Annotated in this window: 104 protein-coding genes, 2 tRNA genes and 1 pseudogene (1 of these 107 running past the window's edge); 37 read left to right on the forward strand and 70 right to left on the reverse strand. The window is 73.4% G+C overall.

The window, feature by feature from the left end; translation table 11 throughout:
* Positions 1-109 precede the first annotated feature (109 nt).
* On the forward strand, positions 110-634 hold the full coding sequence (locus ACI79U_RS04615) for a MarR family winged helix-turn-helix transcriptional regulator (RefSeq protein WP_457067908.1): 525 nt from the start codon (positions 110-112) through the stop codon (positions 632-634).
* Between the two features lie 114 nt (positions 635-748).
* Positions 749-1,141, forward strand: a complete 393-nt coding sequence (locus ACI79U_RS04620; RefSeq protein ID WP_457067695.1) for a hypothetical protein — start codon at positions 749-751, stop codon at positions 1,139-1,141.
* 29 nt (positions 1,142-1,170) lie between these two features.
* On the opposite strand, the gene ACI79U_RS04625 is transcribed toward ACI79U_RS04620, so the two are convergent.
* Positions 1,171-1,950, reverse strand: a complete 780-nt coding sequence (locus tag ACI79U_RS04625) for a hypothetical protein (RefSeq protein ID WP_457067698.1) — start codon at positions 1,948-1,950, stop codon at positions 1,171-1,173.
* A 59-nt stretch (positions 1,951-2,009) separates the two neighbouring features.
* Here ACI79U_RS04625 and ACI79U_RS04630 point away from each other — a divergent pair, with 59 nt between their 5' ends.
* The 5 genes from ACI79U_RS04630 to ACI79U_RS04650 all read left to right on the forward strand — a co-directional run bounded on the left by ACI79U_RS04630 (position 2,010) and on the right by ACI79U_RS04650 (position 5,647).
* Entirely contained in the window at positions 2,010-3,770 is a 1,761-nt protein-coding gene (locus tag ACI79U_RS04630) for a carbon starvation CstA family protein (RefSeq protein ID WP_457067701.1), read from the forward strand.
* On the forward strand, positions 3,767-4,171 hold the full coding sequence (locus ACI79U_RS04635; protein ID WP_457067703.1) for a hypothetical protein: 405 nt from the start codon (positions 3,767-3,769) through the stop codon (positions 4,169-4,171). Before ACI79U_RS04630 ends, ACI79U_RS04635 begins: the two co-directional genes overlap by 4 nt.
* 55 nt (positions 4,172-4,226) lie before the next feature.
* Positions 4,227-4,520: a hypothetical protein gene (locus ACI79U_RS04640; RefSeq protein ID WP_457067705.1), complete on the forward strand. Its 294-nt coding sequence runs from the start codon at positions 4,227-4,229 to the stop codon at positions 4,518-4,520.
* 47 nt (positions 4,521-4,567) lie between these two features.
* The gene (locus ACI79U_RS04645; protein WP_457067707.1) at positions 4,568-5,068 is read left to right on the forward strand and encodes a DUF2505 domain-containing protein; all 501 of its coding nucleotides are present in this window, start codon (positions 4,568-4,570) and stop codon (positions 5,066-5,068) included.
* 93 nt (positions 5,069-5,161) lie between these two features.
* Entirely contained in the window at positions 5,162-5,647 is a 486-nt protein-coding gene (locus ACI79U_RS04650) for a GAF domain-containing protein (RefSeq protein ID WP_457067709.1), read from the forward strand.
* On the opposite strand, the gene ACI79U_RS04655 is transcribed toward ACI79U_RS04650, so the two are convergent.
* From ACI79U_RS04655 to ACI79U_RS04670, 4 genes are all read right to left on the reverse strand, one after another.
* The gene (locus tag ACI79U_RS04655; protein WP_457067711.1) at positions 5,637-6,665 is read right to left on the reverse strand and encodes an ion channel; all 1,029 of its coding nucleotides are present in this window, start codon (positions 6,663-6,665) and stop codon (positions 5,637-5,639) included. The two genes, ACI79U_RS04650 and ACI79U_RS04655, sit on opposite strands and share 11 nt — an antisense overlap.
* 52 nt (positions 6,666-6,717) lie before the next feature.
* Positions 6,718-8,373 carry a lytic murein transglycosylase gene (locus tag ACI79U_RS04660; protein ID WP_457067713.1) on the reverse strand — a complete coding sequence of 552 codons (1,656 nt, stop codon included), beginning with the start codon at positions 8,371-8,373 and terminating at the stop codon, positions 6,718-6,720.
* Between the two features lie 211 nt (positions 8,374-8,584).
* Complete coding sequence (locus tag ACI79U_RS04665; protein WP_457067715.1) at positions 8,585-11,173, reverse strand: alpha/beta fold hydrolase; 2,589 nt, start codon at positions 11,171-11,173, stop codon at positions 8,585-8,587.
* 91 nt (positions 11,174-11,264) lie between these two features.
* Complete coding sequence (locus ACI79U_RS04670; RefSeq protein ID WP_457067718.1) at positions 11,265-13,892, reverse strand: AMP-binding protein; 2,628 nt, start codon at positions 13,890-13,892, stop codon at positions 11,265-11,267.
* A gap of 114 nt (positions 13,893-14,006) precedes the next feature.
* On the opposite strand from ACI79U_RS04670, the gene ACI79U_RS04675 reads away from it, so the two are divergent.
* Both ACI79U_RS04675 and ACI79U_RS04680 read left to right on the forward strand, forming a co-directional pair.
* Entirely contained in the window at positions 14,007-14,549 is a 543-nt protein-coding gene (locus tag ACI79U_RS04675) for a mycothiol transferase (RefSeq protein WP_457072606.1), read from the forward strand.
* Between the two features lie 63 nt (positions 14,550-14,612).
* Positions 14,613-15,842, forward strand: a complete 1,230-nt coding sequence (locus ACI79U_RS04680) for an acyl-CoA dehydrogenase family protein (RefSeq protein ID WP_457067725.1) — start codon at positions 14,613-14,615, stop codon at positions 15,840-15,842.
* Between the two features lies 1 nt (position 15,843).
* Here the strand turns inward: ACI79U_RS04680 and ACI79U_RS04685 are convergent, their stop codons facing one another.
* Complete coding sequence (locus ACI79U_RS04685) at positions 15,844-16,098, reverse strand: hypothetical protein (protein WP_457067727.1); 255 nt, start codon at positions 16,096-16,098, stop codon at positions 15,844-15,846.
* Between the two features lie 95 nt (positions 16,099-16,193).
* Here ACI79U_RS04685 and ACI79U_RS04690 point away from each other — a divergent pair, with 95 nt between their 5' ends.
* Positions 16,194-16,496 carry a hypothetical protein gene (locus ACI79U_RS04690; RefSeq protein ID WP_457067730.1) on the forward strand — a complete coding sequence of 101 codons (303 nt, stop codon included), beginning with the start codon at positions 16,194-16,196 and terminating at the stop codon, positions 16,494-16,496.
* A gap of 22 nt (positions 16,497-16,518) precedes the next feature.
* Here the strand turns inward: ACI79U_RS04690 and ACI79U_RS04695 are convergent, their stop codons facing one another.
* Positions 16,519-16,983, reverse strand: coding sequence for a DUF3237 domain-containing protein (locus ACI79U_RS04695; RefSeq protein WP_457067732.1), 465 nt, complete (start codon positions 16,981-16,983; stop codon positions 16,519-16,521).
* A 198-nt stretch (positions 16,984-17,181) separates the two neighbouring features.
* Here ACI79U_RS04695 and ACI79U_RS04700 point away from each other — a divergent pair, with 198 nt between their 5' ends.
* The 3 genes from ACI79U_RS04700 to ACI79U_RS04710 all read left to right on the forward strand — a co-directional run bounded on the left by ACI79U_RS04700 (position 17,182) and on the right by ACI79U_RS04710 (position 19,278).
* Entirely contained in the window at positions 17,182-18,207 is a 1,026-nt protein-coding gene (locus tag ACI79U_RS04700; protein WP_457067734.1) for an SDR family oxidoreductase, read from the forward strand.
* A 196-nt stretch (positions 18,208-18,403) separates the two neighbouring features.
* Positions 18,404-18,850, forward strand: a complete 447-nt coding sequence (locus tag ACI79U_RS04705; protein WP_457067737.1) for a PPC domain-containing DNA-binding protein — start codon at positions 18,404-18,406, stop codon at positions 18,848-18,850.
* Between the two features lie 8 nt (positions 18,851-18,858).
* Positions 18,859-19,278 (forward strand): PRC-barrel domain-containing protein, encoded by a 420-nt coding sequence (locus tag ACI79U_RS04710; protein WP_457067740.1) that lies wholly within the window; start codon positions 18,859-18,861, stop codon positions 19,276-19,278.
* Positions 19,279-19,389: 111 nt separating this feature from the next.
* Here the strand turns inward: ACI79U_RS04710 and ACI79U_RS04715 are convergent, their stop codons facing one another.
* The 3 genes from ACI79U_RS04715 to ACI79U_RS04725 all read right to left on the reverse strand — a co-directional run bounded on the left by ACI79U_RS04715 (position 19,390) and on the right by ACI79U_RS04725 (position 23,136).
* Positions 19,390-20,100: a permease gene (locus tag ACI79U_RS04715; protein ID WP_457067743.1), complete on the reverse strand. Its 711-nt coding sequence runs from the start codon at positions 20,098-20,100 to the stop codon at positions 19,390-19,392.
* Between the two features lie 590 nt (positions 20,101-20,690).
* Positions 20,691-22,010, reverse strand: a complete 1,320-nt coding sequence (locus ACI79U_RS04720; protein ID WP_457067745.1) for a hypothetical protein — start codon at positions 22,008-22,010, stop codon at positions 20,691-20,693.
* Between the two features lie 403 nt (positions 22,011-22,413).
* Positions 22,414-23,136 carry a hypothetical protein gene (locus tag ACI79U_RS04725; protein WP_457067748.1) on the reverse strand — a complete coding sequence of 241 codons (723 nt, stop codon included), beginning with the start codon at positions 23,134-23,136 and terminating at the stop codon, positions 22,414-22,416.
* A 164-nt stretch (positions 23,137-23,300) separates the two neighbouring features.
* Here ACI79U_RS04725 and ACI79U_RS04730 point away from each other — a divergent pair, with 164 nt between their 5' ends.
* Positions 23,301-25,091, forward strand: a complete 1,791-nt coding sequence (locus tag ACI79U_RS04730; RefSeq protein ID WP_457067751.1) for a GmrSD restriction endonuclease domain-containing protein — start codon at positions 23,301-23,303, stop codon at positions 25,089-25,091.
* Between the two features lie 507 nt (positions 25,092-25,598).
* Here ACI79U_RS04730 and ACI79U_RS04735 read toward each other — a convergent pair.
* The 6 genes from ACI79U_RS04735 to ACI79U_RS04760 all read right to left on the reverse strand — a co-directional run bounded on the left by ACI79U_RS04735 (position 25,599) and on the right by ACI79U_RS04760 (position 37,985).
* The gene (locus ACI79U_RS04735; protein ID WP_457067753.1) at positions 25,599-26,249 is read right to left on the reverse strand and encodes an 8-oxoguanine DNA glycosylase OGG fold protein; all 651 of its coding nucleotides are present in this window, start codon (positions 26,247-26,249) and stop codon (positions 25,599-25,601) included.
* Positions 26,250-26,302: 53 nt separating this feature from the next.
* Entirely contained in the window at positions 26,303-28,060 is a 1,758-nt protein-coding gene (gene recD, locus ACI79U_RS04740; RefSeq protein ID WP_457067755.1) for an exodeoxyribonuclease V subunit alpha, read from the reverse strand.
* The gene (locus ACI79U_RS04745; RefSeq protein WP_457067758.1) at positions 28,057-31,302 is read right to left on the reverse strand and encodes a UvrD-helicase domain-containing protein; all 3,246 of its coding nucleotides are present in this window, start codon (positions 31,300-31,302) and stop codon (positions 28,057-28,059) included. Before ACI79U_RS04745 ends, recD begins: the two co-directional genes overlap by 4 nt.
* Positions 31,299-34,520: an exodeoxyribonuclease V subunit gamma gene (gene recC, locus ACI79U_RS04750; RefSeq protein ID WP_457067760.1), complete on the reverse strand. Its 3,222-nt coding sequence runs from the start codon at positions 34,518-34,520 to the stop codon at positions 31,299-31,301. Before recC ends, ACI79U_RS04745 begins: the two co-directional genes overlap by 4 nt.
* 172 nt (positions 34,521-34,692) lie before the next feature.
* A complete protein-coding gene (locus ACI79U_RS04755) occupies positions 34,693-36,381 on the reverse strand; it encodes a UvrD-helicase domain-containing protein (protein ID WP_457067762.1) in 1,689 nt (562 codons plus the stop codon).
* Positions 36,378-37,985, reverse strand: a complete 1,608-nt coding sequence (locus tag ACI79U_RS04760; RefSeq protein WP_457067764.1) for an ATP-dependent nuclease — start codon at positions 37,983-37,985, stop codon at positions 36,378-36,380. Before ACI79U_RS04760 ends, ACI79U_RS04755 begins: the two co-directional genes overlap by 4 nt.
* 861 nt (positions 37,986-38,846) lie before the next feature.
* On the opposite strand from ACI79U_RS04760, the gene ACI79U_RS04765 reads away from it, so the two are divergent.
* From ACI79U_RS04765 to ACI79U_RS04775, 3 genes are all read left to right on the forward strand, one after another.
* Positions 38,847-38,993 carry a hypothetical protein gene (locus ACI79U_RS04765; protein WP_457067766.1) on the forward strand — a complete coding sequence of 49 codons (147 nt, stop codon included), beginning with the start codon at positions 38,847-38,849 and terminating at the stop codon, positions 38,991-38,993.
* A 160-nt stretch (positions 38,994-39,153) separates the two neighbouring features.
* Complete coding sequence (locus ACI79U_RS04770) at positions 39,154-39,348, forward strand: helix-turn-helix transcriptional regulator (protein ID WP_457067768.1); 195 nt, start codon at positions 39,154-39,156, stop codon at positions 39,346-39,348.
* Positions 39,349-39,633: 285 nt separating this feature from the next.
* Positions 39,634-40,197: a hypothetical protein gene (locus ACI79U_RS04775; RefSeq protein ID WP_457067770.1), complete on the forward strand. Its 564-nt coding sequence runs from the start codon at positions 39,634-39,636 to the stop codon at positions 40,195-40,197.
* A 561-nt stretch (positions 40,198-40,758) separates the two neighbouring features.
* Here ACI79U_RS04775 and ACI79U_RS04780 read toward each other — a convergent pair.
* From ACI79U_RS04780 to ACI79U_RS04790, 3 genes are all read right to left on the reverse strand, one after another.
* Positions 40,759-41,343 (reverse strand): hypothetical protein, encoded by a 585-nt coding sequence (locus ACI79U_RS04780; protein ID WP_457067772.1) that lies wholly within the window; start codon positions 41,341-41,343, stop codon positions 40,759-40,761.
* A gap of 266 nt (positions 41,344-41,609) precedes the next feature.
* Positions 41,610-42,845 (reverse strand): site-specific integrase, encoded by a 1,236-nt coding sequence (locus ACI79U_RS04785; RefSeq protein ID WP_457067774.1) that lies wholly within the window; start codon positions 42,843-42,845, stop codon positions 41,610-41,612.
* A 79-nt stretch (positions 42,846-42,924) separates the two neighbouring features.
* Positions 42,925-42,997: transfer RNA gene (locus ACI79U_RS04790), tRNA-Asn, on the reverse strand.
* Positions 42,998-43,137: 140 nt separating this feature from the next.
* Here ACI79U_RS04790 and ACI79U_RS04795 point away from each other — a divergent pair.
* On the forward strand, positions 43,138-43,365 hold the full coding sequence (locus ACI79U_RS04795) for a hypothetical protein (RefSeq protein ID WP_457067776.1): 228 nt from the start codon (positions 43,138-43,140) through the stop codon (positions 43,363-43,365).
* Between the two features lie 18 nt (positions 43,366-43,383).
* Here ACI79U_RS04795 and ACI79U_RS04800 read toward each other — a convergent pair whose 3' ends face one another.
* From ACI79U_RS04800 to ACI79U_RS04830, 7 genes are all read right to left on the reverse strand, one after another.
* A complete protein-coding gene (locus tag ACI79U_RS04800; protein ID WP_457067779.1) occupies positions 43,384-43,962 on the reverse strand; it encodes a hypothetical protein in 579 nt (192 codons plus the stop codon).
* A complete protein-coding gene (dnaG, locus tag ACI79U_RS04805) occupies positions 43,959-46,787 on the reverse strand; it encodes a DNA primase (RefSeq protein WP_457067782.1) in 2,829 nt (942 codons plus the stop codon). Before dnaG ends, ACI79U_RS04800 begins: the two co-directional genes overlap by 4 nt.
* The gene (locus tag ACI79U_RS04810; RefSeq protein ID WP_457067785.1) at positions 46,787-47,266 is read right to left on the reverse strand and encodes a hypothetical protein; all 480 of its coding nucleotides are present in this window, start codon (positions 47,264-47,266) and stop codon (positions 46,787-46,789) included. Before ACI79U_RS04810 ends, dnaG begins: the two co-directional genes overlap by 1 nt.
* 11 nt (positions 47,267-47,277) lie before the next feature.
* Complete coding sequence (locus ACI79U_RS04815) at positions 47,278-47,907, reverse strand: YdcF family protein (protein WP_457067788.1); 630 nt, start codon at positions 47,905-47,907, stop codon at positions 47,278-47,280.
* Between the two features lie 81 nt (positions 47,908-47,988).
* On the reverse strand, positions 47,989-48,447 hold the full coding sequence (locus ACI79U_RS04820) for an Rv0361 family membrane protein (RefSeq protein ID WP_457067791.1): 459 nt from the start codon (positions 48,445-48,447) through the stop codon (positions 47,989-47,991).
* A complete protein-coding gene (gene dusB / locus ACI79U_RS04825; protein WP_457067793.1) occupies positions 48,444-49,604 on the reverse strand; it encodes a tRNA dihydrouridine synthase DusB in 1,161 nt (386 codons plus the stop codon). The genes ACI79U_RS04820 and dusB overlap by 4 nt, the downstream gene beginning before the upstream one ends.
* Before the next feature lie 141 nt (positions 49,605-49,745).
* Positions 49,746-51,158: a glycine--tRNA ligase gene (locus ACI79U_RS04830; protein WP_457067795.1), complete on the reverse strand. Its 1,413-nt coding sequence runs from the start codon at positions 51,156-51,158 to the stop codon at positions 49,746-49,748.
* A 128-nt stretch (positions 51,159-51,286) separates the two neighbouring features.
* On the opposite strand from ACI79U_RS04830, the gene argG reads away from it, so the two are divergent.
* Entirely contained in the window at positions 51,287-52,735 is a 1,449-nt protein-coding gene (gene argG / locus ACI79U_RS04835; protein WP_457067797.1) for an argininosuccinate synthase, read from the forward strand.
* 408 nt (positions 52,736-53,143) lie between these two features.
* Here argG and ACI79U_RS04840 read toward each other — a convergent pair whose 3' ends face one another.
* Positions 53,144-53,419: an antibiotic biosynthesis monooxygenase gene (locus ACI79U_RS04840; protein WP_457067799.1), complete on the reverse strand. Its 276-nt coding sequence runs from the start codon at positions 53,417-53,419 to the stop codon at positions 53,144-53,146.
* Positions 53,420-53,470: 51 nt separating this feature from the next.
* On the opposite strand from ACI79U_RS04840, the gene ACI79U_RS04845 reads away from it, so the two are divergent.
* The gene (locus ACI79U_RS04845) at positions 53,471-53,827 is read left to right on the forward strand and encodes an ArsR/SmtB family transcription factor (RefSeq protein ID WP_457067801.1); all 357 of its coding nucleotides are present in this window, start codon (positions 53,471-53,473) and stop codon (positions 53,825-53,827) included.
* Positions 53,827-54,216 carry a Fur family transcriptional regulator gene (locus tag ACI79U_RS04850; protein ID WP_457067803.1) on the forward strand — a complete coding sequence of 130 codons (390 nt, stop codon included), beginning with the start codon at positions 53,827-53,829 and terminating at the stop codon, positions 54,214-54,216. Before ACI79U_RS04845 ends, ACI79U_RS04850 begins: the two co-directional genes overlap by 1 nt.
* Positions 54,217-54,220: 4 nt before the next feature.
* On the opposite strand, the gene ACI79U_RS04855 is transcribed toward ACI79U_RS04850, so the two are convergent.
* The 3 genes from ACI79U_RS04855 to era are packed head-to-tail and all read right to left on the reverse strand — an operon-like array spanning position 54,221 to position 56,746.
* A complete protein-coding gene (locus ACI79U_RS04855; protein WP_457067805.1) occupies positions 54,221-54,985 on the reverse strand; it encodes an isoprenyl transferase in 765 nt (254 codons plus the stop codon).
* Positions 54,982-55,770: a DNA repair protein RecO gene (gene recO / locus ACI79U_RS04860; protein WP_457067807.1), complete on the reverse strand. Its 789-nt coding sequence runs from the start codon at positions 55,768-55,770 to the stop codon at positions 54,982-54,984. Before recO ends, ACI79U_RS04855 begins: the two co-directional genes overlap by 4 nt.
* A 4-nt stretch (positions 55,771-55,774) precedes the next feature.
* Positions 55,775-56,746, reverse strand: coding sequence for a GTPase Era (era, locus tag ACI79U_RS04865; protein WP_457067809.1), 972 nt, complete (start codon positions 56,744-56,746; stop codon positions 55,775-55,777).
* 6 nt (positions 56,747-56,752) lie between these two features.
* Between era and ACI79U_RS04870 the strand changes: the two genes are divergently transcribed.
* Positions 56,753-57,349 (forward strand): hypothetical protein, encoded by a 597-nt coding sequence (locus ACI79U_RS04870; RefSeq protein ID WP_457067811.1) that lies wholly within the window; start codon positions 56,753-56,755, stop codon positions 57,347-57,349.
* Between the two features lie 17 nt (positions 57,350-57,366).
* Here the strand turns inward: ACI79U_RS04870 and ACI79U_RS04875 are convergent, their stop codons facing one another.
* The 5 genes from ACI79U_RS04875 to ACI79U_RS04895 form a co-directional block, all read right to left on the reverse strand.
* Positions 57,367-57,705, reverse strand: a complete 339-nt coding sequence (locus ACI79U_RS04875) for a cytidine deaminase (RefSeq protein ID WP_457067813.1) — start codon at positions 57,703-57,705, stop codon at positions 57,367-57,369.
* Positions 57,706-57,711: 6 nt separating this feature from the next.
* Positions 57,712-59,067 carry a hemolysin family protein gene (locus ACI79U_RS04880; RefSeq protein ID WP_457067815.1) on the reverse strand — a complete coding sequence of 452 codons (1,356 nt, stop codon included), beginning with the start codon at positions 59,065-59,067 and terminating at the stop codon, positions 57,712-57,714.
* Positions 59,064-59,591 (reverse strand): rRNA maturation RNase YbeY, encoded by a 528-nt coding sequence (ybeY, locus tag ACI79U_RS04885; protein WP_457067817.1) that lies wholly within the window; start codon positions 59,589-59,591, stop codon positions 59,064-59,066. The genes ACI79U_RS04880 and ybeY overlap by 4 nt, the downstream gene beginning before the upstream one ends.
* Positions 59,592-59,596: 5 nt before the next feature.
* Positions 59,597-60,727 carry a PhoH family protein gene (locus tag ACI79U_RS04890; RefSeq protein ID WP_457067819.1) on the reverse strand — a complete coding sequence of 377 codons (1,131 nt, stop codon included), beginning with the start codon at positions 60,725-60,727 and terminating at the stop codon, positions 59,597-59,599.
* A gap of 92 nt (positions 60,728-60,819) precedes the next feature.
* Positions 60,820-61,191 (reverse strand): HIT domain-containing protein, encoded by a 372-nt coding sequence (locus tag ACI79U_RS04895; RefSeq protein WP_457067822.1) that lies wholly within the window; start codon positions 61,189-61,191, stop codon positions 60,820-60,822.
* Between the two features lie 149 nt (positions 61,192-61,340).
* Here ACI79U_RS04895 and ACI79U_RS04900 point away from each other — a divergent pair, with 149 nt between their 5' ends.
* Positions 61,341-62,900, forward strand: coding sequence for a GAF domain-containing protein (locus ACI79U_RS04900; RefSeq protein ID WP_457072781.1), 1,560 nt, complete (start codon positions 61,341-61,343; stop codon positions 62,898-62,900).
* 18 nt (positions 62,901-62,918) lie between these two features.
* On the opposite strand, the gene ACI79U_RS04905 is transcribed toward ACI79U_RS04900, so the two are convergent.
* Entirely contained in the window at positions 62,919-63,755 is an 837-nt protein-coding gene (locus ACI79U_RS04905; RefSeq protein ID WP_457067825.1) for a helix-turn-helix domain-containing protein, read from the reverse strand.
* A gap of 101 nt (positions 63,756-63,856) precedes the next feature.
* On the opposite strand from ACI79U_RS04905, the gene ACI79U_RS04910 reads away from it, so the two are divergent.
* The 4 genes from ACI79U_RS04910 to ACI79U_RS04925 all read left to right on the forward strand — a co-directional run bounded on the left by ACI79U_RS04910 (position 63,857) and on the right by ACI79U_RS04925 (position 68,119).
* On the forward strand, positions 63,857-64,621 hold the full coding sequence (locus tag ACI79U_RS04910; RefSeq protein WP_457067828.1) for an SDR family oxidoreductase: 765 nt from the start codon (positions 63,857-63,859) through the stop codon (positions 64,619-64,621).
* Between the two features lie 167 nt (positions 64,622-64,788).
* The gene (locus ACI79U_RS04915; RefSeq protein ID WP_457067831.1) at positions 64,789-65,772 is read left to right on the forward strand and encodes a putative selenate ABC transporter substrate-binding protein; all 984 of its coding nucleotides are present in this window, start codon (positions 64,789-64,791) and stop codon (positions 65,770-65,772) included.
* A gap of 14 nt (positions 65,773-65,786) precedes the next feature.
* Positions 65,787-66,515 (forward strand): phosphonate ABC transporter ATP-binding protein, encoded by a 729-nt coding sequence (locus ACI79U_RS04920; protein ID WP_457067910.1) that lies wholly within the window; start codon positions 65,787-65,789, stop codon positions 66,513-66,515.
* A complete protein-coding gene (locus ACI79U_RS04925; RefSeq protein WP_457067834.1) occupies positions 66,512-68,119 on the forward strand; it encodes a PhnE/PtxC family ABC transporter permease in 1,608 nt (535 codons plus the stop codon). The genes ACI79U_RS04920 and ACI79U_RS04925 overlap by 4 nt, the downstream gene beginning before the upstream one ends.
* A gap of 88 nt (positions 68,120-68,207) precedes the next feature.
* On the opposite strand, the gene ACI79U_RS04930 is transcribed toward ACI79U_RS04925, so the two are convergent.
* The 3 genes from ACI79U_RS04930 to hrcA are packed head-to-tail and all read right to left on the reverse strand — an operon-like array spanning position 68,208 to position 71,154.
* On the reverse strand, positions 68,208-68,975 hold the full coding sequence (locus ACI79U_RS04930; RefSeq protein WP_457067837.1) for a 16S rRNA (uracil(1498)-N(3))-methyltransferase: 768 nt from the start codon (positions 68,973-68,975) through the stop codon (positions 68,208-68,210).
* Complete coding sequence (gene dnaJ / locus ACI79U_RS04935) at positions 68,972-70,114, reverse strand: molecular chaperone DnaJ (RefSeq protein WP_457067839.1); 1,143 nt, start codon at positions 70,112-70,114, stop codon at positions 68,972-68,974. Before dnaJ ends, ACI79U_RS04930 begins: the two co-directional genes overlap by 4 nt.
* 17 nt (positions 70,115-70,131) lie before the next feature.
* Positions 70,132-71,154, reverse strand: a complete 1,023-nt coding sequence (hrcA, locus tag ACI79U_RS04940; RefSeq protein WP_457067842.1) for a heat-inducible transcriptional repressor HrcA — start codon at positions 71,152-71,154, stop codon at positions 70,132-70,134.
* Between the two features lie 322 nt (positions 71,155-71,476).
* Between hrcA and ACI79U_RS04945 the strand changes: the two genes are divergently transcribed.
* A complete protein-coding gene (locus ACI79U_RS04945; protein WP_457067845.1) occupies positions 71,477-72,037 on the forward strand; it encodes a type II toxin-antitoxin system VapB family antitoxin in 561 nt (186 codons plus the stop codon).
* Here the strand turns inward: ACI79U_RS04945 and ACI79U_RS04950 are convergent.
* The 4 genes from ACI79U_RS04950 to ACI79U_RS04965 are packed head-to-tail and all read right to left on the reverse strand — an operon-like array spanning position 72,034 to position 75,421.
* Entirely contained in the window at positions 72,034-72,639 is a 606-nt protein-coding gene (locus ACI79U_RS04950; RefSeq protein WP_457067848.1) for a response regulator, read from the reverse strand. The genes ACI79U_RS04945 and ACI79U_RS04950 overlap by 4 nt on opposite strands.
* Positions 72,636-73,748, reverse strand: coding sequence for a sensor histidine kinase (locus tag ACI79U_RS04955; protein WP_457067851.1), 1,113 nt, complete (start codon positions 73,746-73,748; stop codon positions 72,636-72,638). Before ACI79U_RS04955 ends, ACI79U_RS04950 begins: the two co-directional genes overlap by 4 nt.
* Positions 73,749-73,781: 33 nt before the next feature.
* Entirely contained in the window at positions 73,782-74,522 is a 741-nt protein-coding gene (locus tag ACI79U_RS04960) for an ABC transporter permease (RefSeq protein ID WP_457067853.1), read from the reverse strand.
* Complete coding sequence (locus ACI79U_RS04965; protein WP_457067855.1) at positions 74,519-75,421, reverse strand: ATP-binding cassette domain-containing protein; 903 nt, start codon at positions 75,419-75,421, stop codon at positions 74,519-74,521. Before ACI79U_RS04965 ends, ACI79U_RS04960 begins: the two co-directional genes overlap by 4 nt.
* A 105-nt stretch (positions 75,422-75,526) precedes the next feature.
* Between ACI79U_RS04965 and recQ the strand changes: the two genes are divergently transcribed.
* Together recQ and ACI79U_RS04975 are read left to right on the forward strand one after the other, a co-directional pair.
* A complete protein-coding gene (gene recQ / locus ACI79U_RS04970; RefSeq protein WP_457067858.1) occupies positions 75,527-77,365 on the forward strand; it encodes a DNA helicase RecQ in 1,839 nt (612 codons plus the stop codon).
* Positions 77,366-77,699: 334 nt separating this feature from the next.
* Positions 77,700-78,941, forward strand: coding sequence for a Cache 3/Cache 2 fusion domain-containing protein (locus tag ACI79U_RS04975; protein ID WP_457067860.1), 1,242 nt, complete (start codon positions 77,700-77,702; stop codon positions 78,939-78,941).
* Here ACI79U_RS04975 and hemW read toward each other — a convergent pair.
* A complete protein-coding gene (hemW, locus tag ACI79U_RS04980) occupies positions 78,938-80,203 on the reverse strand; it encodes a radical SAM family heme chaperone HemW (RefSeq protein WP_457067863.1) in 1,266 nt (421 codons plus the stop codon). The genes ACI79U_RS04975 and hemW overlap by 4 nt on opposite strands.
* A gap of 41 nt (positions 80,204-80,244) precedes the next feature.
* Between hemW and ACI79U_RS04985 the strand changes: the two genes are divergently transcribed.
* Positions 80,245-81,039 carry an enoyl-CoA hydratase-related protein gene (locus ACI79U_RS04985; RefSeq protein WP_457067865.1) on the forward strand — a complete coding sequence of 265 codons (795 nt, stop codon included), beginning with the start codon at positions 80,245-80,247 and terminating at the stop codon, positions 81,037-81,039.
* A gap of 91 nt (positions 81,040-81,130) precedes the next feature.
* Here ACI79U_RS04985 and selB read toward each other — a convergent pair whose 3' ends face one another.
* The 3 genes from selB to ACI79U_RS05000 form a co-directional block, all read right to left on the reverse strand.
* Positions 81,131-82,876: a selenocysteine-specific translation elongation factor gene (gene selB, locus ACI79U_RS04990; protein ID WP_457067867.1), complete on the reverse strand. Its 1,746-nt coding sequence runs from the start codon at positions 82,874-82,876 to the stop codon at positions 81,131-81,133.
* Complete coding sequence (gene selA, locus ACI79U_RS04995) at positions 82,867-84,177, reverse strand: L-seryl-tRNA(Sec) selenium transferase (RefSeq protein ID WP_457067870.1); 1,311 nt, start codon at positions 84,175-84,177, stop codon at positions 82,867-82,869. The genes selB and selA overlap by 10 nt, the downstream gene beginning before the upstream one ends.
* Before the next feature lie 100 nt (positions 84,178-84,277).
* A tRNA-OTHER gene (locus ACI79U_RS05000) sits at positions 84,278-84,373 on the reverse strand.
* A gap of 35 nt (positions 84,374-84,408) precedes the next feature.
* Here ACI79U_RS05000 and selD point away from each other — a divergent pair.
* Entirely contained in the window at positions 84,409-85,410 is a 1,002-nt protein-coding gene (gene selD, locus ACI79U_RS05005; RefSeq protein ID WP_457067872.1) for a selenide, water dikinase SelD, read from the forward strand.
* A 51-nt stretch (positions 85,411-85,461) separates the two neighbouring features.
* Entirely contained in the window at positions 85,462-86,427 is a 966-nt protein-coding gene (locus tag ACI79U_RS05010) for a zinc-binding dehydrogenase (RefSeq protein ID WP_457067875.1), read from the forward strand.
* Positions 86,428-86,431: 4 nt separating this feature from the next.
* On the opposite strand, the gene ACI79U_RS05015 is transcribed toward ACI79U_RS05010, so the two are convergent.
* Positions 86,432-87,088: an MOSC domain-containing protein gene (locus tag ACI79U_RS05015; protein WP_457067878.1), complete on the reverse strand. Its 657-nt coding sequence runs from the start codon at positions 87,086-87,088 to the stop codon at positions 86,432-86,434.
* The gene (lepA, locus tag ACI79U_RS05020; protein ID WP_457067880.1) at positions 87,085-88,932 is read right to left on the reverse strand and encodes a translation elongation factor 4; all 1,848 of its coding nucleotides are present in this window, start codon (positions 88,930-88,932) and stop codon (positions 87,085-87,087) included. Before lepA ends, ACI79U_RS05015 begins: the two co-directional genes overlap by 4 nt.
* A gap of 210 nt (positions 88,933-89,142) precedes the next feature.
* Here lepA and rpsT point away from each other — a divergent pair, with 210 nt between their 5' ends.
* Positions 89,143-89,403 (forward strand): 30S ribosomal protein S20, encoded by a 261-nt coding sequence (gene rpsT, locus ACI79U_RS05025; RefSeq protein ID WP_457067882.1) that lies wholly within the window; start codon positions 89,143-89,145, stop codon positions 89,401-89,403.
* Between the two features lie 117 nt (positions 89,404-89,520).
* On the opposite strand, the gene holA is transcribed toward rpsT, so the two are convergent.
* From holA to ndk, 18 genes and pseudogenes are all read right to left on the reverse strand, one after another.
* A complete protein-coding gene (gene holA / locus ACI79U_RS05030; protein WP_457067912.1) occupies positions 89,521-90,615 on the reverse strand; it encodes a DNA polymerase III subunit delta in 1,095 nt (364 codons plus the stop codon).
* A gap of 232 nt (positions 90,616-90,847) precedes the next feature.
* Positions 90,848-92,986, reverse strand: a pseudogene (locus ACI79U_RS05035) (ComEC/Rec2 family competence protein); the annotation flags it as partial.
* A gap of 1 nt (position 92,987) precedes the next feature.
* Positions 92,988-93,884: a ComEA family DNA-binding protein gene (locus ACI79U_RS05040; protein ID WP_457067884.1), complete on the reverse strand. Its 897-nt coding sequence runs from the start codon at positions 93,882-93,884 to the stop codon at positions 92,988-92,990.
* 150 nt (positions 93,885-94,034) lie between these two features.
* Positions 94,035-94,895 (reverse strand): DegV family protein, encoded by an 861-nt coding sequence (locus tag ACI79U_RS05045; protein ID WP_457067886.1) that lies wholly within the window; start codon positions 94,893-94,895, stop codon positions 94,035-94,037.
* Positions 94,896-94,965: 70 nt separating this feature from the next.
* Positions 94,966-95,730 carry a histidine phosphatase family protein gene (locus tag ACI79U_RS05050; RefSeq protein ID WP_457067889.1) on the reverse strand — a complete coding sequence of 255 codons (765 nt, stop codon included), beginning with the start codon at positions 95,728-95,730 and terminating at the stop codon, positions 94,966-94,968.
* Positions 95,727-96,224: a ribosome silencing factor gene (gene rsfS, locus ACI79U_RS05055; RefSeq protein ID WP_457067891.1), complete on the reverse strand. Its 498-nt coding sequence runs from the start codon at positions 96,222-96,224 to the stop codon at positions 95,727-95,729. Before rsfS ends, ACI79U_RS05050 begins: the two co-directional genes overlap by 4 nt.
* Positions 96,221-96,940: a nicotinate-nucleotide adenylyltransferase gene (nadD, locus tag ACI79U_RS05060; RefSeq protein WP_457067894.1), complete on the reverse strand. Its 720-nt coding sequence runs from the start codon at positions 96,938-96,940 to the stop codon at positions 96,221-96,223. The genes rsfS and nadD overlap by 4 nt, the downstream gene beginning before the upstream one ends.
* Positions 96,941-97,177: 237 nt before the next feature.
* The gene (locus ACI79U_RS05065) at positions 97,178-98,428 is read right to left on the reverse strand and encodes a glutamate-5-semialdehyde dehydrogenase (protein WP_457067896.1); all 1,251 of its coding nucleotides are present in this window, start codon (positions 98,426-98,428) and stop codon (positions 97,178-97,180) included.
* Positions 98,429-98,519: 91 nt separating this feature from the next.
* Positions 98,520-99,176, reverse strand: a complete 657-nt coding sequence (locus ACI79U_RS05070) for a GNAT family N-acetyltransferase (RefSeq protein WP_457067898.1) — start codon at positions 99,174-99,176, stop codon at positions 98,520-98,522.
* Complete coding sequence (gene def, locus ACI79U_RS05075; RefSeq protein WP_457067901.1) at positions 99,169-99,648, reverse strand: peptide deformylase; 480 nt, start codon at positions 99,646-99,648, stop codon at positions 99,169-99,171. The genes ACI79U_RS05070 and def overlap by 8 nt, the downstream gene beginning before the upstream one ends.
* A gap of 90 nt (positions 99,649-99,738) precedes the next feature.
* Entirely contained in the window at positions 99,739-100,860 is a 1,122-nt protein-coding gene (proB, locus tag ACI79U_RS05080) for a glutamate 5-kinase (protein ID WP_457067903.1), read from the reverse strand.
* Positions 100,857-102,347 (reverse strand): GTPase ObgE, encoded by a 1,491-nt coding sequence (gene obgE / locus ACI79U_RS05085; RefSeq protein ID WP_457067905.1) that lies wholly within the window; start codon positions 102,345-102,347, stop codon positions 100,857-100,859. The genes proB and obgE overlap by 4 nt, the downstream gene beginning before the upstream one ends.
* Before the next feature lie 151 nt (positions 102,348-102,498).
* Complete coding sequence (gene rpmA, locus ACI79U_RS05090) at positions 102,499-102,765, reverse strand: 50S ribosomal protein L27 (protein WP_457069071.1); 267 nt, start codon at positions 102,763-102,765, stop codon at positions 102,499-102,501.
* A 7-nt stretch (positions 102,766-102,772) separates the two neighbouring features.
* Positions 102,773-103,084, reverse strand: coding sequence for a 50S ribosomal protein L21 (rplU, locus tag ACI79U_RS05095; RefSeq protein WP_457069068.1), 312 nt, complete (start codon positions 103,082-103,084; stop codon positions 102,773-102,775).
* Positions 103,085-103,284: 200 nt separating this feature from the next.
* Complete coding sequence (locus tag ACI79U_RS05100; RefSeq protein ID WP_457069066.1) at positions 103,285-106,542, reverse strand: Rne/Rng family ribonuclease; 3,258 nt, start codon at positions 106,540-106,542, stop codon at positions 103,285-103,287.
* Between the two features lie 264 nt (positions 106,543-106,806).
* Positions 106,807-107,574 (reverse strand): TIGR03936 family radical SAM-associated protein, encoded by a 768-nt coding sequence (locus ACI79U_RS05105; RefSeq protein WP_457069064.1) that lies wholly within the window; start codon positions 107,572-107,574, stop codon positions 106,807-106,809.
* A complete protein-coding gene (locus ACI79U_RS05110; RefSeq protein ID WP_457069062.1) occupies positions 107,574-109,499 on the reverse strand; it encodes a TIGR03960 family B12-binding radical SAM protein in 1,926 nt (641 codons plus the stop codon). The genes ACI79U_RS05105 and ACI79U_RS05110 overlap by 1 nt, the downstream gene beginning before the upstream one ends.
* A 66-nt stretch (positions 109,500-109,565) precedes the next feature.
* Positions 109,566-109,988, reverse strand: a complete 423-nt coding sequence (gene ndk / locus ACI79U_RS05115; protein WP_153360659.1) for a nucleoside-diphosphate kinase — start codon at positions 109,986-109,988, stop codon at positions 109,566-109,568.
* Between the two features lie 72 nt (positions 109,989-110,060).
* On the opposite strand from ndk, the gene ACI79U_RS05120 reads away from it, so the two are divergent.
* Positions 110,061-110,282, forward strand: a complete 222-nt coding sequence (locus ACI79U_RS05120; protein WP_457069060.1) for a helix-turn-helix domain-containing protein — start codon at positions 110,061-110,063, stop codon at positions 110,280-110,282.
* A gap of 1 nt (position 110,283) precedes the next feature.
* Positions 110,284-110,802, forward strand: coding sequence for a Clp protease N-terminal domain-containing protein (locus ACI79U_RS05125; RefSeq protein WP_457069058.1), 519 nt, complete (start codon positions 110,284-110,286; stop codon positions 110,800-110,802).
* Positions 110,803-110,809: 7 nt separating this feature from the next.
* Here the strand turns inward: ACI79U_RS05125 and ACI79U_RS05130 are convergent, their stop codons facing one another.
* From ACI79U_RS05130 to folC, 3 genes are all read right to left on the reverse strand, one after another.
* Complete coding sequence (locus ACI79U_RS05130; RefSeq protein WP_457069056.1) at positions 110,810-111,007, reverse strand: hypothetical protein; 198 nt, start codon at positions 111,005-111,007, stop codon at positions 110,810-110,812.
* A 210-nt stretch (positions 111,008-111,217) separates the two neighbouring features.
* Positions 111,218-111,598, reverse strand: coding sequence for a DUF4233 domain-containing protein (locus ACI79U_RS05135; RefSeq protein WP_457069054.1), 381 nt, complete (start codon positions 111,596-111,598; stop codon positions 111,218-111,220).
* Positions 111,595-112,971 (reverse strand): bifunctional tetrahydrofolate synthase/dihydrofolate synthase, encoded by a 1,377-nt coding sequence (gene folC, locus ACI79U_RS05140; protein ID WP_457069052.1) that lies wholly within the window; start codon positions 112,969-112,971, stop codon positions 111,595-111,597. The genes ACI79U_RS05135 and folC overlap by 4 nt, the downstream gene beginning before the upstream one ends.
* Before the next feature lie 19 nt (positions 112,972-112,990).
* Between folC and valS the strand changes: the two genes are divergently transcribed.
* A protein-coding gene (gene valS / locus ACI79U_RS05145; RefSeq protein WP_457069050.1) for a valine--tRNA ligase crosses the window boundary here: on the forward strand, positions 112,991-115,343 show its 5' portion. The gene runs 224 nt beyond the window's last position; only the first 2,353 of its 2,577 coding nucleotides appear in the window; the start codon lies at positions 112,991-112,993; its stop codon lies beyond the right edge, outside the window.

A 115,343-nucleotide genomic window follows, 5' to 3' on the forward strand; every position in this document is an offset into this window, starting at 1 on the left:
GTCGGCGGGGGCACGCCCCCGCCGACCCGGCACCACGCCTGGCTAGGCTTTTCCGGACAGGCAGGAGTCGCATCTGGTGTGGATGGGGCCGCGCACCGTGCCCCCCGTGATGAGGAACGCAACGATGGAGCTGCCGCCGGATGCCATCTCCGAACCCATGTCGACCGTGATCGACAGCAACGACTTCACGCCGCGTCTGCTCTCGCTGCTCTCGAACAGCCTGGTCTGGCGGGAGTCACGCCTGCTCCGCGCCCACTTCGGTCTGGGGACCAACGACTGGCGCGTCATCTCCGCCCTCGCCATCCGGCCGGGTGCGACCGCGAGCGAGATCTCCGAGTTCGTGGCGATGAACAAGGCGATCATCTCCAAGAGCGTCGGCGTGCTGACCGATCGCCGGCTCATCGTGCAGGTGGAGGACACCGGCCGGTCCCGGCAGCTCTTCCTGACCTCCGCCGGCGCGGAGATGCACGACGCGATGCTGCCCATCTCGCTGCGCGGCCAGGAGATCATCCTGGCCGACCTGTCCGCGGAGGACGTGGCCCAGCTCAACCAGCTCCTGCGCAGCCTGCTCGCGCACGTCCGCGACCTGCAGGCCGAGGAGGCCCTGCAGGAGCGCACCACCCGGCGGGACTGATCCACCGCTCGGCCCGGCGTTCCGGCTGCGGACCCCGTGGTGCATCCGTATCGTCGCCGACCAGGTGCCGGTCGGGGAGCAGCCGCGGCCATCCCCGACCGGAGAGGCGAGCACGTGGAGCCCAGCGACGACCTCGGCCCGGCCGACCCGCCCCCTCCGCCGAGGTTCGGCCTGATCCCCGCCGTGGTCGCCCTGGTGCGGCTCCCGTTCGACCTCGTCGTCCTGATCGGCTACCTGGTACGCCAGCTGCCACTCCTCCTCCAGGACGTGCGCAGCACGGTCAACGGGGTGGCGCGCCTGGTGAGCCACGGCGAGCGCGAGGGCGCACTGCGGGAGCTCCTGGACGAGCTCGCCCGCGCCGCCCGGGCGGACAACGCGGGCGCTCTGGCGCACCTGCTGCGCTCCTCCGGTGACCTGTCCGCGGTGCGCGCCGAGCTCGAGCGGATCCGCCTCGAGGCCGCCCGCGGTGGCGACGTCGACGTGCTCCGGGGCAACAGCGACGACTGAGCCCGCGGGGCCGCGGTCGCCGGTGCGGCTCACCCGTGCCCGGCGTCGCGGAGGGCGGCGACGCAGGCCCGGTGCAGCGCGCGCTGCCGGCGCACCCGGGCGAGGAGCCCGGGCGTCGGCTCCAGTTCGCGGCCGGCCGCCGGCGTGACGTCGGACAGCCGCCCGCCGGCCAGCCGCCCCGTCGTCACGTGCACGGTCCACCGCTCGGCGTCGGGCACCGAGACCTCCTGACCGACGAGCGCGGCCGGCCCGCTGCGGTCGGGGGCGCCGCGGAGCGGGAGCGGGTCGGCGTCCCACTCCCCCACCCGCACCGTGCCCACGTGCAGGCCGCCGTCGTCGACGGCCAGCACGGCGTCCGCGGGCCCGTCCCGGCGGCCGGTCGGCGCGACCCGGGGTCCCTCGAGCACCAGGACCAGCCGCGGCAGGTACCACCAGTGCTCCCGGCGGAGCATCACCGAGTCGGCCAGCGCCCGGGACGGCGGGTGCTTGCGCAGCTCCTGCGGCAGCAGCTCGTCGGTGAACAGCCGGCCGTCGCCGTCCTCGACCAGGGTGAACCGGCCGCTGAGCACGAGCGGCTCCCAACCGGCACCGGTGAGCCGCGGATCGGAGAGGACGAGCGCCGCGGCGTCCGCGGCGGCGACGCTGCGGGCGGCCGCCACCTGCGCCCACGGGAGGGCCACGGCCGGTCGCCCGCCGAGCAGCAGCGGCACCACCCCCAGCGCGCCCGGCGGTCCACCGGGCACCCGCCAGAGCAGCTCGCCGAGCCCCGCGGCGTGCACCGCCCGTGTCGGAGTTGTGTTGCCTGTCACATCCGCTGTCTACTCTCCGTTGCTGCGGCCGCTCGGGCCGCCCTGCGCTGGAGGTCGTCGTGCCCGCAGTCGTCGTGGCCGCCGTGGTCGGGGTGCTGTTCTTCCTCGGATACCGGTACTACAGCAGCTACCTGGCCCGGAAGGTCTACGTGCTCGACCCGGCGTTCGTCACGCCGGCGCACGAGTTCAACGACGGCAACGACTTCGTGCCGACGAACAAGCACGTCCTCTTCGGCCACCACTTCACCTCCGTCGCCGGTGCCGCGCCGATCGTCGGCCCGGCGATCGCGGTCTTCTGGGGCTGGGGCCCGGCGCTGACCTGGATCGTGCTGGGCACCATCTTCGCCGCCGGCGTGCACGACTTCGGCTCGCTGGTCGTCTCCGTGCGGCACAAGGCCCGCAGCATCGGCACCCTCGCCGGGGAGGTGGTCAACGGCCGGGCCCGGGGCCTGTTCCTGGCGATCATCTTCTTCCTGCTGACGCTGGTGAACGCCGTGTTCGCCGTGGTCATCGGGAACCTGTTCGTGAACAACCCCGGCGCGGTCATCCCGATCGTGGTGGAGATCCCGGTGGCCATGGTCATCGGCCAGTACATCTACCGCACCCGCTCCTCGGCGCTGATCCCCTCGATCGCCGGGGTGCTGATCCTGTACGCGCTGATCCTGGTCGGCAACGCGTTCCCGGTCTCCCTCGACGGCCTGGCCGAGACCCTCGGCTTCGAGCAGACCCGCAACCTCTGGGTGATCCTGCTGTTCGTCTACACCTGGGTCGCCTCCCGGATCCCGGTGTGGGTGCTGCTCCAGCCGCGCGACTACATCAACAGCCACCAGCTGTTCATCGCCCTGGGCGTCATCTCCCTCGGCGTGATCGTCGGCCTCAACACCATCCAGGCGCCGGTGGTCAACGACGTCCCCGAGGGGTCGCCGAGCTTCTTCCCGTTCCTGTTCATCACCATCGCCTGCGGCGCCATCTCCGGCTTCCACTCCCTGGTCGCCTCCGGGACGACGTCCAAGCAGCTGGACCGGGAGACCGACGCCCGGTACGTGGGCTACATGGGCGCCGTCGGTGAGGGGTCGCTGGCCACCGGCGCGGTGCTCGCCGCCACCGCCGGCGTCGCCGCCTCCCAGGCCGAGTGGGAGGCGCTCTACCCCGACTTCGCCACCGCCTCCGGCGGCGCCACCAGCAACTTCGTGAACGGGGTCGCGGTCTTCGCCAACAACCTGGCCATCCCGCTGGACCTCGCCACGATCTTCGCCGCGGTCGTGGTGATCAGCTTCGCCGCCACCACGATGGACACCGGCGTGCGGCTGCAGCGCTACGTGGTCCAGGAGATCGGGGAGCTCACCGGCATCCGCGTGCTGGCCCGCAACCTGAGCCTGGCCACCACCATCGCCGTCGTCATCCCGCTGGCCATGGCGCTGCTGCCCGGTGGCGGCGAGGCCGGCTACACCTTCGGCGTGCTGTGGCAGCTGTTCGGCACCACCAACCAGCTCACCGCCGGACTGGCGCTGGCCGTCATCGCCGTGTGGGTCACCCGCCGCGGCCGCAGCCCCGTCCCGATCCTGATCCCGCTGGTGTTCCTGCTGGCCATGACGTCCTGGGCGCTGCTGGTCAACCTGCGCAACTTCGTCCGCGACGACCAGTGGGTGCTCGCCCCGCTGGACGCCGTGATCTTCCTGCTCGCGCTGTGGTTGATCGTCGAGGCCGCGCTCGCGCTGCGCGCCGCGTTCCGGGACCGGGAGACGACGCCCGGCACCGGCACCGGCACCGGCACCGGCACCGAGGACGCGGCGGTGGCCTCCCGGGAGGAGCCGCGGTGAGTCCCCGGGTCGTCGTCGTCCGCGGTGCCCGCGGCCCGGCCGGCGGCGGGTGCTGCAGCGGGGACGTGCGCCCGTTCGACGCCGGCGGGCAGTCCCACCGGCACCCCGACGACCGGGTCACCGACGATCCGGTCGGCGCGGTCTACCGCGCGCTGCGGGGCGGGCTGCCCGACGACGTGGCGGTGGAGGTCGTCTCGCCGTCGAACTGGCTGTGGCTGGTGCCCGCGCTGGTCGGTGACGGACGGCGCCGGGGTCTGCGCGGGGCGGCGCTGCGGCGCTCGGTGCGCGCCGGGCTGGCCGTGGAGTCGCTGATCGCCGACGGCACGGTGCTGGCGTCGGGTCGGCTGCCCCCTCCGGCCACCGCCCTCGCCGCTGCCCGGGCGGAGCTGGGGCTGACCTGACCACCCCGCGGAGGGCGAGGTTTCCCCTCCCCGGGCGGTGGCTACCGACGCGCTGGTGACCACCGACCAGCTCCCGCTGCAGCGACTCATCTGGCGCCGGATGTTCGAGATGGGCCTCTCGGCGGAGGAGGCGGCGCAGCGGACCGAGGGGGCGCTCTCCAAGGAGGCGATCCGCGGGCTGGTCGCCGGGCGGATGTCCGTCTACGTCAGCGACCGGGTCGCCCGGGCCCTGGCCCGGTCCCTCGGTGTCCCCGAGCACCGGGTCCGCCGGGCGGCCGGGCTGCCGGTCACCGAGCCCGTGGGCGTGCACACCCAGCCGCACCTCCGGATCGTCGGCCGGGAGGACTGAGCCCCGGCAGGAGCGCGCGAGGACGGCCGGCCGCGCAGGATGGTGGGGTGCCCATCGCCCAGGACGCCACCTACCCCGTTCCGCCCGACGCGCTGCTGGCGGCGCTCACCGACGAGTCCTTCCTCCGCGAGCGTGCGGCCGCGCTCGGCGCCCAGGTGCAGGAGCTGACCGTCACCGCCGACGGCGACGGGCCCCGCACCCAGGTGCGGCTGGCGGCGCCGACCACCGGCATCCCGCCGGTGTTCGCCCGCTTCGTCGGCGACCGGGTGTCCGTCCTCGAGCGCACCGCCTGGACACCGGATGGCGCCGGTGGGCACCGCAGCGACCTGGACGTGCAGGCCGAGGTGTTCGGGCGCACCGTCCAGGTCACCGGCGAACGGCGGCTGCTCCCCGACCCCGCCGGCACCCGCTCGACGGTGACCGGCGAGGCATCGGTCGACGCCCCGCTGATCGGGCGGCAGGCGGAGGCCGCCGTCCGGGAGCTGATCGGCGTCGTGCTGCGGCGCGAGGACGAGGTGCTGCGCCGGCGGCTCGCCCCCGGTTCGTGACGCGGGCGCAGATGGTCGGCGCCGTGCAACGATTCCGGATCGGATCCGGTCGGAGGGATTGACGGGAGCCGCTCGACCGGCACAAGGTGCGGCATGCGCTCCCTGGTGGTCGACGACCTCGCGCCGTTCGACGACTGGCCAGCCGCTGTCCGGGCCTCGCTCACCCACCTGCACCGCATCGTCGGCCTGGACGTCTGGATGCTGACCGAGGTGACCGGCGCGGAGCAGGTCGTGCTGCACGCCCACCCCCGCGAGGCGGTGCCCGCCGGCACCGCGTTCCCCTGGGAGCAGACCTTCTGCCGGGCCATGGTCAGCGGCACCGGCCCACGGGTGGCGACCGTCACCGCCGTCGTCCCGGTGTACTCCCAGCTGCTGGCCGGCCACCCCGACCGGATCGCCGCCTACATCGGGGTGCCGCTGGTGACCCGCTCCGGCGAGCTCTTCGGCACCCTGTGCGGGTTCTCCGCCCGCGCCCAGCCGCGCAGCATGACCCGCTTCCTGCCGACGATCGAGCACACCGCCCGGCTGCTGAGCACGCTGCTGCCCGCCGACTCCACCGGCGACCCGGTCAACGGCTGAGCAGTTCCCGCGGCTCGATCCGCCGGCGCCCGATGTAGTAGAGCGTCGTCCCCTCCGGGACCGGGGTGTCCCACGGCGGGCTGACCGCCAGTTCCCCACCGTCGCGCACCGCCAGCACGGTCGCGCCGAACTCGCGGCCCAGGTGCACCTGGCAGTCGCCGAAGGCGGCGAACCGGTGCCCGGCCGGCAGCCGCACCGAGTAGGTGTTGCCGTGCCCGCCGTGGCTCATGACGTCGGTGTAGACGTCGGTGATGCCGGGGTCCAGCGCCTCCTCGGTGAGCAGGTAGGGCATGTGCCACTGCACGCAGGCGATCCGCGGGTCGACGTAGCGCAGGTTGTCCCGGCGGCCCAGGTCACGCAGCGCGGCCACCATGTGCGCACCGTGGTTGGCGTGGTCGGCGGCCAGCGCGATGGCCAGCGTCTCGTTGTCGTCCCGCCCGTCCACGATGACCGTCCGCGCGCGGGGGACGCAGGCGCGGGTCATCACGTCGGTGTTCGTCAGGTCGCCGCGGACGAAGGAGACGGTGGGCTGCTCGGGCACCGGGTGCTCGGGGACGTCCTCCCACGCGCACAGCACGATCTCCCCGCAGCCCTCGGTCACCAGTTCGGTGAGGATCCGCTCGGTGCGTCCCGGGGTGTACCCCAGCACGACGACGTGATCGGTCAGCTCCAGTGCCACGACACCCCTCAGGCGCTTGCCGCGGACCGTCGACAGGTAGTCGGACAGCCGCGTGAACAGCAGTGTCAGCGTGACGATCCCGCCGACGATGACGTACGTGCCGACGACGTGGCCCCACGTGGACACCGGGAACAGGTCGCCGTAGCCCACCGTCGCCGCGGTGACCACGAAGTACCACCAGTAGTTGCCCGGCGCGGCGATCTCACTGCCCGCCGGTTCGACCAGCGCCATCGCCAGCCAGCTGGTGAGGAAGACGACGACGATGACCAGCAGCGGCAGCCGCCAGCCGCGCAACCGGCTGCCCACCACACGGGTCAGCCGGGAGAGGAAGAAGAACACGGGGCTCCTGCCGGGTCGGACGCTCGAGGCAACCTAGCGCCTGGTGACCCGGTCAGTTCCCGGCCGGGGCCTCGCAGGGGGCCGGCGGCGGCCCGGTGGACTCGGTGAGGGCAGCCAGGAGGAGGGCGGCGTCGGCCGCGCCGAGGACCACGGTGAGCTGCGCGACGCCTGCCTCAGCGACCGCCTCCTCGGGCAGGCCCAGCGCCTCGGCGAGCAGCCGGGCCTCCTCGGCCCGGCCGGCCGGGTGCTCGACGGCGGTCCCGTCCCGGCCGTCCACCGCAGCGACCGGGCCGACGACGGCGTCGGCCCGTCGCAGCTCCTCGGCGACGCCCTCCGCGACGGCCGGGTCGCCGGAGGTGTCGAGGACGTCGACGGTCCACGGTTCGGCGTCGCAGGTCGCCGGCGCGGGGACCGGGTCGGGCGTCGGCTCCGGAGAGACCGTCGGCGTCGGCTCCGAGGAGACCGTCGGCGCAGGCTCGGGCGTCGGGGTGGGCTCGGGCTCGGGGGTCGGCGTCGGCGATGGCTCCTCGGTGGGCTCCGGCGCGGGCGCGGGCGCGGGCGTCGGCGAGGGCTCCGGCGCGGAGGTCGGCGTCGGCTCCGGCGTCGGGGAGGGCTCCGGACCGGGGGTCGGCGTCGGCTCCGGCGTCGGAGAGGGTTTCGGCGTGGGAGGTGGGGTCCGCGTCAGCTGGGGCTCCGGGGTGGGCTCCGGAACCGGGGTCGGCTCGGCGGTGGGCTCGGCGGTGGGCTCGGCGGTGGGCTCGGCGGTGGGCTCGGCGGTGGGCTCGGCGGCCAGCAGCTGCGCCGGTGGCTCGGGCTCGAGCGCCGGTGGCGGCGCAGGGCTGGCCGGCTCGGGCACCGGCTGCTCGGGCACGGACGGCCCCGGTCGGCCACCGCTGGGCGGCGGGAGGACCGGGGCGGGCGCGGGGGTCGGCGTCCCCGCGTAGCCGGCGGCCAGCCCCAGCACCGAGGCGACGTAGGCGTCGGAGTGGTTGTAGGCGAACACCGCCCGGGCCTGACCGGCGGCGGCCGACAGGTCTCCCCCGGCGGCGCAGAGGTAGCGCGCGGCCGCGGCGGCCGCGTCGTCGAGGTCGAACGGGTCGCCGCGGCCGTCGCCGTCGCCGTCGGTCGCGTACCGGGCCCAGGTCGAGGGGATGAACTGCATCGGCCCGACGGCCCGGTCGTAGCTCACGTCGCCGTCCAGCCGGCCCTGGTCGGTGTCCCGGATCTCCGCCGTCGCGCCCGCCCCGGTGAGCGCCATGCCCACGATCTGCGGGGCGGACGTGCCGTCGGGCTGCAGCACCGCGCCGGCGAACCGGCCGTGGTTCGACTCGACCCGGCCGATCGCCGCGACCAGCTCCCAGCCGATGCCGCACGCCGCGGGCGCCCGCTCCGCGGCCCGGGTGTACGCGGTGAGCGCCGCCGCCGGGATGCCACTGCCCATCAGCGGCGCACTCGGGAGGGGCGCGACGGCGGGCGGCTGCGGCGGGGACGGCACCGGTGCGGCGGCGAGTGGGTCCACGGCCGGTGGCGCGGTCGGGCCTCCCTCGGCCGCCGTGACCGCCGGGGGTGCGGGTCGCCGGGGCGCGGGCGGGCCGGTCAGGACCGACCCGTTCGACCGCGGCTCGACCACCGTGGCCGGCGCCTCGGCCGTCGTGGCCTGGCTCGCCGACCCGGTGACCAACGTCGCCGCGGTCAGCCCCGCGGTCACTGCGGCACCCACGCGCCACCGGACGGCGCTGGACGACGTCGCCCCGGACCGGACCGCCGTCCGACGCCGCCACCCGCTCATCCGTCCCCCCACGGTCCGAGCCCCCGGGATCGCCCAGCGCCCCCGGGACGCCGGACGGGATCAGTGAAGGGACGCCGGAGCACCCGCGCAAGTGGGGCCGGCGCGTCGCGGTGCTCCGTTCACCTGCCGCTCACCTGCCGCCCGGTGCCGCGGTCCACGACCCGCTGACCTCGCCACCGGCGCCCGCGACGGCGTCGAGCTCGGCAGCCACCAGGTCCGCGACGGGCCCGATGTCGGGCTCGTACAGCATCCCGTTGTGGTTGCCCGGTACCTCGTGCAGCGACCACTCCCCCGTCAGGTGCCCGGACCACCGGGAGCGGCCGACGGCGTCCGGGTCGTCGCGGGCCACCACCACCAGGGTGCGCCCGTCCCAGGGGGCGCCCCGGTGCCGCCGCTGCAGGAACCTCCCCTGCCGGTAGAAGCGCAGGTAGTGCCCCTTGCCCTCATCAGCGACGATCCCGGTGAGCACCAGGGCGCCGACCTGCTTGACCCGCCGCAGCGGACCCCCGTCGATCGCCGGAGGAGAGGCGCCGGGCTCCGGCGGGAAGGAGTCGAGCACGGCCACCAGCGCGACCTCCTCCCCCGCGGCACGCAGCTGGTGCGCCATCTCCAGCGCCACGATCCCGCCCAGGGAGTGCCCGGCGAGCCGGTAGGGACCCTGCGGCTGCACGCTGCGCACGGCGGCGACGTGGCGCCGCGCGATCGCCCGCACCGACCAGTCAGGGCGGCCGCGGTTCTCCATGCCGTACATCTGCAGCGCCCACACCGGCTGGTCCTCGCCGAGCCGCAGGGCCAGCGACCGGAACCCCACGGCCACCCCGCCCGCGCCGGCGATGCAGAACAGCGGCGGCCGGCTGCCCTCGCCGCGGAGCCGCACCATGGTCGGGTGCTCCGGTGCCCGGCGCCGGCGCACCGCCTCGGCGAACGAGGCGACCGTCGGCGACTCCTGCAGCAAGTTCGTGGACAGCACACGCGCCGGCACGCCCATCTCGGCCCCCATGGCGGCCAGCAGCGCCTCCGCGGCCAGCGAGTCACCGCCGAGTTCGAAGAAGTCGTCGTGGAGCCCGACCTCGTCCAACCCCAGGGCGCGGGCGAACTCCGCGCCGACCACGCGCTCCCAGTCGGTGCCCGGCGGGGTCACGCCACCCCGGACGGGTGGTGCGGGCAGCGCGGCCCGGTCGAGCTTGCCGCGCTCGGTGCGGGGCAAGGCGGTGAGGAACACGACGTCCTGCGGCACCATGAACCCGGGCAGCACCTCGCGGACCGCGCGCCGCACCGTCGCGGCGTCCAGCCGCTGCACCGCCGGGACGACGTAGGCGACCAGCCGGGTCTGCCCACCCGCCTCGACGCCGACGACGACCGCTTCCCGGACCTCCTCCAGGGCGAAGAGCGCCGCGTCGACCTCGCCCGGTGCGACGAGGTGACCCCGGATCTTGACGCTGTGGTCGGTGCGGCCCAGCAACGTCACGCAGCCGTCCTCGTCGATCCGGGCCACGTCGTTGGTGCGGAACGTCCGCACCCCATCGGCCGGGCCGGAGTAGGCGGTCGCGGTGATCTCCGGTGCCCCCCAGTAGCCCTCGGTCAGCCACCGCGAGCGGACCAGCAGGCGTCCGGTGCCGTGCTCCCGTTGCTCGCCGTGCTCGTCCTCCACGAAGAACTGCATCCCCTCGACCGGCCACCCCACGGGGACGGCGCCGTCCGGCACCGGGTCACCCGGCAGCAGCCGGAACTCGGAGAGCAGCCCCGTCTCGGTCGACCCGTAACGGTTGCGGATCTCGCAGCCCGGGCCGACGACCGAGCGGATCGCGGCGAGATGGGCGGCGTGCACGGTCTCCCCGCCCATGGTGACCCGCGACAGCGTGTCCAGCCGGTCGCCGGGGGGGAGCGTCGCGACGAGGCCGCGCATGATCGCCGGGCTGGCCACCAGCACCGAGGCGCCCACCTCGCGCAGCCAGCCCGGCAGCTCGGTGACCGGCCGGGTGCGCGGGTCGAACAACTGCTGGGTGCTGCCGGTCAGGAGGCCGCCGAGGGCGCCCTTCAGCCCCGCGTCGAACCCCAGCGGCAGCAGGTTGGCGACCACGTCACCGGGCCCGTAGCACCCGCTGCCCGAGGAGTTCGTCCACGTGTCGTGCAGCGCGGTCCGGGCGCCGGAGAACACGCCCTTGGGCAGCCCCGTCGAACCGGAGGTGAAGACCAGGGTGACCGGGTCCCCGGTGCCGTGCGGGGTGGAGCGCAACGCCGTCGCCACCTCCGGCAGGTCCTGCTCGGCGGCTGCCACGCGGGGCTGGAGGACCACCGGGCACACCGCGGCGGCCACCTCGGCGTGCGCTGCGTCGCTGACGCAGACCCGCGCCCCGGCCAGCTCGACGTAGTGGCGCAGCCGCGGAGCCGGGGTGGTGGGGTCGAGGACGACCATCGGCGTCCCGGCGGCGATCACACCCACCACCGCGATCACCGCGTCGACCCCCGGCCGCCGGAGCACGCACACCGGGCGGCCGCCGTCCTCGGCCTCGAGCACGGCGGAGCGGACGGCCTCGGCCTCACGCAGGACGTCGGCATACCGGACCTGACGCTCCCGGTCGGCCAGCGCCAGCACCTCCGGCTGCGCGAGCGCGACCTCGACCAGCCGGTCGACCAACCGCCCGTCCGTACTGCACCCGTCCAGGGGTGGGAGGTCGACCGAGTTGGCCACCACCGAGTGTTGCTCCGCACGGCTCATGCTCAGGGAAGCTAGTACGGAACCGTCCGGAGCAACATCCGTGCCTGCCTGGCGCGCAGGTCACGGCGGAGGTGCTGCCCGGCTCGTCGGGTCACGCGCCCCGCACGGTGGAGGCACCCGGGCGTTCCGCACCCACGAGACGCCGGCCGGGGTGAAGGGCCGCCGAGGCGCCGTCGTACGTCGTCCCGGTCCATCCTCCGCAGCCGAGGTCGGCCACCGCGTCGAGTTCGGACGTCATCAGCTCCGCGACCGCTGCGACGTTCGGCTCGTGCAGCATCCCGTTGTGGTTGCCGGGGACCTCGTGCATCGACCACTGCCCGGTCAGGTGCCCGGACCACCGGGAGCGGCCGGCGGAGTCCGGGTCGTCCCGGGCGACGAGCACCAGGGTGCGCCCGTTCCAGGGGGCGCCCCGGTGGCGCCGCTGCAGGAACATGCCCTGCCGGTAGAAGCGCAGGTAGTGCCCCTTGCCCTCATCGGGGACGATCCCGGTGAGCACCAGCGCCCCGATCTGCTTGATCCGCCGCAGCGGACCCCCGTCGATCGCCGGAGGGGATGCACGGGGGTCCGGCGGGAAGGAGTCGAAGACGGCCACCAGGGCGACCTCCTCCCCTGCGGCACGGAGCTGGTGCGCCATCTCCAGCGCCACGACGGCGCCCAGGGAGTGCCCGGCGAGCCGGTAGGGACCGTGCGGCTGCACGCTGCGCACGGCGGTGAGGTGGCGCCGCGCGATCGCCCGCACCGACCAGTCAGGGCGGCCGCGGTTCTCCATGCCGTGCATTTGCAGCGCCCACACCGGCTGGTCCTCGCCGAGCCGCAGGGCCAGCGACCGGAAGCCCACGGCCACGCCTCCCGCCCCGGCGATGCAGAACAGCGGCGGGCGACTGCCCTCCCCGCGGAGCCGGACCATGGTCGGGTGCTCCGGTGCCCGGCGCCGGCGCACCGCTTCGGCGAACGAGGCGACCGTCGGCGACTCCTGCAGCAGGTTCGTGGACAGCACACGCGCCGGCACGCCCATCTCGGCCCCCATGGCGGCCAGCAGCGCCTCGGCCGCCAGCGAGTCACCACCCAGCTCGAAGAAGTCGTCGTGCAGCCCGACCTCGTCCAGCTCCAGGGCGCGGGCGAACTCCACGGCCACCGCCCGCTCCCAGTCGGTGTTCGGCGGGGTCACGCCGGCCCTGGCCGGGGGTTCCGGCAGAGCCGCGCGGTCCAGCTTCCCGCGCTCGGTGCGGGGCAGCGCCGGGAGGAACACCACGTCCTGCGGCACCATGAACCCCGGCAGCACCTCGCGCACGGCGCGCCGGACGGTCGTCGCGTCCAAGCGCTCGACCGCCGGGACGACGTAGGCGACCAGCCGGGTCTGCCCCCGCCCGCTCTCCGCCCCGACGACCACTGCCTCCCGGACCTCGGGCAGCGCGAACAGCGCGGCGTCGACCTCGCCCGGCTCGACCAGGTGACCGCGGATCTTGACGCTGTGGTCGGTGCGCCCCAGCAACCGCGTGCAGCCGTCCTCGTCGATCCGGACCGAGTCACTGGTCAGGTAGGAGCGAGCCCCGTCGGCCCCGTCGGCCGGGCCGGAGAAGACGGCCGCGGTGGCCTCCGGCGCACCCCAGTAGCCCTCGGCCAGCCACCGGGAGGTGACCACCAGGCGCCCGGTGCCGTGGTCGCGCCGCTCGCCGTGCTCGTCCTGGACGAGGAAGCGCATGCCCGGGACCGGCCAGCCCACCGGGACGGCGCCGTCGGGTACCGGGTCCCCGGGGCGCAGCCGGAACTCGGCGAGCAACCCGGTCTCGGTCGACCCGTAGCGGTTGCGGAGCTCGCAGTCCGGCCCGACGGCCCCGCGGATGGCCGCCAGCTGGGCGGCGTGCACGGTCTCCCCGCCCATCGTCACCCTCGTCAACGTGTCCAGCCGGTCGCCGGGCGGGAGCGTCGAGACCACCCCGCGCATGATCGCCGGGCTGGCCACCAGCACCGAGGCACCGACCTCGCGCAGCCAGCCCGGGAGCTCGGCGACGGGCCGGGTGCGGGGGTCGAACAGCTGCTGGGTCGTGCCAGCCAGGAGCCCGGCGAGGGCGCCCTTCAGCCCCGCATCGAACCCCAGCGGCAGCAGGTTCGCCACCACGTCACCGGGGCCGTAGCAGCCGCTGGCCACCGAGTTGGTCCACGCGTCGTGCAGCAAGGTGCGGGAGTCGGAGAACACGCCCTTCGGCAGCCCCGTCGACCCCGAGGTGAACACCAGGCTGACCGGGTCGCCGGGTTCCCGCGGCGCCGACCGGAGCGCCTCGGCCACCGCGCAGATGTCCTGGTCGACAGCGGCCCGGAGCGGGTGGAGGACGACCGGGCACACGGCGGCGGCCACCTCGGCGTGGGCCGCATCGGTGACGCACACCCGCGCCCCGGCCAGCTCGACGTAGTGCCGCAGCCGCGGCGCCGGGGTGGTGGAGTCGAGCACGACCACCGGCACGCCGGCGGCGATCACCCCCACCACCGCGACGACCGCGCCGACGCCCGGCTGCCGGAGCACGCACACCGGGCGGCCGCCGTCCTCGGCCTCGAGCACCGCGGAGCGGACGGCCTCCGCCTCACGCAGGACGTCGGCATACCGCACCTGACGCTCCCGGTCGGCCAGCGCCAGCACCTCCGGCTGCGCGAGCGCGACCTCGACCAGCCGGTCGATCAACCGACCCTCGGCGCTCTGCTCCTGCAGGGGTGCGAGCCCCACCGAACCTGCCCGCAACCCCTGTTGCTCCCCGAGCTCCATGGGCGGAAAACTAGTACGAACCCGTCACGAACGGAACGGCGGTCAGCTGTGCGGGTGTAACCCGCTGGAGGCACGTTGCCCGGACCGGCCCGCGGGTACGGCGACACCATGCTGAGCCGCGACCTACTGCTGACCGCGTTCGACAACGTCGACGGAGCCGTCCGGGGGGTGTGCGACGGCCTCGACCCCGCGCTGCTGAACGAGCGGCTCGACCCCGAGGCGAACACCATCGCCTGGCTGGTCTGGCACCTCGTCCGGGTGCAGGACGACCACGTCGCCGAGGTGGCCGGCCGTGAGCAGGCCTGGACCGAGGCCGGCTGGGCCGACCGGTTCGGCCTCCCGTTCGACGTCGGCGCCATCGGCTACGGCTTCAGCAGCGACGACGTCGCCGCCACCCGGGTCACCGACCCGGACCTGCTGGCCGGCTACGCCGCCGAGGTGCACCGCCGGACGACGGAGTTCGTCCGCGGGCTCGACGACGCCGACCTCGACCGCGTGGTCGACGAGCGCTGGGACCCGCCGGTGACCCTCGGCGTCCGGCTGGTCAGCGTCCTCACCGACGACCTGCAGCACGCCGGCCAGGCCGCCTACCTCCGGGGCACCCTCGAACGACGCTGAGCCCTCGAACGACACTGAGCCCTCGAACGACACTGAGCCGCACCCGCGCGTAGCGTCCGGCGGGTGAGCAGCGCTGCCACCACCCCGACCGGCACCGACTTCTACGTCCTCGAGGACCTGCTGCGACCAGCGGAGATCGAGGTCCGTGACCGGGTGCGGGACTTCTGCGCCCGCGAGGTCACCCCGGTCATCAACGACTACTGGGAGCGGGCGGAGTTCCCGCACGCCCTGCTGCCGGGCATCGCCGGGCTGGGCATCGCCGGCGGCACCGTCCAGGGCCACGGCTCCCCCGGGATGAGCGCGGTCGCGGCCGGGCTGGTGGCCCGGGAGTGGGCCCGCGCCGACGGCAGCCTGGGCACCTTCTACGGCGTGCACAGCTTCCTGGCCATGCAGTCGATCGCCATGCTCGGCGACGACGAGCAGAAGGAGCGCTGGCTGCCGGCGATGGCCCGGCTGGAGACGATCGGTGCGTTCGGGCTGACCGAGCCGCAGCACGGCTCGGACGCCGTCGCGCTGGAGACCCGGGCGGTGCGGGACGGCGACGAGTACGTGCTGACCGGGGCGAAGAAGTGGATCGGCAACGGCACGATCGCCGACCTGGTGCTGATCTGGGCCCGCGACGACCACGGCGACGTCGGCGGCTTCGTCGTCCCGAAGGGGTCGGCCGGCTGGACCGCGACCCGGATGACGGGCAAGACCGCGCTGCGCGCGGTGTGGCAGGCCGAGATCACCCTCGGCGAGGTGCGGGTGCCCGCGGAGAACCGGCTGGCGGGGTGCCGGTCGTTCAAGGACGTCGCGAAGGTTCTGGACCGCACCCGCTACACCGTCGCCTGGCGGGCGCTGGGCGTCGCCGAGGCCGCCTACGAGCTGGCGCTGGCGCACACCCTGCGGCGGGAGCAGTTCGGCCAGCCGATCGCCGGCTACCAGCTGGTGCAGGAGAAGCTGGCCCGGATGCTGGCGGAGATCACCAGCATGCAGCTGCTGTGCTGGCGGCTGTCGGTGCTGGCCGACGAGGACCGGATGACCGCGGCGATGGCGTCGCTGGCCAAGATGAACAACGCGAAGAAGGCCCGGGCGATCGTGGCCGACGCGCGGGACCTGCTCGGCGGCGACGGGATCCTGCTGGAGCACCACGTGGCCCGGCACCACGCCGACATCGAGGCGATCTACACCTTCGAGGGCACCGACCACGTGCAGGCGCTGATCGTGGGCCGGGAGATCACCGGCATCTCCGCGATCACCGGCCGCCGGTCCGCCCCCCGCGCGGCTGCCGAGCCGCCGCAGTCGATCTGAGTCAGCCGACCCGGCCCAGCGCCGGCGCCGTCCGGTTGCGGCACTCGGCGCAGGCCGTGCGACCGGCACCCACCCGCTCCCAGCGCTGGGCGCCCCAGACCTGCACGATCGCCCCGCAGACGGCGAGCTCCACCTCCCCGTCGAGCTCGTCGGCGGGGCGGTGGGCCTCCACCGCATGCCAGGACATGGGCTGGTCGGCCGGCTGGGCCCAGGACCGGCGGTCTGGTCGGGCGAAGCCGACGGCGTAGGTGCTCACGCGTATCGGTGTGCCCCACGCCACATCCGGTCAATCATCGCTGCCACCCGACCGCCGGACGGCGCTACCGTCGAGGGGAGTCGAGGAGGTGGCCGGTGGAGCCGGTGAGTCTGCTGGTGGGTGGTGCGCTGCTGGCGGTGGGCTTCGTCGCCGGGCGGCTGGGCCGACGACGGAACGTGGGCCCGGCGTTGCCCCAGGCGGTGTGCGGCTGTGGTCACCCGCTCAGTCAGCACGACCCGGAGCAGGGCATCTGCCACTCCGAGGTGGCCCGCGACGCCTACACCAAGCGGGGCAAGTGGGCCGGGCACACCTGGGTGTCGTGCAGCTGCCGGCAGTACGTGGGCCCACGCCCGATCGACGAGGTATTCGCACCCCGCCTGCTGCCCCCGGGCGACTGATCCCCGCGGTGCGGCCCGCCGGTCAGCCGACCCGGAAGAAGTCGAACACGACGGCGTCCGGGTGCCGCACCCCCGAGCCGACGAACACGTGCGACGTCAGGACGGCCAGGCGCGGGGCGGCGGTCTCGAAGCGCGGCACGGACCGGAAGTAGATCCGCGCCGGGTCGACCGGCAGCCCGTCGCGCAGCCGCGCGATGTCCTCCGCCGACCCGGTGCGCAGTCCGGTGTTCTCCACGTAGACCCGCTCCCCCTGGTCGGACTCGAGCACGTACCGGGCCTCGGCCACGGTCTCCGTCGGCGTCCGGATGACCTGGAAGTCGGCACCGCCCGGCAGCACCCGACCGGTCAGCAACGGGCCGGAGACGACGCCGCCGGTGATCGGGATGACCCGCCGCAACCCGGCCGGCGTCGCGCCGATCTCGATCGGCGGGTCGACGGTGACCTCCAGGTGGAGCAGGTGCTCGAGGGGCGGCGGAGCGAGCGGCACGGTGCCTCCGGTCGGTCGGGGCCCCCGATGCTGGCAGACCCCGCAGCACCGGCGCGAGCCGGTCGGGGGGGCCGGGAACGGCGGTCGCGGGCCGGCGGTCCCGGGTTTGCCGGGGCAGCCGATCGCGCACACCGACGGGGACTCGGGCCCGCTCCACACCGTCGGTGGTGCCCGGACCACAGACGCGGGAGGACAGCAGTGACCGTTTCGCAGGAGTCCGCCACCGGGCGGGTGGTGGTGGTGACCGGCGCCAGCGGTGGGATCGGGCGCGCGGCCGCCGTCGCCTTCGGGCGCCGGGGGGACCGGGTGGCCCTGCTGGCCCGCGGGGAGACCGGACTGGCGGCTGCCGCCGACGAGGTGCGCGCCGCCGGGGGCACCCCGCTGGTGATCCCGGTCGACGTCTCCGACGCCGCGGCCGTGGACGCCGCCGCCGACCGGGTCGAGGAGGAGCTCGGCCCCATCGACGTCTGGTGCAACGTCGCGTTCAGCACGGTGTTCGCGCCCTTCGACCAGATCACCGCCGAGGAGTGGGCGCGGGTGACCGAGGTGAGCTACCTCGGGTTCGTGCACGGGACGATGTCGGCGCTGCGCCGGATGCGCCCCCGTGACCGCGGGGTGATCGTGCAGACCGGGTCGGCGCTGGCCTACCGGGGCATCCCGCTGCAGAGCGTGTACTGCGGCGCCAAGCACGCCATCAAGGGCTTCACCGAGTCGTTGCGGACCGAGCTGGCGCACGACGGCAGCAACGTCCGCGTGACGATGGTCAACCTGCCGGGGGTCAACACCCCGCAGTTCGACTGGGTGCTCAACCGGCTCCCGCAGCGTCCGCAGCCGGTGCCGCCGATCTACGCGGTCGAGCCGATGGGGGAAGCCCTGGTGTACGCCAGCGAGCACCCCCGGCGGCGCGCCTGGTGGGTCGGGACGCCCACCGTCTACACGATCCTGGGCAACAAGGTCTGGCCGCAGTTCCTCGACCGGTACCTGGCCCGCACCGGCTACGAGGGCCAGCAGCGGGGCGAGCGGGCCTCGGCCGACGACCCGGTGAACCTGTGGGAGCCCGTCGACGGCGCGGACGGCCGCGACTTCGGTGCCGAGGGCAGCTTCGAGCACCGGACCCGCAGCCGGGACCCGCAGATCTGGGCCAGCCGGCACCACGGCGCGGTCGCCGCCGTCGGCACCGGTCTGCTGGCGACCGCGCTGGCGACCTGGCGCCGCGGCCGGTGATCGCGCCGCCGGACGCGCTTGCGTGTTGAGCCGGCGACCAGGCGGGTAGGTGAGCCCCGGACGTCGCCTCGAGGAGTGGGGACGACGTCACGACCGGCGCCGGAAGCGGCCCGATCAGCGCCGCTCCCGGCCGAGCCACCGTGCCCGGCTGCCCGCGAACTCCCCGCGTCCGGCCGGGCGGAGGAGAGGAGCCGACGTGCAGACGTCCACGCTCACCCACGGACCACCCCGCCAGCAGGCCGTCGTCTTCGGCACCGGCGAGGAGGTCATCTCCGGCCTCACCGACTGGGCCACCGCCAACGAACTCCCGGCCACGTCGTTCACCGGCATCGGCGCCTTCTCGGAGGCCACGCTGGGCTACTACGACCTGGACGAGCAGGAGTACGCCGAGATACCCGTCCCCGACCAGGTCGAGGTCCTGGCGCTGACCGGCGACATCACGCGCGACGGCTCCGACGGGTGGCAGGTGCACGCGCACGTCGTCTGCGGCCGCCGTGACGGGTCCACCGTCGGCGGGCACCTGCTGCGCGCGGTGACCCGCCCGACCCTCGAGCTGGTCCTGACGACCAGCCCCAGCCACCTGCAGCGCCGGCACGACCCGGCGTCCGGGCTGGCCCTGATCGCCCCCGACGAGAACAGCTGAGGAGAGTCATGACCGCCACCGACACCCCTGCCAACCTGGTGCCCCTGGGCGACACCGACCGGACCGTCGCCGACCCGGCTGCCGACGTGCGCGGGCGCCCGGCCTTCGATCACAGCGGCGAGGAGATCGGCACCGTCGAGGACATCCTCGTCGACGACGAGGAGTACCGCGCCCGGTTCCTGCAGATCGGCTCGGGCGGCTTCCTGGGCATCGGGAAGGACCAGTTCCTGGTGCCCGTGGACGCCGTCGAGTCGGTCCGGCCCGACCGGGTGCAGGTCGACCGGGACCGGGCCCGGATGACCGACGCACCCGGGTACGACCCCGAGGTCACGTACGGCCCGAGCTACTACGAGGACGTCTACGGCTGGTGGGGTTACGGCCCCTACTGGGGGCCCGGGTACGTCTACCCGGGATACCCGCAGCTCTGAGCCCGGTGCCCGGCCCACCACGAGGGCCCGGCCACCCGGAACGCGGAACCGCCCCGTGCACCGTTCGGTGCACGGGGCGGTTGCGTCAGCGCGCTCGCTGAGCGCGGACCGTCAGCGGACGGTCGAGGTGTCGGCCTCGGTGGCCTTCTTGCCCGGCCACATCTTGGCGCCGATCACCCCACCGAGCGCAGCCGCGGCGATCGACAGCCCCAGGCCCAGGGAAGCCCAGGCGGCGCTCGTACGGGCGACGTCGGCGGCCTCACCGGCAGCGATGTCCGGCAGGTTGGCCTGCTGGATGCCGGCCACGTCGGTCACCACGCCGGCGAGGGAGCCGAACAGGGCGCCGCCGCCGAACAGGGTGAGGACCACCAGCGTGACCACGGTGAGCGCCCACACCAGGATGCCGTGCAGCAGCCCCTCGGCGAACCCGCGCCACAGCGCGGTGGCTCCCGCGGTGAGCCCACCGAGGAACAGCGCGATCAGTCCGTTGACGCCGCTGAGCCAGTCGGCGTTGCTCGCGCCGTCACCGGGGCCGACGTCCCACCACCCCAGGGCCAAGGTGGCCACCTGGAGCAGGAGGAAGGTCGGCACCGCCACGATCAGGCCGGCCCAGACCGGCCCCCAGCGCACGCGGTCGCGGCGGGAGGACCCGCTGGCGACGACCGGGACGTCGTGGTCGGTGCGGTTCCCGGGGACGGTCCGGGGGCCGGCCTCCGGGTCGGCCGTGCCGGCGCGGGTCGCCCCCTCCCCGCTCACACCGGTGGGTTCGGCGACGGTGTTCTCGCTGAAGCCCGTCTCCGTCCGTGTGCGACTCTCCGTCATCTCGATTCCTCGTTCCGCTCGGGGTCGTTGACACCCCAGCAGTGCCCGCTGGGTCCACCGCCGACCGTTCTGCGGCAGAGCCGTCACCGAATCGTCACCTGCGACGGGAACCCGGGCACGAGGTCGCGTGGTTGAGCCGGACGACCGGGAGACGGCGCCTCGCCGGCGCGCGACTGGAGGTCGGCGGAGGCGGTGGACCGGCGGACGGACCGAAGGAAGGGGCTGCTCGGTCGGCCCGGACACGACGAAGGCCCCCGGCCAGCGTCGCCGCCGACCAGAGGCCCTGGTGAGCTCCCCCGACTGGACTTGAACCAGTAACCCTGCGATTTGATCTTGACCTAGTTGATCAATTTTGGCAGTTGATGGATCTACGCTCCGACCAGCACGTCTACCGTTGGCCTATGCTGGTGGCATTAGCCCGTCACAGTACGTTTTCGATGATTAAACGATGCCTGTGCGGCAAGATTAATTGCACAAGCCGATGCCAGCCAACGCCATCGGGGCGCAAGTCAGCGACGACGGAATCGGTGTCGAGCGGACCAACGACACCAGCCGTGCCACCAGCCGCAGCCGTCGCAGCGGTGCCGAAGTCAGGGGGCGGCGATGACGATTGGAACGAATGCCGTGCGGATGAGCCGCTGGGCGTCGGCGGTGGACCGGAGCAGGTAGTCGATCCGGCAGCTGGGGTCGGCAGGCTCTACGCGGCGGGCGCACTGCGGATGGGCGGTCACCGCGGCGTCGGCCTTCGCGATGACGTCAGTGGCCTGCCCGCTCTTGATGAACAGAACGAGGGCGGCCCTGCCGTCGCGCCAGACTACGTACCGCAGGAGCTGGTCGACGGCGGCCGCGAAGTTCTTCGCACCGGTCCAGACCTTGCACTCGGCGATGAACAGGTGCCGGTCGCCCGTCGTGATGACTATGTCGGCCTTCCCGCCGCGGGTGAACACCTCCCCGGCAGCCTGGCCCTCGTAGGTGAAGTTGAGCGCCAGCAATAGGTGGTCGCGCAGGCCCTCCTCGTTCGTCGCACCGACGCTCATGGGAGTGCGCTCCACCGCGTGCCCGAACGCGGCGATGCGCCCAAGGATGTCCTCGTAGATCGCGTCCTCAAGGGCCGGTTCGGGGCGGAACGGTTGCGCGGGACGTGGCTGGGTCAGGTGGATCTTGGCCCGGCGCACTGGCAGAGCGTAGGTCGCCTGCGTGCCGGCCGGGCGCACCTGGAACGGCAGGGACGACGCAAGCTGGCGCTGAGCGAGCAGTCGCAGGCGGCGCTCGGCGATCTGCCGGCGGAGGTCGGCCACTAGTGCCCGGTTGTGGGCGGCGATGTCGGCGTTGGTCGAGGCCAGATACCGGTCGACGGACGCTCGAAAGCCGTTGAACGCGGCGGCGACCTGCTCGTCCGTGAGTCCTGGTTGTGTCACCCGAAGCACGATCTCGTCGGCGCCCACATCTGCCCGGGGGACGGTGGTTGAGAAGGTGCTGGGCCGCAGCAACAGCATCATTCGGTCGCCGGTGTAGGGGATGTGCACGCCGACCTCGACCGCCGGGACGAGGAGGGGGCGCCCTTCGCCGGCACCGCCGTACATCAGGTTGTGCTGGACGTCGACGGTGGTCTCCTGGGGACCGGGCGACCAGGCCTGCTCCCACAGGACCTGTACCGGCGGAACCGTCGTCTTCTCGAGCAATCCGACGAGCACTTCTTCGTCCGTGCGATCAAGGAGCAGGTCGGCGTCGAACGCGGTCACCGCGCCCGTGGCCTGCGCCAGTTCGGCACGCAGCTGAGCATCCAGGGAGGCGCGCGCGAACAGCGAGTCCTCGGTGCTCCCGGCCCCCTGGCCCCGGTGAGCTGCTCTCATCAGGTCGTCCCCTTTACCGTAGGCCGCGGCGTGGCAGTCACCGGCGTTCCGGACCACTGACCCGCGTGCCGACCGTACCGACGGTGACCGACAGTTCCGTCAGTGTGACGGGCCGATCGTCTTCGGCCTCCCAGGGCGCGGCACGCCGCGCAGGGCGCCCGGAGCCCCCTCGCGGCATCTATGGCGCCGACGCCAGCGGCCGCCCATTCACGAGGAACGGGCGACCCCTTTTGCCCGGTACCGGCCCGACGGTCGCCTCTTGGGCGAGTGGCCGCATGCCGCGACAAAGATGGAGGCCCGAACGTATCGCCGACCCCACCTCTGTGCGCGCGACGCGCCCCGCTGCACGGTTCGCCCTCAAGCACCTACGCCCAGGTGTAGTGGCTCGTGACGTTGTTGTCGGCGGAGAGCCGGCCCTGCACAGGGCTCAGGTAGCAGGCGTTCCTCTGTGCAGGTTCCGTCAACCGCCGGAGACTGTCTGCACCGATTGAGCCCTCAGCCAGCCGTCCGTCGTTTCGCCGTTGATGGTCACTTCCACCGACTCCACGATCATCTCGACTCTCGTGCCGTCCTGCCAGCCGTCCGCATCTGACTCATTGACGAACACCATCAGGTCATTCGCTCCGCCCTTCGCCTTCAGGTAGACGGCGAAGTCCCCGGACGCTCCAGTTCCCCACGCGACGGATGAGAACAACTCAGCGGAGAGGCTGAACCGATCCCCGACCTGGACGCCGCCCAGGTCGCCCGAGTTCAACCTGTCTAGCAGCTCATCGACCGTAATGTTAGTGACTGGCGCCGGCGGGCTTGCCGACTGCTCGGCCGCCACGGGCGGCGGCGGACTGACCGACTGGCCGGTCGCGATGGGCTGCGGACCCTGCGACTGCTCGGTCGCCGCCGGCGACGGGTTGGCAGATGCGGAGCCCGTGCCGCCGCTATCTCCCTCAAGCAGGGCGCCGACGCCAATGACACCGGCCAGAACCAGGGCGACGGCACCGCCGATCACCATCTGTCGCACGGGCAGCGGCGGCTTTGGTCTCCGAAGATTCAAGGTCGTGCGCAGGGTTCCCGCGGCCTGGTCGACGAGTTCCCAGCCCTCCTTTTGCCACTTCGCGATCGACCTGCTTTCGGCACCGCGCATGGCCTTTACGGTCTTCTGCTCGTACCGCACACCGTCGTCAACCATGCCCCGACCCTTCGACTCGGACCTCCGGCTCCGGGGTCGAGGCAGCTTAGGGCTCTACCCCTGCCTCTCCGCGCTCCGATCCCCCGTGTCGCGCGAAGCGCAGCCGACATCGCGCCCACCTCACGTTGGCGGATGAGCGCCCGCATACCTGGTAGACAGCGGGCATGGCCAAGTACCGGGTGATCCAGTCCGCAGTCACGCAGCTGCTCGAGGACGTGCGAGCGGAGCGGGTCGCAATCCCGGAGCTCCAGCGACCGTTCGTCTGGGACAGCGTCAAAGTCCGGGACCTCATGGACTCCCTCTACAAGGGCTACCCGGTTGGTTACCTGATCACCTGGCAGTCGGTCGGGGCGAACCTCAAGGGAGGCCAGGTCGCAACGCACCAGCAGATCCTCATCGACGGCCAGCAGCGCATCACCGCCCTGCGCGCGGCTGTCGCTGGATTAAAGGTGGTCGACAAGCGCTATCGGCCGGTACGCATCAAGATCGCGTTCAACCCGGTCACCGAAGAGTTCGCGACGCTCACGCCGGTCATCGAGAAGAACAGCCAGTGGATCTCCGACATCAGCGAGCTCTTCAACGCGTCGTCCACCTACGGCTTCTACAGCGACTACTTCGGGGCGAACCCTGGCGCCGATAAGGGACTGGTCGAGGCGAACATCGGTCAGCTGGAGCAGATCAAGAACGCGCAGATCGGGATCATTCAGCTCGATGACGACCTCGACGTGGAGACCGTCGCGGAGATCTTTATCCGGATCAACTCCAAGGGTGTGCCCCTCTCAAGCGCCGATTTCGCGATGTCCAAGATCGCGACCTACGGCGAGCGAGGCCGCAATCTCCGCAAGGTGATCGACTACTTCTGCCACCTTGCGGTGGCGCCCCACGCGTATGCCGACATCGCCGAGCACGACAAGGAGTTCATGAAGAGCGGCCACCTGAGCGCGATCGCATGGCTCAAAGACGACGCCGAAGACCTGTACGACCCCGCGTATGGCGACGTCATTCGCGTCGCCGGTCTTGTGGGCTTCAGCCGCGGTAAGGCGTCATCGATCGTGAGTGAGCTTTCCGGGCGCGACCCGGAGACGCACATGATCGACGAGTCGCGAATTCCAGGGGCGTACGACCGGCTCGAAGGGGCGCTCCTCCAACTGGTCAAGAAGTACCACTTCGAGAACTTTGTGATGATCGTGAAGTCGGCCGGCTTCATCGTGCCGGGGATGATTGGCTCCAAAAACGCCCTCAACTTCGCCTACGCGCTCTACCTGCGGCTGCGCTCTGAGGTCACGATGAGCGAAGGAGAGCGCAAGCGTATCGTGCGGCGCTGGTTCGTCATGTCGATGCTCACTCAGCGGCACTCGGGCAGCTTCGAATCCACCTGGGAGCAGGACATCCGCCGCATCGGCACTCTCGGCGCCGCGGCCTACCTCAAGCAGATCGAGGAGTCGGAGCTGACGGACGGATTCTGGAACGTCGCGCTCCCGGCTGCACTTGAGACCACCAGCACCTCCAGCCCATTTTTTCAGGTGTTCCTCGCAGCCCAGGTCGCAACGGGGAAGCGAGGTTTCCTGTCCAGGTCGATAACGGTGGCGGCGATGCATCAGCAGGCCGGGGACATTCATCACATAGTACCTAAGGACTACCTGCGAAACAATGGCTTCCCGGATCGCGGAGACTACAACCAGGTCGGCAATTTCGCCCTTACGGAGACGTCGATCAACATCAGCATATCGAACAAGGCGCCAGCAATTTATATGGAGGCGGTCCTCACACAGATCAACACGGGCACGCTGACGATCGGCGAGATCGTCGACGAAGCGGACCTCAAGAAAAATCTCGAAGAGAACGCAGTCCCAGACGACATCTTCGCCGTTACGGCAGCGTCCTACCCTGGGTTCCTCGACCGGCGGCGGCGACTCATGGCCGAGCTTATCCGGAAGTACTTCGACCAGTTGTAAGGCCGCCGCCGCTCAGCAGCCGCCGTCGGGGCGAAGGGCCGGCGCCACGAGGCGGAGCCCAGAGGATTTTCGGTGTTCGTGAGGGATTCGCCGGGTCGGCGGAAGATGGACCGCCGCTGGGGCGCGGTTGCCTGACCGTGATCGTGGGCAATCAGCCTGGCGAATTTCCTCGGAGAGCCTCCCGACCAGCCCGTGTTCGTGCGCGCATGCCTTATCCGCGGCGACACGGGCTGGGCGGTCAACCAGTGCGACATCGTTGTGGGGAAGCCGCTCCCCCGGCGGCGTCCTGTCGTCTGGCGGTATGAGGACGCCGTGTTCATCGCCCAGCCCGTGATGGGCGACGTGTTGCGCGCCTGGTTTCGACCGGACACAGAGGGCGATTTCCGATTGGGAGAAGACTTCGCGACAGTGTCACAGGTCTGGGAGACGGTCAGCTTCCACCGCGAGCCGAACGACCTCGCAACGCCAAGCGGGCGCAGGATCCCGACTGTAGCGCGGTCCAGCACCTCAGCTGTAGGGCACTCCGGCGAGAACGCTGACCGCCAGTTCGCTTGCCTTGCCGACGTCGAACGCCGCGCGTTCCACTACGTCGGGCTCGCAGTCGTTCCATGACTTCGCCCACCCATGCAGCACCTGCAGGTAATTGAGGTAGTCGTCGGGGTTCACCTGCACGTGGGGGCATCGGTGGCCGGAGAGTCGCTGGACCGCAATGCCGGTGTTCTTGTCGAGTATCAGTGGCTGCGGTCCCGCCGGCACGCGCCCGTAACCGGCGAAGTAAAGAAACTTGGTACCAAACGCGGGCCCGAGGTGCGGCAGTCGCTGATCGCCGTGCAGCAAGGCCGCGAAGGCTCGGGAGGTGCCGTTCGCGGCGAGAATGCCTGTGACGGCTGCGAGCTTGCGCGCGACCGCCTCGATGTCAGTGAAGGCCCGAAGCCGCCGACTGACCTCACGGCCAGGCGCGCTTCCCCACGCCGCCGCAGCGACGTAGGTGTGTACCGCGCCCACCGGGGTGTGCGCCTCCTCGGCGAGGGCGAACACGTCACGGCGCCGCACCGATATTTTGCGAGTTCCGGTATCCCGGAAGGCGGGCGGCAGCCAGTGGGAAGGTAGCGCGGCCTGCCAGGCCGCAAGGGACACGGTCGTCGACTGTTCGAGCACGACAGCGTCCCGGTCCGGAGGAGGTCCGCGAAATGGAAACGACGGCTGGTCGTTCACGGCCGCTCCGAGTGCTGGGCTCGCCGCAAGCCGCTGGCACGCACAACCTGCCGGTCGACTGCTGCCCGCACGGCATCCTCGGACCCAAGGACGCGCACGCGGCGACTGGCCCGGGTGACAGCCGTGTAGAGCAGCTCGCGGGTGAGCAGCGGGGACGTCGCAGGCGGGAGTAGGACCGACACCTCCTCGAACTGGCTTCCCTGACTGCGGTGCACGGTAAGCGCGTGCGCCGGGCTGACCGCCGACAGCCGGGACAGCGGCACCAGCGCCGGTCCGGCGCCCCGCGGGAACGCAGCCCGTTGTCCGTCGGGCGTGCGGACGACGACGCCGGTGTCCCCGTTCCACAGCTTGTTCTCGTAGTCGTTCGCCGTGACGATCAGCGGCAAACCGGGCGCCCACTCCCCCGGCACCGCACCGGTGAGCCGGCCGATGCGGTCGTTCCAGGCGGAGACCCCGAAGGGTCCGTGCCGGTGTGCGCACAGCAGCCGGTGTCGGCCGAGGAGCACGAGGCAGCGGTCAGCGTCCCCGCTCTCCGCCGCAGCTCGCATCTCGGTCGCCACACGCTGAACCTGCTCCTCCAGCGCCGCGGTGGACCGATCCAGCGCGAGGTCGTCACCGTCGTCCAGCAGCTCGAGGACGCGGTCGGCGTCCCCCGCGCGCACTGCCTCTGCCAGCCCGGCGATGCTGGGGCCGTAGCGCTGGGACACCCGCAGCCGCACGACGCCGTTGCGCAGCTGGCGGCGGTCCTCGTCGTCGAGTTCTGCGCCGTCGGCGGCGGCCTCCGGGGGAACGCCGTCCGCCGCGCCGGCCGGTGCGGGGCGGTGCACGAGGTCGCTGAGAACGGCGCCCGCATCGACCGGGGTGAGCTGGTCGGGATCGCCCACGAGGACGAGCCGCGCGGTGGGCCGCAGCGCTTCCAGCAAACGCGCCATCAGAGTCAGCGACACCATCGACGACTCGTCGACGACGACGATGTCGAAGGGCAGCCTGTTGCTGGCGTCGTGCCGGAACCTGCTGCGGCTGTCGGGCCGCCACCCGAGCAGCCGGTGCAGCGTCTGGGCGGTGAGGTCCAGCGGCAGGCCTACGGCGGCCGCCTGTTCCAGGACGGACTCCTGCAGCCGGGCGGCGGCCTTGCCAGTGGGCGCTGCCAGCGCGATGCGCGGCGGCGGACCGGGCTGTTCGAGCAGGAGCCGCAGCAGCCGGGCGACGGTGTGCGTTTTGCCGGTGCCCGGGCCCCCGGTGATGACGCTGACCCACCGGCCGGCGGCAACCGCGGTGGCCAGCCGCTGCAAGTCAGGCGCCGGTTTACCGAAGAGAGCCGGCAGCAGCGCGAGGTCGACCGCAGGCGCGGGACGGGCGGCGCGTTCGTCGAGCTCGCGGCGGACCTGCTGCTCCTGCTGCCAGTACCGGTCGAGGTACAGCAACCCGTCGACCAGTCGCAGCGGGCGCCACGGCGCCTCGGTCCCGACGGCGACCACCGGGCTGTCGGCCAGCGGTGACCAGTCCTCCGGCCAGCTCAGATGGACCGGCTCGACGTCGTCGTCGGGCACGATCGAGTCGGCGACGGTGGCGAGCTCGACGCACACCGACCCGGCACGCACCCCGCGCACGGCGAGCGCCGCGGCCAGCAGCACCGGCTCCCGCTGCTCATCGCCGAGCCGGGCCAGCCGCAGCGCGACGTGGACGTCGGCCGCAGTCAGGACGCCGGCCTCGGCGAACTGCCGCAGGAGCCCGTCGGCACGGACGGGGATCACGGTCGCCCCGCCAGCAGGTCGGACAGCTCGGCGACCAGCCCGGGCGGCGGCGTCCAGGTAAAGACGCCGGCGCCGGCCGGAGCGGCCGCGCCCGCCATGCCGCGGACGAAGAGGTAGAGCACCGGACCGATGTGCCGATCCGGGTCGTAGCCGGGCAGCCGCCAGCGCAGGTAGCGGTGCAGGGCCACGCAGTAGAGCAACGCCTGCAGCACGTAGTGGGCGCGCTGCATCTCCTCGGCCATCGCCTCGGCGCGGTAGTGCCACGTGGTCAGCGGCTCGGCACCGAGCCGGTTGGTCTTGTAGTCGACGACGGCGAACACCGGGCCGGGCAGGCGGAGCACGGCGTCGATGCTGCCGGTCAAGAACCCACGCAGCGCGTGCGGCGCCAGTGCGGCCATCAGGTCGGGATAGCCGGCCAGCGGACCGAGGTCGTGGCGCCGCAACAGCTGCGCGACGTCGGCGAGCGTCGCGTGCGGCACCGCGTCGTCGCCCCCGGCCAGCGGCAGCTCGAAGTCCAGCTCGGCCAGCCGGTCGGTGGCCGCGATCGAGGCCAGCGGGAGGCCGACGTCGCCGAGCGGGGTGGCGAGCACCGGCCGCAGTCCGTCGGCGAGTGCCTGGGCGGTCACCCCGGGCACCAAGTGGCGGGCGACCGCCTCGGCGCACCGCTCGTCCAGCGCGTCGGGGTCGAGGTCCTCCAGGACGGCGTGCACCAGCGTGCCGAAGGCCGCCCCGCCGGGGAGGTCGGTGAGCGGGGACGGGAGCGCGTCGGCGGGCGGGGTCTCGGGCAGCGGCTCCTCCGTGTCCCGCTCGTCGTCCGTGCCGGCGACGTCCGGCTCGCTGGCAAGCTGCTGTTCGTGCGCGTTACGGGTGAGCGCGCTGTAGGAGGTGCGCCGCCACTCATCGTCGAGCGTGCGCGTGAAGTGGCTGACCGACAGCTCCGGGACCGGCGTCCGCGGCGGCTCCCACCGGGGCGCCGCGCCCCGCGCCACGTCCGCGATCTCGATGCGCCCACCGGACCGGGCGGATAGCGTGGCGAGCGCTGCCGCGACCCCGTCGTCGGGGGGCGGCTGGACCCGCGCGGCCGGCTCGACGCCTGGACCGGCCGCGCCGAAGAGCAGCCGGTTTAGCGGAGCGGCGGCGGTGTTGCCGCTGGGCGCCCAGTGGGCCACGACCTGGCACCGGGCGCGGGTCAGTGCCACGTAGAGCAGCCGCAGGTCCTCGCCGGACTCCTCGGCCTCGTGCCGGGCACGCGCCGCGGCGTACCCGGGTGCGGTCGAGCCGCCGACGTCGAGCACGCGGCGTCCCTGGTCGTCGTGCAGCCGCAGCACCTGCGGCTTGTCCGGCGTCCACCGGTCCCAGCCGAAGGGCACGTACACGATCGGGAACTCCAGCCCCTTGCTCACGTGGACGGTCATTATCTGGACGGCGGCGGCGTCGGACTCTAGGCGCCGGCTGCGCTCGTCGGTCCCCTCGACGGAGGACCGGGCGATGCGCCGACGCAGCCACTCGACGAGCGCGGTCAGGCCGAGCGACTCGCGCTGCGCCGCCGCGTGCAGCACCTGGCCGATGTGCCGCAGGTCGGTGAGCAGCCGCTCCCCGTCGGGGCGGGCGAGCACCCGCGCGGGCAGGCCCCGCTCGGCGGTTAGCACCTCGAGGAAGGCGGCCACGCCACGGTCGGCCAGCACGTCGGCCCAGCGGCGCAGCTGCGGGCCGAGCTGGTCGGCGAGCTCGTCGCCGCCGGCGTCGAGCGACTGCTCGTCGTACCCGAGGAAGACCGACAGCGCGGCCGAACGCACCCGGCCGGCCCGGTGCGGCTGTTCCAGCGCCTCCAGCAGCCGCAGCCACGAGGTGGCGCTCGGGGTGGCGAAGACGCTGCCACCACCGGCGAAGACGGCGGGCACCCCGGCGCGGCCCAGCGTCTCGCGCACGAGGTGTCCCTGGGCGTTGGTGCGCACCAGCACCGCGAGGTCGCCGGGCTGCACCGCTCGCCCCTCGTACTCGGCCCCACCGGACAGCAGGTCGACGACGTCGGCCGCCACGTCGCTGGCCACGGCGTCGCGCAGCCGGGCGACCGACGGCAGCCCCTGCCACATCCGCCCGTGGCCGGCGCGCTCCAGCCGCCGGAGCCGCAGCGGCGCCCCTGCGCCGGTCAGCCGCGCCGTCGGGTGGGCCGAGTCGACCGGCCGGACGACGATTCGCTCGTGCCCGAGCGCGGCGCCGCCGAACAGCAGGTCCAGCGCGTCGAGCAGCTGGGCGTCGCTGCGCCAGTTCGTACCGAGGGTGGCCTCGGTGGTCGCCTCCACGGCCGCTGCGAGGTAGGTGGTGACGTCGCCACCGCGGAAGGCGTAGATGGCCTGCTTCGGGTCGCCGATCAGCACCAGCGTCGTCCTGCCGTGGAAGGCGCGCTCCAGGATCTCCCACTGCACCGGGTCGGTGTCCTGGAACTCGTCGACCATGACCACCCGGTAGCGGGCGGCGACCCGCTCGCAGGCGACCGTGCCCGAGGAGTCGTCGGCGAGGGCGTCGCGCAGCAGCGAGGGCCAGTCGTCGTAGTCGACCAGTCCGACGGTCCGCTTGCGCTTCTCCACTTCGCGGCGGACCGCAGCCGCGGCGCGCTGGCGCCGGCCAGCCGGTCCCTCGTCGCTCAGCGGCCACAGCGTGGCCTGCCGGTCGCTGCCGACCGCACGGCGGCCGAGGTCGAGCAGGTCGGCGTGGGTGAGGAAGGGCGGGTCGGCAGAGCCGGCGAAGGTGCGCACGTACAGGTCGTCGACCACCTCGCGCACCAGGTCGTCGATGTCCTCGACGAAGGCGGCGGTGGGGTCGGCGTCGGCGGCCATGCCGAGGCCGGCCAGCATCTGCGAGCAGAAGGAGTGCGTGGTGGCGATCGTCGCCTCGTCGAAGCCAGCCAGTGCCCGGGCGAGCCGCTGCCGTCGGCGCTCGGCCTCGTCGTCGGGGACGTCGGCGAGCAGCTGCAGGACGGGGTCGCGCTGGTCCTGGCGCGCCGCGACGGGATCGCGCAGGCCGCGCTCGGCGGACACCAGGCGCTCGCGCACCCGGTCGCGGAGCTCGCGGGAGGCGGCGTTGCCGAATGTGACCAGCATGACCTCCGACAGCTCGGCCGCTCCCTCAGCGACGTAGCGGGTGGTGAGCGCGGCGATCGTGAACGTCTTGCCGGTACCCGCGCTCGCCTCAAGCACCGTCGTGCCGGTCGGCAGCGGCCCGCAGACGTCGAAGGCGTTCACGAGAGCTGCTCCGCCGCGCGGATCGGCGTCCAGAGCCGGCAGGCCAGCGCGCCGAAGCGGGTGACCTCCCCGGCCCACTGCTCCCCGTCGCCGGGATCGGCTTCGACGAGCCGCTCGAACGCCGGCTTGTCACCCCACACGTACTGGTGGGACCGGTCCTCGCGCTCGCCGCCGGCCTCCCGGTTCCACTCCTTGCGCGCGGTGTCGAGCGCCTGCTCGGGCGGCCTGCCGTCCAGCCGGTCCGCGGCGTACGTCCACGACGTCTTGACGGCGATCGGTAGGGGCTCGCACATGCCACGGTCGTACAGGTCGACGAGGTCGGCGAGCGCCGCCACCGGATCGGCCGGCGCGGTGATCGTGGACGTCCGCGCCCGGTCCCGGGCCCGGCCGACGGTGACCGCCTGCCCGGTCCCCTCGGCAGCCGCCAGGGCCAGCGCGAGCACCCACCCTCGGGCCCGGTGCTTCGCCGACAGGCTGGAGTAGGTGACGCTGACGACCGCGCCGTCGCGCACCCCGTTCACCGTGCCGGAGAGCTCGCGGCCGCCCAGGTCGAGCCGGACGTCGACCGTGCGGGGCGTCGGGGTGACGGCGGTGCGCCCGGCGGCGACCAGGGCGTCGACCCGGACGCCGACCCGCTGCAGCACCTGCTCGCCCAGCCCGCGCGGCGGCAGCGTGCCGCGGAGCCACTCGGCCAGCCGGGCGTCCTCCGGCCGGGTGCCGCGCAGGCCGGCGGCAAGCAGGCGCTCGCCCACCGCCCACTCCTGCAGACCGTCGAGAGTGGCGGAGAGCGCGTCGGCGATCTCGTCGTCCTCGCCGGGCAGGGTGATCCGCAGCCGCTGCCGCAGGTAGGCCTTGACCGGGTGCTCGACGAAGGCGACCAGGTCCTCCAGCGCGACCGGCCCGGTCAGCGGCCCGAGCGCCCGACGCGGCGGCTCCGGCTCGCGGGGCCGCACCGAGCGCCGGGCACCGGCCAGGCTCACCGGGTCGAAGCTGGGCGGCGGCGTCCCGGTGAATGACCGGGCGTCGTAGGGCTGCAGCGGGTGCCGGGTGACCACGTGCTCGCGCGCGCCGGGCACCATCGCGTCGACCACGTCGAGCAGCTCCCCGAGCGGGACGGCGGGCGGCCTGGTCGCGCCGCTGACCGGATCGGCGCCGGTGTGGAGCACGACGACCTTCTCTCCGGCCGCCATCAGGGCGTCGAGGAGGAGCTGGCGGTCCTCGCTGCGCACGTCCCGCTCCCCCACGCACGGGTCGCGGGCCAGCACGTCGTCACCGTCCATACCGGCGGTGCGCGGGAAGACGCCGTCGTCGAGCCCGAGCAGCACGACGACCCGGTGCGGCACCGATCGCATCGGCACAAGCGTGCAGACGGTCAGGTTGCCGGTGCGGAAGTTGGCGCGGGTCGGCCGCCCGCCGAGGCGGTCCGCCATCAGCGCACGCACGTCGGGGAGCCGGATGAGCGTGACGCCGCCCTCGCCTGCCTCGGCCAGCTCGCGGCGGGCCTGCGCGAGCTGCCAGGCCTCCGCGGGATCGGTCTCGGTGAGCAGGTCGAGCGCGCGGGCGAGCGTGTCGATCCAGTGCCCTGCCGGGTGTTCGCCGCTCAGTGCCGTCAGCACATCCCCCAGCCGGTCGAGGAGCTCGGCGAGCCGCCCGGCGAGGTCGATGTCGCTGCTGTCGACATCGTCGAGCGGCAGTGCACGGTCCAACCACACCGGCTCGTCCTCAGACGTCGTCACCCCGAGCAGGACGCGGTCGAGCCCGGCCTGCCACGTGTTCTGCGCGATCGAGTCCAGTCCGAACGGGTGCCGGGTCGCGGGGTCGATGCCCCACCGAACCCCGGAGCGGGCGGCCCAGTCGCGGATGCGCTCCAGCTCGTCGTCGGTGAAGCCGAAGCGGCGCCGCACGCCCGGGGTCGCCGCCAGGTCGAGCACCTGACTGGCGGTGACCCGACTCTGGGCGAGGTCCAGCAGCGCCCCCACGGTGTCGAGCAGCGGGTTGGTGCGGCGCAGGCTGCGGTCGGCCAGCCGCACCCGCAGGGCGCCTCCGGGGTGCGGCAACCCCGGACCGAGGCCAAACGCGGCCGAGATTAGCGGCGCGAACGTCTCGACGTCAGGACACATGACGAGGACATCGCGCGGCTCGAGAGTCGGGTCATCCTGGAAGAGGCGCAGGAGCAGCTCGCGCAGTACCTCGACCTGCCGGCCGGAACCGTGGCAGGCGTGCACCTGCAGGGTGTCGTCGAGCCCCGCAGCGCCCGGGTGGACGTCGTCTCGGAGGTCGGCCTGCAGGCGGCCAAGCAGGGTGGCCGGCCGGACGGCATCCTCGTGGTGCTCATCCTGGTGCTGCGGGAGTCGGAGCTGGAGTTCGCGGACGTCGCGGGCGAGGCTGCGCAGCAGCGGATGGTTGGGCAGCGTCGCCGTGCCGTCATCGCGACGACGGCCGGCGGTCCGGCCCTCGAGACGCTTCCACAGCACCGGGCTGGGGTGCGGCAGCCAGAGATGCACATCGCGGTGCTCGGCGAGAGCGCTCAGCACCGCAAGCGCGTCGGTGTGTAGCCGGGTCGGCCCGAAGATGCTAATCCGCTCGGGCAAGTCAGACAGCGCGGGGTCGGCGCGCAGCGCTGCGCACTCGTCCTCGAGCCGCTCGGCAGGGCTGGACCCAAGCCGGTCGCGAAGCCGCCGCCACAGCTCCGCCTGCCAGAACAGGTCCGCCGGCAGGGGATCGTGCCCGTCGGTGTTGCGGCCGTTGGCCCAGTCGCGCAGCATCAGCGGCCGGTGCGCGCCGTAGGAGCGGAACAGCCGGGCGAGACGGGCCGCGGCGGCCCATCGGCGGCCGCGACGGTGGTCGTCGGCGCCGTGTCCGAGGTGCTGGGCGAGCACCCGGCACCACGGCTCCCCGAGGTGCTCGTCGATCACCTCGAGCAGCGGCCAGACCAGGTTCTCCCACGGGTCGTCGACCGGAACGGAGCTTCGCGCAGCAGCCAGCGCGTCGTCGACCAGTCGGCCGGCCGAAGGGAAGACGACGCCGGAGCAGATCCCGTCGCCGGTGGACTCTGCGCCGAGCACGGTCGAGAGCCGCTGCGCCAGCCACCTCTCCACGCCCTTCGCCGGCACGGCGACGACCTCTGACGCGAAGGGGTCAGCGAGCGGCGTGGCCAGAACGGTCGCCAGCCCGTCAGCGAGACGGGCCGTCCGCTCAGCTCGGTGAACGTAAAGCATCCCCGTTGTCTCCCCGACCTAGGCGTTAGACCGCCGGGAGCGACTCACCTTAAGGGTAGGGCCCCAGCCGATCGGTTCTTCATCTTCGACGCGCAACCAACGAGGTGCTTCCTGAGGCGGTCGCACTAGCGAACATTAGCAACACTTCGCACGGGCCTTCCGGGGCATCCCATCAACGCTCAGCGATATCACCCCAAGGTGCAGAAGCGAACCACCTGACGAGGTCATTCGCGTCGATCAGGGTTGCCCTTAGTTCTGGCGTAAGGAACTGCGATGGCGCCTTAGCGAATGGTCGGCCACTCAACGCAGGCACGACTGCCGCGCGGGTCATGACAAAACCATGCCGCGCGCGCGACATCATCACGGACAGAACCCGCGCCTCCTCAAGTAGAGCTGCTTCAGTTTTGGCCTCGAAGAATGGAACGTTGCCTTCTTCAAGTCCAACGATAATGACCCAGTCGAACTGTTGACCCTTTCCCGCATGTCCCGACAGCAGGTGCACACCCGCCTTCGTCAGAAGGGTTGAGTTGTCGCCAACTCGAATGCGTCTGGACACCTCGGCCGGGATCTCCCCTTGGGCGAAGAGTTCGAGTGCCCAGCCGAGGGCATCGGCGAGTGCGAGCCGATCGGCCGGATCTTGGAGCTGATGGAATCCGGCAAGATCGCGTACATACTCGATTGGGTCGGGCGCGGCTAGCACGACTGAGGCGTCCAAGCCCGCCAGCACCGACCTCACCCGGCGCGCTGTGTCAGTGTCGAGCACGCCGTCGTCCCACCGATGGACCTCAAGCCCCTCGTCGGCACTCAGGGCGGCGTCTGCGAATCGTCGCCTCGATCCAATGCGAGAGATCACACCAATCCGCTGGCCGGGGGCACGCGACAAGATCGCCTTAACGAGCTGGACAACCCAGGCCGTCTCCTCCTCAACACTCTGATGCGCCACCCCAGCAGCAACGCCACCGGCAGGCCAGGTGTTAGGGGCAGCACAAGTCAGCGTAGTTCCTTGAGTCAGCGGCACTAGAGCGTTCACCGAAGCGAGCACAGCGGGTGACGACCGATGCGACTCGGTTAGCTCGACGACCTCGCTCACCTCGGCAGTGATCTGCGCATGCACCTCCTCAGGTCTGGCACCGGTGAACCCATAAATGCCCTGGGCTAGGTCGCCAGCGTAGGTAGTACGGCCGAAACCAATCCGGTTGATGATCCGCAACTGCTGCGGGGTGAGATCCTGGAACTCGTCTACCACCACGGCTGCGAAGTGAGCTTTATAGAGGTCAGCCACCCCGTCGCTTTCCAGAATCAGTTCAGCCATCCGAGGTAGGTCGTCATAAGTCAACTGACGCTCTCGGGCGCGGAGTTCCTCAATCTCGACGGCGTCGCGGTTGCCTTGTGCCCTGACGAGACGGAGCACCTCGGTATCGTCCACACCCTCCTGTTTGATCCGCTGGAGAACCTTATCTACAGCTGCAGTTCGCTCGAAGTTGAGGCCGGCCCGCTGACATTGTTCCTTCACCCAGTCACTCTCGGGCAGATTCCACTCCGCGTCGAGGTCCACTGCGGCGGCGTGAGACCGATAGAGGCGAGCCGAGAGCCCGTGGAAGTTGATCACGGTAACCTTGTCACGAAGTTCCGTGGGACTCAGATAGTTTCGCAAACGCTCTCGGATGTTGTCCTTCGCGCGATTCGAGAAGGTGGCGACCAAGACGCGCCGGGCGCCAGGAACGACTCCGCGCCGGAGCATCCCCTGCACGCGAAGGGCAAGTGCTTCACTCTTGCCGCATCCGGCCGGCGCGACGATGAGCAGTCCCCGCTCATTACTGTCGCGAATGTAGGCCTGCGCCCCCGTAGGGTCGACGGTCAAAGCGAAGCCTCAACCTGGGCCAGCATCCCTTCGATGCTGGTTATTGCGTGAGCACTCGCCTCGTCGAGCAGCGAAACGGCGACCAAGGCGCATTGCACCTTAAAGGACCGACAGAAGCTCGCTACATCAGAGTTTGTGAAGGTCCCGCTCGGACCTGTCGGCATCAACTTCTTCAGCTGGTTCGGCTTGAACAGAGTCGAGGTCGAGAGCGCCGCCTGGAGCGGTGCCGCTCCGAGCGCGGCGACGTACTCATCTTCCAGATCCGCTTGCGAGACCCACACGAACTTCTCGTTAAGGTCCGCAGTCGACACCCCGAGCTTCGCTGCAGTTTCCGCCTGGGCGTCTGCATCGATCAGCATCGAGAGCGGCACGTCAAATCCTTCAGAGCCGAAGAGTGTGTTAATCGCACCCATGTCACCAGCTCCGTTCGTCTCAAGCAGTGACACCCCGAGCCGGTCCAGTGCTCGATTTGTGAGGTCCGCTGCCCGCTCGACGACGATTCGATCCGCGATGCCTTCGACGGCGATCACGCGGCGCGCCGTCAACGGCTCAAGCCGATCGCGCACCCACCAGCGAACAGTCAAACGCTCGTCGCTCGTGAGGAAGCCGGCTTGTGGCTGCACGATTCGGCCACCGGACTTGACGACCACGATCGAGTCGGGGTCGAACGCACCCACGATGTCCGGCGAGTGAGTCGCGATGATCTTCTGATTGCTGCTCGCTCGCAGAAGTCGCGCCAAGCTACGTTGGCTCGTCGGGTGAAGGTGTATCTCGGGCTCGTCGATTGCCACGAGGTTGGCACCGGAACTCGTCAGGTCGTAGAGCGCTATTGCGTATAGCGCGCGCGTACCGTCCGACTGGGCCGTTAGATCCCTCAGTGTGCCGTCCCTCTGAACTTGTAGGCGGACATCGCTCAGGACGTCCTGATCAGCAGATGACCCGGGCACGAAGGCCAGGTCATCGGTCGCGATTGGGGACGGAAGTGCCCTAGTCAGCTGTGCCGCGAGGTCGGCCCGCAGCCCTTCCATGACGGTCGACCCTGAAAGCACGGTTGCCAGCCGGTGCACAGCGTCATCAAAGTCCGCCTGCTCTGCACCCAACTCGACCGCTTCGAGAAGGTCTCGCAGTGCCGAGCGGCGATCATCACGAAGTTCACGAGCCTGGCTCGTCGCGCTGAGAAAACGCCACCCGATCGCATCGAGTTGAGACCTCGAAAGCTGGCGCCGCGTACCGCTGCCCACAGCGGATCGCTCCACGGCGAGGGTCCCACTGTTGTCAATGGTCGCGCTAAGACGAAGCGTCAGCGCCATAACGCCCGTACGTGAGTCGACATTTATTTCGTCGGGGAAGGTCGCCTTTTCGTCGTCTGAGAAGTCGACGAGCTCGACCTCGATGACTAGTTCCTTGTCAGGGCTCCGAAAGTCGCCTCCGGCGATCTGCGCATAAAGCTGCGCCGTCGATGCTCCAAGAACGAGCTGAAGGCACCGGAGAACGGAGCTCTTCCCTACATCGTTCGCACCGACCAGAACCAGGTGATCGCGGATGTCCATCGCGACATCGGCAATCCGGCTGTGATTCTCGATGAGGAGGCGGGTGAGCTTCATCGGTACTGTCCTCCATCAGTGCTAAGTCCGACCGCTAATCAGACTGTTGGGCAACTGGTCCCGAAGCTGATAGCCGGACCCGTGACCTGACGGAGGCACCCGCCGCCCTCAGGACCGGGCAGACGTCCCCGGTGTTCCGAATGTCCGTGTGACCTTGCTTCGCCTAGGTCTACGTCACCCGTGCGTAACTGTCCAGTTGCTTTCCGCAGCGTGTCACAGGGGCGCTCTCCGCGCAGCGGCGGCATCGCGCAGGCGCCGTACGGGTTTCGGTGGTCGGCCGTCGCACGGGACTGGAGCTGACCTTGACCACATACTGCGGGCAGGAAGGCCCTCACGCCGCGCTCGACCGACCCGGACGCCCGTCGAGATCCCACACCGTTCCGGTACCTCACCGGCCAGGCCACCCGGTAGACAAGACCGCGTCGGACACACCTCTTGCACTCAGGGTCTGCCCGATTCGTGGTGACGAGTCCATGCACCTTGATGCGGACCCTGGCCGACATGGGCACCCGACGAACCGACGACTACCGAGCTCGCCGACGCGAGCGGGAGCGTCAGGGTCGTCATCAGCAGGAGCGACGCGTGGCTTGCCTAGACGGCGCGCCGGTCCGGGAGCCGGTAGCGACTCCTGCGAGCGGCAGCGCGCGGCGGGCCGCCGCCACGGCCTGCGGCTGGTGCCGCGGTCCCATCACATCGCGGGCGAGCGGACCGATCCCGAAGTGGTGCTCGAACACCTGCCGGAAGCGTGCCTGGGAGCAGAAGCGCGCTGCAGCCTCTGGCCGGTCCGCAGTGGAGATCGTCGAGCGAGTAGTCACGGTGCCAACCGATCAGCCTCCCCCGCTTCCCCGCCAGGTCGCTTGGGTGGATCTGCTCCGCGTGCTCGCCCAGCAGTTGGACAGCGGCGCGGTCTACGACCGGCACCTGTCGGCCATTGCCGTCGCCGCGCAGGACGTCCTCCGCGCCGCCCAGCGGCGCAGCCTGGCAGCTCGTCCGCCCGTCGGCCGATGAGGGTCACCGCACCGGTGGGGGTGACAACGGGGTGACGCCTCAGCAGGCCGCCCCGGCAGCGCCCGGAGCGATGTCACCCCAACGCCGCTGGCAGCAATCGAACGACACCAGCGCCTCTTAGAAACCACCGGCTCCACCCGTCGTCGCCTGAGGAGATGCCATGACCGTTCGTCTGTTGACCACCGAGGAGGTCGCCGCCCGATTTCGCACCAGCCCGGCCACCGTCCGCTACTGGCGGCACGTCGGCATCGGCCCCTCCGGGATCAAGGTCGGCCGTCGGGTCCTCTACGACGAAGCGGAGTGCGACCGGTGGTGGGAGACCAAGGTCGCGGCGGCGCGGCACGACACCCGCTGAGCCGATCGAACCCTTCCAACAGCCCTCTGCCGGCGGAAGGGCACCGTCAGCTGGGCTGTTTCACAGGATCAGCCGTCCCGTGTTGTCGGGGGCTCGTGCAGCGTAAGCAGCGCTCTCGCACAGAGGTCTCTTGTGGCAGCGATGACAGGCGGCCATGATTCAAGTGGAGGGTAGCCGGGGCGGCGATCCGCCGGGGGATGGGGCGACGTGCCAGACTTTCCGAATTTCTGGGACTCCGACGCCGTCACTGCTTGGGGCTTCCTAGTTGGACTAGTTGGGACCGTTATGACGGTCGTCGCCCTCGTGCTTACGGTGTGGACCTTCATTCGCGTTGGAAAAATCCAACACGCGAAGCGAGAAACAGCAGATAAGGCCAAGAGCATTCGCGCGGTCGAGCTTCTTGAACAAGCGACGACCCTACTGACAGCAACGCGCGCTGATCTTGCTGCCAAGGCAACTCGGCAGAGTTCTCAGGAAAAGCGTCGCGATGCCGCCCGGGGTCTCGATCGGTTGGCGGACGCCCTCGGCAAGGTCGCAGTTGCCCTACAAAGCAACAGTCAAGGTGCTCCGCGCGGCCGCGGCCGACAACACGACACGGTGATCGCCCAAGTGCTCGCACAGTTGGATCGGCAAGCGTCGGATGACTCCATCGCCAAGCTACTCGCGAACTACAGCATTGGCCGCCAGTTGGCTCTTGAAGCAAGTCGCGCCCTCACGAGTGGACCGCTTGACGACGGGGTAGAAACGCGTATCGCTGCACTGCGTCTGAAGATCGACGAAATGCAGCAAGCCACTCACGATCTTGTGGAGGCTCATAAGATCCACGAACTCGAGGAGAGTGCCCGGTGAGCATCAGCCATTCCGAACTGCAAGCATTGCTGGAACGACTGACGCGACTTTCGGAGAGCAGAAGGATCACGTGGCGCCGAGTTTCCGACGACGTCCTGCAATACCCCCTGACCGATTTTGTCGTGGAGCTCGCACAGGTATCACCTAGAAGCTTTCGTTTGGCAGTCGCGACCGCCGAGGGGCTTCCCGAGGGAGAGTTGGAGGATGGAAGGCTAACGGGCGTTGACGCCGCGAGCGTCCGCCGAGACCTAAGCTATCTTTTTGACCTCGCGCTGGAATCCTCCGTTTCCGACACCGCTAGTCGACTTCTGTCACAGCTACCCGAGGACTAAGAGCGAGGCGATGGATAGCTGCCCCGACTGGGCCACTCCGGGACGGGGCGACTGCACAACGACCTTGGCCAACCGAATTCGCGCCTCCACGATGTTCTCGGCGCCTGCCCTCATGGCGCCGACAGCGCGAGTCAGCCTTGGAGAAGACTAGTCATGCCAACGTAACCAGCATGACCGGCGGGCGATGCGGAGGCGGCGCGAGCGTGGCGGCCAGTGCAAATACTGTTGGTTACTGTTTACTGGCGTCGTCGCCTTCCCCGTTGGCGTCCAGGATGCGCTGACTGTTCACCGCCGACTCGATCTGCGGCAGAAGTCGGCCAGCCCGTTCCAAGTCGTCAAGTGTCGGCATGAGATGCCCCTCGGGTAGTTGACCCGGGTGCGGCAAGCCACTGCGGAGCAAGTCCAGCGCCGCGACCTGGTAGTTCGTTGCCGAGCGCGTTACCCGGAATCGCTGCCACTGGTTCAAGACATAAAAGATCCCCCGAGTGCATGCGGCACCCATGCCGAGGAGCGTTGCCCCAGCTACCGCTGGGTCATCGGGTAGCGCAATAAGGATGTCGAGCGGGCTGGCGTACGTCGCTCGGATGATCAGGGTTGATTCAGCAATGAATTCACCCGCCCGGCCATTTGTTTCTTCCCAAAACCGGCGCTCGGCGCTGGGTCCCGGGCGCACTACAGCGGAGAATCGCTCATAATCTGCTCGCAGACCAATCCAATAACCGACTTCCAGAAGTGGCAAGACGCCACCGACTGTCTGACTGAACTCTTCCAGGGTTATAGTTCTACCTGGCTCACGCAGCACGATGTTTAGCATGGTGAATTGCCGCAGCGCTGGACCTCGGCCTCGAAACTCGGTCAATGTTCCCCCTTCGCGCGATCGGATGGCCGATGTTATAGGAGCTGCGGACAGAGCGCCTGTCGGTGAACGGCGTACTGTAGAGCAGTCATGCGGGCCACCATTGCAAGTTCACGGGGCGCTATAGATCCGATGCAATAGCCCGAGGGTCGCCGAAGTGCCGGCGTCGATGCGGCGGCGGGCGCACCCTGAGGCGGCACAAGGACAATCAGTTCCGCGCCAGATCACCGACCGAGCACCCGGGCGGCCTCGGCGCTGACCACCTGGCGGCCGAAGTAGACGTCCAGGGTCATCGACGGGTTGGCGTGGCCGAGTTGGTCGGCGACCTGGCGCGGGGTGAAGCCGGCTTCGTCGAGCCGGGTGGCCACGGTCTTGCGAAAGGTGTGCGAGGTGACCCACGACCACGGCCCCTCGGCGCAGCGGACCGGGCGACCGGCTGCCGACGTGCTCGTCGTCGGCTGGAAGCCGGTTCCGTCACAGGCGTCGCACTCGAAAGAGTCAAGCAGCTGGCGCAGGTCGCCGGAGACGCTGTTCGGGTCGCGCAGCGTCCCCGCAAACGGCGCCGGGAAGACCAGCTCGGTGTCCGGCCGGTGGGGTGACGCGAGCCGGCGACGCACCATGTCCACCGCGAACTCCGGCACCGCAATGATTCGCCAGCCGGCGGCGGTCTTGGTACGCGGCTGCACGACCATCCCTTGCTTGGGCACCCGCACCGCGGTGGCGTTGACCTCCCAGGTGCCGGCGTCCAGGTCCAGCAGCGGCCGGCCGGCGGTCTCTCCGGTCCGCAGGGCCACCGCCTCGCCGATCCGGGCGCCGGTGGCCAGCATCCAGTCGACGATGTCCACGACGTCCAGCTCGTTCGCGCGAGTACTCCCCCGGAACAGCTCGACCAGCCGGGTGGTCTGCTCGGCGGTCAGCGCCCGGGGTGCCTTCTTGGCCGTGGTGTCGATCCGGACGGTGGCGTCGCGCACGGGGTTGGCGGCGATGGCGCCGTCGTCGATGGCCTGGGAGAACATGCCCGACAGGCAGGCGCGAGCGGTCTTCGCAGCACCAGGCCCGCTGGCCTTGGCGATGGCGGTGAGCGCTCGGCCGACCCGGCCGGGGGTGACCTCCTGCAGCGTCAGCTGGCCGAAGGCGGGCAGCACCGAGGTGCGGATCACCGAGCGGTAGGTGCGCTCAGTGCCGGTCGACCAGCCGTGGTCGGCGTCCAGCCACGCCTCGACGAGTGCCGACACCCGGGAACTGGCGGTGATCACCCCGGCTCCCCCGGGCCCGCGGCGGGCGGCCAGCTCGGTCTTCAGCGCCCGCTCGGCGGCGGCGCGGCTGGCGCCGGTCTTGGAGACCAGCCGGGTACGGCCGTCGAAGTCCCGGAACCGGGCGCGGGCCTGGACCTCACCGCTGGGCAGGAGCAGGAAGCCGACCTTGCCGAACGTGCCCACCGGCAGCGGTGGTCGTCCCATGCGGCACCTGCCCTCATCGGTTTCCGATGAGTTGATGATGCCTGCCTCGAAGGCCCAAAGCCATATGCCCTGGTCAGAGCTCCCCCGATAGGACTTGAACCTATAACCCTGCGATTAACAGTCGCATGCTCTGCCAATTGAGCTACGGGGGAACGTCCGGGTTGTTCGCCCGTGCGCCTGGAAGAGATTACCCCACCCTGCCGGCTCTGCCAGGAGGGGGCTCTCGGCGGGTCGCGCGGCGCGCCGGCCGGTAGCGTCCTATCGACTGTCCCGATCCTTGGAGGAACTCCCCGTGGCCAAGCTGTCCTTCCTCGCCGGCTTCGGTGCCGGCTACGTCCTCGGCGCCAAGGCCGGCCGGGAGCGCTACGAGCAGATCCGCCGTGCCTACGCCCACGCCAAGGACGACCCGCGCCTGCAGAGCGTCGCGGGCATGGCCCAGGCCCAGGCCGACGCCGCGGTGAAGTCGGTCAAGGCCAGCCTCGGGCAGAACGACACCGGGCAGGACGACGCCCAGCGCTGACGTCCACCCGGCCCGCGGTCAGCGGGTCGGGTCGTCGGCGTCCACCGCGGCGGCCAGCCGGTCCCGGGCGATCTGCCGGGCCTGCGGGTCGTCGCGGTCGGCGTCGTCGTCGAAGACCACGGTCCACTCCCGCGCCGCCTGGCCGGGCACCCGCCGGGCCACCAGCAGCACCGCACCGCCGCCGGGCAGCGGGTGCCGCTGACTGGTCACCACCGTGCGGTCGACCCGGCTGCGCACCTCGCCCGGCAGCTCCCCCGCCGCGGCCAGCACGTACCACTGCTGCGGCGCCCGGGCCTGCACCCCCGGCTCGACCTCGGTGAGCGGCGTGACCAGCAGGTTCCCCCCGGCACCGGCCGCGGTCCACCGCGCCGTGCCCACCTCGTGCCAGCGGAGCACCGGCACCGTCGCGGCATCGGCGAGCGCCAGGTCGCCCGGCACCACCCGCAGCCCGCGGGAGGTGGCCACCAGCCAGCCGCCGCCCACCAGCTCGCCCCAGGCGAGCACCCGCTCGTCCGGGTCCGGCGCGGCGGCGACCACCGCCCGGACCGGCTCCGGCGGGCGGGCGAACCGGGCGCGCAACGCGCCGAGCAGCGTCACGGCGTGAGGCCGCCGGCGGCCCGCTTGCGCAGCGAGATCGCCAGCTGCTCGAGGTCCATCAGCTGCTTGAACGCCTTCATGTACTCGTCGGCGGCCTCGACCGGGTTCATCCGCTGCAGCTTGCCCTTCAGCGCGGCCACCTGCCGGACGGTGGTGATCTCCTGCAGCCGGGCCATCAGGGCGTTGACGTAGCTGACGTCGTTCTCCCCCACCGACCGCAGCGGCTCGACCGCCAGCGCGGTCAGCATCGCCTTCGCCGTCTCCCGGTCGCAGTGCTCCCCCACCTGGTCCAGCCAGGCGGCGCCGCTGACCGTGGCCCCGGCCGCTCCCCCGGCGGCGGCGACCGCGGCCGCCACGGCGGCGTAGTCGGGGTGGGTGAACTCGTCGGCGCCCACGGCGTCGAACTCGGGCCCGGCGATCTCCGGGCACTGCAGGGCGGCCTTCACCGCCTCGCGCTCCACCTCGATCGCGACGTCGTCCGGGCTCTTGCGCGGGGTGCGCACCCGGCCGCGCTCGGGGGCGGCACCGCCGTCGGCCAGGCGGCGCACCCGGGCGACCACCTCGCTCTCGTCGGGCAGGCCGAGCAGCCCGGCGAGCCGGCGGGCGTAGGCCGGCCGCAGCGCGTGGTCCTTGATCTGGGCCAGCAGCGGCACGGTCTTGTCCAGCGCGGCGACCCGGCCCTCCACGGTGTCCAGGTCGTAGTCGGCCAGCATCGTCCGCAGCACGAACTCGATCAGCGGGGTGCGCCGGGCGATGAGGTCACGCACCGCGGCGTCACCGTGCGCCTGGCGCAGCTCGCACGGGTCGCGGCCCTCCTGCTCGACCGCGACGAAGGTCTGCGCGACGAAGCGCTGGTCCTCCTTGAACGACTTCATCGCCGCCGCCTGCCCGGCCGCGTCGCCGTCGAAGGTGTAGACGACCTCCCCGCGGAACTCGTCCTGGTCCATCAGCAGCCGGCGCAGCACGTTGATGTGCTCCGCGCCGAACGCGGTACCGCAGGACGCCACGGCGGTGGTGACGCCCGCGACGTGGCAGGCCATCACGTCGGTGTAGCCCTCCACGACCACGGCCTGGTGGCTGCGGGCGATGTCCCGCTTGGCCCGCTCGACCCCGTAGAGCACCGAGCTCTTCTTGTAGAGCGGCGTCTCGGGGGTGTTGAGGTACTTCGGGCCCGGGTCGTCGTCCATCAGCTTGCGCGCGCCGAAGCCGATGACGTCGTTGGTGAGGTCGCGGATGGGCCAGATCAGCCGGCGGTGGAACCGGTCGATCAGCGAGCCGCGGGAGGACTCCTTGGCCAGCCCCGCGGTGACCAGCTCGGCCTGCGTGTAGCCCAGGCCGCGCAGGTGCCGGGTGAGGGTGTCCCAGCCGCCGGGGGCGTAGCCGCAGCCGAAGTCGAGGGCGACCTGGCGGTCGAAGCCCCGCTCGGCGAGGAACTGCCGGGCCGGTGCCGCCTCCGGGGTCATCAGCTGCTCGGCGTAGAACCGAGCGGCCTCGCCGTTGGCCGCGACCAGCCGGGCCCGCTGCCCGGCCGCGGCCCGGTCGGGCGCACCGGTGGGCCGGCCGCCGTCGTCCTCGTAGTGCAGCTCGACGTTGGCCCGGCCGGCCAGCAGCTCGACGGCCTCGGTGAAGGAGAGGTGGTCGATGTCCTGGATGAACCGGATGACGTCGCCGCCGGCCCCGCACCCGAAGCAGTTCCCGGTGAGGATGTTGTCCTCGAGGGTGAACGCGTGGGTGCCGGGCACTTCCGCGCAGAACACCTCTTCCACGCGGTCGCTCCACTCGACCGACTGGACGACCCAGTTCTTCCGCTCGTACTTCTTCTGGTTCGACTGGATCCGCTCGCGGTGGTGGGCGAGCAGGAAGAAGGACTCCGGCAGCCCCTTGGTCATGAAGCGCACGTTGTAGATGTCGCTGGGGACCCCGTCGATGCCGACCCGGGTCTGCTTGGCGACCCCGAACGTCCCGATGCCCAGTCGCGTGCACAGCGTGCGCACGTACTCGAGATCTGCCGGATTCGCGGAGTTGAGGATCGCATCGCCGTCCTCGGCGACGCAGCCATCGGCGGCGAAGTACCCGGCCAGCCAGCCCAGCAGGTACGACCCGTCCTCGTCCAACGACGGTCGCTCGTCCTTGAAGTAGGCGGGCAGGCCGTAGAACCGGGTCCCGCGCTCCTCGGTCCAGGACCGGCAACCCTGGAAGTACCGGGCCAGCTCGCCGTCCTTCTCGCCGTAGAGAACAGCGATCGACCCGGCGCCCGCGCGGGTCCCGTCGCCGTAGACGATCCCGCGGGCGACACCGAAGGGCGAGGGCCGTGTCGCCGGGTTCAGCACCCGGGTGGCCGGGAAGGAGTGCGAGAGCCGGTCGCCCGGCCGCAGGTCCTTGGTCAGCTTCTCCCGACGCTGCTGGCGGAGAGCCCCCGACGGAACGAACCAACGGTGCTCGTCGGTGGCGTGCAGGATCTTGGTGCGCCCGTTGCGCGTCACGGTGACGCGCATCAGCTGCTGGACGCCGTAGCTCCTGAATGGCGCTTCGACCCAGCCCCCGTCGCCGTTGAGCACCCGTACGGTCGTGCCGGCCAGCTCACGGATCGGGACCGTGCCGTTCTCGGTCAGGACGCCGGTCTCGCCCGCCAGGCAGTGGAACAGGTTTCGCGAGGGGGTGACGTGGAAGGACGGCGACTTCTCGTCGTGGAACGGGCACAGCCCCTTGAGGCTGCCGCCGCCGGCGCGCTTGAGCTGCAGGTGCTCGCCGACGATGTCGTCGATCTTCGCCCGCTCGCGGACCAGCGCGATGTCCGCGGCGCGGATGCGCCCCCGCCCGGCCATCAGGCCGCCGCCGCAGCGGCCATGCGGCGGCCCAGCACGAACTCGAACCACAGCAGGAAGACGGCGTGGTCGAGGGAGAGCCCCGGCTCGGGGGTCAGCGTGGGCCGCCACGACCAGCCACCGGGACGCCCGCTCTCGGCCAGCAGCCGGCCACCGGTGCGGTAGCGGCGGGACGTCTTCCACCACGACGGGGACGTGACCTCGACCGGGGTGCCCGCCAGCTCCACGGACCAGGTGTTCCGCCAGAACGAGTCCTGGTGCGCGCGCACCCGCACGCCGTCCGCCGGGTCGAGCACCCAGCGGCCGGTCAGCTCACGGTTCCCCGCGCGGCGGAACTGCCACTCCCGGCCGTCGACCTCTGCGGTCGCGGCCTCCTTCCAGTTCGACGCCCGCAGCGTCGCCACCACGGCGTCGCCGTCGAGCACCGGCACGGTGCCCTTCGCGGTGCCGTGCGACCCCTTCTTGCCCAGCTCCAGCACGGTCCTCCTCCTCAGCCGATGCCCGGGGCGCCGGCGACGCTCTCACCGGTCGCGCGGTAGAGCAGGTAGGCGGCGGTCTCCCGGAGGATGTAGCGGAACTGCGTGCTGCGGGTCTGCACCGCGGGCCCCTGGCGGGTGGGCGAGCTGGTCGCCTCCAGGCCGGCGTCCTCGGCCATCCGCTCGGCCCGCAGGGCGTGCCACGGGTCGCTGACCAGGACAGCGGTGTCCCAGCCGCGGTCGGCGAACGCCGCGGCGACCGCCCGCACGCTCTCCAGCGTGTCCACGCCCTCCTGCACGGGCAGCAGCGCCTCGCGCGGCACGCCGGTGGCGGCGAGGTAGTCGGCGCCGGCCTCGGCCTCGGAGAACTCGTCGCCGGCGGCCCGGCCGCCCACGGTCACCACCACCGGGGCCACACCCGCCTCGTAGAGCTCACGGGCGTGCTCCAGCCGCGCCTCGAAGATCGACGACGGGACGCCGTTGTACTGCGCCGAACCCAGCACCACGATCGCGTCGGACGTCGGCCGGGCGTCCTGCCGGGCGGTGTACCAGATCGCCAGCGCCGTCGAGCCGACCAGCAGCACCGCCGCCGTCACCGCGGCCCCGACCACCCGGACGGCCAGCCGGCCCGCGAACGCTGCCACGCGTCATGGGTACCACGCGGTGGTGACAGTGGTCCGGCTGGTGGGTGGCGGGCGCGGCGGCACGGGGCGACGGGGAGCCGCTCAGTCGAGCGCCCGGGTGCCGCAGACCTTCGTGCCGCCCTCGGGGACGACGGTGAGCTGCGTCCGCGCGACCGCGCCGTCGTCGTCCCAGCGGACGTCGACCCGCTGCACCGGGACGCCGTCGACCACGTCACCGGTGGTCGAGGTGACCTCCGGGGTGCCGGGCCGGAGATAGGTCTCGGCGAGGTCGGGGGCGAGGACCCGGGCCCGCACGTCGTCGCAGACCAGGTCGTAGGCGGTGGGGAGGTCACCGGCGTCGAGCGCCCGGATGAAGACCGTGGCGACCTCCGTCGCCTGCTCCTCCGCCGACCCCTTGAACACGCCGATCGTGGCGGCCATGGCGACGGCCACCAGGACCGTGCCGATGAGCATGGCCAGCAGGAAGCCGGTGCGCCGGCGGGGTGTGCCGGTGTGCAGCGGTGCCGGGTCGTCGTCGTAGAGGAAGGGACCGGTGGTCATCCGCCGCTCACCGTCAGCTCTGCGCCCGACGGCGGGGTCGGGTCGTCGCGGTCGGCCAGCCAGCCCTCCGGCAGCGCCACCGGGCGCGGCGGCGTGGTGCGCCCGCGCGGGGCGCCGAGCACCGCCTGCGGGTAGGGCTGGTCGGGGATGCGGCCGAGCAGCTCGGCCAGCTCGTCCAGGCCGGACACCATCGCCAGCGCACGACGGACGTCGGAGCCCACGCTGAAGCCCTTGAGGTACCAGGCGACGTGCTTGCGGAAGTCGGTGCAGCCCCACAGCTCGCCCTGGTCCTCCGCCAGCAGGGTGGCGTGCCGGTGCATGACCGCGGCCACCTCGCGCAGGGTGGGCAGCGTGCGCCGCGGGGAACCGGCGAAGGCCGCGGCCAGGTCGCCGAACAGCCACGGGCGCCCCAGGCAGCCGCGCCCGACGACGACGCCGGCGCACCCGGTCTCGGCGACCATGCGCAGCGCGTCGTCGGCCTCCCACAGGTCGCCGTTGCCCAGCACCGGGATGTCGAGGGCCTCCACCAGCCGGGCGATCGGTGCCCAGTCGGCGGTGCCGCTGTAGAGCTGGTCGGCGGTGCGCCCGTGCAGCGTGATCCCGGCGGCGCCCTCGTCCTGGGCGATCCGCCCGGCGTCGAGGTAGGTGACGTGGTCGGCGTCGATGCCGATCCGGGTCTTCACCGTGACCGGCACGTCGCCGGCGGCGCGCACCGCGGCGCGCACGATGTCCCGGAAGAGCACCCGGCGCCAGGGCAGGGCCGATCCACCGCCCTTGCGGGTCACCTTGGGCACCGGGCAGCCGAAGTTGAGGTCGATGTGCGCCGGGCGGGTGCCGGCGACGTGCTCGTCGACCAGCATCTCCACCGCGCGGGCCACCGTGGCCGGGGCGACGCCGTAGAGCTGGACGCTGAACGCGTCGGCCTCACCGGGCGCGGCCTGCACCATCTGCAGCGTCTTCTCGCTGCGCTCGACCAGCGCCCGGGTGGTGATCATCTCGCAGACGTAGAGCCCCGCCCCGAACTCCCGGCACAGCGTGCGGAAGGCCGGGTTGGTGATGCCGGCCATCGGCGCGAGCACCACGGCGGGGTCGACGGTCAGCGAGCCCAGCCGCAACGGCGGCAGCGCCGTCGTCCGCTCGAGCGTCCCGCTGGTCACGCGCTCCAGAGTAGGTGGCGCGGCGGTGTGCCCGTGGTCACGCGCCCGGTCCGGGTCGCCGCGCAGTCGAGATCGGGCTGGACGCTGCCTCCGCAGAGGGGAGGCGACGCCCAGCCCGATCTCGGGACCGCCGAGCGGCGGTCAGCAGCCGGGGAGGCGGGCGCCGAGGTAGCCGACGACCTGGTCCAGCGCCACGCGCTCCTGGGTCATCGCGTCGCGCTCCCGGATGGTCACCGCGTCGTCCTCGAGCGTGTCGAAGTCGACGGTGATGCAGAACGGGGTGCCGACCTCGTCCTGCCGCCGGTAGCGCCGGCCGATGGCGCCGGCGTCGTCGAAGTCGACGTTCCAGTTCCGGCGCAGCTCGGCGGCCAGGTCGCGGGCCTTGGGCGAGAGGTCGGCGTTGCGCGACAGCGGCAGGACGGCGGCCTTCACCGGTGCGAGCCGCGGGTCGAGCTTGAGCACCGTGCGGGTGTCGATGCCGCCCTTGGCGTTGGGCGCCTCGTCCTCGGTGTAGGCGTCGACCAGGAACGCCATCAGCGAGCGGGTCAGGCCGGCGGCCGGCTCGATCACGTACGGCGTCCACCGCTCGTTGGCGGCCTGGTCGAAGTAGGACAGGTCGGAGCCGGAGTGCTCCGAGTGGGTCTTCAGGTCGAAGTCGGTGCGGTTGGCGATGCCCTCCAGCTCGCCCCACTCCGAGCCCTGGAAGCCGAACCGGTACTCGATGTCGACGGTCCGCGTCGAGTAGTGGCTCAGCTTCTCCTTCGGGTGCTCGTAGTGCCGCAGGTTCTCCGGGTCGATGCCCAGGTCGGTGTACCAGCGGGTGCGCTCGTCGATCCAGTACTGGTGCCACTCGGCGTCGGTGCCGGGCTGGACGAAGAACTCCATCTCCATCTGCTCGAACTCGCGGGTGCGGAAGATGAAGTTGCCCGGGGTGATCTCGTTGCGGAAGGACTTGCCGATCTGGCCGATGCCGAACGGCGGCTTCTTCCGCGCCGCGCCCATCACGTTGGCGAAGCTGACGAAGATGCCCTGCGCGGTCTCCGGGCGCAGGTAGTGCAGCCCCGCCTCGTCCTCGACCGGGCCGAGGTGGGTCTTCAGCATCATGTTGAAGTCGCGCGGCTCGGTCCAGGACCCGGTCACGCCGCAGTTGGGGCAGGTGATGTCGGTCAGCCCGTTGGCCGGCGCCCGGCCCTTCTTCTCCTCGTAGGCCTCTTCGAGGTGGTCCGCGCGGAACCGCTTGTGGCAGTTCTGGCACTCGGTCAGCGGGTCGGTGAAGACACCGACGTGGCCGGAGGCGACCCACACCTGGCGGGGCAGGATGACCGAGGAGTCCAGGCCGACGACGTCGTCCCGGCGCTGGACGACGGTGCGCCACCACTGGCGCTTGATGTTCTCCTTGAGCTCCACGCCGAGCGGGCCGTAGTCCCAGGCGGAGCGGGTGCCGCCGTAGATCTCCCCGGACGGGAAGACGATCCCCCGGCGCTTGCAGAGGTTGACCACCTTGTCCAGGCGGGCGGGGTCGGCGGTACGGGGGGACTGGGCGTCGCTGGGCACGAGGGCTCCATCCGGCTGGCGGTCGGCGGGGTGACCCCTAGACGCTAGTCGCCGCCCCCGGCGACCCTCCCGGCCACCGGACACCCCCGACTTTGCATGGCCATGCAGGAGTGTGCATACTCTTACCCGTGTCCAAGGTGCTCACTTCCCTGCCCGTCGGCGACCGCGTCGGGATCGCCTTCTCCGGCGGCCTCGACACCTCCGTGGCGGTCGCGTGGATGCGCGACAAGGGCGCCGTCCCGTGTACCTACACGGCCGACATCGGCCAGGCCGACGAACCCGACATCGCCTCGGTGCCCGGCCGGGCCACCGCCTACGGCGCGGAGATCGCCCGGCTGGTCGACTGCAAGGCCGCCCTGGTCGAGGAGGGCCTGGCCGCACTGACCTGCGGCGCCTTCCACATCCGCTCCGGCGGCCGCAGCTACTTCAACACCACCCCGCTGGGCCGCGCGGTCACCGGCACCCTGCTGGTCCGGGCCATGCTCGAGGACGACGTCCAGATCTGGGGCGACGGCTCCACCTACAAGGGCAACGACATCGAGCGGTTCTACCGCTACGGCCTGCTGGCCAACCCCGGGCTGCGGATCTACAAGCCGTGGCTGGACGCCGACTTCGTCACCGAGCTCGGCGGGCGCAAGGAGATGTCGGAGTGGCTGGTCGCCCACGGCCTCCCCTACCGGGACAGTGCCGAGAAGGCCTACTCCACCGACGCCAACATCTGGGGCGCCACCCACGAGGCCAAGACCCTGGAGCACCTGGACACCGGCATCGAGACCGTCGAGCCGATCATGGGCGTGAAGTTCTGGGACCCGGCGGTGGAGATCGCCGCCGAGGACGTCACCGTCGGCTTCGAGTACGGCCGGCCGGTCAGCATCAACGGCAAGGAGTTCCCCTCCGCCGTCGACCTGGTCCTGGAGGCCAACGCCATCGGCGGCCGGCACGGGCTGGGCATGTCCGACCAGATCGAGAACCGGATCATCGAGGCCAAGAGCCGCGGCATCTACGAGGCGCCGGGGATGGCGCTGCTGCACATCGTCTACGAGCGGCTGGTCAACGCGATCCACAACGAGGACACGCTGGCCAACTACCACAGCGAGGGACGGCGGCTGGGCCGGCTGATGTACGAGGGCCGCTGGCTGGACCCGCAGGCGATGATGCTGCGCGAGTCGCTGCAGCGCTGGGTCGGCATGGCGGTCTCCGGGGAGGTCACGGTGCGGCTGCGGCGCGGTGAGGACTACTCGGTCCTGGACACCTCCGGCCCGGCGTTCAGCTACCACCCGGACAAGCTCTCCATGGAGCGGACGGTCGACTCCGCGTTCGGCCCGGTCGACCGGATCGGCCAGCTGACCATGCGGAACCTGGACATCGCCGACTCGCGCGCCAAGCTGGAGCAGTACGCCCGGATGGGCATGGTCGGCGGCGCGACCCCGACGTCCATCGGCGCCGCGCAGGCGGCGTCCACCGGGCTGATCGACGCCTCGCAGGCGGGCGGCGCCGAGGCGATCGCCTCGCGCGGCGAGGTCTCCCCGAACGACGAGCTGCTCGACCGGGCCGCGATGGAGTCCGGCACCGACTGAGGAAGGACCCCGTCCTCCTCGCCTCTCGCAGGCTCGGGGCGAGCCTCGGGCGGGACCTGACCGCTGCCCCACGCCTTGCAGGCTCGGCGCAGGCCCCTGCAGCGGGGCCGGGCGGTACCGGATCGAGGACGTCCCGGCGCAGCGCTCGGGACGGGTGGTAACTGGTCGCGGTCAACACCCCGATCGCCGAGCAGACCAACCTGCTCGCGCTGAACGCGACCATCGAGGCGGCCCGGGTCGACGCGATCCAGGCCGACACCGCCGGCGCGGCCGCCGCCATCTCCGGGATCGCCGGCATCGTCGAGCAGGTCAACGACTTCCGGCAGACCATCGCCTCGGCGGTGGAGGAGCAGAGCGCGACCACCGCTGCGCCACCTGGTCGCCGGGTTCGAGCTGCCCTGACCGGGCTCAGTCGGTGAGGTAGGCGCCGGGCTCGTCGAGGGCGTGCACCCACACCGGCGCGCCGGCGAGCTTCACCTCGGGGGCGGACAACGCCCGGCGGTAGGTGCCGACGCCGTCCCACGCGGTCCACAGCGCGAGCAGCTCCGGGTCGTCGGCCGCCCGGCCGAGCGCGCCGTCCCGGAAGCCGGGCCGGACGCGCAGCGCCGCCAGCAGGTCGGTCGCCGCGGCGACCAGCGCCGGGACGTCGTCGGCGGGGGCGCGCAACCGGGTGACGGCGAACACCGCGACCTCCTCTGATTGACAACCGTTCTCATGTGCGTGGAGGATGATGTCATGTCCGCGGCCGTCACCACCCCCAGCCGGACCATCCCAGCCGACGTGCTCGCCGCCAGCGAGCTGCTCACCGCGCTGGCCTTCCCGCTCCGGCTGTCCATCGTCGCCCTGCTCGACGAGCACGGCTCCCGCTGCGTGCACCAGCTGGTCGACGCCCTCGGCGTGCCGCAGCCGCTGGTCTCCCAGCACCTGCGCGTGCTGCGCGGAGCCGGCCTGGTCACCGGCGTGCGCCGGCACCGGGAGGTCGACTACCGGCTGGTCGACGGGCACGTGGCCCACATCGTGCGGGACGCGATCGCCCACGCCGGGCACCGCGGGACCGCCGCGCACCGGGAGAGCACCGAGGAGAACGTCTGATGGCCCGCACCACCCGCCAGCGCGCCGCCGTCGCCGCGGTCTTCGACTCCCTCGACGGCTTCCACAGCGCGCAGGAGGTGCACGCCCAGCTGCGCACCTCCGGTGACTCGGTGGGGCTGTCCACGGTCTACCGCGCGGTCCAGGCGCTGGCCGACGACGGCGAGCTGGACTCCATCCGCACCGACTCCGGCGAGGCGCTGTACCGCCGGTGCAGCGCCCAGCACCACCACCACCTGGTCTGCCGCTCGTGCGGGCGCACCGTGGAGGTGGCCGGGCCGGCGGTGGAGCAGTGGGCCGACCGGGTCGCCGGCGAGCACGGGTTCTCCGACGTCAGCCACACCCTGGAGATCATGGGCACCTGCTCGGCCTGCCGCGCGCAGGCCGACTGACGCCTCAGGCGCTGCCGAAGCGGCGCTGGCGGCTGGCGTACTCCTCGCAGGCCTGCCACAGGTGCCGGCGGTCGAAGTCGGGCCACAGCGTGTCCAGGAAGACCAGCTCGGCGTAGGCGGACTGCCACAGCAGGAAGTTGCTCGTCCGGTTCTCCCCCGAGCTGCGCACGAACAGGTCGACGTCGGGCATGTCCGGCTCGTCGAGGAAGCGGGCCACGGTCTGCTCGTCGACCTTGTCCGGCTTGAGCCGGCCGGCGGCGACCTCGCGGGCGATCGCGGCGGCCGCATCGGCGATCTCGGCCCGGCCGCCGTAGTTGACGCACATGGTCAGCGTCAGGACGTCGTTGTCCCGGGTCAGCTCCTCGGCGACCTCGAGCTCCTTGATGACGCTGCGCCAGAGCCTGGGACGACGCCCCGCCCAGCGCACCCGCACCCCGAGCTCGTGCATCTCGTCACGGCGGCGCCGGATCACGTCCCGGTTGAAGCCCATCAGGAAGCGGACCTCCTCGGGGCTGCGCCGCCAGTTCTCGGTGGAGAAGGCGTAGGCGCTGATCGCCCCGATGCCCAGCTCGATCGCGCCCTCGACGCAGTCGAACAGCGAGGACTCCCCCGCCTCGTGCCCGGCGGTGCGCGGCAGCCCCTGCTGCTTGGCCCAGCGACCGTTGCCGTCCATCACGATCGCGACGTGGTGCGGCACCCGGTCGGCCGGGATGTCCGGCGGGGTGACCCCCGAGGGGTGCGGGTTCGGCGCCTTCACCTCGCGCCTCACGGCGAGACCTCGGTGCCGGTCACGACGGGACGGGGAGCCTCGGTGCGGTCGACCAGCGGCAGCGAGCGCAGGCCCCGCTCCAGGTGCCACTGCAGCATCGCCGCGACCAGCCCGCTGCCCTCCCGCCGGTTGATCCCCTGGCTGGCCTCGGCCCGCACCCAGTCGCCGGTCAACAACGCCTCCAGCAGCTCGACGGTCACCGGGCTGGGCATCGCCGAGCCGGTGGGACGGCAGGCCGGGCACACGGTGCCACCGGCCGGTACGGAGAAGTGCCGGTGCGGGCCCTCCTCGCCGCAGCGCGCGCAGTCACCGAGCGCCGGCTCCCAGCCGGCCACCGACATGGCGCGCAGCAGGAAGGCGTCCAGCACCAGCGGCGGCGGCTTGACCCCCTCGGCCAGGGTGCGCAGGGCGCCGACGACGAGCAGGAACATCCGCAGCGCGGGCTCCTTCTCCTCCACCGTCAGCCGGTCGGCGGTCTCCAGCACCGCCGTCCCCGCGGTGTAGGCGCGGTAGTCGCCGACCACCGCGGGCCCGTAGGCGCGGATCGACTCGGCCTGGCTGACCACGTCGAGGTTCCGCCCGGTGTAGAGCTGCAGGTCGACGTGGCTGAACGGCTCCAGCCGGGCGCCGAACTTGCTCTTGGTTCGGCGCACGCCCTTGGCCACCGCGCGCACCTTGCCGGTGCGCCGGGTGAGCACGGTGACGATCCGGTCGGCCTCACCCAGCTTCTGGGTGCGCAGCACGATCCCCTCGTCGCGGTAGAGCGACTGCGGTGTGGTGCTCACCGGCTCAATAGCCCAGCCGGTTGAGCTTCTTCGGGTCGTCCTGCCACTCACCGAGCACCGTGACGTGCAGGGCCAGGTGCACCCGGCCACCCAGCAGCGTCTCCAGCCCGACCCGGGCCTCGCTGCCGATGGCCTTGATCGTCTGCCCGCCCTTGCCCAGCAGCATCGGCTTCTGGGTGGGGCGCTCGACGTGCAGCAACGCGTGGATCTCGGTGAAGACCGCCCCGGGGTCGCGCGGGTCGGGCTTGCGGTGGATCTCCTCGACGGTGACCGCCAGGGAGTGCGGCACCTCCTGCCGCACCTTCTCCAGCGCAGCCTCGCGCACCAGCTCGGTGATCTGCCGCTCGACGTCCTCGTCGGTGGTCTGCTCCTCGGGGTACATCGGCGGCCCCTCGGGCAGCATCCCGATCAGCAGGTCCTCCAGCAGCGTGACCTGGTCACCGGCGACCGCGCTGACCGGCACGATCTCGCGCGCCTCGACCAGCTTGCTGGCCGCGACGAGCTGCTCGGTGATGGCCTTCTTGCTGGCCGCGTCGGTCTTGGTCACCACCAGCACGATCGGGGTGGAGACCTCCCTGAGCTGCCGGGCGATGAACGTGTCCCCGGCGCCGACCGGCTGGTCGGCGGGGATGCAGAAGACGATGACGTCGACCTCGGACAGCGTGTCGCGGACGACGTCGTTGAGCCGCTGGCCGAGCAGGCTCTTGGGCTTGTGCAGCCCCGGGGTGTCGACCAGCACCAGCTGGCCGGCCGGGCGGTGCACCACCCCGCGGATGGCGTGCCGGGTGGTCTGCGGCCGGTTGCTGACGATGCCGACCTTCTCGCCCACCAGCGCGTTCGTCAGCGTGGTCTTGCCGGCGTTCGGCCGGCCCACCAGGCAGGCGAAGCCGCTCCGGTAGGGCGGCTGGTCGGTGTCGGTCACGTGCAGCAGTCTCCCACTGCGCACCGACAGCCCGGCGGGGACGGCTGCGATCATGGGCGCATGCCTCCCCGGTCCCGACGCGAGCAGGGCGAACCGCTGACGGTGACGGCCGCGCGCGACCGCGAGCGGCACGTCACCCAGGTCACCAGCTACGGCTACTTCGCCGCCCGCGGCCCGAAGCGCTCGGTCACCGTCACCCCCGCCCCGCTGCGCTACTGGCAGTACGACCCGGCCGGTCCACTGGTGGTCGCCCTGACCGCGCTCGGCCTCGCCGTGTGGCTGGGCGTGCTCGCCTGGCGGGAGGGTGGCGCGGCGGTCGCCGACGAGCTGCCGATCGCGCTGGCGCTGGCGGCGCTGGTGGTCGCGGGGTCGACCGGCCGGCTCACCGTCTCCGACGCCGGGGTCTCCACCGACATCGCGGGGCTGCGGCAGGTCTCCTCGTTCCGCATCGTGCCGCGGGTGCTGGTCCAGGAGGTCGTGCTCGGCGCGCCGCCGGCCGACTGGCCGAAGGCGCGCCGGCGCGGTGGCTGGTGGCCCGGGCGCACCCGGGTCAGCGTGCGGCACCTGGGCATGGACGGGCAGACCGAGGAGGCGTTCACCGTGCGGGTGCGCGACCCCGAGGCCTTCGCCGACGCCCTCGGCCGCCCGCTGGCCTGAGCCGGTGCGGCGGGGCGTCAGCCCCGACCGCGGAGGGTGCCGTCCGGGCCGGCCAGCAGCACCGGCGCGGACGCGGTCAGGTCGTGCACCGCGGCGAGCCCGGCCGTCTCGACCGACTCCGCGTCGCTGACCACGGCCGCGGCCTCCAGCCCCTCGACCCCGCTGGAGACGGCAGCGGCGACGGCCGCCTGCAGCGCGGTCAGCTGCAGCGAGGGCAGCGCCACGGTGGCGGCCAGGTAGGTGCGCCCGTCGGTGTCGCGGACCGCGGCCCCCTCGGCGGCACCGGTGCGGCCGCGCGCGGAGCGGGCCAGGGTGATCAGCTTGGCGTCCTCGGGATCCAGTTCAGCAGCGCTCACGAGGCGTCAGGATTCCACGGTGGCCGGCTCGGGCTGCCGGGCGGTGGTGGCGACGTCGTCCTCGGTGTCGCCGTCGTCGTCCGAGCCGGGCTCGGGCACCCGGTTGACCAGGATGGTGTCGATCTGGTTCCGCCGCCCGCCGGTGCTCTCCGCGAGCAGGTGCAGCCCACCGACCTCGGCGGCCGACCCCTCGATCGGCACCATGCCGATCTCCCGGGCGAGCAGCCCGCCCACGGTCTCCACCCCGTCGTCGTCGGGCAGCTCGACCTTGAACAGGTCGGCGAGGTCCTCGACCGGCAGCCGCGCGGTGATCCGCACCGACCCGTCGGGCAGCTCCTCGACGGGCGGGCGCTGCACGGTGTCGTGCTCGTCGTCGATCTCGCCGACGATCTCCTCGAGGATGTCCTCGATGGTGACCAGGCCGGCGAAGCCGCCGTACTCGTCGACGACGACGGCCATGTGGGTGCGCGAAGCCTGCATCTCCCGCAGCAGCTCGTCGACCGGCTTGGACTCCGGCACGAAGGTGGCCGGGCGCATCAGGTCCTCGACCTGCGGGCCCGGGTCACCGGAGGCGAGCCCCTGCGACCGGCGGACCAGGTCCTTGAGGAAGACCACGCCGATGATGTCGTCGACGTTCTCCCCGATCACCGGGATGCGGGAGAACCCGCTGCGCAGGCTGAGCGCCATCGCCTGGCGCAGGTTCTTGCCGCGCTCGATCCACACCACGTCGGGGCGGGGCACCATCACCTCGCGGGCGATGGTGTCACCGAGCTCGAAGACGCCGTGGATCATGTTCCGCTCGCCGGCCTCCACGACGCCGCGCTCCTCGGCCATGTCGACCAGCTCACGCAGCTCGACCTCGCTGGAGAACGGTCCGTCGCGGTAGCCGCGGCCCGGGGTGATGGCGTTGCCGATCAGGATCAGCAGCGTGGCCACCGGGCCCAGCAGCCGGCCGAGCAGCCGGATCAGCCCGGCCGCCGCCAGCCCGATCGGGTAGGCGTGCTGGCGGCCCAGCGTGCGGGGGCCGACGCCGACGAGCACGTAGCTCACCACCGTCATGACGGCGGCGGCACTGGCGATCCCCGCGGCCAGGCCCTCGACCAGGTCGTAGAGCACGACGGCGACCACCACCGCGGCGGTCATCTCGCAGACGATCCGCAGCAGCAGGAGCAGGGCCACGTGCCGCGCCCGCTCCGCCATGACCTCCGACAGCGCGGGCGCCCGCTTGACCCCGTCGCGACGGAGCTCCTCGACCCCGGCCGGGGACAGCCGCTGCAGGGCGGCGTCGAGCGCGCCGAAGACACCGGCGAGCAGGACGAGGAGGACGGCGATCACCAGCAGGACGATCGCTGTCGTGCTCATCGGACCCCCGGCTCCTGGGGCTCGCCGGTCGCCGGTTCCCCGGTCGCCGGTTCCCCGGTGATCGGTACGCGGGGTACGGAGCGCCAGCCCTCCAGCAGCGAGGACTGCAGGCCGAACATCTCCTTCTCCTCGTCGGGCTGCATGTGGTCGTAGCCCAGCAGGTGGAGCACGCCGTGGGTGGCCAGCAGCAGCAGCTCGTCGGCCATCGAGTGGCCGGCGGCCCGCGCCTGGCGGACCGCCACGGCCGGGCAGAGCACGACGTCGCCGAGCAGGGCCGGGCCCGGCTCGGGGTCGTCGGGACGGCCGGTGTCCAGCTCGTCCATCGGGAAGGCGAGGACGTCGGTCGGCCCCTTCTCCCCCATCCACCGCTCGTGCAGGGTGGCCATGTAGTCGACGTCGACGCAGAGCACCGACAGCTCGGCCAGCGGGCTGACGTCCAGGCTGTCGAGAACGTAGCGACAGACGCCGGCCAGCGCGTCCTGGTCGACGGCGATCTCGGACTCGTTGGCGACCTCGACGGGCACGGCGGTCAGCTCCCCTGCTGCCGGCGGGGGCGGGCCGCCCGGGACGGACCGGCATCGGCCCCGGTCGCGCTCTGCCGGGCGACGTCCCACCGCTCGTAGGCGTCGACGATGTCGCCGACCAGGCGGTGGCGCACCACGTCGGAGCTGCTCAGCATCGAGAAGTGCACGTCGTCGACGCCCTGCAGGATGTCCCGGACCACCCGCAGGCCGCTCTGCGCACCACCGGGCAGGTCGACCTGGGTGACGTCGCCGGTGACGACCATCCGGGAGCCGAACCCGAGCCGGGTGAGGAACATCTTCATCTGCTCGGCGGTGGTGTTCTGCGCCTCGTCGAGGATGACGAACGCGTCGTTCAGCGTGCGGCCGCGCATGTAGGCCAGCGGCGCGACCTCGATGGTGCCCGCCTGCATGAGCCGCGGGATCGACTCGGGGTCGACCATGTCGTGCAGCGCGTCGTAGAGCGGGCGCAGGTACGGGTCGATCTTGTCCGACAGCGACCCGGGCAGGTAGCCCAGCCGCTCACCGGCCTCGACCGCGGGGCGGGTCAGGATGATCCGGTTGACCTGCTTGGTCTGCAGCGCCTGCACGGCCTTGGCCATCGCCAGGTAGGTCTTGCCGGTGCCGGCCGGACCGATGCCGAAGACCACGCTGTGGGTGTCGATCGCGTCGACGTAGCGCTTCTGGTTCAGCGTCTTGGGCCGGATCGTGCGGCCGCGGCGGCTGATGATGTCCAGGCTGAGCACGTCGGCCGGGCGCTCGGAGCCGCCGGCCTTGAGCATCGCGACGACCCGGCGGACCGAGTCGGGCCGGAGCACCTGGCCGGTGGCGAGCAGGGCGATCAGCTCGTCGAAGACCCGGACGGCGAAGGCGTTGTCCGCCGGCTGGCCGGTGACGGCGATCTCGTTGCCGCGCACGTGGACGTCGGCGACGAGCTCGTCCTCGACCAGGCGGAGGAGCTCGTCCCCGGAGCCGAGCAGGGCGACCATGGAGACGGTCTCGGGAACGGTGATGGCGGTGCGGACGGCCGCCGGTGCGGCCGCGCTGTCCGAGACGCCGGCTGCCGCGGCACGCGCGGACAGCTCACGGGCCGATGTGTTGAGGGCGGCCGGAACGGCGTCTGGTGAGGTGTCGGGCAAGTACGCTCGACCCTGCCTTCCTGCGACGGGGCTGTGACCTCCGCGAGTCTACCCGCGCCACGCTCCCCCGGCCGGGCCGGCGCAGCGGCGGATCACCCCGGGGGCCAGGTCATCCCCCGGCCACCGAGCACGTGCAGGTGCACGTGGTGCACGGTCTGCCCGCCGTCCGGCCCGCTGTTGACCACCAGCCGCCAGCCGGGCTCGGGGCTCCCCGCCGTCGCCAGCCCCTCCTGCTCCGCGACCGCCTGCGCGGCGGCCAGCAGCTCGGCGGCCAGCGCCGGGTCGGCGGCGGCCAGCCCACCGATCGTCGGGTGGTGGTCCCGGGGGACGACGAGGACGTGGGTGGGCGCCTGCGGGGAGATGTCCCGGAACGCCAGGGTGCGGTCGGTCTCCCGGACGACGTCGGGGGCGATCTCCCCGGCGACCATGCGGCAGAACAGGCAGTCGCTGCTGGACCCGGTCATGCCGGCAACCGTAGTGCCGGGTGGGGATGCGGAACGACGACGGTGGTTGCGTGGTGCGCAATTCGGTGCCCTGCGGTCAAGTCGGCGGGCCGGCCTGCCGAGAGGTCGTGGGACGGATCCCACCGTCCCCGGCGTCAGGAGTGCGAGCGATGAGGTTCGGAGCGAACCGGCAAGCGGGTGAGGACACCACCGCCCTGCTGGCGGAGGCGCGCTCGGACGTCACCGCGGTCACCCGGGTGCTGGTCGCCCTGGGCGGCGCCAGGACCGAGGACGAGGTGGCCCGGGCCGCGCTGGACACGGTGCGGGAGGAGTTCGGCTGGGCCTACGGCTCCTACTGGCGGATCTCCCCCGACGACCACGCCCTGCACTTCGCCGTCGAGTCCGGCACCGCCGGTCAGGAGTTCCGCGAGGTGACCCTGACCGCCTCCTTCGCCGAGGGGGTGGGGCTCTCCGGCCGCGCCTGGCAGAGCCGGGACCTGTTCTTCGTGGCCGACCTGGGCGAGATGACCGACTGCGTCCGCGCTCCCGCCGCCCAGCGGGCGGGGGTGCGCAGCGGGGTGTGCTTCCCGGTCACGCGCCAGGGCCAGGTCATCGGCACGATGGACTTCTTCACCACCGACACCCTGTGCCCGTCGGCGGAGCGGCTGGCCGCGCTGCGCGCCGTCGGCCTGCTGGTGTCCCAGGCGTTCGGCCGGGTCGCCGAGGCCGCCGACCAGAAGCGCGCCGCCGGCGACGTCGCGGCCACCACCACCCTGCTGCGGGCGTTGAGCCGGGCGACCAGCGCCGAGGGCGCGGTCACCACCGCGCTGGACACGATCCGGCGCGAGTTCGACTGGCACTACGGCTCCTACTGGCGCCTGGACGACGACCGCGGCGCGCTGGTGCTCTCCCTGGAGTCCGGCGACCTGGGCACCGAGTTCCACGCGGTGAGCCGCGATGCGGGCTTCGCCAAGGGCGTCGGCGTGGCCGGGCGCACCTGGGCCGCGCAGGACCTGGTCTTCGTGGAGGACCTGGGCTCGGTCACCGACTGCGTCCGGGCGCCCTCGGCCCGGGCCGCGGGCGTGCGGTCCGGCGTGTGCCTGCCGATCGTGGTCGGCGGGCGCATCGTGGGCACGATGGACTTCTTCGCCAAGCGGACGCTGATCATGGCCGACAGCCGCAAGGACGCCCTGCGCAACACCGCCTTCCTCATCGGCCAGACGATGGAGCGGCTCGCCGCGGCCACCCGCATCGCCGACGCCGGCCGGGAGATGGTCGCCTCCATCGACGAGGTCCAGCGCAACGTCGCCGAGGCCACCCAGGTCGCCGGCGACGGGCAGCGGGTCGCCGGGGAGGCCAGCGACTTCGTCGCCGGGCTCGGCCGCTCCAGCGCGGAGATCGACAAGGTGGTCAAGGTGATCAACGGGATCGCCGAGCAGACCAACCTGCTCGCCCTCAACGCCACCATCGAGGCCGCGCGCGCCGGTGACGCCGGCAAGGGCTTCGCGGTCGTCGCCGGGGAGGTCAAGGAGCTGGCCCGGGAGACCGCGCAGGCCACCGAGGACGTCAGCAGCCGGGTGGCCACCATCCAGGGCGACGTGCAGAACGTCGTCGGCGCGCTCACCTCGATCCAGGAGATCGTCGGCCGGATCAACGAGACCCAGCAGCACATCGGCGCGGTCCTCACCGAGCAGGCCGGCGTCACGCGCAGCATCGTCGAGCTGGGCTGACACCCGGCCGGCCGGAGGTCAGCCGGCCGGCCGGCCCTGGCTGCGGGTGGCGGTCAGCGAGCCGAGCAGGGCCAGCCCCTCGGCGCTGGGCGAGCCCGGCTCGGCGTGGTAGACGACCAGCTGCTGGCCGGGGGTGGCCCGGACGTCGAAGGACTGCATGCGCAGGGTGAGCGGGCCGACCTCGGGGTGGACGAACCGCTTGACCTCCATCGACTTGCCCCGGGCGTCGTTGCGCGCCCACAGCCGGGCGAACTCCGGGCTCTCCCGCTGGAGCCGGTCGACGACCGCGCGGATGCGGGGCGCGTCGCCCCAGGACCCCTGGGCCAGGCGGAAGCCGGCGACGGTGGCGGCGGCCGCGGCCGGCCAGCCGGCGTAGAAGCCGCGCGCGGCCGGGTCCAGGAACAGCGCGAGGACCAGGTTCCGCGCGGTCGGGAAACCCCGGAACAACGCGTCGCCCAGCTGGTTGGCGGCCAGCACGTCGTAGGCCCGGCCCAGCACCAGCGCCGGGGTGTCCGGCCACCGGTCCATCAGCTCCAGCAGGGCCGGGTCGACCCGCTCCGGCACCGGCTCCCACGTCGGGCGCGGGCTCAGCCCGGCCAGCCGGTAGGCGTGCTGGCGGCCGTCCTCGGACAGCTGCAGCGCCTGGGCGAGGGCATCGAGGACCTGCGCCGAGGGGCTCCGCTCGCGGCCCTGCTCCAGCCGCGTGTAGTAGTCGACGCTGACCTCGGCGAGCATCGCGACCTCCTCCCGCCGCAGCCCGGCCACCCGGCGCACCCCGTGGGTCGCCAGGCCGAGCTGACCGGGGGTCACCCCGGCGCGCCGGGCTCGCAGGAAGTCACCCAGTGCGGAGGCCATGACCCGACCGTAGGTCGCCCGGTGCCGCCGTGGGTGGGTGCGGTTCTCCCAGGCACGGCGCAGCCTGGTCCGGGGCGGACATCGCCGAGACGGTGGTCGCCATGACCGACACAGCGCCCTCTGACCCCCTCACCACACCCACCCCCGGGAAGGTGGTGGTGCTGACCGGCGCGAGCAGCGGGATCGGCGCGGCCACCGCGCTGCGGCTGGCCGCCGAGGGGCACCACCTCGTGCTGGGCGCCCGGCGGGAGGACCGGCTCCGCGAGGTCACCGACCGGATCCGGGCGGCCGGCGGGTCCGCCGAGCACCACCCGCTCGACGTGACCGACGCCGGCGACGTGCGCGCCCTGGTCGACGGGGTGGTGCGCGAGCACGGCCGGGTCGACGTGCTGGTGAGCAACGCCGGGGTGATGCCGCTGTCCCGGCTGGACGCGCTGCTCGTCGAGGAGTGGGAGCGGATGATCGACGTCAACCTCCGGGGGCTGCTGCACGGCATCGCCGCCGTCCTGCCGCACTTCCAGCGCCAGGGATCCGGGCACTTCGTGACCGTCGCCTCCGTCGGCGCGCACCGGGTCTCCCCCACCGCGGCGGTGTACTGCGCCACCAAGTACGCGGCCTGGGCGGTCACCGAGGGCCTACGGCTGGAGGTCGACCCGAGCATCCGGGTGACCACGGTGACGCCGGGGGTGGTGGAGACCGAGCTCGCCGACTCGATCACCGACCCGGTGGCCGCCGACCTCATGCGCACCTACCGCGCCACGACCCTGCCGCCCGACGTCATCGCCGGGGCCATCTCCTACGCCCTGGGCCAGCCGGCGGGCGTCGACGTCACCGAGCTGATCGTGCAGCCGACGGCGCAGCGCTGACGCGGTCGGTGCTGCCCCACCCCCGCGCGGCGAGGCGGAGGTGGCGGGGCGGACATGGTGGGGGGGGACGTGGTGCTGCGCCGGGCCATGGGCGACGATGGTGCGCCCGTTCCCCTGATCCCCGGAGGTCCCGTCATGTCCGCTCCGCAGCCGCACCCGAGGACGTAGTGCGCACCGGTTCCGCCGTCCGGTCGGGTGGCCTCGTACAAGCGAACAGGAAACTGAGCAGGCGCGGCTTCCTCGCCGGCGCCGCGGCCACCGTCACGGCCGCCACGCTGGCCGCCTGCGGGAACCGCACCTCCCCCGTGTCCGACGCCGGGGGCTCCGCCGCCCCGACTCCCAGCGGCCGCCCGACCCTCACCATCGGCGCCATCCCCGACCAGGACCCCGAGCTCCTGCAGCGCCTCCACGGCACCGTCGCCGACGCGATGTCCGACGCGCTCGGCCTCGACGTCACCTACCAGCCGGTGACCGACTACGGCGCCGCCGTCTCCCTGTTCCGCACCGGCGACCTGGACCTGGTCTGGTTCGGCGGCCTCACCGGCGTGCAGGCCCGGTTGCAGACCCCCGGCGCCGAGCCGATCGCCCAGCGCGACATCGACGAGGACTTCCACTCGGTGTTCGTGGTCAACACCGCCACCGGGCTCGCGCCGTCCGAGGACCTCACCCCGCTGGCCGACCTGCGGTTCACCTACGGCAGCGAGACCTCCACCTCCGGGCGGCTGATGCCGGCCTGGTTCCTGCAGCAGCAGGGGGTCGACCCGGCGGGCTTCCCGGGCGGGCCCGGCTTCTCCGGCTCGCACGACGCCACGCTGGCGCTGGTCGCGTCGGGCAGCTACCAGGCCGGCGTGCTCAACGAGCAGGTGTGGACCTCGCGCAGCGAGGAGGGCGCGGTCGACCCCGCGGTGGTGCGGTACGCCCGCACCCCGGCCTACCACGACTACCACTGGCTGCTCGGTCCGCAGGCCGTCGAGCGGGTCGGGAACGACCTGCCCGGCCGGCTGACCGACTGGTTCACCGGGCTGTCGGCCGAGGACCCGGACGACGCCGCCGTGCTCGAGCTGTTCGGCGCCGGGGCGTTCATCCCGACCGAGGCGTCGAACTACACGCAGATCGAGGAGATCGGCCGCGAGCTGGGGCTGGTCAGCTGAGCGCCGTCCTCCGGCTGGACGGCGTCTCGGTCCGCTATGGCGGCACCACCGCGCTCACCGGCGTCGACCTGACCGTCGGCGCCGGTGAGCGGGTGGCGCTGGTCGGGCCGTCCGGCGCCGGCAAGTCGACGCTGCTCGGGCTGGTCAACGGCTCGGTGCTGCCCACCGCGGGGTCGCTGGAGGTGCTCGGCGCCGACCCGGCGGCGCTGCGCGGGCCGGCGCTGCGCCGGCTGCGCGCGCGGGTCGGGACGGTGCACCAGCACCTGGAGCTGGTCGGCCAGCTGCGGGTGGTGCACAACGTGAACGCCGGCCGGCTCGGTGACTGGTCGGCGGCCCGGGCGGCCTGGTCGCTGGTGCGCCCGCAGGGGATGCCGGAGGTGCTGGCCGCGCTGGCGGCGGTGGGGCTGGCCGACCGGGCGTACGAGCGCACCGAACGGCTGTCCGGCGGGCAGCGGCAGCGGGTGGCGGTGGCCCGGCTGCTGGTGCAGGGCCCCGAGCTGGTGCTCGCCGACGAGCCCGCCTCCGCGCTCGACCCGGTGCTCGCCGACGCGGTGCTCGGCCTGCTGGCCGGGCTCGCAACCGAGCGGGGCGGCGCGCTGGTGGCCTCGCTGCACGACCCGGCGCTGGCGCTGCGGCACTGCACCCGGGTGGTCGGGCTGGTGGACGGGTGGGTGGTGCTCGACGCGCCCGCCGAGCGGCTGACCGTCGGTGACCTGGCCGAGTTCTACGGGGCGCCCCGGTGACCGTGCTGACCGCGGTCGCGCCCCGGCTGCAGCGGGTGCCCGCCCGGTGGGCCTGGGGGCTGGGGGCGCTCGCCGTCGTCGGCTGGGCGCTGGCCGGCGCCGGGCTGTTCGCCGGCGAGGTGGTCAACCGGTCCGGGACGGCGCAGTTCGGCCGGTTCGCCGCGGCCGCCCTCTCCCCCTCGCTCGACCCCGCCTTCCTGTCCGTGCTCGGCACCGCGACGCTGGTGACGATCGCCTACGCGGCGCTGGGCACCGCGCTGGCGGTCGGGCTCGGGGCGGTGGGCGCGGTCGCCGTCGCCCGCACCACCTGGGGACGGCGGCGCCTCGGCTGGCTGCTGGCCCGCGGCGCCCTCGCCGTCCCGCGCGGGCTGCACGAGGCGGTGTGGGGCCTGCTGCTGGTCAACCTGCTGGGCCTGGACCCGTGGGTGGGCGTGCTGGCGATCGGCATCCCGTACGGGGCGGTGACGGCGAAGGTGTTCGCCGACCTGCTCGACGAGGTGCCGCGCGGTGCGCACGACGCGCTGCTCGCCGCCGGCGCGGGGCGGGTGGCCGCCGTCGTCTACGGGCTGCTGCCGCCGGCGTCGGGTGGGCTGCTGTCGTACTCCTTCTACCGGCTGGAGTGCGCGGTGCGGTCGGCGGTGGTGCTCGGGCTGATCGGCGCCGGTGGGCTGGGCTACCAGCTGTCGTTGTCGTTCAGCTCCCTGCGCTGGGAGCAGGTGTGGACCTGCGTCTACGCACTCACCGCCCTCTGCGTGCTGGCCGTGGTGGCCGGGCGGGCGGTGCGCCGGCGGGTCGCCGCCCCGCGCTCGTCGGGGGACCTGCTCGAGCGCGACCCGGCGCTCACCGCCGCGGTGGCGGTCACCGTCGCCGGGGTCGGGTGGGCGTGGTGGTACCTGGCGGTCTCCCCCGCGACGCTGGTCTCCGACCGCACCGGCGAGCAACTCCGGTACGTGCTGTCCGCCGCGTGGCCGCCGGACACCGACGCCGGCCTGCTGCGGGCGGTGGTCGCCGCGGCGGTGGAGACGCTGCAGATGTCGGTGATCGCGATCGCGGTCGCCACCGTCGGGGCGGTGCTGCTGGCCGGGATCGCCGCGCACCCGGCCGGGCGGCCCGGTCCGCTGCGCCGGCTGGTGGGCAGCGTCGTCCGGCTGGCGTTGCTGCTGCTGCGTGCGGTGCCGCCGCCGGTGTGGGCGCTGGTGCTGCTGTTCGTGCTGCTGCCCGGCGTGCTGCCCGGGGCGCTGGCGCTGGGCGTCTACACGCTGGGGGTGCTGGGCCGGCTGGCCGCGGAGGCGACCGAGGAGCTCGACCCGCGGCCCCGGGCGGCACTGGCGGCGATGGGAGCGCCACCGGTGGCCGGCTGGCTGTACGGGGTGGCGCCGCGGGCGGTCGGGCCGGTGCTGGCCTACGCGCTGTACCGGTGGGAGGTGGCGATCCGGGACACCGTGCTGATCGGGCTGCTCGGCGCCGGCGGGCTGGGGGCACTGCTGGCGACGTCGCTGGCCACCTTCGACTGGGGCGCGGTGACGACGGTGCTGGTGGCGACCGTGCTGCTGACCGCCGCGGTCGACCTGGTCAGCGCCCGCGCCCGGCAGGCGCTGAGGTAGCCGGCCGACCCTGCCCTCGGTTGATCATCGGCGTTCGGCTGCCCGCGCCGGCGTGTCGGGCGACCACTCGCCGATGATCAACGGGAGGTCAGGCCCAGCGGGTCCTGACGCTCAGCGCGGCCAGCGCCGCGGCGCCGGCGGTGGAGGTCCGCAGCACCTCGGTGCCCAGCCGCACCGACTGGGCACCGGCGGCGCGGAAGGCCACCACCTCGCCGTCGGTGAGCCCGCCCTCGGGGCCGACGACGACGGCGACGCTGCCGGTGGCCGGCACCTCGACCCGGGCGAGGGGGTCCCGCGCCTGCTCGTGCAGCACCAGGGTGAGGTCGACGTCGGCGAGCAGGCCGATGACCTGCCGGGTGGTCATCGGCTCGGTCACCTCGGGCACCCGGGGGCGGCGGGCCTGCTTGCTGGCGGCGCGGGCGGCGGAGCGCCACTTGGCCAGGCCCTTCTCCACCCGGTCCTCGCGCCAGCGGGTGACGCAGCGGGCCGCGGTCCAGGGCACGATCCGGTCGACGCCGAGCTCGGTGGCGAGGTCGACGGCGAGCGGCCCGCGGTCGCCCTTGGGCAGCGCCTGGACCAGCACGAACTCCGGCTGCGGGGCGGGCACCTCGTGCCGGGTGTGCACCTGCACCCGCAGCCCGCGCGGCCCGGCGTCGGTGACCGTGCCCTCGACGAGCAGGCCCCGGCCGTCGGCGACCTTGACCCGCTCGCCGGCGGTCAGCCGCAGCACGTCGACGGCGTGCCGTCCCTCGGCGCCGTCGACGGTGACCTCAGCGGCGTCGGGCAGCTCGTCGACGAGGAAGAGCGGGGCGCCGTCGGCCGTCGGCTCCTGGGCGTCGGCCGAGGGCTCGCTCATCGGCCGTTGAACGCGTCGCGTACCCGGGAGAACAGGCCGCCGCCGTGGTTGGCCGCGGCGCCGTCGGCCAGCTCCTCGCCGCGCAGTGCGGCGAGCTCGCGCAGCAGCTCCTGCTGGCGCTCGTCGAGCCGGCTGGGGGTCTGCACGTCGATGTGCACCTGCAGGTTGCCGCGCCCGGTACCGCGCAGCCGCGGGGCGCCGTGCGCGCGCAGGGTGAGCACGCTGCCGGACTGGGTGCCGGCGCGGATGTCGAGGTCCTCGACCCCGTCGAGGGTCTCCAGCTTCAGCGTGGTGCCCAGCGCGGCGGCGGTCATCGGCAGGGTGACCCGGCAGTGCAGGTCCTCGCCGTCGCGGGTGAAGACGGCGTGCGGGCGCTCGTGCACCTCGACGTAGAGGTCGCCGGCCGGGCCGCCGCCGGGGCCGACCTCGCCGTGGCCGGCCAGCCGGATGCGCATGCCGTCCTCGACGCCGGCGGGGATCTTCACCGGGATGGTGCGGCGGGCGCGGACCCGGCCGTCACCGGCGCACTGCGGGCACGGGTTCGGGATGACCTGGCCGGTGGCCTGGCACGTGGGGCAGGGGCGGCTGGCGATGACCTGGCCGAGGAAGGAGCGCTGCACGCTCTGCACCTCGCCGCGGCCGTTGCAGGTGGAGCAGGTCTCCGGGTGGGTGCCCGGCGCGGTGCCGGCACCGGTGCAGACGTCGCAGAGGACCGCGGTGTCGACGGTGATCTCCGTCGTCGTCCCGAAGACGGTCTCGGCCAGGTCGAGCTCGACCCGGATCAGCGCGTCGCTGCCCTCCCGGACCCGGCCGCGCGGGCCGCGCGCGCCCCCGGCGCCGCCGAAGAAGGCGTCCATGATGTCGCCGAGCCCGCCGAAACCGGCCGCGTTGCCGAACGGGCTGCCGCCGCGGCCACCGCCGGCGTCGTAGGGGTCACCGCCCAGGTCGATGATGCGGCGCTTCTCCGGGTCGGTCAGCGCCTCGTAGGCGCGGCTGACCTCGCCGAAGCGCTCCTTCGCCCCCGGGTCCGGGTTGACGTCGGGGTGCAGGTCCCGCGCCATCCGGCGGTAGGCCTTCTTGATCTCGGAGTCGGTCGCTCCGGGGGCCAGGCCCAGCACGCCGTAGTAGTCGGTCGCCATGCAGTCTTGTCCCGTCCTCAGCTCTCGGCCAGCAACTGGCCGACGTAGCGGGCCACGGCTCGTACCGCGGCCATGTTCCCTGCGTAGTCCATCCGGGTGGGCCCGACGACGCCGAGGCCGCCGAGCGCCTGGTCGCCGGACCCGTAGCCCACGGAGACGAACGACGCGGCGGTCAACGCCTCGTGCTCGTTCTCCTCGCCGATGCTCACCGTCACCGTGCTCGGGCCCACCTCAGCCATCAACCGCAGGACGACCACCTGTTCTTCCAGGGCCTCCAGCAGCGGGCGGAAGGTGCCGGGGAAGTCCAGCGCGCTGCCCTGCGCGAGGTTCGCCGTGCCGCCGATGACCAGCCGGTCCTCCGACGGCTCGACCAGCGTCTCCAGCAGGGTGGCGCTGACCGCGGCGACCAGCGGCCGCAGGTGCGGCCGGGCGTTGTCGACCAGGTCGCCGATCTTGTCGCTCGCCTCGACCAGCTTCTTGCCGGTGAACGCGGCGTTGAGCAGCGTGCGCAGCTCGGCGACGGTCTCCGGATCGACGTCGTCCGGGCTGTCGACCACGCGCTGCTCGACCCGGCCGGTGTCGGTGATGAGCACCATGAGCAGCCGACTGCTGGTCAGCGGCACCAGCTCCAGGTGCCGGACGGCGGAGCGCGACAGCGTGGGGTACTGGATGACGGCGACCTGTCGGGTCAGCTGGGCCAGCAGCCGGACGCTGCGGCCGAGCACGTCGTGCAGGTCGACGGCGCCGTCGAGGAACTTCTCGATCGCCCGCCGCTCGGCCACCGACAGCGGCTTCACCGAGGACAGCCGGTCGACGAAGAGGCGGTAGCCCTTGTCGGTGGGCACCCGCCCGGCGCTGGTGTGCGGCTGGGTGATGTACCCCTCCTCCTCCAGCACCGCCATGTCGTTGCGGATGGTGGCCGGGGAGACCCCGAGGTCGTAGCGGGCCGCGAGCGCCTTGCTCCCCACCGGGTCGTTGGTGGAGACGTAGTCCTGGACGATCGCTCGCAGCACGCTCAGGCGCCGGTCGTCGTGCGCCACGGCTGACACCTCCCGTACCGGTTCGACGGGCCCGCGCACGGTCGGCCAGGACGCGTCCTGGCACTCACGCGAGTCGAGTGCCAGCATACGACCGCCCGCCACCCCCGTCCCCCGGCTCGCGCAGCTGGGCGGGAGCGCCGGTCGAGTCGGCGGCGTTCACGTCCACCGCGTGACCCGGCTCTTCAGATCGTCGACGACGGATCGTCGCAGCACGACGTCACCCCCGGTCGAATACAGCGTGCGCTCCAGCCGCCGTGACCTGATCCGGAGCTGCACCGGTCGCGGGGTCACGGGCCCCGTCGGGTCAGGGAACGTGGGATCGATGCCAGCGGCCGTCGTCGGCGGAGCCTCCTGCCGGCCCACTAGGGTGGACGGCGGTCGTGAGCACCCTCACGGGTGTCCGGGGGAAACGGGAGGACCAGCTCTGATCTTCAAGGCGGTGCGGGACGGGCGGCCGTATCCCGACCACAACTTCTCCACCCGTGACTGGGCGATGATCCCGCCGCGGCAGATCCGGCTCGACACGCTGGTCACCACCAAGCGCGAGCTCGCCCTGGACGCCCTGCTGGCCGACGACTCCACCTTCTACGGCGACCTGTTCCCGCACGCCGTCCAGTGGCAGAACGAGATGTACCTGGAGGACGGCCTGCACCGGGCGCTGCGCGCTGCCCTGCAGCAGCGCAACGTCATCCACGTGCGGGTGCTCGACCTGGACGCCCTGATGCGCGAGTCGGCCCCCCGGCACGCCGCGCCGGACACCGCGGAGCTGCCCGCGGTGACCGCCCGGTCCGCGACTCCCGGCGAGACCGCCGCCCCCTGGGGCAGCGGGCCGTGGAACGCCCACCGCGGGGACGCCGCGCTGGACCTCGACCCGCCCCGCTAGAGCCAGCCCTTCTCCTCCGCGACCCGGGCGGCCTCCACCCGGGTGCGCGCCCCGGTCTTGCCGATCGCCGAGGACAGGTAGTTGCGCACCGTCCCCTCGGACAGGAACAGCCGCCCGGCGATGTCGGCCACGGTCGCCCCGTCGGCCGCCGCCCGCAGCACGTCGGCCTCCCGGGTCGACAGCGGCGTGGCGCCCAGCGCCAGCGCCGCCGCGGCCAGGTCGCGGTCGATCACCCGCTCCCCCGCCACCACCGCGCGGATCGACCGGGCGAGCTCGGCCACCGGCGAGTCCTTGACCAGGAACCCGGCCGCGCCCACCTCCATCGCTCGGCGCAGGAACCCCGGTCGGCCGAACGTGGTCAGCACGACCGCGCGGACGCCGGGCAGCTCGGCCGCCAGCTCGCGCGCGGCCTCGATGCCGTCCTGGCCGGGCATCTCGATGTCCAGCAGCGCGACGTCGGGCCGGTGCTCCCGGGCGACTGCCAGCACCAGGTCACCGCGGCCGACCTCGGCCACCACCTCGATGTCCTCCTCCAGGTCCAGCAGCGCCCGCAGCGCCCCGCGCACCAGGGTCTGGTCCTCGGCCAGCAGCACCCGGATCACCGGGTCACCGCATCGGCCGGCTGCAGCGGCACCCGCACCGCGAGCCGCCAGCCCCCGCCGTCCACCGGCCCCGCGCTGAGCTCCCCGCCCAGCGCGGCCACCCGCTCCCGCAGCCCGGCCAGCCCCGAGCCCGACGATCCGCCGACCACCTGGATCCGCTCCGCCGTCCCGTTCCCGTCGTCCTCCACCGCCAGCTCCGCAGTGACGCCGTCCTCGGTGAGCGTGACGGTCACCCGCCGGGCGCCGCTGTGCCGCAGCACGTTCGTGGCCGCCTCCCGCACCACCCAGCCCAGCGCGTCGTCGACGGTGCCCGGCAGCGCCGGCACCCGGTCGGGCAGCCGGACGGCGATCCCCGCCCCGGTGAGCGCGGACCGCGCCTCGGCCAGCGCCTGGGCGGCGTTGACCGAGCGGTAGCCGCTGACCGCCTCGCGGACCTCCGCCAACGCCCGGCGGGCCGCCTCCTCGACGTCCCCCATCTCCGCCGCCGCCCGGGCCGGGTCCCGCTCGGCCAGCCGGCGGGCCAGCTCGCTCTTCAGCGCGATCAGCGACAGCGAGTGCCCGAGCAGGTCGTGCAGGTCGCGGGCGAAGCGCAGCCGCTCCTCGGTGACGGCGTTGCGGGCCAGCTCCTCCCGCGCCTCGGTGAGCTCGCGGTTGACCTGGATCAGGTACCGGGTGCCCTGGATGGCGAAGGCGGTGAGCAGGCAGATCGGCGGCAGGAACAGCGACGTCAGCGCGCCCTCGGCCAGCAGCACGGCCAGGCAGACCCCGGCCGCACCGAGCACCCCGGGCCACACCCACCGCTGCGGCACCGCGGCGGCCACGGCGGCCGACACGTAGATCATCAGCCCGGCCCAGCTGGCGCCGTAGGCCACCGCCAGCCCGACCGCCACCACGACCATCCCGACCAGGTCCGGGCGCAGCCCGCGCGGCCGGCCCAGATCGCCGATCACGTTGAGGTAGAGCCCGGTGAAGACGACCAGCCCGAGGGCGCCCACCCAGCGGGCCGGCGCCGGGCGGTCGGTGGTGACCAGGTCGACGATCGGGAAGACCTGGAACAGCAGCCACGGCAGCGCCCACACCGCCCGCCCCCACCAGCTCCCGCCGCCCATGACGGCGACGCTAGCCCCCGACACGGCAGCGGTTCAGCCGGCGACCGCGTGCAGCGGACGACGACGGGCGACCAGCAGCGCCGCGGCGGCGAACAGGACGCCGAAGCCGACCAGGACCACCACCGGGGTGCCGCGGAACGCGCCGGCCGCCACGTCGCGGCCCAGCTCGGCGAACCAGTACGACGGCAGGGCGTGGGCCAGCGCCACCATCCCGTCCGGGAGCATCTCCACCGGGAACCAGAGGCCACCCAGCGCGGCCAGCACCGTGCCGAGGATGCCGATGGCGGCACCCGCGGCCTGGGCGTCCAGCGCCAGCCCCACCGCGACGCCGAGGGCCACGAAGACCACCGACCCCACCCACAGCGCCCCGACCAGCGCCAGCCAGGTGCCCAGACCGAGTTGGACACCGTTGACGACGCGCCCGACCAACGCGACCACGACGAGGCTGGGCAGCACCAGCAGCGCCCCGACCACGACGTCGACGGCGAACACCGACCCGGTCGGCACCGGCGTCACCCGCAGCTGCCGCAGCCAGCCGGAGGAGCGGTCGAAGGCGATCCGGATCGTCGCGCCGAGCGCTGCGCTGATCGCGCCGTAGGCCATCATCGAGACCAGGACGGCACCGGCGAGGTCCTGGTACGCCCCGGCCGGCACCTGCCCGCCGATGACCTGGGTGAAGAAGATCGTGAACAGCGCCGGCAGCAGCACGGTGAAGAACAGGTACTGCTTGTTGCGCCCCACCCGGCGGAGCTGGAAGAGCAGCAGGTCGGTCATCGGAGGGCTCCTGTCACGGCGCTCGTGAGGTGCAGGAAGGCCTGCTCGAGGCTGGCGCCGCGCACCTCCAGTTCGGGCAGCGCGGCACGGTCGGCGAGCAGCGCGCGCAGTGTCGCCTCGACGTCGGAGGTGGCGAGCTCGACCAGGTCGCCGTCCCCGCCGACCCCGGTGACCCCCGGCAGCCCGGACAGCCCGTCCCGCGGCCCGGGAGAGCGGAACCGGACGGTGCGCCCGGCGATGCGGGCCTTGATCGCGGCCGCGGTCCCGTCGGCGACCACCCGTCCACCGCTCACCACCACGACCCGGTCAGCGACCGCATCGGCCTCGTCGAGGTGGTGGGTGGCGAAGACGACGGTGTGCCCGCGCCCGGCCAGGTCGCGCATCGTCGTCCAGAACGCCTGCCGGCCCTCGACGTCCATGGCCGAGGTCGGCTCGTCCAGCAGCAGCAGCGGAGGCGCACCGGCCAGGGCGAGGGCGAGGAGCACGCGCTGGCGCTGCCCACCGGAGAGCGCGTCGACCGCGCGGTCGAGCAGGCCGCCGATGCCGGCCGTGGCGACCAGGTCCGCCAGCGGCCACGGGTCGGCGTAGCGGCGGCGCACCAGCGCGAGCACCTCACCGACGCGCGCCTCGCTGGGCAGCCCGCCGTGCTGCAGCATCGCGCCCACGCCGCCGGCCTGGAGGGCGGCGGCCGGCTCGCGGCCGAGCAGCCGCACCGTGCCGGCGGCCGGGCGGAACAGGCCGAGGGCGGCGTTGACGACGGAGGACTTGCCGGCCCCGTTGGCGCCGAGCAGGGCGACGGTCTCACCGGCGTCGATGCGCAGGTCGAGGGCGTCGACGGCGAGCGTCGCGCCGTAGCGGACGCTCAGTCCGTCGATCTGCAGAGCGGGTGTCGTGGGCATGCCACGAGCCTGGCGCGCGGCGGGGTGCCGGCGGGAGTGCGAGACGTCGTCCACACCTGGTGACGGATGTCAGGTCACCGGCCGCGGGCCGCCTACGCTCGTCGGGTGGACGTGCTCGAAGACCCTGCGGTCACCGACCCCGCGCTCGAGGTGCTCGGTCGGGTGTTCGGCTACGACGCCTTCCGCGGACCGCAGCGCGAGGTGGTCGACCACGTCGTCGCCGGTGGCGACGCGCTGGTGCTCATGCCCACCGGCGGCGGCAAGTCGCTGTGCTACCAGGTGCCGGCGCTGCTGCGGGAGGGCGTCGGCGTCGTCGTCTCGCCGCTGATCGCGCTCATGCAGGACCAGGTCGACACGCTGCGCGCCCTGGGCGTGCGCGCCGGCTTCCTCAACTCCAGCCAGGACCGCGCCGAGCGCCGGGCCGTCGAGGAGGCCTTCCTCGCCGAGGAGCTCGACCTGCTGTACGTGGCCCCGGAGTCCCTGGGCGGAGGCGCCTCCCCGACCGCCCGCCTGCTCGAACGCGGCCGGATCGCCCTGTTCGCCATCGACGAGGCGCACTGCGTCGCGCAGTGGGGTCACGACTTCCGGCCCGACTACCTCGCCCTGTCGATGCTGCACGAGCGCTGGCCCGACGTCCCCCGGATCGCCCTGACCGCGACGGCCACCCGGGCCACGCACACCGAGATCAGCACCCGGCTGCAGCTGGACGACGCGCTGCACGTGGTCGCCGGCTTCGACCGGCCGAACATCCAGTACCGGATCGCGCCGAAGAACGAGCCGCGCAAGCAGCTGCTGGACCTGCTGCGGACCGAGCACCCCGGGGACGCCGGCATCGTCTACTGCCTGTCCCGGGCCTCGGTGGAGAAGACCGCGGAGTTCCTGGTGGGCCAGGGCATCCCGGCGCTGCCGTACCACGCGGGGCTGGACCAGCGGACCCGCGCGACGCACCAGTCCCGCTTCCTCCGCGAGGACGGACTGGTGATGGTGGCGACCATCGCGTTCGGCATGGGCATCGACAAGCCCGATGTCCGCTTCGTCGCCCACCTGGACCTGCCCAAGTCGGTGGAGGGCTACTACCAGGAGACCGGCCGCGCCGGCCGCGACGGCCTGCCCTCCACCGCGTGGCTGGCCTACGGGCTCGCGGACGTCGTGCAGCAGCGGAAGATGATCGAGTCCTCCGAGGGCGACGCCGCACACCGCCGGGTGCTCTCCGCCCAGCTCGACGCCATGCTGGCGCTCTGCGAGACGGTCGACTGCCGGCGGGTGGGGCTGCTCGCCCACTTCGGCCAGGAGAGCTCACCCTGCGGGAACTGCGACACCTGCCTGAACCCGCCGGAGTCCTGGGACGCCACCGTCCCGGCGCAGATGCTGCTGTCCACGGTGCTGCGGCTGCAGCGCGAGCGCGGGCAGTCCTTCGGTGCCGGCCAGTCGATCGACATCCTGCTGGGCCGGCGCACCGACAAGGTCGCCCAGCACAGCCACGACGAGCTGACCGTCTTCGGCATCGGCACCGACCTGTCCGAGGGTCAGTGGCGCGGCGTCGTGCGGCAGCTGCTGGCCCAGGGGCTGCTCGCGGTGCAGGGCGAGTACGGCACGCTGGCGCTGAACGAGGCGAGCGGTCCGGTGCTGCGCCGGGAGCGCGAGGTGCTGATGCGCCGGGAGCCCGACCGCCCGGTACGGGCCGCCCGGGCTCGTGGGAGCAAGGGCACCGCCCCCGAGCTGCCCGCGTCGGCCACCGCCGCCTTCGAACGGCTGCGGGCCTGGCGCGCCGCCACCGCCAAGGAGCAGGGCGTGCCGGCCTACGTGGTCTTCCACGATGCGACCCTGCGGCAGATCGCCACCGAGGAGCCGGCCGACCTGGCCGCCCTGGGCACGGTCAGCGGCGTCGGCGCGGCGAAGCTGGAGAAGTTCGGCAACCAGGTGCTCGCCGCCCTGCACGGCTGAGACCCCGTTCTCCGCCCCCGTTGCAATGGGACGAGCCTGGCCGTCGGGGTGCGGTCGCGGCAGTGCGAGACGTCGTGGACACGATCTGACATCCGTCAGCTGGAAACGATCCCGTGCGGCGTTGATCACTCCCGGTCGGCGCGTCCGCACAGCGAGGCGGGAGCAGGCGCCCACCAGCTCCTAGCATTCGGCTCGCGGTCCGCCGGCTGGTCACAGGAGCCCTGCCGGCGCGACTGTTGTCCATGTCGGAGGACCGGGCGCCGCCTGCTGGTGCGCACCCGGTGCCCGCGACGTCCGGCCGGTGGCGCTCGGGCGCGCCGGAAGGAGCCCGTTCGTGCGCTGGTCCGCTGCTGGGAGCACCGCCCCACCGACGACGTCGGTGCCCGGACCGCCGCCGGCACCGCCCGTCCGGCCCCGCCGGCGGGCCGAGCACGACGGCACGCTGGAGACCGCGGCCAAGCAGGCCGGGGTGCTCTCCGCGGCCAGCCGGGAGGTCTCCGACACCTCGCGGGAGGCCGCGGAGTCGCTCACCGAGCTGCGCGGTGCCATCTCCGACATCTCGGCCAGCACCTCGCGGGCCTCGGCGGTGGCCGAGGAGGCCGTCCGCGACGCCCAGGCCGTCGACGAGCGGATCGCCGCGCTGCAGACGGCGAGCGAGTCGATCACGGAGATGGTCCGGCTGATCTCCGCGATCAGCCAGCAGAGCCGCTTCCTGGCGCTCAACGCCTTCGTCGAGGCCGCCCGCGCCGGTGACGTCGGCCGCGGATTCGCCGTCGTCGCCGACGAGGTCAAGCAGCTGGCCAGCCGCACCGCCCAGGCCGCCGAGGACATCGGCGCGCAGATCGAGGCGGTGCAGTCCGAGACCCGTCAGGCGGTCAGCGCGATCCAGCGGATCACCGGCACGCTGGGCTCGATCGCCGAGGCACAGGACGCGATCAGCGCCGCCGTCGACCAGCAGCGGGCCGCCACCGACCGGGTCGTGGACAACGTCGACCGGGCCGCGAGCGGCTCGGCGCGGATCACCGACGCGGTGGCGCAGCTGGCCGACAGCCAGCGGCTGGCCTACGTCCGCCGGGCGCTGACCACCGCCCAGGACCTGCTCGACGACGCCGGCGGGGTGGAGCTCGGCGAGCACACGGTGAGCCTGACCGTCCGCGACCAGACGACGAACGCCGCGCACGGCGCCACGCTGCCGGAGCTGCTGCTCGGTGGGGTCCCGGTGGACCGCGACGACGACCCCCGCCGGCCCGCGCCGCTGGTCGACGCGGTCGTCGCCGAGGTGGGCGGCAGCTGCACGCTGTTCCAGCGGCTGGACGCCGCCGGCAGCATGGTCCGGGCGACGACGTCGGTGGTGACCCCGGCGGGGCGGCGCAACATCGGCACCTACATCGCCCGCACCAACGCCGACGGAAGCGCCAACCCGGTGCTGGCCGCGGTGCTCGCCGGGCAGACCTACACCGGTCCGGCCACCGTCGCCGGGAAGCCGTTCTTCACCGCCTACACCGGGGTGCACTCGGCGCGCGGGGAGCTCGTCGGCATGCTCTACGTCGGTCTGCCGCTGGACGAGATCGGCTAGTCCGTCAGGTCGCGGACGAGGGCGTCGGCGAGCAGCCGGCCGCGGTCGGTCAGCACCGCCAGGCCCGCCGCGTGCGGCTCGGCCGCCAGCAGCCCCCGGACGCATGCCTCCTCGGCCCGGGCCCGGCCGGCGTCGCTGAGCGCGGTCAGCGGCAGCCCGTCGCGCAGCCGCAGCCCCAGCATCACCCGCTCCAGCGCCTGGTCGGCCGGGGTCAGCCGCTCGGCGTCGGCGGCGGGGTGCGCGCCCGCGGCGAGCCGGTCGGCGTAGGCCGCCGGGTGCTTGACGTTCCACCAGCGCAGCCCGCCGACGTGGGAGTGAGCGCCCGGCCCGATCCCCCACCAGTTCGCGTTGGCCCAGTACAGCTCGTTGTGCCGGCAGCGGGCGGCGCGGTCCCGCGCCCAGTTCGACACCTCGTACCAGCCCATGCCGGCCTGCCCGAACGCGCGGTCGGCCTGCTCGTAGCGGTCGGCCAGCACGTCGTCGTCGGGCATGGGCAGCTCGCCGCGGGCGACCCGCCGGGACAGCCGGGTGCCCTGCTCGACGATCAGCGCGTAGGCGCTGACGTGGTCGACCGGCGCGGCCAGCACGGCGTCCAGCGAGGCCTGCCAGTCGGCGTCGGACTCCCCCGGCGCGCCGTAGATGAGGTCGAGGTTGACGTGCTCGAAGCCGGCGGCGCGCGCTTCGTGGGCGGCCTGCACGGCGCGGCCGGGGGTGTGCCGGCGGTCGAGCACGGCGAGCACGTGCTCGGCCGCGGACTGCATGCCCAGGCTGATCCGGGTGAAGCCGCCGTCCCGCAACGTGGCCAGCGACTCCGGCGTCACCGACTCCGGGTTGGCCTCGGTGGTGACCTCCATGTCCGGGGCCACCGGGAACAGCTCCCGGACGGCGTCCATCACCGCCACCAGGTCACCGGCCGGCAGCAGCGTGGGCGTGCCGCCGCCGACGAAGACGGTCTGCACCGCGGGCCGGTCCGGCCCCAGCACCCTGGCGGCCAGCCGCAGCTCGGCGATCGCGGTGGCCGCGTACTCGCTGCGGTTCGCGCCCGGGCCGAGCTCGTCGGAGGTGTAGGTGTTGAAGTCGCAGTAGCCGCAGCGGGTGGCGCAGAACGGCACGTGCACGTACAGGCCGAACGGGGCGGCGGCGAGACCGGCCCGGGCGCTGCCGGGCAGCATCGACGGGTCGGCCGGGAGCACCGGGTCGCTGGCGCGGGCACCGGTGAGCAGGGGCAAGGGCCGGGCGGGTGGGCTCGTGGTGTCAGTCATCTGCGCTCCAGTGTGACCGCCGGGCGCCCGGTCCCGGCAGGATGCCGGGGGTGACCTCCGCGACCAGCGACGACCGCGTGCTCACCGTCGACGTCTCCGCCGGGGTGGCCCGGCTGACGCTGGACTCCCCCGCCGACCGGAACGCGCTCTCCCGCGCCATGCGCGCCCAGCTGCGCACCGCGCTGGACGACGCCCTGGCCGACGACGCCGTCCGGGTGGTGGTGCTGGACCACGCCGGCCGGGTCTTCTGCTCCGGGATGGACCTGCGCGAGGCCACCGGCGGGGCGAGCGGCGACCAGGGGGTACGCGAGTTCCCCGAGCTGCTCACCCGGCTCTGGCATGCGCCCAAGCCGGTGGTCGCCGTCGTCCGGGGACCGGCCCGGGCCGGTGGGGTGGGGCTGGCGGCGGCCTGCGACGTCGTCGTCGCCGGGGCCTCGGCGAGCTTCGCGTTCAGCGAGGTGCGGCTCGGGCTGGTGCCGGCGGTGATCTCGGCGGTGTGCCGCCCGCGGATGCAGCCGCCCGCCGCGCACCGGCTGATGCTCACCGGCGAGGTGTTCGACGCGTCAGCGGCGGCGGCCGCCGGGCTGGTCGACCTGGCGGTCGCCGACGACGCGGTGGACGACGCCGTGGCCGGTCAGGTGGCGGCACTGGCGGCCGGGGCGCCGGCGGCGCTGGCGGAGACCAAGCGGCTGCTGCGCGACGGGTACGACCTGGCCGGCCGGTTCCCCGCGCTGGCCGAGCTGTCGGCCCGGGCGTTCGCCTCGGCCGAGGGCCAGGAGGGCATCGCCGCCTTCCGCGAGAAGCGCCCGGCCCGCTGGGTGCCGGCCACAGAGTGAGGGGTCCGCGACGCTCGTGCTCTGAGTCGCCGGGCGACTCAGAGCACGACTGTCCGCACCCCCTGTGCCGCCCTCCGGGGGCGTCCGGTGCTCAGCGCAGCCGGCGGGTGTTGTCCGGTTGGCGCACGGTGACCCCGCGGGCGTCCAGCCACTCGGCCAGCGGGACCGCGACCCGGCGGGTGGTCTCCCACGCCTTGCGCGCGTCGCTGAGCGTGAACGGCTGCGGCAGCGCGACCAGCCGGCGCCGGGCCTCCTCGGCCACACCGGGCGCGAGGTAGATCCCCTCGGCGATCCGGACCAGCTGCTCGTCGCGCACCGCCGCCGCCAGCTCCCGCGGGCCGAGCCCGGCAGCCGCCAGGTCCGGCGCCTCGGGCGCGGCGAAGGGCGCGCCGGCCAGCCGGGCACGGAGCTCGTCGACCGCCCGCTGCACGTGCTCGGGCAGCCCCGCGGAACCGGCGACGACCCGGCCGTCGCGCAGCGACAGCGGGGGCCGCACGACCGCGGGCACCAGCTCCACGTCGGGCAGCTCGAGCGCCGAGCGCAGCACCGCGATCGGCGGCCCCGTCTCCAGCGGGCGCAGCTGCCGGTACCGGGCCACCACCTGCGGCACCCGGGCGGCGAGTTCGTCGGCCAGCCCCGGCGCGATCAGCCACGGGCCGACCTCGGTCGCCCCGGCGGGCACCGGCCAGCCCATCGCCACGAAGTCCGCGCGCCGCACGAACCGGCGCCGCTGCAGGTCGGCGAGCGCCCCCGCCTCCCCGGTCGGCTGCCCGGCCAGCTCCGCTCCCCGGGTGCGGGCCGCACCCCGGCGGCGCAGCTCCGGCGGGTCGACGTCCCGGACGTCGGCGCCGAACACCCGGCGGGCACCGGGGTCGCGCAGCAGCAGGCGGTCACCGACCCGCAGCGGCAGCTCCGCGTCCAGCCGCAGCCGCACCGCCGACCCGTCCAGCGGGCGCACCCGCGCGGAAACGGTCGCCGACCCGATGTGCACCACCAGCTCGGCGGGGAGCCGGTCCTCGGGAGGGGTGGCCAGGGAGACGTCGAGGTCGGCGGTACGGCGGAACGCCCCGGGGGTGAGCAGCGCGTCGCCGCGGGCGATCTCCTCCACCGCGACCCCGCGCAGGTTCAGCGCCACCCGCGCGGTGGCCGACGCCGCCTCGACCGGCGCCCCGAGCGAGTGCAGCCCGCGCACGGTGACCTCCCGGTCGCCGAGGGCGAACCGGTCGCCGGTGCGCACCGTGCCGGCGGCGAGCGTGCCGGTGACCACGGTCCCGGCACCCCGGATGGTGAACGCCCGGTCGACCCACAGCCGCACCGCCGCCGCCGGGTCCGGTGCCGGCAGGGCCGCCAGCACGCCCTCCAGGGCGGCGGTCAGCTCCGGCACGCCGTCCCCGGTGCGGGCGCTGACGGCGATCGCGGGCACCTGTCCCAGCGCGGTGCCGGCCAGGCGCTGCGCGGCGTCGGCGAGCACCGGGCCCGGGTCGGCCAGGTCGGCCTTGGTGACGGCGAGCAGCCCGTGCCGCACACCCAGCGCGTCGAGGACCGCCACGTGCTCGGCGGTCTGCGCCGACCAGCCGTCGTCGGCGGCCACCACCACGAGCGCGGCCGGCACCGAGCCCACACCGGCGAGCATGTTGCCGACGAACTTCTCGTGCCCGGGCACGTCGACCACGGCCAGGCGGCGACCACCGGGCAGCGTCGTCCAGGCGAAGCCCAGGTCGATGGTCAGCCCACGCCGGCGCTCCTCCTCCCAGCGGTCGGGCTCCATCCCGGTCAGCGCCCGCACCAGGGTCGACTTGCCGTGGTCGACGTGGCCGGCGGTGGCGATCACGTCCACGCGGCCGCCACCTCCAGCACCATCGCGGTCAGCCGCTCGTCGTCGGCGGGGGCCAGGCTGCGCAGGTCCAGGTGGGTGCGGTCGCCGGCGGCGTACCCGACCACCGGGGTGCTCGCGGCGCGCAGCGGCTCGGCGAAGGCCAGCGGCACCGCCACCGCCGCGCTGGGCAGCTCGAACTCCGGGGCTCCCCCACCGCCGACCCGGGCGGTCGCGTCGACGGCGTCCGCCGGCACACCCTGCGCACGCAGCGTCGCGGCCACCGCAGCGGCGCGCGCCCGCAGCCCGGCCAGGTCGGCGTCCAGCATCCGTCGCACCGGGGGCACCGGCCCGCGCAGTGTCGCCTCCAAGGCGGCGAGCGTCGTCTTGTCCACCCGCAGCGCGCGGTAGAGCGGGTGCCGGCGCAGTCGCAGCACCAGCTCCGCGCGGCCGAGCACGATCCCCGCCTGCGGCCCGCCGAGCAGCTTGTCGCCGCTGCACAACGCCAGGTCGGCGCCGTCGGCGAGGGTGGTCTGCAAGTCCGGCTCGTCCGGCAGCAGCGGATGCGGGTGCAGCAGCCCGCTGCCCACGTCGGCGACCAGCGGTACCCCGGTGCCGGCCAGCGCGGCGGACAGCTCGGCGACGTCGGCGGACCGGGTGAACCCGCGGACGACGAAGTTCGACGGGTGCACCTTCAGCACCGCGCCGGTGTCCGGCCCCAGCGCGCCGGTGTAGTCGGCGACGGCGACCCGGTTCGTCGTCCCCACCTCGCGCAGCCGGGCGCCGGTGGCAGTCAGCAGCTCGGGGATGCGGAAGCCGTCACCGATCTCGACCAGCTCGCCGCGGGCGATCACCAGCTCGCCGCCGAACGTGGTCGCGACCAGGGCGAGCGCGGCGGCGCAGTTGTTCACCACCAGCGCGGCCTCGGCGGCCGGGACGGCGGCCAGCAGCGCCCCGAGCGCGCCCTCCCCGCGCGGCCCCCGGCGACCGGTGGCCAGGTCGAGCTCCACGTCGGTGGTGCCGCTGGCGGCGACGACGGCCTCGACGGCGGCCGGCGACAGCGGCGCCCGGCCGAGGTTGGTGTGCACCAGCACGCCGGTGGCGTTGAGCACCGGGTGCAGGCTGCTCGCGGAGCCGGGCAGCCGGTCCAGCACGGCGGCGACCACGTCGTCCGGGGGCAGCCCGCCCTCGCGCACCTGCTGCTGGGCGGCCTGGACCGCGGTCTTCACCAGATCACGGCCCAGCCGCGACACGGCGGCCGCGATCGGCGGCTCGGCGAGCACGGCGTCGGTCCGGGGCACCTGACGGCGCGGGTCACCGCTCACGACCGCCACCCTAGGTGCTCGCTGCACGGGCCAACGACCGCGGAGCCGGCCGCGGCGCCGGCCACGGAGCCGACCACGAGGGCCGGCTCCGCGGGAGGGCTGGCGGAGACGGACGGGAATCGAACCCGCCTGACCGAGATGCTCGGCCACGTCGGCTTTAGAGGCCGCGGGGGCCACCAGGCACCCTGACGTCTCCACGGGCGAGCCTACGCAGGGCATAGATTCGGGGCCATGACCGCCACTGCGATCCGGCTGACCCAGTACGCCCACGGTGGCGGGTGCGCGTGCAAGATCCCGCCCGGCGAGCTGGAGGCCGTCGTCGCCGGGCTGACCGCCAGTGGCCCGGTCGACCCCGCGGCCGAGCTGGTCGTCGGGCTGGACGACGGCGACGACGCCGCCGTCGTGCGGATCCCCGGCGGCCAGGGGCTGGTGCTGACCACCGACTTCTTCACCCCCGTCGTCGACGACGCCTACGACTTCGGCCGGATCGCCGCGGCCAACGCCCTCTCCGACGTCTACGCCATGGGCGGCACCCCGGTCGTGGCGGTCAACCTGCTGGGCTGGCCGCGCGACGTGCTGCCCGCGGAGCTGGCCGCGGAGGTGCTGCGCGGCGGGCTGGAGATCGCCCACCAGGCCGGCTGCCACGTCGGCGGCGGGCACTCCATCGACGACCCGGAGCCCAAGTACGGCATGGCCGTCACCGGGCTGGTCGACCTCGACCGGATCATCACCAACTCCGGTGCGGTCGCCGGCACGCCGCTGTCGCTGACCAAGCCGCTGGGCGTCGGCGTGCTCAACAACCGGATGAAGGCCACCGGCGAGGTGTCTGCGGAGGCGCTGGCCGCGATGACCACGCTCAACGCGGAGGCCTCCCGCGCCGCCGTCGCCGCCGGGATCCGCGCCGGTACCGACGTCACCGGCTTCGGCCTGCTCGGGCACCTGTACAAGATGGCCCGGGCCAGCGGGGTGACCGCGGTGGTCGACGCCGCAGCCGTCCCGTACCTGACCGGGGCGCGCGAGGCGCTGGCCGAGGGGTACGTCTCCGGCGGCACCCGGCGCAACCTGGACTGGGTGCGCCCGCACACCGACCTGTCCGCGGTCGGCGAGGACGAGGCGCTGCTGCTGGCCGACGCGCAGACCTCCGGCGGGCTGCTGCTCGGTGGCGAGGTGCTGGGCGCCCCGGTGATCGGTGAGTTCATCGAGCAGCAGGAGTTCGCCGTCATCGTCCGGTAGCCGACGTCGTCGGCGTCGCTCGCGTCGCCGGGCTCCGATACGTTGCCAGGCATGCTGGCTGCCTTCGTCTCCACACCCGCCCCGGACGACCCGCTGTCGGTGCTGGAGGTCGGCGACCGGCCCGAGCCGGAGGTCCCCGAGGGTTGGACGACGGTCACGGTGAAGGCCGCCTCGCTCAACCACCACGACCTGTTCAGCCTGCGCGGGGTCGGGCTGCCGGCCGAGCGGATGCCGATGGTCCTCGGCTGCGACGCCGCGGGCCTGGACTCCGACGGCAACGAGGTCGTCGTCCACGCGGTCGTCTCCTCCCCCGGCTGGACCGGCGACGAGACGATGGACCCCAAGCGCTCACTGCTGTCCGAGCGGTACCAGGGCACCCTCGCCGAGCGGGTGGCGGTGCCGCGGCACAACGTCGTCCCGAAGCCGACCGAACTGTCCTTCGCCGAGGCGGCCTGCCTGCCGACCGCCTGGCTGACCGCCTACCGGATGCTGTTCGTCCGGTCCGGCCTGCGGCCGGGGCAGACCGTGCTGGTGCAGGGTGCGAGCGGCGGGGTGGCGACCGCGCTGATCCGGCTGGGCAGCGCCGCCGGCTTCCGGATGTGGGTGACCGGGCGCAGCGAGGAGAAGCGCACCGCGGCGCTCGCGCTCGGTGCGGACCAGGCCTTCGAGACCGGCGCGCGGCTGCCCGAGCGGGTGGACGGCGTGATGGAGACCGTCGGCGAGGCGACCTGGAGCCACAGCATCAAGTCGCTCAAGCCCGGTGGCGTGGTCGTCACCTGCGGGGCGACCACCGGCTTCAGCCCGGGCGCCGAGCTGAACCGGGTCTTCTTCACCCAGCTGTCGGTGATCGGCTCCACCATGGGCACCCGCCAGGAGCTCGACGACCTGATCCAGATGTGCCGGGTCACCGGCGTGCGGCCGCAGATCGACGTCGAGCTGCCGCTGGCCGAGGCCCGCGAGGGGTTCGCCCGGATGCTCGAGGGCCGCACTGCCGGGAAGATCGTCTTCACGATCTGAGCCGTCAGGCCCGGGCGGCGAGCCGCTTCTCGATCTGGGCGGCGAGCTTGGGCTGGGCCCGCACCGGCAGGTACGGCAGCACCGGCGCCAGCTCGGGGATCCGCGACTTCTCGAACGTCGCGATGCGGAACGCCTCGCCCACCGTGATCCCGTGGCCCGGGCGGGAGACCACCTCGACGGCGTCGCCGGCACCGAGCTCACCGGTCTCCAGCACCCGCAGGTAGGCGCCGGTCGCACCACGCGCGGCGAACCGCTTGACCAGGTCGGGCACGTCCCAGAACCGGGCGAAGTTCGCGCACGGGGTTCGCCAGGCGGTCACCTCGAAGCGCGCCGTCCCGACCTGCCACTGCTCACCGATGACGGCGTTGACCAGGTCCAGCCCCGCCGTCCGCAGGTTCTCCCCGAACCGGCCGGGCGGCAGCTCCCGGTCGAGCTCGACCTCCCACCGGTCCGCGTCGGCCTGGGCGTAGGCGTAGACCGCCTGGCCCTCCCCGCCGTGGTGCTTCCGGTTGACCTGGACGTCGCCGGCCAGGCCGAGCTCACCGACGGCGACCCGGCCGGCCACCGGCCGCTTGTCGATCCCGCTGCGGTTCGGGCGCCGGTCGGGCAGTGGCAACAGGTCGGCGCCGGAGATGCAGACGGCGAGGACCCGCCCGCTCACTTGGACTTGGCGGCGGTCGACTCGTTGGTGGAGAGCGCGGCCACGAAGGCCTCCTGGGGGACCTCGACGCGGCCGACCATCTTCATCCGCTTCTTGCCCTCCTTCTGCTTCTCCAGCAGCTTGCGCTTGCGGCTGATGTCACCGCCGTAGCACTTGGCCAGCACGTCCTTGCGGATGGCTCGGACCGTCTCGCGGGCGATCACCCGGGAACCGACGGCTGCCTGGATCGGCACCTCGAACTGCTGGCGCGGGATGAGCTCCTGCAGCTTGCCGGCCATGAGCACGCCGTAGCTGTAGGCCTTGTCGGTGTGCACGATCGCGGAGAAGGCGTCGACGGCCTCGCCCTGCAGCAGGATGTCGACCTTCACCAGCTTCGACTCCTGCTCACCGGCCTCGGCGTAGTCCAGCGAGGCGTAGCCGCGGGTGCGGGACTTCAGCGCATCGAAGAAGTCGAAGATGATCTCGCCGAGGGGCAGCGTGTACCGCAGCTCGACCCGGGTCTCCGAGAGGTAGTCCATCCCGGTCAACGACCCGCGCCGGCTCTGGCACAGTTCCATGATCGCCCCGGTGTAGTCGCTGGGGGCGATGATCGTGGCGTTCACGATCGGCTCGTACACCTTGTCGATCTTGCCGCTGGGCCAGTCGCTGGGGTTGGTGACGACGACCTCCGAGCGGTCCTCCATCACCACCCGGTAGACGACGTTGGGCGCGGTGGAGATGAGGCTGATGCCCGCCTCGCGCTCCAGCCGCTCCCGGACGATCTCCAGGTGCAGCAGGCCGAGGAAGCCGACCCGGAAGCCGAAGCCCAGGGCCGCGGAGGTCTCCGGCTCGTAGACCAGCGCCGCGTCGTTGAGCAGCAGCTTGTCCAGCGACTCGCGCAGCAGCTGGTACTCGCTGCCGTCGATCGGGTAGAGGCCGGAGTAGACCATCGGCTTGGGGTCGCTGTAGCCGCCGATCGGCTCGCTGGCGGGCTTGTGCTGCAGCGTGACGGTGTCACCGACGCGGGACTGGCGGACGTCCTTCACCCCGGTGATGAAGTAGCCGACCTCGCCGACGCCGAGCGCCGGGACCGGCTTGGGCTCCGGGGAGATGACGCCGATCTCCAGCAGCTCGTGCACCGCGCCGGTGGACATCATCTTGATCCGCTCGCGGCCGCTGATCCGGCCGTCGACGACGCGGACGTAGGTGATGACGCCGCGGTAGATGTCGTAGACCGAGTCGAAGATCATCGCGCGGGCCGGGGCGTCGGCGTCGCCCACCGGGGCCGGGATCTTCTCCACGATCATGTCGAGCAGGTCGGCGACGCCCTCACCGGTCTTGCCGCTGACCCGCAGCACGTCGTCCGGCTCGCAGCCGATGATGTGGGCGATCTCGGCCGCGTACTTCTCCGGCTGGGCGGCCGGCAGGTCGATCTTGTTGAGCACCGGGATGATCGCGAGGTCGTTCTCCAGCGCCAGGTAGAGGTTCGCCAGCGTCTGGGCCTCGATGCCCTGGGCGGCGTCGACCAGCAGCACCGCGCCCTCGCAGGCGGCCAGCGAGCGGGACACCTCGTAGGTGAAGTCGACGTGGCCGGGGGTGTCGATCATGTCCAGCACGTACTCGTCGCCGGCCAGCGGCCCGGTCCGCGGCGTCCACGGCAGGCGCACGTTCTGCGCCTTGATCGTGATGCCGCGCTCGCGCTCGATGTCCATGCGGTCGAGGTACTGGGCACGCATCTGACGGCCCTCGACGATCCCGGTCACCTCGAGCATCCGGTCGGCCAGCGTCGACTTGCCGTGGTCGATGTGGGCGATGATGCAGAAGTTCCGGATCCGGGCGGGATCGGTGGAGGCAGGAGTCGTCACAGTGCTGCCCATCGTCCCATGACTCGGCCGGGGACGGCCATCGCCCGGCGGGGCGTCGTCCCGGACGGTGGACCGGTGGCCTCTCACGAGCACGGGTTGGGTGCCCTCGGGAGTTGCTGGTATCTTGTGAGGCCGGTCCGCAGGCGCTTCGTCGTGCCGTGGACGCACTGTCAGAAGTACACCTCCCTGCGAGACATCCGAGGCTCACGCGTGGCGAACATCAAGTCCCAGATCAAGCGGATCAAGACCAACGAGCGCGCGCGTCAGCGCAACGTCGCGGTCAAGTCCGCCCTGAAGACGCAGGTGCGGCGCTTCCGTGCTGCCGCCGACGCCGGGGACAAGGAAGCGGCGACCACCGCCCTCCAGACCGCCAGCAAGGCGCTCGACAAGGCCGCCAGCAAGGGCGTCATCCACAAGAACCAGGCGGCCAACCGCAAGTCGGCGCTGGCCAAGAAGGTCGCCTCTCTCTGATCCACCGCAGCTGGCGCCCTGGTCCATCGCAGCGGCGCCGCTGGTCATCGGGCCCCCTCTCTCCTCCGGGAGAGGGGGCCCGACGCGTTGCTGGGTGTGGTCCTCCGGTGCGTCGGCTCAGCGGCCGGCGTGGGCCCGTCCGCCGCCGGCGGCCCGGATGGCCACCATCCGGCGCACCGCCCGCTCGAGTGCGTAGTCGGCGCTCGCGGCCGCACCCTTGACGTCGGCGTTCAACTCGGCGGCCACGCCGATCGCCTGCTGCAGGGCGTCGATGCTCCAGCCCCGGGCCTGGCTCTGGGCCTTCTTCACCTTCCACGGCGGGAGCTTCAGCTGCCGGGCGAGCTCACCGATGTTCGAGGTGTTCAGCGACGCGACGCGGGCCGCGGTGCGCACCCCGTCGGCGAGGGCGTCGGCGATGAGCACGTGCGCCACGCCGCGGTCCAGCGCCCACCGCAGCATCTCCACCGATCCCGCGGTGTCCCCGACCAGCACCCGCTCGGCCACGGTGAACCCGGTGACCTCCGCCTGCCCCCGGTGGAAGCGGGCGACGTCGTCGGCGTCGATGGTGCCGCCGAAGTCCGACACCAGCTGGCTCGCGGCCGCCGAGAGCCCCCGCAGGTCGTTGCCGACCGCGTCGAGCAGGGCGGTGACCGCATCGGGGGTGATCCGGCCACCGGCGTGGCGCACCTCGTTGCGCACGAAGGCGACCCGCTCCCCCGCCGAGCTGATCTTCGGGCACTCGTCGACCGCCGCACCGGCGGCCTTGAACGACGTGAGCAGCGCATCGTTCCGCTTCCCACCACCGTGCACCAGGACGAGGGTGAGCTCGGGGTCGGGGTCCTTGAGGTAGCCGGTGAGGTTGTCGGCGAGGGCGGCCGCCGCCTCGTGCACGCCGAGGACGACGACCAGCCGGTGCCCGCCGAACAGCGACGGGGACAGCACGTCGGTCAGGTGGCCGATCGGCAGGCCGGCGGCGACCAGCTCGTGCTCCTCGACGTCGGGGTGGCGGTCGCGGACCGCGGCACGCACGGCGGAGACGGCGCGGGCCCGCAGGAGCTCCTCCTCGCCGACCACCAGCCGCAGCCGGGACGTCGGAGCGGGGGGTGCGGCGGCCACGAGGCCATGCTGCCACGCGCTCCCGACACGACCGTGCTGCCGCCCGGTGCAGTGGCGCGGTCGCGGCCGGCAGCGGACCGGGCGCGGCCGCCCCACGCACCACCGTGTCCGGGCCGCGCACCGCGACGCCCCACTCCCCCGCCCGGCCGACGACCGCCACGTCGCCGTCCCGGTCGGTGCGGTGCACCCGCATCTCGGCGTCGACCAGCGCCGTGAGCAGCTTCTGCGCCGGGTGCCCGTAGCTGTTGTCGGCGCCGACCGAGATCAGCGCCACCCGCGCCCGGCTCGCCGCGACGAAGGCCGGGTCGACGTCACCGCTGCCGTGGTGCGGCACCTTGAGCACGTCAGCGGTGACGTCCACGCCGGAGGACCGCAGCCGCGCCTCCGCCTCGGCGCCGACGTCACCGGTGAGCAGCACCCGCAGTCCGCGGAGCTCCGCCCGGACGACCAGCGAGAGGTGGTTGGCATCCGCCCCCGGGGTCGCCTCGGCGGGGTCGGGGGCGAGCGCGTCGAAGACCGCCCCGCCCACCGTCCGCCGGTCACCCGGTCGCAGCTCGGCGTGCCGCCCACCCACCCGGTCCAGCAGCGCCAGGACCGCCGGCAGCCGGTCCTCGTCCGGGGTCAGCGTCCCGGTGACGACCTCGCCGACCTCGCGGCCGGTGAGCGCCCCCGGCAGGCCGGCGACGTGGTCGGCGTCCAGGTGCGAGAGCAGCACCAGGGGCAGCCGGTCGATGCCGAGCCGGTCCAGGCAGCCGTCGACCAGGGCGGCATCGGGCCCGGCGTCCACCAGCACGCCCTCCTGCGGCGCCGTCGGGAAGACCAGGGCATCGCCCTGCCCCACGTCGCAGGCGACCACCACGGTCTCCGGCAGCGGCCACCCCCGCCCGGCCTGTCGCAGCGGCCAGCCGATAACCACCGCCCCCAGCAGGGCGGCCAGGGCCAGCACCCGCAACCGTGGCCAGCGGACCAGCGCCCAGCCGGCCACCCCGAGCACGAGCGCCAGCGCCACCGCACCGGTCCGCCCGGCCGGCCAGGGAGTGGCGCCGTCCGGGATGGCGGCGGCTGTCCGGGCGACCAGGACCAGCCAGCGCACCGGCCACCCCGCGAGCCAGGTGAGCGCGTCCGCCCCCGTCCCGGTCAGCGGGGAGAGCAGGGCGGCCAACAGGCCGAGCACGGTCGCCGGCGCGACCACCGGGGCGGCGAGGAGGTTGGCCGGCAGCGACACCAGGCTCACCGCACCCGAGAGCGCCGCGACCAGGGGTGCGGTGGCCAGCCCGGCCGCCGCGCTCACCGCCACCGCATCGGCGACCGGCCGCGGCATCCGGTGGGCCCGCAGCCGGCGCGACCAGCCGGGCGCCAGCAGCACGATCGCGGCGGTCGCGGTGACCGACAGGGCGAAGCCGGGGTCACGTGCCAGCGTCGGGTCGATCAGCAGCAGCACCAGCACGCTCGCCGCCAGGGCCGGGACGGCGACCCGGCTGCGCCCCGAGGCGAGGGCCAGCAGCGCCACCGCACCCATGGCCGCGGCCCGCACCACGCTCGGCTCCGGCCGGGCCAGCACCACGAACCCGGCGATCGTCAGCACCCCGACGAGGGCCTGCAGTCGCCGGTCGCTCCCGCGCGCCCGGAGCGGAGCGAGCACCAGGCCCACCGCGATCGCCACGTTCGCTCCGGAGACCGCCAGCAGGTGGGACAGGCCGGACCGGCGGAACTCCTCGACGAGCACCGCGTCCAGACCGGAGGTGTCGCCGACGACCAGCCCCGGCAGCAACCCGGCCGCGGGTTCGGGCAACGTGCGGTCCGCCGCCTCCGCCAGCCCCGAGCGCAGCGCGCCGGCCGCCGACTGCACGGCTCCGGCGCTCCCCACCGGCCGGGGTGGCGCGCGCGCCGACAGCACCGCCGCCACGTCGTCGGTCGGGCCGGCCGGGCGCAGTGCGGCCCGCAGCGCCACCGACTGGCCGGGCAGCAGTCCACGCCACTCCTCCGCCGCGCCGAACAGCAGCACCCGGTCCCCGTCGGCGGGGTGTCCGTCGACCTCGCTGACCCGGCCGGTCACGAGCACCCGCTCGGGGCTGCTGCTCAGTGGCCGGGGGTCGGCACTGAGCCGGACGACCACCGGGACCACCGCACCCCGCGCGGCCAGCCCGGTCAGCGGTGACTCGGCCCGGGCCTGCCCCCGCACGCCGGCGAGGGCGCCGGTGACGGTGACCGCGGCCAGGCAGCCCACCACCACCAGCGCCGCGCCGGACCGGGGCGCCCGCCGGCCCAGCAGGAGGGCGGCCGCGGTCACCGCGGCAGCGGCCGCGCCGGCCAGGAGCAGGCCGGGTGGCAGGTGCGGGGCGATGAGCGTGAGCAGCCAGACGGTGGCCGCCGCCGGCACCAGCCGGAGGTCGAGCCAGCGCCAGCGGCCGACCGCGCGCACCCGGTGCACCCGGCCGTGCGTCGGCGGCCGTCGTCCGGCCGGCACGTCAGACCGTCACCCGGTCGACGAGCTCGGCGTAGATCGCCGGCCCGATGCCGTTCACGTCGTCCAGCTGCTCGACGCTCGTGAAGGGACCGTGGGTGCCCCGGTGGTCCACGATCCGCTGGGCGAGCACCGGACCGATCCCCGGCAGGGCGTCCAGCTCGGCCACCGTGGCCCGGTTGAGGTCCAGCGGCCCCCCGGCCGGTAGGCCACCCGGGGCCACCGCTGGGGCCACGACCTCCCCCGGCAGCCCCACGGCGATCTGCTCGCCGTCGACGAGCACCGCTGCCGCGTTGACCGACGCCGGATCGGCCTCCGGCAGCAGCCCTCCGGCCGCGGCCAGTGCATCGGCGACCCGGGAGCCCGCCGGCAGGGTCACCAGACCGGGCGAGCCGACCTGGCCGATCACGGAGACGACCACCTCGTCGCCGGCGGGTGGCGCGGTCGCGGCGGGCACCGCCGAGGGAGTCGCCTCGGGTGAGCCGGTGGACGCCGCCGGGCTGGACCCGGCGGGCACCTGGTCCACCCCCGGCCGGTCGACCCAGGTCCAGCCGACCACCACCGCGGCGGCCAGGACGGCGACCGCCCACAGCGTCCACGCACCCGACCGGCCCGGGTTCACCCGCGCGGCCGGGCCCGGCGCCCGGTGGCGCCCCAGCCCGGTCGGCAGGCCCGGCTCGTCCAGCGGTGTCGTCAGCGCGTCGTCCGGCGCCCAGGACGGACGACGCCGACCATCCGCCGTCCCGCCGTCGTGGTCGTCCGGCTCCCGGGCGTCCGGCCCGTCCTCGACGTCGTCGTCCTCGTCGGGGACCCAGCCGCCGGTGCGCTGCCCCTCGGCCAGCAGTGCCCGCAGCCGGGCACGGATGACGTCGTCGTCGCTGCGACGGGGCGAGGAGCGCACGCCGGGGACGCTAGGGACGGCGGGCGGCGGCCCGCACCGCCTCCGGGCAGGTTGTGGACGGAGGTCCCGGCTGTGGACGGCGGCGGGCGACCGGCTCGGGTACCCGGCGACGGTGGGCCGGTGCCGCCTCCCCGCCGCCCCCGGCTCCGGTCAGTCCTCGGCGCGCGCCGTCGGGTCGACGACCACCCCGACCGCCCCCGGGCCGACGTGGGCGCCGATCGCGGCCCCGAGCTCGCTGACGTGCAGCTCGCGCAGGCCGGGCAGGCGGGCGCACAGCTGCTCGGCGAGCCGTTCCGCCCGCTCGGGGGCGGCGAGGTGGTGCACGGCGGCGGCGACCGGGCGGTCCCCGGCGACCTCGGCGGCGCGCTGCACCAGCCGGCTGATCGCCCGGGCGGAGGTGCGCACCTTCTCCAGCGGGACGACCCGGCCGTCGGTCACGTGCAGCACCGGCTTGACCGCCAGCGCCGTGCCCAGCCACGCGGCCGCCGAGCCGATCCGGCCGCCGCGGCGCAGGTGCTCGAGGGTGTCGACGACGAAGAACGTGCGGGTGGCCGCGGCCGTCTCCCGGGCCGCCTGCGCCACCTGTTCCGCGCTGCCACCGGCGGCCGCCACCCGCGCCGCGGCCAGCACCGCGAACCCGTTGCCCATGGCCGCGGACCGGGAGTCCAGCACCGTGACCAGGTGCTCGCCCACCTGCCCGGCCGCCACCCGGGCGGCGTCCCAGGTGCCGGAGAGCTCACCGGACAGGTGCACCGAGACAACCCGGTCGGCGCCACCGGCGAGCAGCCGGCGGTAGGCGGCCACGAAGTCACCGGGGGTCGGCCGGGAGGTGGTGACGTGCCCGCCACGGACGGCCAGCGCGCGGGCCACCTCGGCCGAGGTGACGTCGCTGCCCTCGCGGCCGGACCGGCCGGCCAGCACCACGTACAGCGGCACGACCTCGATGCCCAGCTCGGTGACGATCTCCGCCGGCAGGTAGGCCGTGGAGTCGGTGACCACGGCGACGGACATGGGCGGAGGCTAACCGGCGCGGCGCCGGCCCTTCCCACCCGCAGGTCCCGGGGGACGGGAGAGCTGGGCCCTAGGCGTCGGCGTCCTGCGCCGGTGCCCCTTCCTCGGGGCTCGCGCCGGCGGCCGGCACCGGCGCGTCCGGCGCGTCGGACCCGGACCGGCCGCGGTCGCGGTGGGCGGACGGACCGCCCTCGACGGGACCGGGCGTGGGCACCGCGGTGTTGTGCCGCATCAGCCGCCAGCCGGACGCCTGGAACGCCACCTCGCTCCAGTGGCAGTTGCCGAGCGGCCCGAAGATCCTCCGGTGCTCCGGGCCGAGGTCCAGCAGCGCCTCGAGCAGCCGGCCCGCGGTGCCCCCGTGCGTCACCAGCACCGCCGTCTCGGCCGGCGGCAGGCCGGCCACCGCCGCCAGCGCCCGGCTCGCGACATCGGCCTGCAGCTCACCGCCGCGACCCGGCACCGGGCGCCCGGCGACCCACTCCGCGTACTGCTCGGGCAGCTGCTCGGCGACCTCCGCGCGGGTCAGCCCCTCCCAGCTCCCCAGGCCGTGCTCGCGCAGCCGGGGGTCGACCCGCACGGTCAGTCCGAGCAGCCGCGCCAGGGCAGCGGCGGTGTCCCGGGCGCGCTGCAGGTCGCTGGAGACCAGCACGGTGGTGGCCGGGTCCAGGCCCGCCGCCAGCACGGGAGCGGTGCGTGCGGCCTGGGTCCTCCCCTCGGCGTCCAGGGGCGGATCCAGCTGCCCCTGGAAACGCCCGCTGGCGTTCCACTCGGTGCGGCCGTGGCGCCACACCAGCAGCCGGCGGACCGGCGGGGTGCCGGGGACGGCCCCACTCACCGGTCGGTCGCGTCCGACCCGGCGTCCTCGGCGGACTCGTCGGCGGCACCGTCCTCGGCGGCAGCCTCCTCGTCGGCACCGTCCTCGCCACCACCGGGGGCCGCGGCCACCGACGCCTGCGCGGTGGGCGGCGCCGACCGGTCGACGAAGGGGATGACCGGGCAGTCCTTCCACAGCCGCTCGAGGGCGTAGTAGGCGCGTTCCTCGGCGTGCTGGACGTGCACGACGACGTCGACGAAGTCCAGCAGCACCCAGCGGGACTCCGCCACGCCTTCACGTCGCACGGGCTTCACCCCGTGCTCGCGCAGCCGCTCCTCGACCGCGTCGACGATGGACTGCACCTGGCGTTCGTTGGGGGCCGACGTCAGGACGAAGGCGTCGGTGATGGCGAGCCGGTCGCTGACGTCGACGATGGAGACGTCGGTGGCGAGCTTGTCCGCGGCGGCCTGCGCGGCGATCAGCGCGGTCTCTCGGGCCTCGGCCGAGGCGGTCATCGGGGTATCTCCTGCAGATCGGGGGACGGCGTGTCCCCGGGGGCTGGGTCGTCGGGCAACGTGGGCGCGGCGGGCTCGGGCCGGTGCCGGCCTGCGGTCGGGCGACCGACCGCGGGGCGTCCAGCGCGCTCGGTGCGGTACAGGCCGCGCTTCTCGATGTACTGCACCACACCGTCGGGGACCAGGTACCAGACCGGCCTGCCACGAGCGACCCGGTCGCGGCAGTCGGTGGAGCTGATCGCCAGCGCGGGCACCTCGACCAGGCTCACCGCTCCCGCCGGGAGGTCGGCGTCACCGAGCTGGTAGCCCGGCCGGGTCACCCCGACGAAGTGCGCCAGGTCGAACAGCTTGTCGGTGTCCCGCCAGCCGACGATCTGGGCCAGCGCGTCGGCGCCGGTGATGAAGAACAGCTCGCTGTCCGGGTGGTCGCGGTGCAGGTCGTTCAGGGTGTCGATGGTGTACGTGGCCCCACCGCGGTCGACGTCGACCCGGCTGACCGAGAAGCGTGGGTTGGAGGCCGTGGCGATCACCGTCATGAGGTAGCGGTCCTCGGCCGGGCTGACCCCGCGCTCGGACTTCTGCCAGGGCTGGCCGGTCGGGACGAACACGACCTCGTCGAGCCCGAACCGCTCGGCCACCTCACTGGCGGCCACCAGGTGCCCGTGGTGGATGGGGTCGAACGTGCCACCCATCACCCCGAGTCGACGCGCTGCCACCGACCGAGCCTAGCCCGGCGTCGGGAGATCCGGTCGCCCGACCACCGGATCCGGGGGGACCGGCGGTGCAGGGGCGGACGGCCGCCGTCGCGCGGGCCCGGGGACCGGCGCCCCCGTGCCGCCGGTCCCCCGCTGGGAGATCCCGGGTACCCGCGGGCGGCCGCCCGCCGCTGCACACCCTGACACATGTGGACGGTGCTGTCTCACATGCTGGGGTGGTGGGGACGCCGAGGACCGTCAGCGGATGTGGCCGCTGCCGGTCACCACGTAGGTGGTCGAGGTGAGCTCCGGCAGGCCCAGCGGTCCGCGGGCGTGCAGCTTCTGGGTGGAGATGCCGATCTCGGCGCCGAACCCGAACTCGCCGCCGTCGGTGAACCGGGTGGAGGCGTTGACGAGCACCGCGGCGGCGTCCACGCCCGCGGTGAAGGCGGCGATCGCCGAGGCGGAGTCGGCGACGATCGCCTCGGAGTGCCCGCTCCCCCACCGGGCGATGTGGTCCAGGGCCTGGGGCAGGTCGTCGACCACCCGCACCGCCATGTCCAGGGACAGGTACTCGGTGGCCCAGTCCTCGTCGGTGGCCGGGACGACGGCGTCGTGCGCCCCCCGGGCGGCCTCGTCGCCGTGCAGCGTCACCCCGGCCTCGGCGAGGGCCGCGAGCAGTCGCGGCAGGAACGGTACGTCGCGGTGCACCAGCAGCGTCTCCGCGGAGTTGCACACGCTGACCCGGGAGGTCTTGGCGTTCAGCACGATCGCCTCGGCCATCGCCGGGTCGGCCGAGGCGTCGACGTAGACGTGGCAGTTGCCGACGCCGGTCTCGATCACCGGCACGACGGCCTCGCGGACCACCCGCTGGATCAGCGACGCCCCGCCGCGCGGGATGACCACGTCGACCAGCCCGCGCGCGGCCAGCAGCTCCCCCACCGAGGCCCGGTCGGCCGGCAGCAGGGCGATCGAACCGGCGGGCAGACCGGCCTTCTCCGCGGCCTCGGTGAGCACGGCCACCAGCGCGGTGTTGGTGCGGTGCGCCGACGCCGACCCCCGCAGCAGCGCCGCGTTGCCGCTCTTCAGGCACAGCCCCGCGGCGTCGACGGTCACGTTGGGCCGCGCCTCGTAGACGATGCCCACCACCCCGAGCGGCACCCGGACCTGGCGCAGCTGGAGCCCGTTGGCCAGCGTCGAGCCGCGGACGACGTCCCCCACCGGATCGGGCAGCGCGATCAGCTGACGCAGCGCGTCCGCGACCGCCGCCACCCGCGGCCGGTCCAGCCGCAGCCGGTCGAGCACCGACGCCGGGGTGCCGTCGGCCGCGGCCGCCTCGACGTCGGCGGCGTTCGCGGTGAGCACCTCGTCGGCCCGCTCGACCAGCGCCTCGGCCATCGCGGCCAGCGCGGCGTCCTTGGTCTCGGTCGGCAGGGTGCGCAGCACGCGGGCGGCCTCGCGGGCACGCGCCGCGGCGGCGCCGATCAGCGGGAAGTCAGCGTCGGACACGACGCCGAGGTTACGCGGCGCCGTCGCACCGTGGCCTGCTCCAGGGGCCCGCCCCGAGCCTGCGAGGGGTGGGGAGGAGCAGGTCCTTCCGCTATGCCGGGGAGGGCGGCGAGGCTGCCTGGGAGGGCGGCGAGGCGTGGCGGGCGAGGCGGGAGCGGAGGTTGCTGCGCACCGCCGGCCACTCGTCGGAGGTGATCGAGAAGACGACCGTGTCCCGCAGCGACCCGTCTGGCTGGCGGCGGTGGTTGCGCAGCACGCCGTCCTGCTTGGCCCCGAGCGCGGCGATCGCCGTCCGGGACCGGCGGTTGTGCCAGTGCGTGCGGAACTCGACGGCGACGCAGCCGAGCACCTCGAACGCGTGCGCCAGGAGCAGCAGCTTGCTCTCGCTGTTCACCCCGGTGCGCTGGGCCGACGCCCGGGTCCAGGTGTAGCCGATCTCCAGCCGCGGGGTGGCCCGGTCGATGCCGCAGTAGGTGGTCACCCCGAGCGCGTCCCCGGTGCCGCGGCGGCGGACGACGAAGGGCAGCATCGTGCCCGCCTGCTGGGCGGCGAGCTTGGCCGCCACGTCATCGGCCATCGTCGCGGGCGTGGGCACCGAGGTGTACCAGAGCTCCCACAGCCGCCCGTCGGCCGCAGCGACCGCGAGGTCGGGGGCGTCGGACAGCGCCAGCGGAGCCAGCGTCACGAGGTCACCGATCAGCGGGACCGGCTCCCAGCCGGCCACCTCGGCCGCCGGCACGTCAGGCACGCAGCGCCCGCATGGCCTGCTTGCGGGGCTCGCCGGTCAGCCGGTCGACGAACAGCTTCCCGTCCAGGTGGTCGACCTCGTGCTGCAGACAGCGCGCCATCAGCCCGCTGCCCTCCAGCCGCAGCGGCTCCCCCTGCACGTCGAAGCCCTCGGCGACGCAGTGCATCGCCCGCACGGTGGGCGCGTAGAGCCCCGGGATGGACAGGCAGCCCTCGTCGTCGTCCTGCGTCTCCGCCGAGCGCTCGGTGATCACCGGGTTCACCAGGTGCCCGATCACGCCGTCGATGTTGTAGGAGAAGACCCGCAGGCCCACCCCGATCTGCGGAGCTGCCACCCCGGCCCGGCCGGGGTGGTCGACGGTCTCCTCCAGGTCGCGGACGAGCGCGGCGAGGTCGGAGTCGAAGGCGCGGATCGGGTCGGCCGGGGTGCGCAGCACCGGATCACCGATCTCACGGATGGGTCGCACGGTCACGCGGTCACCTCGCTGGCGCTCGCCGCCCGCGTGCCCCGGGGTGCTGCGCCTTCTCGTTCGCTCGCACGCTCGCTCACGCGACCCAGTGTCTCAGGCCGGTGCGCGACGCCCGACGAGCACCATCTCGTCGCGGTGGACCACCTCGCGGCGGTGCTCCGGGTCCAGGTCCCCGGTCTTGCGACCGAGCAGGTCGGGCAGCTCACGGGCGTCGTAGGCCACCAGGCCCCGGGCGACCACGACGCCGTCGGGGCCGACCAGCTCCACCGGGTCGTCGGCGAGGAACTCCCCGGCCACCCCGGTGATGCCCGCGGCCAGCAGCGAGGCGTGCCGCTCCCGGACGGCGCGCACCGCCCCGTCGTCGAGCAGCAGCCGCCCCCGGGGCCGGCTGGCGTAGCGCAGCCAGAACTGCCGGGCCGAGGGGCGCCGGCCGCTGGGCGCGAACAGGGTGCCCACCCGCTCCCCCGCCAGCGCCGCGGCCGCCTGCGGTGTGGAGGTGACGACGACGGGCACCCCGGCCGCCGAGGCGATGAACGCCGCCTCGACCTTGGTGGCCATGCCGCCGGTGCCCACGCCGTTGCGGCTGGCCGATCCGAGGGTGACCGCCGCCAGGTCCTCTCGGCTGCGCACGGTGTCGACGAGTTGGGCCGGGCCGGTGCGCGGGTCGCCGTCGTAGACCCCGTCGACGTCGGAGAGCAGCACCAGCGCGTCGGCGACCGCCAGGTGCGCCACCAGCGCGGCGAGCCGGTCGTTGTCGCCGAACCGGATCTCCTCGGTGGCGACCGTGTCGTTCTCGTTGACGATCGGCAGGACGCCCAGGGCGAGCAGCCGCTCGACGGTCTGCCGGGCGTTGCGGTAGTGGCTGCGCCGGGTGAGGTCGTCGGCGGTCAGCAGGACCTGCCCGACGGTCACCCCGTGCCGGGTGAAGGCGTCGGCGTAGGTCTGCACCAGACGCAGCTGCCCGACGCTGGCCGCCGCCTGCGCGGTGGCCAGGTCACGGGGGCGGCTGTCCAGGCCGAGCGGGGCGAGCCCGGCGGCGATCGCGCCGGAGGAGACCAGCACGACCTCCCGGCCGGCGGCGCGCAGCGCCCCCAGCACGTCGACCAGCGCGCGCAGCCGGTCCTCGTCCAGCCCACCGGGCAGCGTGGTCAGCGACGAGGACCCGACCTTCACGACCACCCGCTGCGCGCCGGCGATCTCCGCCCGCACGCTCACCGGTCGCTGTCGCCCTCGAGGAGCTCCTGGTCGAAGGAGCCGTCGGCGTCGGCGAGCTCGTAGGGCAGCCGCCGGGCCTTCTTGGCGGCCAGCCGCTCGTCGGCGGAGAGCCGGGTGTTGTTGTCCAGCCGGGCGTCGGTGCCCCGGCCGCCCAGACCGGCGGTCTCCTCGACGCTGAGGGTGCCGGCCGGCAGCGTCGGCTCCCAGTCGAAGGTGACGTCGCCGACGGTGACGGCATCGCCGGGGACGGCGCCGACCTTGGCCAGCTCCTCCTCCACGCCCAGCCGGTTGAGCCGGTCGGCGAGGTAGCCGACGGCCTCGTCGTTGGTGAAGTCGGTCTGCCGGACCCACCGCTCGGGCCGCACACCACGCACCAGCCAGCCGTCGGTGCGCGGGTCGGGCTCGACGGTGAAGCCGCCGTCGTCGACCGCGCGCGGCGTGATGGTGATCGGTGCCGCCGGCAGCTCGGGCAGCGCGGCCCGGTGCTCCTCGACGGCGGCGGCGAGCGCGAAGCCCAGCTCGGCCAGGCCCTCGCCGGTGACCGCGCTGATCGGGAAGACGGTCAGGCCACGCTCCTCGAGCGAGGTGCGGACCAGGTCGACCAGCTCCCGGGCGTCGGGAACGTCGATCTTGTTGAGCACGGCGATCCGCAGCCGGCCCACCAGGTCCAGTTCCTCGCCGCCGTACTCGCGCAGCTCGTGCTCGAGCGCCTCGATGTCGGTCTCCGGGTCGCGCCCGGGGTCCATCGTGGCCATGTCGATGACGTGCACCAGCACCGCGCAGCGCTCGACATGCCGGAGGAACTCCAGCCCCAGGCCCTTGCCCACCGATGCACCGGGGATGAGCCCGGGGACGTCGGCCATCGTGTACGTGGTGTCACCCGAGCGGATCACGCCCAGCTGCGGGACGAGCGTGGTGAACGGGTAGTCGGCGATCTTCGGCCGGGCCGCGGACATCGCGGCCACCAGCGAGGACTTGCCCGCCGAGGGGTAACCCACCAGGCCGACGTCGGCGATGCTCTTGAGCTCCAGGACGGCGTCGACGGCCTCCCCGGGCTCACCGAGCAGGGCGAAGCCGGGGGCCTTGCGGCGGGCGTTGGCCAGCGCGGCGTTGCCGAGCCCGCCCTTGCCGCCGCGGGCCAGCACGAACCGGGCGCCGTTGCCGACCAGGTCGACCACGGCCTCCCCGCGGATGGTCACCACGGTGCCGGAGGGGACGCGGAGCACGAGGTCCTCACCGCGGCCACCGTTGCGGTAGTTGCCCGCGGCCTGCTTGCCGTTGCCGGCCTTCTGGTGCGGGCGGTGGTGGAAGTCCAGCAGGGTGTGCACGCTGGGGTCGACCTCGATGACGACGTCGCCGCCGTCGCCGCCGTTCCCGCCGTCGGGCCCACCCAGGGGCTTGAACTTCTCGCGGTGGACGGAGCTGACCCCGTTGGCACCCTTGCCTGCGGCCACGTGAACCGTCACGCGGTCGACGAAAGCGGCCATGATCGCCGCCTCTCTGCGTCTACGGCCGAACTGTGCCTACATGTGGGAACGGGTGGCGGCGCCGGTGTCCGGCGCCGCCACCCGTTGAAGAACCCCGTGCTCCTCAGCCCTCGTTCCTCGGGCCGAGCCTCGGCATGGGGCCGGTAAGCCCTTAGACCCCGGCGGTCTCGACCGCGGCGACCGAGACGACCCGGCGGCCGCGACGGTGACCGAAGGTCACCGCACCCGGCTCCAGGGCGAACAGCGTGTCGTCCTTGCCGCGGCCGACGCCCAGACCCGGGTGGAAGTGGGTGCCGCGCTGGCGGACGATGATCTCGCCGGCCTTCACGACCTGGCCACCGAACCGCTTCACGCCGAGGCGCTGAGCGTTCGAGTCGCGGCCGTTACGGGAGGACGAGGCGCCCTTCTTGTGTGCCATGTCGTCGTCAGCCCTTCGTGATGTCGCGGACCACGACGCTGGTCAGGGGCTGACGGTGCCCCTGCCGCTTGTGGTAACCGGTCTTGTTCTTGAACTTGTGGATCTTGATCTTCGGGCCCTTGCCGTGCTCGACGATCTCGCCGGTCACGGTCACGCCGGCGAGCGCCTGCGCGTCCGAGGTGACGGTGTCGCCGTCGACCAGCAGCAGGGCCGGAAGGGTGATCGTGTCACCGGCCTCCCCGGAGAGGCGGTTGATGGTGAGCGTGTCACCCACACCCACCTTGTGCTGCGCTCCACCGGCCTTGACGACTGCGTACACCACTGACTCCTCGATCGGTTCCTGTTGTCCAGCACTGTGTCCTGCGCGCACACCGGCACGGGGGCCAGGAGCTGGACGGGCCGCCGACCTCTGCTGAGGTGATGCGCGAGGCACTCGACGTGCCTCCGCGCAGCGGCAACCCGGCCAGCGTACCCGAGCCCGGGCATCCGGGTCGAACGTGGTCTAGCGACCGGCCCCGCTCACGAGGCCGGCGGGCCGGCCGGGCGGGAGGCCGCCCGGCGGCGCCGCGGCCGGGCTGCCGCGGGGGCTGCCGGGTCGGGGACGGGATCGGTGGCCGTGACCACCGGCTCCGCCACCGGCTGCGGGGCGACGACGACCGGCGGCACCGGGGCGTCGGGTGCCACGACGGGCCGCGACTCCTCGACCGCCGGCACCTCGTCCGGCCCGACGGCCGGAGCCGGCGGGACCTCCGCGACCCGGCCGGCCAGCAGCATGTCCGGCGTGGCCGTCTCCGCGGCGCCGGCGCCCGGCGTCGGGGTCCCGGTCGCGCCCTCGCTCGGGACCTCGACCGGTTCCACCAGGACCGCGGCGGCCTCACCTGCCGGCGGCGCCACGGGCTCCTCGTCCGCACCCGCGGAGGCGAGCACCGCGGCGTCCGCGGCTGCCCGGGCCTCCCCGGACTGCCCGCGCCCGCGGCGTCCCCGGCTGCGCCGGCTGCTGCGGCCCTCGGTGCCGGACTCGCCGCCCGACTCCTCGGCGCCGGCAGCGGCCTCGGTCGACGGCGCGAGGTCGGCGGTGACGTCGACCTCGCTGCCGGAGGACTCCGTACCGGAGTCCGTGCCCGGGTCCTTCCCGGAGTCCCTGCCCGAGTCCCGGCCCGAGTCCCTGCCCGAGTCCTTGTCCTTGCCGGAGTTCTTCCCGGCGTTGTCCTTGCCGGCGCTGTCCTTGCCGCCGCTGTCCTTGCCGGCGTTGTCAGCCCGCTGCTGGTCGCGGTTGCGGCCGCCACCGTTGCCGCCGCCACCGTTGCCCGGCCCGCTGCTCCCGCCGTTGCCGTTGCCGTTGCCGCCACCGCGACGCTCGCCGACCGGCTCGGTGTGCACCAGCACACCGCGGCCGCGGCAGTGGTCACACGGCTCGGAGAAGACCTCCAGCAGGCCCTGGCCGACCCGCTTGCGGGTCATCTGCACCAGGCCCAGGGAGGTGACCTCGGCGACCTGGTGCTTGGTGCGGTCGCGACCGAGGCACTCGGTGAGCCGCCGCAGCACGAGGTCGCGGTTGCTCTCCAGGACCATGTCGATGAAGTCGATGACGATGATCCCGCCGATGTCCCGCAGCCGGAGCTGGCGGACGATCTCCTCGGCGGCCTCGATGTTGTTCCGGGTGACCGTCTGCTCCAGGTTGCCGCCGGAGCCGGTGAACTTCCCGGTGTTGACGTCGACCACGGTCATCGCCTCGGTGCGGTCGATGACCAGCGACCCACCCGAGGGCAGCCACACCTTGCGGTCCAGCGCCTTGGCCAGCTGCTCGTCGATGCGCAGGTCGCGGAAGACGTCGCCGGTGCCGGTGTAGCGCTGCAGCCGCCCGGACAGCTCCGGGGAGACGTGCGCGACGTAGGCCTCGACGGTGTCCCAGGCGTCGTCGCCCTGCACGACCAGCCGCTTGAAGTCCTCGTTGAAGACGTCGCGGATGACCCGGATGGCCAGGTCCGGCTCGCCGTAGAGCAGCGTCGGTGCGCTGCTGGTCGAGGACGCCTTGGTCTGGATGACCTCCCACTGCGCCTGCAGCCGGGCCACGTCGCGGGTGAGCTCCTCCTCCGAGGCGCCCTCCGCCGCGGTCCGGATGATCACGCCGGCGTCCTCGGGGACGATCTTCTTGAGGATGTCCTTGAGCCGGGTGCGCTCCTTGTCCGGCAGCTTCCGGCTGATGCCGGTCATCGAGCCGCCGGGCACGTAGACCAGGAAGCGGCCCGGCAGGTTGATCTGCTGGGTGAGCCGGGCGCCCTTGTGGCCGATCGGGTCCTTGGTGACCTGCACCAGGACCTTGTCGCCGGACTTCAGCGCGGTCTCGATGGAGCGCGACTTGCCGGTCAGGCCGGCGGCGTCCCAGTTGACCTCACCGGCGTACAGGACGGCGTTGCGGCCCTTGCCGACGTCGACGAACGCCGCCTCCATGCTGGGCAGCACGTTCTGCACCCGGCCGAGGTAGACGTTGCCGGCGAACGAGGTGGCCTGCGCCTGGGTGACGTAGTGCTCGACCAGGACGTCGTCCTCGAGGACGGCGATCTGGGTGCGCTCGCCGTGCTGCCGGATGACCATGGCCCGGTCGACGGCCTCGCGGCGGGCGAGGAACTCGGACTCGGTGAGGATCGGGGCGCGGCGGCGACCGCCGTCCCGACCCTCCCGGCGGCGCTGCCGCTTGGCCTCGAGCCGGGTCGAGCCGGCCACGCCCTTGACGTCGTCCTCGCTGCTGACCCGGCCGTTGCGCCCGGCCCGCTCGGGGCGGTCGTCGGCGTCCTCGGCGGTGTCGTCACCGGTCTCGCCGCTGCTGCCCCGGCGACGGCGCCGCCGCCGGCGACGGGTGCTGGAGGCACTGCCGCCCTCGGCGTCGTCGTCGTTGTCCTCGGCGTCGTCGGCGCCGCCGGACTCCTGGGTGTCGTCGCTGTCCCCGGCGTCGTCCCGGCGGGTCTCGCCGGCGGCCTGCTCGGGCGCGTCGTCGTCGCTGTCGCCCGAGTCGTCACCGGTCCGGCCACGACCGCGGCCGCGGCGGCCCCGGCGACGTCGCCGGCTGCTGCCCGCGCCGCCGTCGTCGCCGTCGCGGTCATCGGTGTCGCGGTCGTCGGTGTCCTGCTCGTCGGTGTCCTGCTCGTCGTCGGACCGGTCAGCCTGCGCCTCGGCCGCGGCCAGCACGGCGACGTCCTCGGCGTCCGGGGTGGTGTCCTCGGCGTCCGCCGGACGGCGCCGGCGGGAGCGACGCGGCGGCGCGGCCGGCTGCTCGTCGCGGTCGGCCGGGGGCGCGGCGACCTCCGGGTCGGCCGGGGACTCGGCCTCGGTGCGGCGGCTGCGCCGACGCGGTGAGCCGGCCTCCGGCTCGGGCGGGGCCATGAAGCTGATGAAGGCCGGCGCCACCGGCGGGGCCGCCGGCGGCGGGGCGACCGAGTCGGGGTCGGCGGCCAGCGCCGGGCGGGTGGCCCGGCGGCGCGGGCGCGCGGTGACGGCAGTGGGCTCCGGGGAGCTGAACTGGGCACCGAAGCGGGGAGCCTCGGGCTCGGGCTCCTCCGCCCGCTGGGACGACACCGGCGCGGCGTCGGGGACCTCGGCCGCCGCGTCCTGGACGGTCTCGTCCTCGGCCGGCGACTCCTCGTCGGGCTCCTCGGCCGGGGGCTGCGGTGCGGTCACCGCGCCGGTCTCCTCGGCCGGCCCCGGGCCGGGCGGCGCGGCGGCCGGCTGGGCCTCCGATGCCTCGGTGGTGTTGTCGTTCTCGTCGATGCGGTCGGCCACGAAGGGCTCGCCTCCTGGTGCGCTCCCGGGCGCCGATCGTCTCCGACTGGCGGCCGCGCAGGAACGCGGGTTGGGCGGGTCGGGCGGCCACACCGAGGTGCGGCGGGGTCGGCCGGCCCGCGAAGTCTGATCGAGCTCCGGCCGGTGCGGCTGGGGCCCGGTGGTGCAGCATGATCGCGGGTGGTGCGGTGGTGCAGAGCTCTTGGGTCGCGCCACGGCTGGCAGACGTGTCGCAGACGGCGTCCGGCACCCGGTCCCGCCGGGTCAGACCCCCGCGCGCTCCTCCTGGCAGCAGGAACGCACCGCACGATCTGGTCCGAGCGGGTCGGCGACGTCACCACTCTCGTCGAGCCGGCCCTGCGCCTCACGCACGGCCCGTGGGGGCGACGGCGGGTGCAGGTCGGCGACGACAGCCAGGGCAGCCATCACGTCGTCCGGTCGCACGGTCGGCGTGAGCTGCCGTACGACCACCTGCAGTATGGCACAACCTGTGTCACCGGCCACCGACGCGCGCACGACGGCGGCCCGGACGTCGACGTCCTTGGTGCCGGTCTTGGCCCGCTTGGTGACCGTCACCGACTCGCGGGCGAGCAGCTCGGCGAGGGCAGCGGAGAGCTCCGCCGGGGCCACACCGGGCAGGTCGATCCGCCAGCGGGTCGCGTCCAGCCGGTCGGCGAGCGAGCCGCTCCCCTCCCCCGCCTCGACGCACTCCAGCACGTCGATGCCCGGCGGCAGCGACGCGTCGAGGGCGGCGCGCACCTGTTCCGGGTCGCGCCGCTGGGAGAGACCGATCTCGACGTACTCGGCCTCCGACGCGGCGCCAGTGGGCGCGGCGCCCATGTAGGAGATCTTGGGGTGCGGGCTGAACCCCGCGGAGAAGGCCATCGGCACCTGGGCCCGGCGCAGGGCACGCTCCAGCGCCCGGGCGAGGTCGCGGTGCGAGGCGAAGCGAAGCGGCCCGCGCTTGGTGTAGCGCAGCCGCAGCTTCTGCACCGTCGGCGGCGGGGGCGGGCCCTCGGGCTGGCGGGCCACTACCGGACGACCGTGAGCGGCAGCAGGCTGCGCCCGGTCGGGCCGATCTGGATCTCGGTGCCCATCGTCGGGCAGACACCGCAGTCGTAGCAGCCGGTCCACCGGCAGTCACCGACCTCCTCCTCGGAGATCGCCTCCTGCCAGTCCTCCCAGAGCCACTCCTTGTCCAGCCCGGAGTCCAGGTGATCCCAGGGCAGCACCTCGTGCTCGGTGCGCTCCCGGGTCGTGTACCAGTCCAGGTCGACGCCGAACGGGGCGAGCTCCGCGGCAGCCGCTGCCGTCCAGCGGTCGAAGGAGAAGTGCTCGCTCCAGCCGTCGAAGTGGCCGCCGTCGCGCCACACCCGCTCGATGACCCGGCCGACCCGGCGGTCGCCCCGGGACAGCAGCCCCTCGATCACCCCGGGCTTGCCGTCGTGGTAGCGCAGCCCGATGGAGCGGCCGATCCGGCGGTCGGCGTTGATCGCCTCGCGCAGGATCCGCAGCCGGTGGTCGATCGTCTCGGCGCTGGCCTGGCCGGCCCACTGGAACGGGGTGTGCGGCTTGGGCACGAAGCCACCGATGGAGACGGTGCAGCGGATGTCCTTGCTGCCGCTGGCCTCCCGGCCGGCGCGGATCACCTCGACCGCGAGCTCCGCGATCTCCAGCACGTCCTCGTCGGTCTCGGTGGGCAGACCGCACATGAAGTAGAGCTTCACCTGGCGCCAGCCGTTGGCGTAGGCCGTGGTGACCGTGCGGACCAGGTCCTCCTTGGACACGGTCTTGTTGATCACCCGGCGGATGCGCTCGCTGCCGCCCTCGGGGGCGAAGGTCAGCCCGGAGCGGCGGCCGTTGCGGGACAGCTCGTTGGCCAGGGTCACGTTGAAGGCGTCGACCCGGGTGCTCGGCAGGGACAGGCCGGTGTTCGTGCCCTCGTACCGGTCGGCGAGCTCCTTGGCCAGCTGGCCGATCTCGGAGTGGTCGGCGCTGCTCAGCGAGAGCAGGCCCACCTCCTCGTAACCGGTGGCCTTCAGCCCGGCGTCGACCATCGACCCGATGCCGGTGATCGTGCGCTCGCGGACGGGACGGGTGATCATCCCGGCCTGGCAGAACCGGCAGCCGCGGGTGCAGCCGCGGAAGATCTCCACGCTCATCCGCTCGTGCACGCTCTCGGCGAGCGGCACCAGCGGCTGCTTGGGGTAGGGCCACTCGTCGAGGTCCATGACGGTGCGCTTGCCGACCCGCGCCGGGACGTCGTCGCGGGTGCGCAGCACCTCGGCGATCGTGCCGTCGGCGCCGTAGGTGACCGCGTAGAAGCGCGGCACGTAGACGCCGTCGACCCGGGACAGCCGGGCCAGCAGCTCGACCCGCCCGCCGGGGCGGCCCTGCGCCTTCCACGCGGCGACGACGTCGGTGATGTCACCCACGACCTGCTCGCCGTCGCCGAGCACCGCGCAGTCGACGAAGTCGCTGACCGGCTCGGGGTTGAACGCGGCGTGCCCGCCGGCGACGACGACCGGGTGGGTCTCGTCGCGGTCGACGGCGTGCAGCGGCACCCCGGCGAGGTCGAGGGCCTCGAGCAGGTTGGTGTAGCCCAGCTCGGTGGCGAAGCTGACCCCGAGCACGTCGAAGTCGCGCACCGCCCGGTGGCTGTCGACGGTGAACTGGCCGACGCCGTGCTCGCGCATGAGCGTGGCCAGGTCGGGCCAGACGGCGTAGGTGCGCTCGGCCAGGGCGTCGGGGCGCTCGTTGAGCACCTCGTAGAGGATCATCAGGCCCTGGTTGGGCAGGCCGACCTCATAGGCGTCGGGGTACATCAGCGCCCAGTGGACGGCGACGGACTCCCAGGGCTTCACCTGGGCGTTCAGTTCACCGCCGACGTACTGGATCGGCTTCTGGACCTGGGCGAGCAGGGGCTCGAGGCGGGGGTACAGGGACTCACCAGTCATGACCTGCCCAGGGTAGACCGCGGGGCCCCGTCGCTCGCGGGCGACGGGGCCCCGTGCGGCTCTCGCTCAGCCCAGCTGGGGGAAGAACAGCGCGATCTCGCGCGCGGCCGACTCGGGCGAGTCCGAGCCGTGCACGATGTTGGCCTGCACCTCCAGGGCGAAGTCGCCGCGGATGGTGCCCGGGCCGGCCTTGACCGGGTCGGTCGCGCCGGCCAGGGCGCGGAAGGCCTCGATGGCCCGCGGGCCCTCGACGACCAGGGCCATCAGCGGGGCGCTGGTGATGAACTCCACCAGCGAGCCGAAGAACGGCCGCTCGCGGTGCTCGGCGTAGTGGGTCTCGGCGACCTCGGCGGTCAGCGTGCGCAGCTCGGCGGCGACCAGGCGCAGGCCCTTGGCCTCGAGCCGGGCGATCACCTGGCCGACCAGGCCGCGGGCCACGCCGTCGGGCTTGACCAGGACGAGGGTGCGCTCAGCGGTGGGTGCAGACACGGGCGGGAGCGTACGGGACGCCGTCCGTCAACCGCGGTTGACAGCCTTCGCGTGTCAACCTACGTTGACGACATGCCCACTCCCACCGCCGTCACCGCCGCCGCGGCGGCCGACGACCCGGCCACCGGGCTGCGCGCCATCCGGGCGCTGCGCGAGCTGGCCGACCGACTGGAGGTCCTCCAGGTCTCCAGCGCCCGCGACCGCGGGTGGTCCTGGCAGCAGATCGCCGACGCGCTGGGCGTCAGCCGGCAGGCGGTCCACAAGAAGCACGCCCGCACCAGGAAGGACGACTGAGGTGTTCGAACGATTCACCGACGAGGCCCGTCGCGCCGTGGTCGTCGCCCAGGAGGAGGGACGCGGACTGCGCGCCGAGCAGATCGAGCCGGTCCACCTGCTGCTGGCCCTCACCCGGGACCCGGGCACCGGCGGCCAGGTGCTGCGCGAGAGCGGCCTCACGCACACCGCGGTCCGCGATGCGGTCCTGCGGTCCGGCGGCCCCCTGGACGCCGACGCCCTGGCCACCCTCGGCATCGACCTGGACTCCGTCCGCGCCGCCACCGAAGCGGCCTTCGGGCCCGGCGCACTGGACGCGCCGGGACCCGCCGGGCACATGCCCTTCACCCGGGGCAGCAAACAGGCGCTGGAGCAGGCCCTGCGGTTCGCCGTCCGGCGCAAGGAACGGCGGATCGAGGCCCGGCACCTGCTCTTCGGCGTGCTGGCCGTGGCCGACCCGACCGTCGTCCGGGTGGTGCAGCAACTCGGCACCGACTCCGGCGCACTGCGCGGCCGGCTGGACGGCAGCGACGCCGCCTGACGTCAGGTCAGCGGGCGAGGTCCATCCGGGCCATGTGGCGCCACAGCTCCTGGTCCTTGTCACTGAGCCCGTTCCAGCAGTCGAAGCTGTTGCGGGCGTGCAGCTCCTTGGCCCGGCGCTCGACGGCGTTCTCGGGCAACCGGAACCGGACGCGCGCGGCGTAGTCGACGATGGTCGTGCTGATCGGCCCGGCAGGGGCGATCACCGGCTCGTCCGTGGTGCTCCGCCGCACCTTCCGGCCGGGCACGTCGTGGCTGCCCCCGCAGCAACTCCCGTGGTCCGCCATGGTCCTCCCCCGTCCCCACCGGCGCTCACCGGAGCGTCATCGTCTCCGCACCGTCGGTGACGGCAAGCTTCGCGCACCTCTCGCCCCAGGCGCCTGCGCGGTCGCCCGTTCGGGTGAGGCCCCGCGGGCTCAGGCGACGGGCGGTGCGGCCGGGGGTGAGCCGAACGCGGTACCCAGCAGCTCCTTGCGGATCTGCAGCAGGTAGAGCCAGATGAGCAGGAAGACCCCGCCGACGAACCACATCGCCGCCCCGAGCAGGCCGGTCAGCACCAGCGGCACCTGCAGGACGGTGCCGATCAGCAGCCCCTGCGGCCGGCGCTGCAGCCCGCTGGCCAGCACCAGCACGGCGGCCAGGGCCAGCACCGACCACAGGCCGACGTCGGAGAGCCCGGTCTCGGTCGGCGCGAACGCCCGCGGCACGAACAGCACGGCGATCCCCTCCAGGAACAGGATCGCCGCGGCCGCCCCGTTCAGCGCCCGCCCCGCGCGGACCGGGTCGGGCGCTGTCACGCCCGCCGGCCGGCGAGCAACGTGCGGGCCTCGCCGGCGGTGATCACGCTGCCGGTGATCAGCACCCCCGAGCCGCCCAGCGCGTCGTCCGGCCCGGCCTCGGCCAGTTCGATCGCCGACTCCAGCGCCTCGGTCAGCCGCGGGTGCACGCTGACCCGGTCGGCGCCGAAGACGTCGACGGCCAGCGCGCCCAGCTCGTCGGCGGGCATCGCGCGGGCCGAGCTGTTCTGCGTGACGACCAGCTCGGCGCACAGCGGCTCGAGCGCCTCGAGGATCCCGCTCACGTCCTTGCCGACGACCACCCCGACCACGCCGACCAGCCGGGTGAAGTCGAAGGACTCGCGCACCGCGTCGACGGTCGCCGCCATCCCGGCCGGGTTGTGCGCGGCGTCGATGATCACCGTCGGCGAGGTGCGCACCCGCTCGAGCCGACCGGGCGACCGCACCCCGGCGAAGGCCTCCCGGACGACGTCCTGGGCGACCGGCCCGCTGGCCGCGCCGGCCCCCAGGAACGCCTCGACCGCGGCCAGCGCCACGGCGGCGTTCTGCGCCTGGTGCGCGCCGAACAGCGGCAGGAACACCTCGTCGTACTCCCCGCCGAGGCCCTGCAGGCGCACCTGCTGGCCGCCGACGGCCACCCGCCGCTCCAGCACCCCGAACTCGGTGCCCTCGCGGGCCACGGAGGCGTCCACCTCGATGGCCCGGCGGACCAGCGCCTCCAGGGCACCGGCCGGCTGGTGGGCCAGCACCGCCACCGACTCGGCCTTGATGATCCCGGACTTCTCGGTGGCGATCGTGGCGACGTCGGGGCCGAGGTACTCGGCGTGGTCGAGGGAGACCGGGGTGACGACGGCGACCCGCGCGTCGACGACGTTCGTCGCGTCCCAGGTGCCGCCCATGCCCACCTCGACGACGGCGACGTCCACCGGGGTCTCGGCGAAGGCCGCGTAGGCCAGGGCGACCGTGACCTCGAAGAACGACATCGGCACGTCCCCGCCGGCGTCGACCATCTGCACGTAGGGCGCGATGTCGTCGTGGACCTCGACGAACCGCTCGGCGCTGATCGGCTCGCCGTCGATGACGATCCGCTCGCGCACCGTCTCCAGGTGCGGGCTGGTGAACCGGCCCACGCGCAGGCCGAAGCCGCGCAGCAGCTCGTCGATCATCCGCGCCGTCGACGTCTTGCCGTTGGTGCCGGTGACCTGGATGACGGGGAACGCGCGGTGCGGCGAACCGAGCAGGTCGACCAGCGCGGTGATGCGGGTCAGCGACGGTTCGAGCCGGTTCTCCGGCCAGCGCGCCAGGAGCGCCTGCTCGACCCGGGCCAGCTCATGGTCCCCGGCCGCCTGCCCTGGGGGAATGGAGGTGCTCATCGCTCTTAGGATGCCAGTCATGGTCGCTGACACCCGAGCCCCCGAGAGCACGGCCCCGGGAGCCGGTGGCGCCGTACCCGACAAGCCCTCCCTGGAGGGGCTGGAGTCCACGTGGGTCACCCGCTGGGCCGAGCAGGGCACCTACGCCTTCGACCGGGCCGCGGCGCTGTCGGCCCCCCGGGCCCAGACGTACGCCATCGACACCCCGCCGCCGACCGCCAGCGGCTCGCTGCACGTCGGGCACGTGTTCAGCTACACGCACACCGACATCATCGCCCGCTACCAGCGGATGCGCGGCAAGCACGTCTTCTACCCGATGGGCTGGGACGACAACGGCCTGCCGACCGAGCGGCGCGTGCAGAACTATTACGGGGTCCGCTGCGACCCCTCACTCCCCTACGACCCGGCGTTCGAGCCCCCGGCCAAGCCCGGCAAGGACCAGCAGCCGATCTCCCGGCGGAACTTCGTCGAGCTCTGCGAGCAGCTGACCGCGGTCGACGAGGCGGAGTTCGAGAAGCTCTGGCGCCGGGTGGGCCTGTCGGTCGACTGGTCGAACGTGTACCGGACGATCTCCGAGAGCTCCCGGGCCACCGCGCAGAAGATGTTCCTGCGCAACCTCGCCCGCGGGGAGGCCTACGCCCAGGAGGCGCCGACCCTCTGGGACGTCACCTTCCGCACCGCGGTCGCGCAGGCCGAGCTGGAGGACCGGGAGCGCCCCGGCGCCTACCACCGGATCGGCTTCACCGGCCCCTCCGGGGACCCGGTGTTCATCGAGACCACCCGGCCCGAGCTGCTGCCGGCCTGCGTCGCGCTGGTCGCCCACCCCGACGACGAGCGCTACCAGCCGCTGTTCGGCAAGACGGTCACCACGCCGCTGTTCGGCGTCGAGGTGCCGGTCGTGGCGCACCGGCTGGCCGAGCCGGACAAGGGCTCGGGCATCGCGATGATCTGCACCTTCGGCGACCTCAACGACGTCACCTGGTGGCGGGAGCTGCAGCTGCCCACCCGCGCCGTCATCGGCTGGGACGGCCGCTTCGTCGCCGAGCCGCCGGCCGACGTGCCCGCCGACGTCTACGCCGAGCTGGCCGGCAAGACCTCCTTCAGCGCGCAGCAGCGCATCGTCGAGCTGCTGCGCGAGTCCGGCGACCTGGTCGGTGACCCGAAGCCGATAACGCACCCGGTGAAGTTCTTCGAGAAGGGCGAGCGCCCGCTGGAGATCGTCACCACGCGGCAGTGGTACATCCGCAACGGCGGCCGGGACGCCGACCTGCGCGATGCGCTCGTCGCCCGGGGCCGGGAGATCCAGTGGGTGCCCGAGCACATGCGGCACCGCTACGAGAACTGGGTCGAGGGGCTCAACGGCGACTGGCTGGTCAGCCGGCAGCGCTTCTTCGGCGTGCCGTTCCCGGTCTGGTACCCCCTCGACGCCGACGGCGAGCCCGACTACTCGGCGCCGCTGCTCGCGCCGGAGGAGTCGCTGCCGGTCGACCCCTCCTCCGACGTCCCGGCGGGCTACACCGAGGACCAGCGCGGGAAGCCGGGCGGCTTCATGGCCGACCCCGACGTGATGGACACCTGGGCGACCTCGTCGCTGTCCCCGCAGGTCGCCTCGGGCTGGGACACCGACCCGGAGCTGTTCGCGCACGTCTTCCCGATGGACCAGCGGCCGCAGGCGCACGACATCATCCGCACCTGGCTGTTCTCCACCGTCGTCCGCTCGCACTACGAGCACGGCACCGTGCCGTGGACGCACGCCACGATCTCCGGCTTCGTCGTCGACCCCGACCGGAAGAAGATGTCGAAGTCGAAGGGGAACGCCACCACCCCGATCGACGTGCTGGAGCGCTACGGCACCGACGCCGTGCGCTGGCGTGCCGCCGGGGCGCGACCGGGTGCCGACTCGCCGTTCGACGAGGCGCAGATGAAGGTCGGCCGGCGGCTGGCCATGAAGCTGCTCAACGTCGGCAAGTTCGTGCTGGGCCTGGGGGCGTCGACGGCGCTGACCGCCGACCAGGTCACCGAGCCGATCGACCGCGGGCTGCTGGCCTCGCTCGCGTCGGTCGTCGACGAGACCACCGCGGCGATGGAGGCCTACAACTACAGCCGAGCGCTGGAGGTCACCGAGGCGTTCTTCTGGTCCTTCTGCGACGACTACGTGGAGCTGGTGAAGTCCCGCGCCTACGGCACCGGGGCGGCGGCCACCTCCGCGCAGGCCACGCTCGCGATCGCGCTGTCGGTGCAGCTGCGGCTGTTCGCGCCGGTGCTGCCCTTCGTCACCGAGGAGGTCTGGTCCTGGTGGCAGACCGGCTCGGTGCACCGCGCGCTGTGGCCGGCCGCCCCCGAGCTGCCCACCGGCGGTGACCCCGCGGTGC

This window comes from Modestobacter sp. SYSU DS0904, from assembly GCF_054051115.1.

Coding starts and splice junctions, on each gene's coding strand:
- ACI79U_RS04615 (WP_457067908.1), top strand. CDS start 110: ATGAGGAACGCAACGATGGAGCTGCCGCCGGATGCCATCTCCGAACCC.
- ACI79U_RS04650 (WP_457067709.1), top strand. CDS start 5,162: ATGCGCTCCCTGGTGGTCGACGACCTCGCGCCGTTCGACGACTGGCCA.
- ACI79U_RS04665 (WP_457067715.1), bottom strand. CDS start 11,173: ATGAGCCGTGCGGAGCAACACTCGGTGGTGGCCAACTCGGTCGACCTC.
- ACI79U_RS04710 (WP_457067740.1), top strand. CDS start 18,859: ATGACCGCCACCGACACCCCTGCCAACCTGGTGCCCCTGGGCGACACC.
- ACI79U_RS04715 (WP_457067743.1), bottom strand. CDS start 20,100: ATGACGGAGAGTCGCACACGGACGGAGACGGGCTTCAGCGAGAACACC.
- ACI79U_RS04725 (WP_457067748.1), bottom strand. CDS start 23,136: ATGGTTGACGACGGTGTGCGGTACGAGCAGAAGACCGTAAAGGCCATG.
- ACI79U_RS04730 (WP_457067751.1), top strand. CDS start 23,301: ATGGCCAAGTACCGGGTGATCCAGTCCGCAGTCACGCAGCTGCTCGAG.
- recC (WP_457067760.1), bottom strand. CDS start 34,520: ATGCTTTACGTTCACCGAGCTGAGCGGACGGCCCGTCTCGCTGACGGG.
- ACI79U_RS04760 (WP_457067764.1), bottom strand. CDS start 37,985: ATGAAGCTCACCCGCCTCCTCATCGAGAATCACAGCCGGATTGCCGAT.
- ACI79U_RS04770 (WP_457067768.1), top strand. CDS start 39,154: ATGACCGTTCGTCTGTTGACCACCGAGGAGGTCGCCGCCCGATTTCGC.
- ACI79U_RS04775 (WP_457067770.1), top strand. CDS start 39,634: ATGACGGTCGTCGCCCTCGTGCTTACGGTGTGGACCTTCATTCGCGTT.
- ACI79U_RS04780 (WP_457067772.1), bottom strand. CDS start 41,343: ATGCTAAACATCGTGCTGCGTGAGCCAGGTAGAACTATAACCCTGGAA.
- ACI79U_RS04785 (WP_457067774.1), bottom strand. CDS start 42,845: ATGGGACGACCACCGCTGCCGGTGGGCACGTTCGGCAAGGTCGGCTTC.
- dnaG (WP_457067782.1), bottom strand. CDS start 46,787: ATGGCCGGGCGGGGGCGCATCCGCGCCGCGGACATCGCGCTGGTCCGC.
- ACI79U_RS04820 (WP_457067791.1), bottom strand. CDS start 48,447: ATGACCACCGGTCCCTTCCTCTACGACGACGACCCGGCACCGCTGCAC.
- ACI79U_RS04845 (WP_457067801.1), top strand. CDS start 53,471: ATGTCCGCGGCCGTCACCACCCCCAGCCGGACCATCCCAGCCGACGTG.
- ACI79U_RS04850 (WP_457067803.1), top strand. CDS start 53,827: ATGGCCCGCACCACCCGCCAGCGCGCCGCCGTCGCCGCGGTCTTCGAC.
- era (WP_457067809.1), bottom strand. CDS start 56,746: ATGATCGCAGCCGTCCCCGCCGGGCTGTCGGTGCGCAGTGGGAGACTG.
- ACI79U_RS04870 (WP_457067811.1), top strand. CDS start 56,753: ATGCCTCCCCGGTCCCGACGCGAGCAGGGCGAACCGCTGACGGTGACG.
- ACI79U_RS04880 (WP_457067815.1), bottom strand. CDS start 59,067: ATGAGCACGACAGCGATCGTCCTGCTGGTGATCGCCGTCCTCCTCGTC.
- ACI79U_RS04895 (WP_457067822.1), bottom strand. CDS start 61,191: ATGACCGGGTCCAGCAGCGACTGCCTGTTCTGCCGCATGGTCGCCGGG.
- ACI79U_RS04900 (WP_457072781.1), top strand. CDS start 61,341: ATGAGGTTCGGAGCGAACCGGCAAGCGGGTGAGGACACCACCGCCCTG.
- ACI79U_RS04905 (WP_457067825.1), bottom strand. CDS start 63,755: ATGGCCTCCGCACTGGGTGACTTCCTGCGAGCCCGGCGCGCCGGGGTG.
- ACI79U_RS04910 (WP_457067828.1), top strand. CDS start 63,857: ATGACCGACACAGCGCCCTCTGACCCCCTCACCACACCCACCCCCGGG.
- ACI79U_RS04930 (WP_457067837.1), bottom strand. CDS start 68,975: ATGAGCGAGCCCTCGGCCGACGCCCAGGAGCCGACGGCCGACGGCGCC.
- dnaJ (WP_457067839.1), bottom strand. CDS start 70,114: ATGGCGACCGACTACTACGGCGTGCTGGGCCTGGCCCCCGGAGCGACC.
- ACI79U_RS04945 (WP_457067845.1), top strand. CDS start 71,477: ATGCCAGCGGCCGTCGTCGGCGGAGCCTCCTGCCGGCCCACTAGGGTG.
- ACI79U_RS04955 (WP_457067851.1), bottom strand. CDS start 73,748: ATGGGCGGCGGGAGCTGGTGGGGGCGGGCGGTGTGGGCGCTGCCGTGG.
- ACI79U_RS04960 (WP_457067853.1), bottom strand. CDS start 74,522: ATGACCGACCTGCTGCTCTTCCAGCTCCGCCGGGTGGGGCGCAACAAG.
- ACI79U_RS04965 (WP_457067855.1), bottom strand. CDS start 75,421: ATGCCCACGACACCCGCTCTGCAGATCGACGGACTGAGCGTCCGCTAC.
- hemW (WP_457067863.1), bottom strand. CDS start 80,203: ATGACTGACACCACGAGCCCACCCGCCCGGCCCTTGCCCCTGCTCACC.
- ACI79U_RS04985 (WP_457067865.1), top strand. CDS start 80,245: ATGCCGGGGGTGACCTCCGCGACCAGCGACGACCGCGTGCTCACCGTC.
- selD (WP_457067872.1), top strand. CDS start 84,409: ATGACCGCCACTGCGATCCGGCTGACCCAGTACGCCCACGGTGGCGGG.
- ACI79U_RS05010 (WP_457067875.1), top strand. CDS start 85,462: ATGCTGGCTGCCTTCGTCTCCACACCCGCCCCGGACGACCCGCTGTCG.
- ACI79U_RS05045 (WP_457067886.1), bottom strand. CDS start 94,895: ATGTCCGTCGCCGTGGTCACCGACTCCACGGCCTACCTGCCGGCGGAG.
- rsfS (WP_457067891.1), bottom strand. CDS start 96,224: ATGACCGCCTCGGCCGAGGCCCGAGAGACCGCGCTGATCGCCGCGCAG.
- obgE (WP_457067905.1), bottom strand. CDS start 102,347: ATGGCCGCTTTCGTCGACCGCGTGACGGTTCACGTGGCCGCAGGCAAG.
- rpmA (WP_457069071.1), bottom strand. CDS start 102,765: ATGGCACACAAGAAGGGCGCCTCGTCCTCCCGTAACGGCCGCGACTCG.
- ACI79U_RS05110 (WP_457069062.1), bottom strand. CDS start 109,499: ATGACTGGTGAGTCCCTGTACCCCCGCCTCGAGCCCCTGCTCGCCCAG.
- ACI79U_RS05120 (WP_457069060.1), top strand. CDS start 110,061: ATGCCCACTCCCACCGCCGTCACCGCCGCCGCGGCGGCCGACGACCCG.
- folC (WP_457069052.1), bottom strand. CDS start 112,971: ATGAGCACCTCCATTCCCCCAGGGCAGGCGGCCGGGGACCATGAGCTG.